This window comes from Amycolatopsis sp., assembly GCF_035546795.1.
Classification (GTDB): Bacteria; Actinomycetota; Actinomycetes; order Mycobacteriales; family Pseudonocardiaceae; genus Amycolatopsis_E.
Genome location: NZ_DASZWC010000005.1, coordinates 1 through 87,605 on the forward strand (window position 1 = coordinate 1; position 87,605 = coordinate 87,605).

Consider the following 87,605-nt stretch of genomic DNA (forward strand, 5'->3'; position numbering starts at 1 on the left):
TTCCTTGCAGCCGACGCGGCCGAGTTCCATCCGGCTGATCTTGGATTCCGAAGCGCGGATCTCCCAGGCGGCCTGTGCCCGGGAAATGCCCGCGACCTCGCGGAAGCGCCGCAACTGCGTCCCCAGGATCATCCGCCGCGCCATCGGACGGTGCGGGCCACCGGGATCGGCGGACATGCTCATTCCTCCTCGGCCACACGTCGGACCGACAAGCATGACCGCGGCAGTGCGCGGTGTTTCCGGTGAACGCGCCGGGGCGCACCGGGCAGCAGCGAGGCGCCCGGCCGCGCGCGGCCGGGCGCCTCATGCCGGGCCCTTTACCGGCCCGGGGTGAGCACGGTGTCGATGACGAAGACGGTGGCGTTCTTGGTCGGGATGTTGCCGCAGAGCACCTTGGCGCCGTTGACCGTCATGGCGTCGCCGGTGCCCTCGATCTTCACCGGGCCACCGTCGGTGTTCAGTGTCTGCACGCTGCCCGCGGCCTGCAGGCCCTTGGCGTCGTAGCGCTGGGGCAGCACGTGGTACTGCAGGATCGGCGCGAGCTGGCCCGGGTTCTGGGCCAGCTCGGTGAACTTCGCGTCGCCGAGCTTGTCGAACGCGGCGTCGGCGGGCGCGAACACGGTGATCGCCTGCTGGCTGTTGAGCGTGTCGACCAGGTTGGTCGCCTTCACCGCCGCGACGAGCTTGGTCAGCAACGGGTTCGTGCTCGCGGCCGAAGCGACGGGCTCGGGGCCCATCGAGTCCAGCGAACCGGGCGAGTTGCCCTGCGGCAGCTGGCTGCACGCGGGGCCGAACACGTCGGCGTTCGTGGTGACCCCGTTGCTCATCGCCGCGCTGGACATCGGCGCGCTCGACGGGGCCAGCGGCGAGGAGCCCGCGGCGTTCGAACTGTCACTGGTGCCGCTGCCGCAGGCCGCCACGGACAGCGCGGCCGCGGCGGACAAAGCAATCCCGGCCAGGCGGACGGTCTTCACAACAATCACTCCACTTCGGATTTACGGTTTCGTTGTTCTCAAAGGGAATTCGCGCTGCCCGTGCCCGCGGATTGGTGTGCGGGCGGACTATTTCGCGGTGAACGTGACGGTGTGCCAGCCGGTCGCGCCGTCGGGCACGGTGCCGGCGCGATCCTGCGTCTGGGTGTATCCACTCCGGTCGGTCGCACGGGCGGAGATCTGGTGCGGGCCGGGCGGCACGTTCAGCTCCGCCCACCACATCCGCCAGGTGTCCAGGCTGACCTGGTGGGACAGGTTCGCGTCCTGCCAGGCGCCGTTGTCCACCCGCACCTCGACCTTGGCGATCCCGGTGTGCTGCGCCCACGCGATCCCCGCCGCCCGCACCGTCCCGGCCGCGACGGTGGCGAAGCCCTTCGGGGTGTCGATCCGGGACTCGGTCTTGATCGGCCCGAGCCGGCCCCAGCCGCGTTTGAGCCAGTAGGCCTGCCGCGCCGCCCAGGTGGTGACCTCCAGATCGGTGACCCACTTCGTGGCCGACACGTAACCGTAAAGACCGGGAATCACCAGGCGGGCTGGAAAACCGTGGTCCAGCGGCAACGGTTCGCCGTTCATGCCCAGTGCGAGCATCGCGCCGCGGCCGCGGTCCAGCGCCGCCGGCACCGGACTGCCCGAGGTCCAACCGTCCACACTGGACGAATAGAGCTGCTCGGCACCGGACCGCACACCGGCTTCTTCGAGCAGGTCGGCGAGATCGACGCCGATGAAGTTCGCCGTCGAGACGTACGGCCCGCCGACCTCATTGGACACACACGTCATCGTGATCGTGCGCTCCACCAAAGGCCGGTTCCGGACGTCGGAGTAGCTGTACCGCTGTTCGTGGTCGACCATGCCGTGGATGCGCAGGCTCCAGTCCTCGGTGCGCACCTGCGGTACCGTCAACGCGGTGTCCACCCGGTAGAACTCCGGGTTGGGCGTGAGGAACGCCGGAGCGCCCAGCTTGGCGAAATCCGCGTCGGCCGGGATGGCGGGCGCCGTCCTGGCGGGCACGAGGCGGCCGACGGCGGCACGTGAAGCCGTGGCGTCGCGCGCGGAGCCGATCAGCCGGCCGCCGACGCCCGCGAGCGCGGAACCGGCGAGCACGCCGAGCCCAGCGACCAAAAAGGACCGTCGTGACTGCGTTTTCGGGATCGTGGCGGCGTGGTGGGCCAGCCGGAACACCAGCACCCCGGTCACCAGGCTGGCCAGCGGCGCGAGCAAGGCGAGCGCGTCGAGATCGGGGCGCTCGTACACCGCGAACAACCCGACGACACCGAAGAACGCGATCACGATCGTGCCCGGCCACGGCGAACGGCGCGAAAGGAGACCGGCCGCGGCGGCGGCGGCCACGAGTGCCAGCGCCATTCCGGAAAGCAGCACGAGTTTGTCGTTCGTGCCGAACGTGCGCACGGCGAAGTCCTTGAGCGGCAACGGAGTCAGGTCGATCGCGCCGTTGCCGACCGCCAGGTACGGCGAGGCGTTGACGCTGATGAACCCCGCGACCAGATGCCCGGCCGCGAGCGCTGCCAGCAACGCGAGTACGCCGCACAACGCCGCGGGAACACGCCTCACGGTTTGGGTCATGCCTGGCATTCGGAGCCGGGGCGCGCAGGTATTGGTGCGGGTTTCAGTGTCCGGACAGCGTGCGGATGGCCAGCCCCGCCGAAGCGCCCATCGCCAGGGTGGCCCCGGCCTGGCCGACGCCGGGACCGCCGCCGGACGACTCGCCCGTCGTCGTCCACACCGTGACGAGCAGCAGCCAGCGCACGATCAGGTACACGAACAGCAGCAGGCCGACGATCGCGCCCAGCACGGTCACGGCGGGGGAGTGGCCGAGCAGCAGCACGTACAGTCCACCCGCCTGTTGCAGGGCGCCGAGCCCGGCCGCGGCGACGGCGGCGGCCCGCAGCCCGGCGGCGAGCGGACGGCGCCGGCGCGGCAGCTTGGCCAGGCACCAGGCGATCACCAGCCAGTTCGTGATCAGGCCGAGCAGCAGCGAACCGGCGACGAGCACGAGATGCGCGCTGAACGTGCCGGACAGGCCGGTGCGGGCGAGCACCCATCCGCCCGCGATGCCGGTCAGCGCGGCGAGCCCGAACGACACGGCCAGCGCCACGCCGATGCCCAGCAACGTCGCCACGTCCGCCGAAACCGTGCGCAGCAAGGGTTTCGGCTCACGTGGTTCGCCGAGCATGGCCGTCACCGCGTCGCGGAGGTTCGAGATCCAGCTCCAGCCGGAGTAGAGCGACACCACCAGCGCGACGACGCCGAGCCTGCCGCGTTCCTCGATCACCGTGCGCAGGATGCCGCCGATCTGGTCGCTCACCAGCGCCGGCAGGGCCTGCGCGAGCAGCCTGTCCAGTTCGGCGAGCAGCAGCCCGTCGCCGGCGAGCACGAACCCGGCGACCGCGACCACGATCATCAGCAGCGGCACCAGGGACAGCAGCGTGAAGAACGTGACCGCCGCCGCGTAGTGGTCGCCGTCGCGCTCCCGGTACCGCGCCAGCGTGACCGCCGCGCGGCCGAACCACGCCCACCGCCCGGCCAGCGCGCCGGCGCGGCGCATCCGCCTCCCCATCATGGACTGTCCAGCCTCAGCGGACCCGGGGCGGACGGCGCCGGCGGCGGTGGCGGGCGCGCAGGGCGGCGAGCACCCAGGGCAGCCCACGACGGCGGGTGACGAAAACGATCGGTGCGTCGGGGCGCTCGCGGGCGGCCTGGAACCGGCGTACGCCCGCGGCGAAAACTTCCGGATCGCCGCCTACGTCGGGATGGTGCGTGCGCACGAAACGGCGGTACGCCGCCTTGTCGCTTTCGAACCGATCCACGAGGCCAGGCTACTTGCCGTTCGTCACGCATCCAATGGCAGCCCGGCGCGGGCGGGGCACGGCTCAGACCTCGCCGGGGTGATCCAGCGCGCGCAGGTCCGGCGGCACCAGCGTGGTGCTCTCCATCAGCTCGCGCACCAGGTTGTGGTTCAGCATGTTGCCCACCGGCTCGCCCACTTCGTCCCTGGTCAGGCCCGTCACACCGTCGTGCGAAAGCCGGGTGCGCACCGCCGCGACCAGATGCTCCACCTTCTTCGGCCCCCAGTTCGCGTCCGGCTGCAGGTCCGCCAGATGATCGGCCGCCTGGCGCCACGACAGCGGCTGCGGGTACGCCTCGTGCAGCAGATACCGCTGGCCGAGCACGATCAGCACGAGCCGCTCGGCCGGCGACAGCTTCCACGTCTTCGGCGGCTGTGTCTCCTCCTCGTGGCGGGACAGTGGCCGAGACCCCTCCGAGCTCGTGACGAACAGCTCCAGCAGATGCTCGCGCCCCTGCGAACCGCCCACGAACAGCGGCGTGTACCCGTCGGCGAGCGGCACCGGCTCGTCGTCGGTGAACAGCAGCCGCGAACCGGGCAGCCGCACCGGAAGCCTGCCGGTGCTGCTGACCCACCAGCGCTGCGCACGCCGCGTCAGCAGGCCGTGGCTGCGGCTCACCCGCCGGTCGTTCTCCCCGACGCACACGTGCACCTCGGGTTTGTTGCGGCCGAACAGGATCATCCGCCCCTCGCGCGGCCCGGCCGTGATACCGCCGCCGATCGCCAGCGCGTGGATCGTGCCGGGCGCCGAATCACCCACGCCGAAGGCGAGGCTGTCGTGCCCGGCGGCCAGCCGCTGCCCGCCCGCCACTCGCAGCGTGTTCCGCATGTCGACCTCCCGAAGACACGGTTCCAGCTCCCAGGCCAGCTTGCCACCGCAGGCCCGGGACCCCTCCCGGGCTGGTCAGGGCAGTTTCGCCACCGCCGGCGCGGTCAGGCTGGTCGCCAGGTCGCACTGCTGTTCGCGTGGCTGCGGCCCGGTGATCACCACCTGCAGCAGCTCCACGACCGCCGAGCCGGTGACCGAGGTGAACTGCCGGTGTTCCACCTCGACCATGCACGTGTCCACGTCGTACTCGTCGGGCTCGACGAACGCGTGGTGCCCGCCGATCATCACCGGCCTGCCGTCTTCGGCGTTCAGCGGCCGGTTCCGGTCGAAGCCGACGATGAGCGTGGACGAACTCGTCGTGCTGTTCCACCGGCACTTCCAGCCGCCGAACCCTTCCTCCGGGTGCAATGCGTCCACACCGGGGAAGGCGTTGAGCGCGTTGGCGTCCAGCAGCGAGCAGGCGTCCACATCGATCAGTGACGTGGCCGCCGCTGGCGTGGTGCGGCGCGGTACCGGGCCGCGGTTCAGCACCGCCAGCGCGCTGCCGGTCGCGGTTTCGGCCATGGCGCACAGATCCGCCTGACCGTCCCCGTTCTGCTGGGTGCTCACCCGCACCAGATCCGTGCCGGGCAGGATCAGGGTGCGGTCGCATTCGTCGCCGTCGGCGGCTTCGCGCAGCACACCGATCCGGCCGGCCGTCTGCACCGGGCCGGCCGGCGCCTGGCCCCGGTCCAGCTGCACTTTCACGTCGACTTCGCTGTCGTCGGCGCCGGCCACGATCACGTCGCAGCGGTCGAAGTTGCCGTAATCCGGGTCCCGGTGCGCGTCGCCGTACTTCGTCAGCGCGGCGGAATCCGTGAGAGCGCAAGGATCCGCGCTCCGCGCGTCGCCGATCAGCGATACCGGTTGCGGAGCTGGTGGCGCGGGCGCGGCGGTTCCGTCGTCACCGCCGGTGGTGAGCCACACCGACGCCGCCGCCACGATCACGATCGCCGCGGCGGCCACCGCGATGAGCCCCTTCCGGCTTTTCCGGCGCGCCGGCGCGGGAGTGCCCGCGATCCGGTGCAGCATCCGCCCGGCGTCCGCCGCCGACGGCCGCCGCGCGGGGGCGACGGCCATCAGCGCGGACAGCGCCGGGGTCAGCTCGTTTTCGGTGGGTTCGGCGATTTCGCCGTCGGCGGCCCGGCGCAACAGCACCAGCGGATTCGCCGCCCTGCCGAACGGCGAGACGCCTTCCACCGCGGCGAACAGCGTCGCGCCGAGGGAGAACACGTCGGAGGCCGGGGTGGGTTCGCCGCCCGAGGCGACCTCCGGCGCGACATAACCCGGCGTGCCCGCGAGCAGCCCGGTGTCGGTGGCCGTCACATCCCCGTGCACCACCCGGGAAATCCCGAAATCGCCCAGTTTCGCCCGGTTGTCCGCGGTGACGAGGACGTTGCTGGGCTTGATGTCGCGGTGCACCACGCCCGCCTCGTGCACGGCCGCGAGCGCGTCGGCCAGCTGCGCGCCGAGATCCGCCGCGCGCCGCGGCTCGACCTTGCCCAGCTCGCCGAGGCCGGGTGCGTCCACGTACTCCATGACCAGCCAGCACTCGCCGTCGTCGACGAGCACGTCGAAGATCGTGACCACGTGCGGATGGTTGATCCTGGCCAGGATCCGCGCCTCGCGGCGCAGCAGCCGGAGCCGCTCCGCGCCGGGGCCGCGGCCGGAGGGCAGCGCGTGCTTGAGCGCCACCACCCGGTCCAGTTCCTGGTCGGTCGCCCGCCAGACGGTGCCGTTGCCGCCGGACCCGATCTCCGCGTCGAGCCGGTACCGGCCCGCCACCCAATGCCCCGCCTGCACGATGCCTCCGCATAGCCGATCCGTGCGCCGCCGGTCAGCCTAGGGCAGGTGCCTCGCGCAGCGTCAGGCTTCCAGTAAACCGAGGTCGGCGAACATGGTGTGACACCAGTCCAGCGCGGTGTCCAGATCGCTCCACTGTGGATCGCCCGGGCGCAGGTAGGGGAAGACGTACGGGTCCGTCACCTCGGGCGGAAGGTCCGTGGGTTCGCAGGTGAACGGCGGGCGGCCGTACTTCGTTTCGCGCAGTGTCAGGGAAAGTTCCTCGTCGCAGGCGTCCCAGACGGAGAACCACAACCGGCGGCACATCGCCGGGTGGGCGACCGCGAAGATCAGCCTGCCCACGTCGAAGGGCTCGCCGGAGGAGATCACCCTGGCCACCGCCGAGTAGCGCCGGTCGAAGTCGGGGCCGGTCATACCCGTGTCCCCGGACCAGATTTCGACGCTGTGCCCGGCATCGATGATCGCGCTGCACAGGGTGGCCAGCGCCAGCCCGCGGTTGCGGATCTCGTCATGCGGCGTCTCGAACGAATAGCCGGCCGGGATCAGGAACGACACCACCCGGCCGCGGGTCGAGGTCCGGCGCGGCACGGCGTCGACCATGCATTCGGGCACCCCCGCGAGATAGGCGCCGACGTCGACCTCGCTGCCCGTGACATCCCAGGTCGGTTCCAAGGTGGTCACCGACCGCAGGCCGGCCCGTTCCCGCAGATCACCGACGCTCACCCGGGCCTCCCGCAGCGCCAGCGGCCAGCCGTCGACGGCGAGGCGCATGGCCTCGTCCCAGGTGGCGCCCGCCCACTCCGCGGACGCGCCCCGGCCGCTGCCGCCGGGCACCGTTTCCGGGCGCTGGGCGGCGCGCAGGAATTCGTGCCACGACATCATCGGGGGCAGCACGTACTCGGTCATGCGCCGATGCCGAGCGCGCTCAGGTGCGTCTCGGACAGACCGCGGATCACCCGCCACCGCAACACCTGATCCGGGGTCGCGCCCGCTTCCAGCAGTTTCGCGCCGTCGATGCTGGAACGGGGCGAGAACATCACCGGCAGGTTCTTCTCCTCGGCCGTCGCGCGCAGCTGCCAGACCTTTTCCAGCAGTTCCTGCGCCTCCTTGCGCCGCGACGGCGCGTGCGCGAGCGCGATGCGTTTCTCCAGCTCGGGGTCGATCGGCACGTCGATGACGATGAACCTGTCGAGGGTGGCCGCGTCCAGTGCCTGGCGCCCGACGAACGTGCGGTCGCCGCCGCTGCCGTAGGTGTTGCCGGTCGCGACCAGCCGGAAGTCGGGATGCGCGTCGACCATGCCGTCGGCGAACGCGCAGGTGCCCAGCGCCAGCGCCTGGTTCAGCTCGGCGAGCAGGCCGGGGTGGCCGTTGTCCAGTTCGTCGAGGAGCATCACGCCACCGTCCTGGAACGCGCGGCGGAACGGGGTGTCGTGGTAGTGGCCGTGCGCGTCGTAGTAGCCGAACACCTTGCTCATCGGGGTGGTCGGGCCGACCGAAAGCGCCTGGAACGGCAGCGCGAGCGCTTCGGCGACCTGCTTGGCCAGCATGGATTTCCCGGTGCCCGCCGGGCCGACGAGCAGTACGTGGCAGCGGGCGTGCAACGCGATCAGCACCTCCGGCAGCACCCGGTGCGAGTCGCCCCGCAGCTCCACCTCGCGCCGGTCCGGCAGCACCACGTTGACCACCGGCGGCGCGAACCCGGCGACGGCTTTTTCCGCTGCGTCACGGGCTTTCTCGAGCACCTCGGGCTCGGCGGCCGCGATCGCGTCGGCCACCGCGCGCTCGGCGACCGAGTACACCTCGGTCGCGCCCGGGAGCTTCGCGGCGTGGCCCGCGACAGCCTCGCTGGCCGATTTGTCGAGCATGGCGCGCGTGCGCTCGTCGATCTCCGTCGTCTGCGCCGCGACCTGCCTGCTCACCGCCGACGCGACCATCTGCCCCGCGATCTTGCGCACGTTGCCGCGGCGCAGCGCCATCCGCGCCGCTTCCTGTGCGATTGTCTCGATCTCTGTCCTCGTGCTCGCCCGCAAGGGTGCCTCCGTCAGACGCGGTTACCTGGTGCGGCGAGTTCTAGCGGTACCGGCCAGGGAGGGGTCCCGGAATGCTCAGCCGTGCGTGGTGAAGACGGCGGAGACCTCCACCGCGGCCCCGGCGGGCAGCGAGGTCACGCCGATCGCGGCCCGCGCCGGGGCGGGACCGCCGAGCGCGGCACGCAGTGTTTCGGTGGCCCCGTCGGCGATCGCGCTGTGTCCCGTGAAGTCCGCGGCCGTTCGCAGGTACACCGTGAGACTTACCGCGCTGTCAAGGGAAAACCCTGCCGCGACGGCGGCTTCGTGGGCCGCGGTGACCGCCCGCGAAGCCGCGAGCCCGGCCAGCTCCCGGGCTCGCGCCGCGCCCACTTCCTCGACGCGGCCAGGGTCGAGCACGCCACCGTGTGCACGCGGGGTCATCCCGGCGGTGAACACGAGCCCGCCCGCTACCCGCGCGGTGGCGTAGTCCCCGGCAGCGACGACCTCACTCACAGCTGTGGCCCGATTTCGCATACCGTGAGGACTTCGTGCCCGGTCGCGGTGAGCAGTACCGTCGCCGACAGGCCGACCCCGGCCACGCCGCCGATGCGCAGGGTGGGCACGACGTGCACGATCATCCCGGTCTCGAACCGCTTCTCCTCGTTCTCCCCGAGCGAGAGCAGGTGTCCCTCGCCCCAGTCCGGCGCGAAGGCGATGCCCACCGAGTACCCGCTGCGTTTGCGATAAGTGTGCGCGAGGCCGGCGTCGGCGATCGCGGCCTTGCACGCGGCGTGCGCGGCGGCGGGTGAACCACCCGGCCGCACCTCGGCCAGCGCGGCGGCACGGGCCTCCGCGCACGCCTGCGCCATCGCCGCCGCGTCACCACGCAGTTCGCCCGTCCACACGGTGTGCATCAAGGGCGCGTTGTAGCGGCCGCGCGTCGCCGACATCTCCAGCAGCACGGCCTCGTCTCGCTGGATGACCCGGTCCGACCAGCTCGCGTGGATCGTGCCGGCACGTGGCCCGGACGCCACGAACGGCTCCATCCCGAAGTACTCCGAACCCGACTCGACAAGCGCGCCGAAGGTCGCCGCCGCCACGGCGCGCTCACTCGCACCAGGGACGGCGGCGCGTGCGGCGGCCGCCATCCCCGCGTTCGTACTCGCCGCCGCCAGCCGGATCCGCTCGACCTCCGCCGGCGACTTGATCAGTCGCGCCGCGGCGAGCGCACCGTCGATATGCGTCGTCTCCGCGCCGGCCTCCGCCAGCAGCGATCGCAGGCGCAGGAACGACTCCGGCGGAAGGAACCACGACTTCGCCTCGATCCCGACCGCCCGCGCGCCCGGTGCCAGCTCCGCCAGCAACGCCACGGTCGCCGCGATCGGGTCCGCACTGTCCGGGAACCCGTTGATGCGCTTGAAATACGTGGTCGCCAGCGCGTTCTCGGTCTCGGTCTGCCGCATCAGCAGCGCGGCTTCGCCGTCGGCGGTGACCACGAGACACTGGTAGGTGTAGTAGCCCGGGGTCGCGTGCCCGGACAGATAGCACACGTTCTCCGGCGTGTGCACCACGACGGCGTCCAGTCCTTCGGCCCGCAACGTCTCGCGCAAGGTGGCGAGGCGCCGGTCGTACTCGGACTCAGGAAATACGGGCGACATGATCGACTCCTGCAGACAGGTCGGTGAGATAGGTCAGGTGTTCGCGGGTGCGGGCGACTTCGGCGGCGGATACCTCCACAATGGACACATCCTCACCGCGGCCCGCGGTGATCAGCCGCTGCCCGGAGGGGCTCCAGGCGCCGCTTTCGCCGAAGTACCGTTCGCCGGCGATTTCGCCGACAGCGTTGACGACGAGGGTGTAGATGGTGTTCTCGAGCGCGCGGGCCGGGTGGTACACGCGGTAACGGTGTTCGGTGGGGCCGGTCGCGAAAGCGGAACAGAACAGCACCGCGTGTGCTCCCGCCCTGGCGTAGGCCCGCGCCGGTTCGGGGAAACCGGCGTCATAACACACGCCCAGCCCCAGCGAAACTCCGGCGACGTCGAGCATGAGCAGGCCGCTGCCCGGTTCGAAGACCTGCTTTTCGGTGCCCCACAAGTGGTTCTTGTCGTACTGGCCGCGTACAGTGCCGTCCGGGCCGAGCACCACCACCGCGTTGCGTGGCTTTCCCTCGGCGGCGACGGACGCACCGAGCAGCACCCAGGTTCCGGTCTCGGCCGCCGCTTCGGCCAGCGGGCCGAGCGCCGCCGGCGTCAGCGACCACGCCGGGTCCGCCGCGATGGCGTCCAGGTCGTATCCGCACGCGAAGAGCTCCGGGAACGCGAGCACGTCAGTGTTGACGTCGCGCACCAGCCCGGCCGCGCGGTTCAGGTTGGCGCGCAGGTCGCCGGGGCGGCCGGCCAGCTGCCCGAGCGCGATCCTCAAGCCGCCGCCCCGATCAGCATCGCCCGGTACAGGCCCACCGACTCCACCAGTTCGTCGAGCACCACGTGCTCGTCGACCGCGTGCATCACCTCCAGCCTGCCGGGGCCGCACACCAGCGCGGGTACCCCGGCCGCCCGGAAATGCGTCATGTCGCAGTTCACCGTCAGCCCGCCGAGCGTGTCGTTCGCCCCGTGCGCGGCCAGCGCGTGGCGGCACGCCACGACGAACGGATGCTCCGCCGGTGTCTCCGACGGGCCGCCCGTACTCGGTGCACAGTCCACAATGGATGCCTTGCCGAGTCCGCTCTCGTTGTATGCGGCGAGGATCTCATCGATGGCGGCGAGCACCGACTCCGCCGGTTCGTCCGGCAGCAGGCGCCGGTCGAGCGTGATGCGGCAGCGTTCCGGCACCGCGTTCGGCGCCTCCCCGCCTTCGATGAGCACCGGTGTGCAGGTGGCCGCGCCGAGCAGCGGATGTACCCGCCCGGCGAGCGCCGCGCTGTAGTCCTCCAGCCGCCTCAGCACGACGGCGGCCGCGTTGACGGCGTTGACCCCGAACTGCGGCGTCGCGGCGTGCGCGGCCACGCCGACGACCTCGATGACCGGCCGGACCGAACCCTTGTGCGCGGTGAGCAGGCGCATCCCGGTCGGCTCGCCGACGATCACCGCGTCGGGCAGCCTGCCCGCCGAGGCGAGCGCGGGCACCAGGCGCCGCGCGCCCATCGAGTCACCCTCTTCCTGTGACACGGCCGAAAACACGATCTCGCCGGAGAACCCGCCGGGATCGCGGGCGAGCCCGGCGGCGGCGCAGGCCATCGCGGCGAGCGGGCCCTTGGCGTCGGCCGAACCCCGGCCGTAGAGCCGTCCGTCGCGAATGGACGGTTCGAACGGCGGGCTGGTCCACCCCGCACCCGCCGGCACGACGTCGAGGTGCGAGTTCAGCATGATCGACGGGCCGTCGCCGAACCGGCGGCGCGCGGTCAGGTTCACCCGTCCCGGCGCGAGTGTTTCGGTCTCGGTCTCGAATCCGGCCGCGGCAAGGTGGTCCGCGAGCAGTGCCGCGGTACTGGCCTCCTCGCCGGTCGGGGTGGTCGAATCGCAGCCGACCATGGCGGTGAGCAGGCCGACGACTTCGGGTTGGGTCATGAATCGATCCTCATCGGGGTGGTGGTGTCCAGTTCGGGGCGAAGGCCGAGGCCGGGCCCGGCCGGCAGCGGCACGGCGCCGTCACGCAGTTCGAGCCCGGGGGTCACGTCGCGTTCGACGTTGGCGCAGCCCCACAGTTCGGCCACCGGCACGCCGAGCCCGGCGGCCAGCTGCGCGGTGGTGACGCAGCCCAGCCTGCCGCAGTCCATCTGGCCGAGGCCGACGTCGAGACCGTGCCGCCGGGCCGTTTCGATCGCGGCCGCGAGCACGTCCACCGTGCCGGCCTTCTCCAGTTTGAGGTGCACGCCGTCGGCGGCGCCCAGTTCGGCCACCGCACGCACGGATTCCGCGTCGCGCACGGATTCGTCGGCCCACACCGGGATCGGGGATCCGGCTCGTACTACCGCCATCGATGCGAGGTCCGTGACGGGCTGCTCGAACCACGCGACGTCCAGGTCCGCGAGCCAGCGTGCCGCGGCGAGTGCCGTCCCGGTGTCCCAGCCGCCGTTGGCGTCCACCGCGAGCACGGCAGACGGCCCGGCGACCTCGCGCACCCGGGTCACCCTGGCGCGGTCCACCGCGGGATCGCCGCCGATCCGGATCTTGATCCGGCCGAACCCGTCCCGGACCGCGGCGTCGGCGAGGTGCGCGGCCTGGGTCTCCGTGCCGAAGGCGATCGCCGCGTGTGTCGGCAGCGAAGACGGCGCCGGACTGTCGGAAAGCGTTGCCCACAAAGGGATTCCCTGCGCACGGGCGGCAGCGTCCCGGCTCGCGATGTCCACCAGCATGGCCGCCGGCGGGCACCTGCGGGCGAGCCGCGCGGTGTCCTGCCAGCCGGGCGTGCGCAGCGCGGCGACGATCGTGTCCGTCGAACAGCCGGTCGCGTAGGCGCCGTTCCCGCGGGTCTCGGCCCAGCCGACGTGCCCGTCCGCCAGCCGGACCCGCAGGAAGACCTCGGTCAGCTCGCCGGTGTCGGTGCCGGCGTGCCGGAGCTTCCGGCGCAGGGGCAGCCCCGTGACCCGGAAGCCGGCTTCGGCGATCTTCACGCCAGCGAACCGATTACGTCGATGATCCGGTCGAGCGCCGCGTCCCAGGCCGCCTCGTCCTGGGCGAAGCAGAGCCGGAGGTGACCCGCGCCGGCACCGCCGAACTGGTAGCCGGGGTTCACCACGACGCCCGCCTTTTCCTTGAGCGCCAAGGCGATCGCCTGGTCGCTCGCGCCGGTAAGCACCTCCGGGAAGACGTAGGCCGTGCCGTAGCTGGCATTGACCCGCAGCACGGAGGAGGCGTTGATCTTCTTGACCGTCACGTCCCGCAGCGCCTGGTACTCCACCAGCCGCCGCTCCAGGAACTCGCCGTCCTCGGCGATCCAGTGCGAGAGCAGGTGCTGCGCGTACGCGGGGGCCCGCAACGCGGTCACCGACTGCACGTCCTCCATCGCGTCCACCAGCGCCTTCGGCCCGGCGGCGACCCCGAGCCGGTAGCCGGAAAGGGATTCCGTCTTCGACGGGCCGAGCAGGGTCACCGTGCGCTCGGCCATCCCGTCCAGCGCCGCGAGGTGGTGGAAGCGCTCGCCTTCGTACACCAGCCGGCAGTACAGCTCGTCGGCGATCACGGTGAAATCGTGCCGCTGGGCCGCGGCGGCGATCGCGGCGATGGTGTCCTCACCGTAGATCGCGCCGGTGGGGTTGTTCGGATGCGAGAACACCATCAGCCGGGGCTTCTCCGCGGCGGCCCGCTCCAGTTCGGCCAGGTCGAGTGCGGGCCGGGCACCGCGGCCGGTTTCGCTTTCGCCGGGCCAGATCATCGGGATCCGCCGGACGCGGGCGCCGAAGTACCGCAGCATCCGTTCGGTGGACAGGTAGTCGGGATCGGGCAGCAGCACCAGATCGCCGGGGGAGAGGATGGCCGCGAGCGCGACGAACAGCGCGCCCTGCGTGCCCGGGGTCAGGATCACGTCGGCCTGCCCGGTCGCGGGCACGCCGAGCACGGTGGACACGTTGTGCGCCACGGCTTCCCGCACCGGACGGTCACCGCGGTACGGGGTGTAGGTCATCCCGGCGCCGGACGCCGCCTCGGTGAACGCGGGCAGGGCCCAGCCGGGCGCCGGGAACCGGTGCGTGTCGGCGTAGGTCGCGTCGAGCAGCGGGCCGCGCCCCGGCGCGTTCTCCAGCTCGCGTTCGGCGTCCCGCAGGGACATGCCGAGCGTGCCGGACAACTCCGGCATGGACAGGCGGGTGATGGCCTCGGGCAGGTGGGGCACGATCGCTTGCTCCTCGTTCCTTCTCGGTGTTTCAAAGGGTTTCGGTCAGGGTGGCCGGCTGGCCGTCCAGGGATCCGATGAGCGGGCCGAGCCCGCCGAGTACATGGGCCTTGGTGCGTGCGGCGGACTCTTCGGCTTCGCCCGCACGCAACGCGGCGAGGATTCCGGCGTGCTCTTGGAGCGACGCGTGCGCGCGGCCGGAATCGGCCAGGTACAACGCGATGTAGCGGTCGCTCTTGGCCCGGAGGTGATCGAGCGCCGCCATCGTCGCCGGCATCCCGGCAAGGCCGTAGATGGTGTCGTGGAACCGGCGGTCCAGCGCGCGCAGCTCGCTCAGGTCGCCGGCCGCCGCGGCGGCGCGCTGCCGGTCGAGCAGATCGGCCAGTAGATCGTCGCAGCCTTCGCGGCGTGCGCCGGGTGCCTGCGCGGCGGCCGCGCCCAACATGCTTTCCAGTGCGGCACGGCCGTTGTAGATGTCGCGGGCGTCGGCCGCGGAAACGTCGGTGACCGTCCACTTCTGGTGCGGCCGGTCCACCACCAGGTTTTCGCTCGCCAGCCGGGACAGCGCGTCGCGCAGCGGCCCGCGGCTGATGCCGAGTTCGGTGGCCAGGCCTTCCTGGCTGAGCTGCTCGCCGGGGGTGAGCTTGCCGGTCAGGATGCGTTCGCGTAGCTGCTGGTATGCCCAGTCCTGTTTGCGCAGGCTCAGCGGGATGACGGGAGGCGTGTTCGGCATCCGGTCACTCTCCCAGTACCTGCGCCAGGAACTGGCGTGTCCGCTCGTGTCGCGGATGGTCGAGCGTCGCCGCGGCCGGACCGTCCTCCACGATCCGGCCCTCGGCCATGAACACCACCCGGTCGGCACTGCGCCGCGCGAAGTCCATCTCGTGCGTGACCACCAGGATCGTCATCCCGTCCTCGGTCAGGTCCCGCATCACGGCCAGTACCTCGCGGGTGAACTCCGGGTCCAGCGCCGAAGTCGGCTCGTCGAAGAGCATCAGCTCCGGCCGCATCGCCAGCGCACGGGCGATCGCCACCCGCTGCTGTTGCCCGCCGGAGAGCTCGAACGGGTAGTGGTCACGATGCTCGGGCAGCCCGACCCGGTCCAGGAGCGCGACGGCTTCGGCGCGCGCCTGCTCCTTCGCGGTGCCACGCGCCCGCACCGGGGCCAGCGCGACGTTCTGCACCGCGGTCAGATGCGGGAACAGGTTGAACTGCTGGAAAACCATGCCGATCCGGCCGCCGAAGGACCGCGGCCTGCCGCCGGCCTCGGACAGCGGCCTGCCCTGGAAACCGATGCTGCCGGTCTGGATCGGTTCGAGACCGGCGAGGCAGCGCAGCATCGTCGACTTGCCGGCGCCGGAGGGGCCCAGCACGGCCACGGTCTGCCCGGCGGGCACCGCGAGGTCCACATCGGACACCACGGGCCTGCCGTGGTAGCTGCGGCCGAGGCCGCGGGCCTCCAGCACGATCGGGGTTTCGGGCGGGGCGAGCTTGAGGTCGTTCATCCGCTGCCTCTCCTCAGGCCGCCGCGGGGGCGGGTCGCTTCGTGCGCCGGGCGGCGGCGCGCCGGGTCACGTCGAACCGGCGTTCGGCCCACCGCAGGACGAGGGTGAACACCGTGGTCAGCACCAGGTAGTGGAGGGCGGCGGCACACAGCGCCGACACGTAGTCGAAGTCGGCCGCCGCCTGCCGCTGCGCGGTGAGCATCAGGTCGCCGACGCTGACCACCGACGCGAGCGCGGAGGTTTTCAGCATGCCGATGAACTGGTTGCCGGTCGGTGGCAGGATCAGTCGCAGCGCCTGGGGCAGCACCACCCAGCGCAGGATCTTCAGCTCCGACAGGCCGAGCATGTGTGCCGCGGTGCGCTGCCCGTTGTCCACGCCGAGCAGCCCGCCGCGCACGATCTCGGCCATGTAGGCGATCTCGTTGAGGGTCAGCGCGATCACCGCACAGGTGAACGGGGTGAAGTTCAAGCCCCACAACGGAAGCACGTTGAACACGAAGATCAGCTGGAGCAGTACCGGGGTGCCGCGGAACAGCCACACGTAGCCGTCCACCAGCCAGCGCACCGGGGCCGGGCCGCTTTTGAGCAGGGCGAGCACTACGCCACCGGCGACGCCCAGCAGCATCGAAAGCACGGTCAGCTCGAAGGTGAGCAGGGTGGCGGAGAGGAAGGAGCTGGAGAAGGTCCGGTCGAGGATGCCCACCGTCAGCCTCCCGTCGGCGCGGTCGAGGACGGCGTGGTCTTGAACAGGCTGGAATCCGCCGGGATCTGGTACTTGGCGAGCAGCTTGTCGTAGTCGCCGGAGCGGACGAACCGGTCGAGCGCGTTCTGGATCGCCGTGGCGGTGCCGGTGTCACCCTTGCGCACGGCGATGCCGATCTTGGTCTCGTTCTTGAAGGTGGCCGCGACGGTGAAGGTGTTCCCGGTCTTGGCGAGCGTGGTCGCCGCCCCCGGGGTGGAGGTGTCGAACGCGTCGGCCCGGCCGGAGCGCACGGCGAGCATGGCGTCCTGGTTGGTGGGCAGGCTCATCACGGTCATCGTCGGCAGGCCCAGCTGCCGCAGCTGGTCGTTGTACTCGTTCATGTAGGTCTCGCCGATCGCACCGCGTGTCACCGCGATCGTCTTGCCTGCGAGATCCTGGGGGATCTGCGCGATGTGCTTCGGGTTGCCGTTCGGCGTCAGGAGCGATTCGCCGATCACCAGGTACGGCACGAAGTCGACCTTGGCGGCCCGGGCGTCGTTGATGTACATGGCGGAGTTGATGATGTCGACGCGTTTACCGGCCAGCGCCGGGATGAGCCCGTCGAAATCCATGTCGGTGGGTTTGGTGCCCAGTCCCATCGAGCCGGCGAGCGCGGTGATCATGTCGATGTCGAAGCCCTCGAGGTCACCGCCCGCCGACTTCGACTCGAACGGCGGGAAGGTCGCCGCGGTGCCGTAGCTGAGGGTGCCGGAGGCGATGAGGTTTTTCGGTGGCGCGACGACAGCGGGTGACGAGGAGGTGGCTCCCGAACTGCCGCAGGCGGACGTCGTGACCGCGAGCAAGGCCGCCGCGGCGACCGCGAAAAAACGCGTCTTACCAGATCCCACACGAGCTCCCTATGCTGTCTTACGAGGTAAATCGAATCTGTAAACAGTTGACAGAAGTCTGCGTTGCGATCGATTCGAGCCCGTTGCCGAGCTGTTAACAGCGGATTGCGGTCGCTCCGATCAGGTGACGATCCGATGACCTGTCACGTTCGGTAACTATCAGGCCGGGGGCTGTTCCGGGTGCAGGGAGCGCCTGATCTCGGCCAGCTTGTCCTTGGCCACTCTCGCCCGCTCCGCCATCTGCTCGTCCAGCGAAGCGGTTTCGGCGGCTTCGGCGGGCAGTTCCCCGGCCCCGGCGGCGGTGGCGATCCGGTTCTCGATGCGGTCGCGCACGTAGTCGAAGCTCGGCACCCCGGCCTCGGTGTACTCCGGCTCTTCGGTCATGGCCTTGCTCCTTCGACGCTGATGCACTCCAGTGTGCCAAAGGCGGGCCTGGCTACAGTTTTACGACGACCTTGGCCCTCGCGTGCTCGGTTTCCAGATAGTGGATGGCTTCCGGGACTTCCTCGAGCGGATAGGTCCGGTCGATCACCGGCACGAGCGCGCCGGATCCGGCCAGCTCGCGCAGCTCGGCCAGGTGCTCGCTGCTGGGCCGCGTGGACAGGATGACGACGCGCTGTTCGACGAACCGGCCGAGCACCTGCGCTTTGAGCATCAGGCCCATCGGCCCGATCACGCTGCCGCCCTTCGACACTCCGCCGCCGGACAGCACCACCGTGCCCGCCGGGGTGAGCGCCCGTCGAAGCGCGGTCAGCGAATGATTGCCGACCAGGTCGAACAGCACGTCGTAACGCTCGGGTTCGCGGGTGAAATCGCGTTCGGTGTAATCGATGACGTGGTCCGCGCCGAGCGAGCGTGTCTGATCCAGGTTGCGGGTGCGGCACACCCCGGTCACCTCGGCGCCGAAGTGCTTGGCCAGCTGCACGGCGAAAGTGCCGACGCCACCGGAAGCCCCGTTGATCAGCACCCGCTGCCCGGGCCGCACTCGTGCCGCGTCCCGCAGACCGGCCAGCGCCGTCGTCCCCGCCAGCGGTATCGCCGCCGCCTGCGCGAAACTCAGGTCCATCGGTTTACGCTCCATCAGCGCCGCCGGCGCGCACACGTATTCGGCGAACGCCCCGTCCGCGCCACCCAGATCCCCGAACACCTCGTCGCCGACACGGAACCTGGTGACCTCCGCGCCGACAGCCACCACCTCGCCCGCGAAATCCCGCCCCCGGATCCTGGCTTTCGGCCCGGTGCGGCCGAAATACGCCGGGCTCAGCAGCCTCGCCACCAACGGGTCGCCGCGCATGATGTGCCAGTCGGCCGCGTTGACCGCCGCCGCGCGCACCGCGACGAGCACCTCGTGCGGGCCTGGTTCCGGCCGTGGCACCTCGGCCGCGTGCAACACTTCGGGCGCGCCATAGGTTTCCTGCACGATCGCCTTCATGCGGATCTCCCCGGTCTCGGCAAAGACGGAACTCGCGACGCGGCGTATCCGATGAGGGTAGTGACTCCGGACCGAACCGGGTATCGGGGAGAAACCCTAGGGGAGAACCAAGATCCGGCAACACAATCGGAACTCACCACGTCGGGAACCGTCACCCGGCATCACAACCGGCGACGACCACCCCGCCCACACCCCGCGCTCTGCGCGCGGCTGTTGCTGTCGCAACGCAACCGTTGCCACGCAAGGAAAACGGCGCAAGTCCAAAGATGAAGAGAACTTTTCGCCGGATGGGCAGGCTCAAGGATGGCCAGGGGAATGCAGTCACGCGCCGGTTTTCGAGGTGGGCGAGTTGGTGTCATCCCCTTGCTCCGCAAGGAAAACTCACCTCTCAGTCAGCGCCGCCGTGAGCTGGTCGTGTGTCTCCTGGTCGAAGGCGACCAAGAAGATCTTCGCCACTTCCGTGGGCGTCTCGCGCAGGGTGCGCACGGCGATGCGGGCCGCCTTGTCGGCGGGGAAGCCGTAGACGCCGGTGGCGATCGCGGGGAAGGCGATGGTCTCCGCGCCGAACTCGTCCGCCGTCTGGATCGCGTTGCGGTAGCACGAGGCCAGCACCTCGGCCTCGCCGTTCCGCCCGCCCTCCCAGACCGGCCCCACGGTGTGGATGATGTGCCGCACCGGCGGATCGAGATCGAACCCCGGCGTGGCGATGGCTTCGCCCGGCGGGCAGGGCGCGAGTGCGGCACCGGCCTTGGCCAGTCTGGGGCCCGCCGCCCGGTGTATCGCGCCGTCCACCCCGCCTCCGCCGAGCAGGGACTCGTTCGCGGCATTGACCAGCGCGTCCACGTCGAGCCGGGTGATGTCACCCAGAATCACCTCGATCGCCACCATGGGGTGAATCCTGCACCAACTGGGCCGCCGGGGCCAGACCGGTCACGACGACTTTGTCGAGTGCGCTGTGCCACGTGACATCTCGCGAAGTGACGCATGTCACTTCGTTGAAGTCAGGCTTTGCGGGCCACAGCCGCGTAGATGAGCGACTGCGCGGGGTCGGCCAGGCTGGTGCGCAGCTCCGGGGCGATCGCCGGATCGGGACGCCAGTCCGGCACCCACGTGATACCCGGCTCGACGAGCTCGAACTCGCCGGCGAACTCGGCGAATTCGGCCTGGCTGCGCCAGATCAGCGGATTCTGCGTGGTCGCGTAGTGCCGGGTGTAGGCGTCGAGGCTGTCCTGCTGGTCCGGCGTGACCTTGTCGAGCGTGCCGTGCGAGAGCACGAGCGCCGAACCGGGCGCGAGCCGCTCGCGGTACTCGGCCAGCGCCGGCTGCGGCCGGTCCGTGTCGGGGATGAAGTGCAGCACCGCGACGGCGAGCAGGGCCGTCGGCCGCGCCGGGTCGAGGATGCCGGTGTCGAGCACCTGCTGCCACAGGTGGTCGGGGTCGCGCAGGTCGGCCTGCACCATCGCGTGCCGGTCCGGGTCGCCGTTCTGTTCCAGCTGCACCCGCCCGTGCGCGATGGCGACCGGCTCGTTGTCCACATATACGACCTTCGACCGGGGGTTGAGCCCGTTCGCGACTTCGTGCACGTTGCCCACTGTCGGGATACCCGAACCGATGTCGACGAACTGCTCGATGCCCTCGGCGAGGCAGTAGTGCACCGCCCGGCGCAGGAAGGCGCGGTTCGCGCGGGCCATGTCGCGGACCCAGGGCAGCAGCTCGATGGCCTTTTCGCCCGCCGCACGGTCGACCGCCCAGTTCGTTTCGCCGCCGAGGAAGAAGTCGTACATCCGGGCGGCGCTGGGCCGCTCCAGGTCGACGTCCCGGGGCGCGCGCAGGGGCGGGATCGGTTCGGTCAACACAACCTCCCACCTGCCGGGAATTCGTGTCAACAATACCGCCGGGCCGGGCCCACCCGCCGCCCGGGCGAGGCCGTCCGCAATGGACGGACGGAAATACCGCGGCGCGCGGATAGGTTTGTGCCACGGTAAGGGTCTTCGAGGAAGGAACTGCCGTATGGGCGAATTCGCCGCGCTGGACAACCCGTCGTGGAGCTCGCTGACCGGCCCGCACGCCGCCTTCGCGCAGCGGCACGGCCAGGTGCTGCGCTATCCGGCGGACGTGAGCCCGTTCCTCGGCCTGCCGCCGGAACCCGGCCCGCAGGCCTGGGCCGACCTCGCCGATCTGGCGGGGCCCGGGGCCGTGGTCACTGTGACGGATCCCGCCGGTGTGCCCGGCGACTGGACCGTGGTCTCGAGGCTCCCCGGTGTCCAGCTGGTAGACGACGGGGTGGCGGGCGCCGAAGACCCGGAAGCCGTGGTGCTGACCGAGTCCGATGTGCCGGACATGCTCGCGCTGGTGGAGCGCACCCGCCCCGGGCCGTTCCTGCCGCGCACCATCGAGATGGGCACCTACCTCGGAATCCGCCGCGAGGGCAGGCTCGTCGCGATGGCGGGCGAGCGGATGCACCCGCCTGGCTGGACGGAGATCAGCGCGGTGTGCACCGCCGCCGAATGCCGCGGCCAGGGCCTGGGCACCCGGCTGGTACTCGCCGTCGTGGCCGGGATACGGGCGCGCGGCGAGCGGCCGTTCCTGCACGCCGCCGCGTCGAACACCGGCGCGATCCGGCTGTACGAATCGCTCGGGTTCCGGCTCCGCGCCCAGCCGGACTTCGTTTCGCTCCGTGCGCCCGCCGTCGAGGTCTCGGCGGTCTAGGCGCGGACGGCGGGCTCAGCCAACGGCGGCAAGGGTGGGGTAGTCGGTGTAGCCGGTCTCGCCGCCGACGTACATCAGGTACCTGTCGCGCACGGCATTGAGCGGGGCGCCGGTGCGCAGCCGTTCCACCAGATCCGGGTTGGCCAGAAAGGGGCGGCCGAACGCGATCAGGTCGGCGCCCGCGGCGAGGAGTTTTCCGGCCGCCTGCTTTCCGCCGTCGGCCGGGAGCGCGTCGCCGTGCAGGAGCGGGTTGGCGATCAGGGGGCCCGTCCAGTCCCGCCGGATCGCGGTGAACACGGGATCGCCCGCTTCGGCGCGCACCACGTGCAGATAGGCCAATCCCTTGCCGGACAACGCTTTCAGGAGTACCGGGTAGAGCTCCGCGGTGTCGCCCTCGTCGATGTCGTTCACACGCCCGCCGGGGTAGATCCGCACCCCGGTCCGCTCCGGGCCGATCGCGGCGGCCACCGCCTCGGTCACTTCGACGGTGAACCGGATCCGGTTCGCGATCGAGCCGCCGTAGGCGTCGGTGCGGCGGTTGGTGTTCCGCGCGAGGAACTGGTGCAGCAGATATCCGTTGGCGGAGTGCACTTCCACGCCGGCGAACCCCGCTTCGACCGCGTTGCGCGCGGCGGCGGCGAAGTCGGCGGTGGTCGCCTGGATCTCCCCGGCCGTCATCTCCTTCGGAGTCACGGCCTGCTGGTGCCCGGAGGGGGTGAAAATGGTGTCCGGTAAGGGAATCGCTGACGGGGCGACCGGCGTCAGCCCACTGTTGTCCGGGTGGCCGACCCGCCCGCCGTGCTGGAGCTGCAGGAACATCCGGCCGCCGGCGGCGTGCACGGCGTCGGTCACCCGGCGCCAGCCCGCGACGTGCGCGTCGTTGTGGATGGCGGTGATGTTGGGGTAGGTCTGGCCGACGGCGTTCGGCGTCGCGGCCTCGGCGATGATCAGGCCCGCCGACGCGCGCTGGGCGTAGTAGGTGGCCATCAACGGCAGCGGCACCCCGTCCCCGGCCGCGCGGTTGCGGGTCATCGGGGCCATCACGAGGCGGTTGGGAAGTTCCAGCTCGCCGAGCCGGGCCGGCTGGAAGAGATCGGTGCTCGTCATGCCGACACGATAAGAGCTAACATCGATGTCAGGTTCAAGTCCGGAAGCGGGGTGGATCGTGCGGATCGGTGAACTGGCCGAGCGGACCGGGGTGAGTGAGCGTTCCCTGCGCTACTACGAGCAGCAGGGCATGCTCGTTGCGCAGCGTACCGAGGGCGGGCAGCGGCGGTATCCGGAAGCCGCGGTGGACCGGGTGATCCGGATCCAGGAGCTGTTCGCGGCCGGGCTCCGTAGCGCCAAGATCGTGCAGTTGCTGCCCTGTATGCGTGACGCGGACGGCGGCCCGGCCGAGATCGCCGACGAGAAGCTGGTGGCCGATCTCACCGCGGAACGCAACCGGATCGACGGGATGGTCGCCGACCTGCTGCGCTCGCGCGAGGTGCTGGACGAGGTGATCAAGGCCGCCGCGGACTGATCGGTCCACTGTGGACAGACGGGCGTCACGATCCGCGCCTGGATCAGGCGATCCCGCCGTTGGCGAACAACACCTGCCCGTTCACCCAGCGGCCCGGACCGGCGAGAAGAGCCACCGTTTCGGCGATGTCCTCGGGCGCGCCGAGGCGTTCGAGCGGGGGCTGGGCGGCGAGGTGGTCGATGACCGCCTGATCCTTGCCGTCCAGGAACAGCGGGGTGGCCGTCGGGCCGGGCGCCACCGTGTTGACCGTGACGTCGCGTCCGCGCATTTCCCGCGCCAGCACCATGGTCATCGCCTCGACCGCGCCCTTGCTCGCGGCGTATCCGGCGTATTCCGGGAAGGCGAGGCGGGTGACCGAGGTGGAGAAGTTCACGATCGCGCCGCCGTCGCGGATCCGGCGGGCGGCCTGCTGCGCCACCACGAACGTGCCGCGGATGTTGACGCGGTGCATCCGGTCGAGATCGTCGAGGGAGAACTCGGCGACCCGGCCCAGCACCATCACGCCCGCGGTGTTGACCACGACGTCGATCCCGCCGAAGGCCACCTCGACCGCTTCGAACGCGCTTGCCATCTCGGCTTCCTCGGCGACGTCGCCGCCGACGGCGATGGCCTGCCCGCCTGCCTTTCCGATGGCGGCGACGGTCTCGTCCGCCCTGCCCTTGTTGCCCGCGTAGTGCACGCCGACAGCCATCCCGTCTGCGGCGAGGCGTTCGGCGACGGCGCGGCCGATCCCGCCCGAACCACCGGTGACCAGTGCGACCCTGTTGTCCGGCATTGTCTCTGCTCCTTCTTGTGGACGCTACGTCCAGATAACCATATTTGTGAACCGCCCGTCCATATGTAAGGCTGCGGGCATGGCGAAACGTGGCCGGGGACGCAGGCCCGCGGCGGAGGTACGGGCGGACATCCTCGCCGCGGCGGGTGCGTTGCTGCTGGAGGAGGGCATGGGCGCGTTCACCATCGAAAGGGTGGCTCTCGAATCGGGCGCCAGCAAGACGACCATCTACAAATGGTGGTCCTCCAAGGGCGCGCTGGCTTTCGACGGTTACTTCCACGCCGTGGAGTCGACGCTGGCCTTCCCCGATACCGGCGACATCGAACGCGATCTGACCACCCAGCTGCGCGCGTTCGCCCGGTTGCTCACCCGGACGCGTGCCGGACGGGTGATCGCGGAGCTGATCGGCCAGGCGCAGACCGACGCCGACCTCTCCGCCGCGTTGCTGGAGAGCTACTCCGGGCCCCGCCGGCGCCTCGCGGTGGAGGCGATGGAACGCGCCGCCGAACGCGGGGAACTGGCCGCGGAAGTGGATTTCGAGGTGGTGGTGGACCAGCTCTGGGGCGCCTGCTACCACCGGCTGCTGCTGCCGAACCTGCCGATCACCGAGAAGTTCGCCAGCGAACTGGCGCGCAACGTGCTGCGCGGTATCCGGGCTCAGCCGCGCAGGTAGCGGTCAACCAGCGTGGTAGGACCACTGCGCTGCAGGTGTGACGACGGGCAGGCCGGCACGGGCTAGGCTCCGGCGGTGTTCGGTGGAGAATCACGCGCGCGGGGACTCTGGCGGGCGCACCCGTTCGTCGCCGATGCTTCGCTGGCGGTGCTGCTGTTCGGCGCCACATGCGTGCTCGGGGTCGTGTACCACCTGGCGGGCGCCCGCCCGTTCGACGCGCCGGCGTTCGTGCTCACCGGGTTGATCAGCCTTCCGCTCGCGTTCCGGCGCACGGTGCCGTTCCTGATGCTGGCCCTCAGTTCGCTCGCCTACTGCGGTTACCTGTTCCTCGGGCACGCGCCCGATCTCGCGTTCTGGTGCCCGGCGCCGGCGCTCTACACCGTGGCCGCGCTCCGGTCCCTGCCGGTGACGCTGACCGGCGCGGTGCTGTGCGCGGCGGTGCTGTTCCAGAGCGGGATGGTTTCCCCGGAGGGCACCCTCGGCATCGCACTGGCGCAGGCCGTCGTGATCCCGGTCGTGGTGCTGATCCTGGGCCGGGTGGCGTGGCGGCTGGACGAACGGAACCGCCAACTGGCCGAAACCACCGAGGAGCTGCGCCGCGAGCAACAGCTCAGCGCCGAGCGCGCGGTCACCGAGGAACGCCTGCACATCGCGCGGGAACTGCACGACGTGGTCGCGCATCACCTGTCGGTGATCTCGATGCAGGCCGGCCTCGCGGGGTTCGTGTTCGATTCGGACCGGGCCACCGCCCGGACGGCGGTGGCCACCATCGGCCACCAGCAGGGAAACACTGGAGGAGCTCCGGCGGCTGCTGAACCTGTTGCGCGACAACGACTCCGTCACCGACGACGAACCGCTGCCCGCGCCCGGGCTCGGCGAGCTGGGGCCGCTGGTCAAACGCGTCCGCTCGATGGGCGTGGACGTGACGATGAAGGTCTCCGGTGACGTGGCGACGCTGCCTTCGGGGCAGCAGCTCGCGGTGTATCGGGTGGTGCAGGAGGCGCTGACCAACGTCTTCAAGCACGCCGGGGCGTGCCGCGCGGAGGTGACAGTGGTCCGGCGCCACGGCGAACTGCGCGTGATGATCGCGAACGACGCGCCCGCCGCTCCACGCGCCGAGGCGGACAAGGGCGGGCACGGGCTCGGCGGGATGCGGGAACGGGCGCGGCTCTACGGTGGGACACTCACCGCGGGCGTCCGGCCCGACGGCGGGTTCACCGTCGAACTGCTGATGCCGGCGCCATGACCGCAGCTGGGGGAACCAGATCAGCCGCTGTTCCGCAGCGGGCTCGTCGCGCTGCTCGACGCCGCCGACGGGCTGACCGTGGTGGGGCAGGCCGCCGACGGGAGCAGGCCGTCGCGCTGGCGGCCGAGACCGGCCCGGACGTGGTCGTGATGGACATCCGGATGCCCGTGGTCAGCGGGATCGCCGCCACCCGGCGGATCCTCGCCGAGGCTGTCGGGCAGCCGCCGCGGATCCTCGTGCTGACCACGTTCGACCTCGACGACTACGTCTACGACGCGCTGCGCGCCGGCGCGTCCGCGTTCCTGCTCAAGGAGTCCGAGCCCGCCCGGCTGCTGGCCGCGATCCACACCGTCGCGGTGGGGGACAAGCTGTTCTCGCCCACCGTCACCCAGCGGCTCATCGAAACCTATCTGCACCACCACGACCGCCCCGGTGCCCCCGCCGGCCTGGACGTGCTGACCAGCCGGGAACGCGAGGTGCTGCGGCTGGTCGGCACCGGCAGCACCAACCTCGAGATCGCGCGGCGGCTGTCCATCAGCGAAGGCACGGTCAAGACTCACCTCAACCGGACCATGGCGAAGCTCGATCTGGCCAGTCGCGCGCAGGCGGTGGTGCTGGCTTACGAGACCGGGCTGGTGAGCCCTTCGCGGCCCCGCTGAGCCGGTTCCGGATCGTCGGGTCCTTCCGCCCCTGCGGGCGCGGGAAACCGGTCGAAATCCTCGGGGGTGAACTGCATGGTGCCCAGCCTGGGAATTCAGGCGGTGGCGGTCGACCGACGTACGGTGGATTTCGCGGTAAACCTGGGCGGTAGCGGCCGGCGGTCCGGTTAGGACAGTGGGCTGATCTCGATCTCCGCCAGGACACCGTAGTGGTCGCTCACCGGCGGATCGGTGAGCACGACCTCGCAGCGGCGGACGCGCGCGGCCACTTCGGGGTGGTTGTGCCGCGAACCGACGAGCACGTAGTCGATCCGCCGGGCGTGCGGCGACTGGCCGATCAGCTCGTCGCTCACCGGCGCGGCGAACGGGTTCGCGCTCGTCCAGGTGTGCCCGGGCCCGCCGTCGCCCGCGACCGCCCACGAGTCGTGGTAGTGCACGCTCGTACCGTCCACCACGGCGCGGCCGGCGAGGTAGCGCATGCTGTCGGAATCCGGTGTGGCGTCGAAATCCCCGGCGATGACGCTCGGCACCCGGCCGCGCAGTTTGGCGTCGAAATCGGCGATCGTGTGCGCCTGCGCGACGCGGGCGGCCTCGGAATCCAGCCGCCACGTGGGTTTCACCGCCACGAACAGCAGATCACCACCGACGGGCAACGGGATCGTGGCCGCGATGGCGCATTCCGCCGAAACGGCTTCGGGTAGCTCGATCGCTTCCACGGCGGACGGTGCCCACCTGGATGCCAGCGCGGTACCCGCGGAACTCGCCGCCTCCGTGGGCGTCAGCAGGTCTGTCTGGTGCACACTGGACAGTCCGGTTTCGGCCAGCACGTCGGACAGCTGAGCGCGGCCGACTTCCTGCAGGGACGCCAGATCCGGGCGCAGCGCGGCTATCGCGCCGGGCAGCAGCTGCTGCCGCCGGAGCGGACCCTCGGTGTTCCACAGGTTGAGGGTGAGCACGCGCAGCGTGAGGCTGGAGGTCACGGCACACAAGGTACCCGCGTTTCAACAGATGAAACATGGCGTGTCGGGAATCGTTACGGAACGGACCCGAGAAGTTCACCGCATGGACTAGTGCGCAAGGGGTTCGGCCGACCTATCGTCATGCGTGAACCTTCGACTGAACTCTGTTGCATCCGGTCCCATGCCGTCAGCGCGAAGGACACCATCATGGACACAACCGAGCCCGCGGCTCATGCGCTCGAAGCCAAAACGATGCGACGGGCGGTCGCCGGCGCGGCCGTCGGCAACACCATCGAATGGTTCGATTACGGCATCTACAGTTATCTCACCACGAGTATCGGGCTGAACTTCTTCCCCGACGCGGACGGCACCGCCCGGCTGCTGCTGGTCTTCGCCGGGATAGCGATTCCCTTTGTGCTACGGCCTTTCGGCGGGCTCGTCCTCGGCCCGCTCGGGGACAAGTACGGCAGGCGCCGGATTCTGGCGTTCACGATCATCATCATGTCCGCCGCGAGCTTCGTCGTCGGCCTGATTCCCAGCTACAGCACCATCGGCATCGCGGCGCCGATTCTCCTGCTGGTGGCCCGCCTCGTGCAGGGCTTCTCCACCGGCGGCGAATACGGGGGCGCGGCCACGTTCATCGCCGAGCACGCGCCGACCAGGCGGCGTGGTTTCTTCGGCGCCTTCCTCGAATTCGGCTCCACCACCGGTGCGATGCTCGGTGCCGCGCTCGCCACTTTGATGCAGGTGACCCTTTCCCCGGCGTCGCTGAACTCGTGGGGCTGGCGCATCCCGTTCCTGATCGCCGGTGTGCTCGGCATCGTCGGGCTGTACCTGCGGAACAGGATCGAGGAGTCGCCCGCGTTCCGCGAGGCCGAGAACCGCGGTGAGACGGCGGCCGCGCCGGTGAAGGAGGTCTTCACCAATGTGTGGCCGCAGGTGCTGAAGCTGATGGGCTTCGCGATCCTGATCAACGTGGCCACCTATACGGTGCTGGCCTACATGCCCACGTACCTGACCCAGGTGCTCAAGATCGGGGATCTGGAGTCACTCGGCATCCTGCTGCTGATCATGTTCTGCATGCTGCTGCTGATCGTGCCGACCGGCGCGCTGTCCGACCGGATCGGCCGTAAACCGCTGTTGTTGTTCTCCACCATCGGTTTCCTCGTGCTGAGCTACCCGTCGATCGCCCTGCTGCAGACCGCGACGGTCGGCGGGATCGTGGCCGGGGTGGCGATCCTGGCGGTGCTGCTGGTGCCGATCCTCGCCACGATCGGCTCGGTGCTGCCCGCGATGTTCCCGACCCGCAACCGTTACGGCGGCTTCGCGATCGGCTATTCGGTGTCCACCGCGGCGTTCGGTGGCACCGCGCCGCTGGTGATCACGGCGCTGATCGACGCCACCGGCAGCAACTCGATCCCGGCGTTCTATCTGATGGGCGCGGCGGTGATCGCGCTGGTGCCGGTGATCCTGATCCCGGAGACCGCGCGGGTGTCGATCAGCCACCCGACGGAGATCCCCGGCACGGACGGCAGGCCGCGCCGCGACGTCCCGCTGACCGAGGAGCCCGCGGTCAGCTGATCGGACCGGTGGTAATCGCCTCCCGGGAAAAGAGCATTTCCCGCCGGTAACTTGAATCCGGTGGATCATTCCGGAAATCGCCCGGTGGCCGGCCGTCCGGGCCGGTCACCGGGCCGTTCCGTGCCGTGTGGTCCTGAGATGGCGGTGCGCGCGGAAACCAGGAGCCGGTTCTACGCCTCGGTGACGGTGTTGTCGGCGGCCAATTTCCTGGTCGTGTTCGACGGGCTCGTCGTGACCGTCGCTTTGCCCCGTATCCAGGCGGAATTCGCCCTCCCCGGTGTGGACGCGCAATGGGCGCTGACGGCGTTCGCGCTCGCGCTGGGCGGAACGCTGGTGGTGGCCGGGCGTTCGGGTGACCGGTTCGGCCGCCGGCGCCTGCTGAGGATCGGTTTGCTCGTGCTGGCCGGGGGATCTCTGCTGTCGGGCTGCGCCCCGGTGTGGCCGGTGTTGCTGGCGGCGCGGGTGGTGCAGGGGGCGGGCGCCGGGCTGGCGGTGCCGAACGCGTTCGCCATCATCAGCGCCACGGCGGCTGCCCCGCTGCGGAACCGCCTGTTCGCCGCGGTCGCGTGCGGGGGCGGGATCGGCGTCGTCGGCGGGGCGCTGGCCGGGGGAGTGATCACGCAGAACCTCGGCTGGCGCTGGGTTTTCCTGCTCCCCATCCCGTTCGCCTTGGCGGTCGTGCTCGTGGCGCCGCAGGTGCTGCCGGACGAACGGGGGTTGCGGCGGGGCCGGATCGACGTGCTGTCCGGGGTGCTGCTGACGGCCGGGATCGCGCTGTCCATCGTGGCCATGACCGAGCTGGGGCACGGGCGGGCAGGCGGGGTCTGGCTGCCGCTGTCGGTGGCGATGGCCGTGCTGGTGGTGTTCGTGGCGCGTGAGCGCCGGGCGGCGGAGCCGTTGCTGGACCGCGCTCTGGTACGGCGCGTTTCGTTACGGGTCGCCATGATCGGCATGCTCGGGCAGGAGTTCGCCTACCAGGGCACGGTTTTCGTCGGGCTGCTGCTGTGCCAGCAGGTGCTCGGTTTCCCGCCGGGGGCGGCCGGGCTGGTGTTCGCGATCGAGGGCGTCGCCGTGTTCGCCGGGTCCCGGTTCGCCCCGGTTCTGTTGCGACGGTGGCCGTGGCCGGGCGTGGTCGCCGGGGCGCAGACCTGTTGCGCTGCCGGGCTTTTCGTGCTGGCGCTGGTGCCGGTCGGCGCGGGTTACGTCTTCGCGTTCCTGCCCGGGGTGGTGCTGGTGGGCGCGGCGAGTGCCGTTTCGTCGGTGTCCTGCAACGCCGCCGCGGGATCGGGTGCCGCCCTGTCCGCCAAGGGCGGGAGTTACGGGTTGTACGAGACGTCCAAGTACCTGTCGGGCACGCTCGCCGTCGCGAGTTTCGCCACGGTGGCAGCGCTCGGTGCGCAGTCCTGGTCCGTCGCGGGCGGGTATCGCCTGGCTTTCGCACTGGCCGCCGTCGTCGCGGGCCTCGCGGGCGTGCGTGCGGGCACCCGGGCACGGAGGTGATGGATGTCGGTGGAGAAGAAGTATCCGAGTTTGTACGATCGGCACAGCGAGCTGTTCCGCCACAACATGGAACTGTTGGGGCAGCAGGACATCGTGATCGCCAGCACCGGCGGAGCCGGGCAGTCCTATCTGGGCAACCTGCTGCAGGAACTCGGGTTGAACCAGGTGGATCCATATACCGAATCCCTGGACCCCCGCGGCCACGCCGTGCCCGTGCATTCGAGCTGGCGTCGCCGTCTCGCCGCCACGCAGCGACGCGACGACGGTGGCCGACCGCGGCGGATGTGGCCGCGTTTCGTCAAGTCGGAGGAGTCCCCTGAAGTCACGTTGCGCCGTCGAGTGCGGGGAATCTGCCTGCTGGTACGAGATCCGCGGGACGCGTTGTACTCGCGCTACCGGTTCCGCCGGGATTTCGCGCAGGACCCGTGGGCGTTGGGCAAGGGTTCCTTCGGTGCCTGGCTGGAAAGCGCTTACCCGGGGGGAGATCTTCCGGTGCGGGAGTGGATCCGGTTCTATCGGGGTTGGCTGGATGCGGGCGCCCGCTACGATCGGGTGCTGGTCGCCAGGTTCGAGGAGCTCAAGACCTCCCCCGGCGCGTTGCGCGCTTTCCTTCGTTTCGCCGGCGTCCAGGTGCCGGAACCGGAACTGCGGCGGGCATGGGAGCGCAGCCGGTTCGAGGTCATGCGCGCACACGAGGATACCGAAAGCGGCGGCCGGGAAGGCGCGCGAATCCTGCGCAGCGGCACGGTCGGGGAGTGGCGGGAGTGGCTCACCCCGAAGCTGTGGAAGTCTTTCTCGGGTGCCGATTTGGCCGCTGTGGCAAGGGAACTGGGTTACCGCATCGATTACGAATAGGCAGGATGGTGGAGCGTTGATTTGTCCTTTGTGGACAGAGCCGCCATCCGCGCCACCGCAGCCGGTTCTGGATCTTCCAGTGGAGCGAGACCCCTGCCTCAGGGTGCGAAACGTACGATGACCGAACTGCCCTTCGGGCTCTGCGTTCCGGGTTGCGGATTCTGCTGGTCGATCCGCAGCCCGGGGCCCGTCGGCGAGGCCGGGTCGACCTCCAGCTTCAGCGAGGTCTTGCCCAGCGCGGCGGCGGCCTCGGTCTCGTTCAGCCCCGCCAGATCCGGCACCGGCTCGACACCGACGGTGGCGCTGAGCAGATCCTGCCTCGCCTGGTCGGAGGATTTCGCCGAGAAGTAGTACGCGATCGCCGAACCGACGCTCGCGGTGAGCCCGCCGATCAGCGCGCTGCGCAGGCTCGGGTCGTTCACCGCGAACGTGAAGGCGGTGAACATGACCAGCCCGAACACGAGACTGATGGCGATCCAGCTGCGTACCACGCTGCCGCTGTCGGCCTGCGAGCCCGTCGCGCGGGCGAGGATCACGATAAGCCCGGCCACGAGCAGCACGACCGCCACGACGAGTACGACCAGCAGGGTCTGGCCCCAGGACAGCGTCATCGCGTCTCCGATCCTCGCGGTCAGCCAGGAACTCGCGTGACACCTGCCCGGCGTTACACCGGGGCCGGCCTTTCCGAAGGAATCGCGCAGGAGCGTTATCTTCGTAACCACAAGGGTCCCCAGACTCCGGAATCGTCGACCAATTGAGGGCGTGTTTCGACCCGATGAGAACCGGCGCGGCGGCCGATCATGCCGGCTGCTTCCACGCGGCGATGTACTACGGCTCCGAAGCGGAGCTGGCGGAGGCGCTCGTCCCCTTCCTGCTGGACGGCGTCGCCACGGGTGAGCCCACCTTGGTCTCGGCGAGGGAGGGTGTCTCGTCCGTGCTGCGGGCCGCGCTGCCGGCGGACTCGGGGGTCGGGTTCCTGCCCGGCGAGGAGTACTACGCGCGCCCCGCGGTCACGATCCGCGCCTACCGCAAGCTTCTCGCGGAGTACGTGGCCGAGGGCTTCGAGCAGGTCAGGGTCGTCGGCGAGGTGCCGGCCGAGGCCGCAACCTGGGATTGGTGGGCCCGCTACGAGGCCGTCATCAACGAGGCCTACGACGAGTTCCCGGTGTGGGGCGTGTGCACATACGACACCCGGAGCACGCCGTCGTGGATCCTCGACGACGTGGCGCGCACGCACCCCCGCTTCGCGGAGCGGGACGGTGCGCACCGTGCGAGCCCGAGCTACGCGCCCGCAGCGCTGTTGGGGGAGCGCCGCGTCCCCGCGGCGGACCCGCTGCAAGCCGGGCCGCCGGTGTTCGAGCTGCGCGACCCCAACGTGGCCTTCGTCCGGCAGGCACTGGCCGCGCACCACGGCGGCGTGCTGTCAGCGGCGGCGTTCGGTGACTTCCAGGTAGCGGTGGACGAGGTGACCACCAACGCGATCGAGCACGGGCTGCCGCCGGTCACGGTGCGGCTGTGGCGCGGCGAAACGCGACTGGTCGTCACCGTGACCGACGGCGGCGCCGGGCCCACCGATCCCGCGGCCGGGCTGCTGCCCGCCGCGAAGGCCCGCTGGGCGGCCTCGGCCTCTGGATGGCCTACCAGCTGTGCGACCACGTCACCTTCGGCCCCGGTGAGGACGGCGGGTGCACCGTCCGGCTCACCGCCGGCCAGTAGGCCGGGCGGGCGGCCGCCGCGATTTCGCTTGTGCGCCAGGCGGTTTCGGAGGGTTACACCGGGTTCAACGTTACGCATCCAGGTAAACGGGACGTGCGTGCCACTCCGGACTCAGCGTGATGATCATCACCCTTGCGGGGGACTTCTGCCCGGGTGGTAGTCCAGTCCGTGGGATCACCCTCCGAATTGGTCACGGGCTTGATCACCGCGGCGCACCGGGCGAAAACGATCCGCCGGGCACCGCCCGGAAAAGCGCGCCATATACACCGTTCCGCACGGCATTCCGCTGACGTGGGACTTCGGCCGTTCCGGGTGCCGGGAAAATATCCCGGCGAATGTTCAAAGCATTCACGAACCGTCCACATTAGTCCGCGCGCCCATCCTTTCCGGTTTTCGCGCGGCGTTCCGCGCCGGTGCGCGCCCAAGGTGGGGCCGCGATTCGGCCCGCCGGGGCGATAGGACATCATGTCGCGGTCGGGCACCGGACCGGGGCGCGCAAACGCCACCGGATCGGCCGCTTGACACAGGTGCTTAAGTACACCGCGGTGGCCGCTGGAAGCGTTTTCCCCGATCACGTGGAGCGTCGTGAAGAAACAAGAGAAGGCTGGCGAAGGCCACCACAAGTCGATCCGGAAACGGCTGACCGGGACGGTGCTGGTCCCCAGTATCACCCTGATCGTGATGTGGGTGGTGCTCTCCGCGTACTTCGTGATCAACGGGGTCTACGTCCGCACGGTGGCCTCCAGCGTGCAGGATGTCTCGATCCCCGCCGTCACCGCGCTCGGTGCCGTGCAACAGGAACGGCAGCTGAGCCTGATCTACCTCGACCGGCCCGGCGTCGGCCTGGGCGACCTGCAGGAGCAGCAGCAGACGATCGACCGCTCGCTGACGAGCCTGCGCGCCGCGATGACTCCGGTCAAGGACATGGTGCCGGACGAGATCGCGCAGCGGATGACCGATCTGGAGTCGAGCCTGGACCAGCTTCCCGTGGTGCGCACGCAGATCGCGCTGCGCACGGTGAGCAAGAGCCAGGTCAACGACTTCTACAACAAGCTCATCGACACCGCGGCCGGACTGTTCGACGCGCAGGCGCGCACGGTGCCGGACGTGACCGCCACCCAGGGCGCGATCGGCGCGACCGAGATCTTCCGCGCCTCGGACTCGATGTCCCGCGCCGCTTCGCTGGCCACCAGCGCCTTCGCCGCCGGCTCCCTGTCGGTGGCCGATCATCTGCAGTTCTCCCAGCTGGTCGGCTCCTACCGCGCCGCGCTGACGAAGCTCGCGCCGTTCATGGTGCCCGAGGTCGGAAAGCGCTATCAGGACCTCACCTCCAGTGACGCCTGGCAACGCCTGTCGGCGGACGAGGACGCGATCATCACGCACGGCCCCGGCACTTTCCGCACCGGCTCCGGCGGGTTCACCGTCACCGAGACCGACTGGCGGTCGCTGACCGACCAGGTCGCCGGCCAGCTCGTCGGGCTGACCGTCGACCAGGCCGACCGGGTGTCCAGCCAGGCGCTCACCGACGGGAACGCGAACCTGCGCAACGCGATTATCGGCAGTGCGGTAGCGCTGCTCGCCGCGGTCGCTTCGATCTACGTCGCCGTCCGCGTCTCGCGCACGCTCGTCGACCGGACCCTGCTGACCCGCCTGGAAAGGCTGCGCAACGACTCGCTCGAACTCGCCCGCACCCGGCTGCCCGGCATCGTCGGCAGGCTCAAGGAGGGCCAGCCGGTCGACGTCAGCGCCGAACTACCGAGACTGGACCACGGCCAGGACGAGATCGGGCAGGTGGCCGAGGCGTTCAACATGGCCCAGCTGACCGCCGTGTCCGCGGCAGCCAGCGAGGCGAAGGCCCGCAGCGGTGTGAACAACGTGTTCCTCGGGATCGCGCACCGAAACCAGGGCCTGGTGCACCGGCAGCTGCAGATCCTGGACCGGATGGAGAGCCAGGAGGAGAACCCGGCGCAGCTCAAGGGACTCTTCCAGCTCGACCACCTCGCCACCCGGGCGCGGCGCACCACCGAGAACCTGATCATCCTCGGTGGCAAGCAGCCGGGCCGCCGCTGGCGCAAACCGGTGTGGCTGATGGACGTGCTGCGCGCCGCGGTGTCGGAGACCGAGCACTTCTCCCGCGTCGAGGTGGAGAACGTGCCGCAGGTCGCGGTCATCGGTTCCGCGGTGGCCGACACCATCCACCTGATCGCCGAGCTGGTCGACAACGCCACCACGTTCTCCCCGCCCGGCTCCCAGGTGCACATGACCAGCACGCTGGTCGCGCGCGGGGTCGTGGTGGACGTGGCCGACCAGGGGCTCGGCATGAAGGACGAGACCCGCGAATGGGCCAACCGGATGATGTCCGAGCCGCCCGAGTTCGACGCGATGGCGCTCAAGGCCGACGCGAGCCTCGGCCTGTTCGTGGTCGCGCGGCTGGCCGCCCGCCTCGGCGTGCGGGTCATGTTCGACTCGTCGCGCTACGGCGGCACCCGCGCCACCATCCTGATCCCGACCGAGCTGGTCTCCACCGACGGCCAGGTCGCCGACAACGCCGACTCCGAGTTCCGCGGGCAGCCGGCTCAGGTCGAGGAACCCGAGCCCGTCGCCGTCGGCGCGGGGCGGCACCGAGAGGTCGAGTCCGCCGGCCGGGTCCCGGTACCGTCCCCGGTCAGGAGGACGACGATGACCAGCGAACCCGAACCGGAGCAGCCCGCGCCGGGACAGCTTCCGCGCCGCGTGCCCGGCCCCGTCACGAGCGCGCAGCCCGAACCGGTGGCCGCGGCCGAACCGAAGCCGAAGCGCGTCGACCGCGCCCCGCTGCCGCAGCGCGAACCACAGCAGAACCTCGTCGATCAGCTCCGGGAGGACCCGGAGGCCGAGCCGGCCGACTACAGCGAGTTCGAGGGCCGGACGCTGAGCACGATCTCCAAGTTCCACAAGGGAACCCAGCGAGGACGGGCGGCCGAAGAGCCGGCAGAGCACCGGGCAACCACTGAGTGAGAGGGAAGTCGGACTCATCGATGAACGAGAACCAAGGTTCCATGGCAGACCTGAACTGGCTGCTCGATGACATGGTCGACCGGGTCGTGGGCGCCCAGCACGCCGTCGTGCTCTCCGCGGACGGGTTGCTGATGGGCAAGTCCGCCGGACTGTCCAAGGACGACTCGGACCAGCTGTCGGCGATCTCCTCCAGCCTGCAGAGCCTCGCGAAGGGGGCGAGCAGGCACTTCGCCCGTGGCCCGGTGCTGCAGACCCTCATCGAGATGGCGGGCGGCTACCTGTTCGTCTCGGCCGCCGGGCAGGGCGCCTGCCTGGCGATCCTGGCCGAGGAGAACGTCGACGTCGAGATGATCGCCTACGAGATGAACCGGCTCGTCAAACGGGTCGGCGACTACATGACCTCGGCTCCGCGCGACACCGCGAGGTTCGCCGCGGAGCGCAATTGATGCCGGACGAGGGCTGGTACGACGAAGCGGCCGGGCCACTGGTCCGGCCCTACGCCATCACCCGCGGCCGGATCCCGGTCGGCGACGCCACGCTCGACGTGGCCACTCAGGTGATGGCGATCGCGCCCGGCCAGGATCCCCTCGGTCTCGCCCCGGAACACCTGACCATTCTCGAACTGTGCCAGCGCCCGCTGTCGGTCGCCGAGATCGCCGCCTACGTCAAGGTTCCCCTTGCCGTGGTGAAGGTTCTCTGTGGTGACCTCATCGAGCGCGGCGACGTGATCGTCCGTTCCCCGCAGCCGGCACAGGCTCCGGATCGCGCATTACTCCAGGCGGTGCTCAATGGTCTCACCAAGCTCTGACGGCTCACCGGGGCCGGTGGTACCCACCCCGGTCAAGATCGTCGTCGCGGGCGGCTTCGGCGCCGGGAAAACCACCATGGTCGCCTCGGTCAGCGAAATCGTCCCGTTGTCCACCGAGGAGGTGATGACGCAGGCCAGCGACGGCATCGACGATCTCACCGGGGTGGAACGCAAGACCACCACCACGGTCGCGCTGGACTTCGGCCGCATCACCATCTCCCCGCACACCGTGCTGTACCTGTTCGGCACCCCGGGCCAGGACCGGTTCTGGTTCATGTGGGACGAGCTCGCCCGTGGCGCCATCGGCACCGTGGTGCTGGTGGACACGCGGCGGCTGGACACCAGCTTCGCGGCGATCGACTTCTTCGAGCGGCGCAAGATCCCGTTCATCGTGGCGGTGAACCGCTTCGACGACGCGGACGAGTACGACGAGGACGAGATCCGGCGGGCGCTGGCGATCGCGCCGGGAGTGCCGGTGATGTTTTTCGACGCGCGCGAACGGGAATCGAGCAAGCTCGCGCTGATCCGGCTGGTCCGCTACGCGATGGACCGGCTGCCGGCGGCCGAGCCCGCATTGCCCTGAACGCGAACGGGGCCACCTCGCACGAGGTGGCCCCCGTTCGGTCAGGCCTTGCGCATCTTCAGGTTGAAGTGCCGCAGGATCGGTGGCGCGTCCACCACGCGGTACTCCGGCACCGACTCGGGGTTCTTCGCGATGGTGCCCAGCACGTCGGCCACGTACTCCAGGTGCGCCTGGGTGTACGTGCGTCGCGGGATCGCCACCCGCACCAGTTCGAACGGCGCCGGGGTGCGCAGGTTGTGCTGCTCGTCGAACTCGCCGAGGTACAGCGAACCCAGCTCCACGCACCGGATCCCGCCCGCGAGGTAGAGCTCACAGGCCAGCGCGTGCCCGGGGAAACCACTCGACGGGATGTGCGGCAGCAGCCGGCCCGCGTTGAGGTAGAGGGCGTGGATGCCGGGCGGCTGCACGATGTCCACCCCGGCTTCGTTGACCAGCCGCGCCAGGTGCGCGGCCTCCGCCGTGCGTGAGCGCAGGTAATGCGGGTTGAGGACCTCCTCCAGGCCCTGCGCGACCCGCTCCAGATCGTGCGCGGCGAGCCCGCCGTAGGTGCGGAACCCTTCGGTGGCGATGAGATTGACCTCGCAGCGCTGGGCCACTTCGGCGTCGGAGATGCCGATCATCGCGCCCATCGGGGAGATCGCGTCCTTCTTCAGGCTGGCGACGCAGCCGTCGGCGAGCGCGAACGCCTCCTGTGCCACGGCCCTCGGCGTGTGCCCGGCGTACTCGGCTTCCCGCTGGGTGACCAGCCAGGCGTTCTCCGCGAACCGGGCGGCGTCGAGGAAGAAGGGCACCTGAAAGCGCTTGCACAGCTCACGCACGGCCTTCAGGTTCGCCATCGACACCGGCTGCCCGCCCCCACCGTTGTTGGTGATGGTGATGAGCACCTGGCCGACGCGCTCCCCGTCCGGTCCGGCCAGGATCTCCTCCAGCCTGGCGAGATCGATGTTGCCCTTGAACGGATCGAGGCTGTCCAGGTCGGCCGCCTCGGGGCAGGGCAGGTCCAGCGCCTGCGCGCCGAGCAGCTCGACATTCGCGCGGGTGGTGTCGAAATGCGTGTTGGACAAGGAGATCCGGCCCGGCGCCAGCACCGCGGAGAACAGGATCCGTTCCGCCGCGCGGCCCTGGTGCACGGGGAAGATGTGCGGGAACCCGGTCAGCTCGTCCAGGGCGTGCCGGAAGCGGTAGTAGGAGTCGGAACCGGCGTAGGAGCGGTCGGCGGCCGCGGCCGCCGCCTCCTGGGCCGCCGACACCGCCCCGGTGCCGGAGTCGGTGAGCAGGTCGATGGTGACCATGCCGGCCGGCACGTCGAACATGTTGTACCCGGCCCGGGAAAGCGCTTCCTCCCGCTCGGGCCTGGTGGTGATGGGGATCTCCTTGACGACCTGAACCCGGTACGGTGGAAACGATTTCATGCTGCCCCTCTCGGCTTCTGGGTCTCTGTGCTGCCCGCCACCGCGGCGCCCCGCGGCCTGGTGACTCCGTAGGCCTCCGAAGAAAGATAGACCGTCGTGCCGGTGCCGAATCCGCCGAGCCGCAGCGAGACGTGCGCGATCAGGCCCACGCCCTCGTGTAGTGGCCGGGAGGAAACCGCCCGCAGCGCTTTGTCCAGTTCGGGTTGCTCGAATTCGCTCTGTGCAAGGAAATCCAGTACCCGCGCGCGGGCGGCTTCGTCGTCCGGCACGTAGTCGCGGATCGGCAGGTACAGGCTGTAGTTGCCGGGCACCGCGGAGGTGGCCTCGACGAACGAGTAGCTGGAGATCAGCGGGCGGCCGGTGAACGGGCCCTCCATCCCGCCCAGCAGGTGGCAGAAACGCCTGACCTGCAAGGAATCGACATCCGCGACCGCGGCGGCGGCGTGCTCGACGTCGGCCGGTCTCGCCGAGTCGTGCGAGACGTACAGCTTGACCCTCGAAAGAGGACTGTCGTCGAGATCGAGCGCGAAGAAGGAAAAGCGATCCCGCTCGCCCCGCCGCAGCGCGTACTCGCTGATACTCTCGTAGGCGTCGGCCAAACCCAGTCGTGCCAAGCCTTTCCGCACCAGGTCACGGTCCCGGCCGGGGCCGCGGACGGCGGGGTTGAGGTACACCTTGAGTTTCGGCGCCGCGTCCGGCCGCAGGATCAGTGAGTACCACAGCGAGAACAGGCCGACAGGGTCCGCGGGCAGGAAGAGGTCGGCCACGGCCTCCAGCCGGTCCAGCGGGGAGCCCAGACTCCGCGCGAGGTTCCGGAAGACCCCGAGACCGGCCTGCGCGTTCGCGGCGAGGCCGGGGTTCTCCGCGCAGGTCTCGCCGAGGATCCGGACCGCCTGCCCGCCCGCGGCGTCGAAGGCGAGCGAGAACTCCAGCGGAGTGCCGTCGTCGGCGACGTCGGACAGGTATCTCGGCGTGTCGGACAACCGTTGCGTGGCAGCGGATCCGAGCAGCTGCGCGAGCAGATCGTCCGACGCGTCGCGCGGGGGAGCGAATCCTGCGACGCCGCAGAGATCTCTCAGCTGTTTTCGGGCATGGTCATACAGGGTCACGTCGGCGACGTTCACTCTGGCTCCGGCGGTCCTGCGAACAACCGGGTTCGCACTGGGAAGAGAACTGTTGGCAGACCGTCAGACAACGTAACCCGGCCGAACGGGTCAAGCTATCCGCTGACTGAGTGATCAGGTATAACAGCGCTCCGTGACCGCCCCGACTTTGGGTTGCGCCACAACGCTTTGTGGCACATCCGAACGCGGTATGCCGCCACCGTGAAAGACCTGGGAAAACGCTTTCCCGAATGGATCTTCGCGCGGTCGATCACAAAATCCTTGTGGCGCGGCGATTCCGCTGCTATGTCCGGTCAACCCCGGACAGGGCGGCGAGTGCGCCCAGTAATGCCCGGTGGCATATGTCACGTACGTCGTCGCGGCTGATCGCGTCGTTTTCCAGCCAGCTCAAGCACATTTCGCGGACGAAGACAAGCCAGGACCGCATCGTGGCCGAGCCCGTTTCGCGCCGCCCGCCGCTCAGGCCGGAGGCGTCGAGCAGGTCCGCGCGCAGGGTCGTGAGTTCGTCGTTGATGATCGCCTGGATCACCGGGTCGCCGGCGAGCGTGCGGTTCGCGGCGAGCACGGTCAGCCGGTTCGCCGCGAAGTAGTCGAGATGGGCGTCGAGCCCGGTGCGCACCAGCTCGTCGAGCGAGCGCGCCGGCGTGGCCTCGGTCTGCGCGACGAGCCGCTCCGCCGCGCGCTGGTAGATCGCGGCGAAAAGATCGCGCTTGGCGGGGAAGTAGCGGTAGACGAGCGCGCGCGAGACCCCGGCCCGTTCGGCGATCTCCTCCATCAGGACAGCGTCGTAGGGCTTGGCCGCGAAGAACTCCGCTCCGATGTCGAGCAGTTCGTCGCGCCGTTCCTCGGGCTTCAGGCGTCGCCTCGTCACCGGAGGATCCTAGTTGACGTCTGTCTGGCAGGGCGCTTACTCTACAGGTGTCTACTAAGGGGGTGGGGTGTGCCGGACCGGGTCGCCGTGACCGAAGAGCTGCGTGCCGCCTGCACGCTGCCGCGGCTGGACTGGGGATCCGCTTTCACGGCACCGATTTCCGTGCCGCGCCCGCCACAGGAGTGGGCGCGGGCCGTGTTCGAGGGCGCTCCGGCCGCGCTCCGGCGAATTCTGCCGTTGGCGTGGCGCTTCGGGCTGGGTGTCCATCTTGGACCGTTCCCGGCAGCGGATTACGTGCTGGGCAACGAGATCGTCCGGGCGAAGAAGAACTCGGTCACACTGGAAATGCGTTCGCGGTTCCTGATCGCGCAGAATGTGGCGCTGGCGGACGATTTTTCGCTGCGGTGGGCGACCTTCGTGTACTTCCGCGGCCGCGCCGGCCGCCTGGTGTGGGCGGCGGCGGCGCCGGTGCATCAGCGGACGCTGCCGTTCCTGCTCCGGCACGCGGTGAGTTGACCTGTTCGGCGTATTGCCATGACGGGGGCCGCCGAATCAGTCTTGTCCATGTTTCGGCGTGTGACCGACGCCGCGGTGCAGCTCGCTGTCGAGCGGGCCATGGCGGGTCTCGGAATCCTCGATCCAGTCCGGGAAATGGTGGCCGGGGAGCCCCTTGCCACACTGTGCGATATCCGCACCTGGGCCCGGCTGGCGGCGGCGACGGCACAGTGGTGCGTGGGCTGGGGCGCCGCCCGGTTCTTCCCGCGGTCCCGGATCCTTTCCCCGGGAAGCACGTTCGGAAACACGATGCGGTTCACCGGCGCGGCCTGGTATCTGGGGTTCCGCGCGCTGGACGGCAGCCGCCACTGGGCGGACTTTTCGCGCGAGCGCACAGTTTCCGAGCTCAAATCGGAAATCGTCCAGCGGCTCGCGCCGCGCGGGGAGCCCTTGGTCATCCCGGTCTTCCGCGAGCTCGACGCTAACGCGCCGGTGCCGGTCGATTTCACCGGCGAAGTGCTCCGCCGGAGCAAGGTGTTCCCGGTTCCGCCGCGCGAGGACCGGGCCGGACGCTAGCGCACCTGGCCGACGGCCGACCAGTAGAACGGCCGCACTTCTTCCTTCTCCAGGTCCGGGAACACCGCCTCGACCTCGTCCGGGCGCCAGTCGGTGAGGTGCACGATGCCCGGCTCGACCAGGTCCATCCCGTCGAACCACGACGCGAACTCGGCGCGCGGCCGGAGCCAGGCCGGGTTCTGCGTCTTGCGGTAGGACTCGGCCAGTGCGCTGATCTGCGCCGCGCCGTCCTCCGGGGCGTCGTCGGTGGTGATGTGGCTGATCGCCAGCCAGCTGCCCGGTGCCATCCGCTGGCGGTACCGGTTCAGCACCCCGGGCACGTCGTCCCCGCCGCCGACGAAGTTCAGCACCGACACCAGCAGTACGCACACCGGCTTGCTGAGATCCACCAGGCGCTGCACGGTGGCGTCGTTGAAGACCGCTTCGGGGTCGCGCAGGTCGGCCCGGACGGCGCCGGCCCACTCGCTCTCGTCCTGCAGGATGACTTCGGAGTGCGCGACGGCGACGTGCTCGTAGTCGACGTAGACCACGCGCGGGTCGCTGTCCTCGGGCGCGTGCTCGGCGACGATCTCGTGCACGTTGCCGACGGTCGGGACGCCGGAACCGAGGTCGAGGAACTGGGTGATGCCTGCCGCCAGCGCGGCGCGCACGACGCGGCCCAGCCACTGCCGGTTGGACATCGCCAGCGTCTTGATCAGCGGGAACTGTTCATCGGCCTGTTTGCCGAAATGCCTGTCCACGGCGTAGTTGTTGGTGCCGCCGAGGTACCAGTCGTAGATCCGGGCCGAGCTGGGCTTGGTGAGGTCCACGTCCCGGGGTGCCTTCGGCGCTTGCTCGCCCTGCACGCTCACGATTTCGCTCCCTGTGCGGTGAAGATTTCCCTGCCGGGAGCATAGCGCTGCCCCCGACTGGATCGATCACTGGCGCCGCACAAGATCAACTCGCGGATGCTCACGGACCGTCAGCTCATGGCTCGCGCTCGGTAGTAATGGCCTTTCGTGGCCTTGGCCGCGACTTGTCCATTGTGGACTCCTTCGCGGGGGTGAGATGAACCGGGGCGGAGGAGTTCGTGAAGAGTTGGCCGTTTTCGCACCGGCGCGGGTGCGCCGGTGGCAGGCTCTGGGGTCATGCGCCGAGCCAGAACTGCCGCCGTGGTCCTGTCCGCGATGCTGGTGGCGGGGGTGTTCGCGCCCGGGGTGGCCGACGCCGACACCGCCTTCGCCGCCGCGGTCTTCCGGGCCACGCACAACAGCTATTCCGGGAACGTGGACGGGGCGAAGGGGTCGATCACCTACCAGCTCGACCACGGCGTCCGCTTCGTCGAGTTCGACATCCACGACAACGACTACGGCAGCACCGGTGACTACGCCGTCGGCCACAGCGCGCCGGGTGACCTGGTCGATCACGCGGGCAACCCGTCGTCGAACGCGCTGCGGGCCTGGCTCACCACCGTCGACACCTGGTCCGACGCGCATCCCTCGGCCGCGCCCATCGTGGTCATGCTCGACCTCAAGGACGACCTGACGGACAACCCGTCCTACGCCGCGGGCAACCTCGCCGCGCTCAACCAGGAGCTGACCGGCGTCTTCGGGGCGAATCTGGTGCAGGCCAAGGACTATCCCACGGCGTTGCCGTCCGTCGGCACGCTGCGCGGCAAGGTGCTGACGCTGCTCTCCGGCGACGGGACCACCCGCGCCGCCTACAAGCGTGACGTCGGTTACCACCCCGCGGTCGCGGTGAACAGCCACGGCCAGGTCGTGGAGGTGCACGACAACGGCAGCGGCACGCTCTGGTACTGGACCGGGACGCTCGGTGCGGACGGCCGGATCAGCTGGCGGCGGCACGGCCGGTACGACAACGGGCAGACACCCGCGGTGGCGCTCGACGACAACGGGCAGCTCGTCGAGGTGCACCAGTCCCAGAGCGCGACCACGCTGTGGTACCGCGTCGGTCAGCTGGGCGCGGACGGCGAGATCACGTGGTCGGCGAGCAAGCAATACGACAACGGGGTGCAGCCGAGCGTCGCCTTCACCGGTGCCGGCACGCTGCGCGAGGTGCACCGGAGCCAGAGCGGCAGCCAGAACTGGCAGTGGCAGGGCACGCTCAACGGGGCCACGGTGACCTGGACCGGCAACGCTAAGACCTCCGACAGTCAGTACGACAGGACGACCTCGCGCGGGGTCAAGGTCTCGACCGGCGCGGACGGCGCCACCCCGGCACAGACCCTGCGTTACGCCACCGCGCAGGTCTCCGGCGGCGACATCCGTTACCCGCAGACGGCTTTCGACGAATACCAGAGCGGGGACAGCGCGGAACTGCAGCAGGGCGCCTTGTTCTACGCCGCCCCGGCGACGAACAGCTCGTTCATCGCCTCGGCCCGTTCGGCCGGGCACATCGTCCGCGGCTGGGACTTCGACGACGCGAGCCTGGCGACGGACCCGCTGGCGAACTACCCGGCGACCAACCATCCCTACGACGACTGGTACGAGAACCTCGTCGAGGCCAACGGCGTGGTGCAGTAGCGCTCAGCCGAAGGCGCTGAAGGGCTTTCGGGGCTGGCGCAACGCTTCGGCGACGCGGTCGACGAGTACGAAGGCGGGCTCCCGGGTGCCCGGCATCTCGCGGGTCGGGGGCAGCACCTGCTCGCCGATCATCAACGGCTGGGACGCCTGCAGCAGCGGCTTCTCCTCCGGCAGCAGCACCAGGATCACGGCGGCGCCGTCGGCGAGGCGCAACAGCGTCGTGTCGGCCACCTTCGGCGGCGCGGTGGTGAACCGGGCGCCGGTGCCGACGTAGATGCCGCGCAGCTGCGGGTCGCGGGACTGCCAGCGCTCGTCGGAATTGGCGATCAGCCGGGGATCGCCGGACGCCTGCAACTCCTCGACGGCCGCCTCGGCGACCTGGTCCAGCGGTGCCGTGCCGTCCACCGGCTCGATCACCTCGTACATCGAGAAACCCGGGCCGGGCAGCAGGAACAGGTGCACCAGGGTGAACTGCTGCTCCGGCAGCCGCCGGGCCAGGATGAGCTGGCGCACCACCAGTCCCCGCAGCCGGGCGGCCTGCTCCCCGTCCATCGTGGACAGCGTTTCGGCCAGTGAGATCATGCCCCGCTCACAGTTCGGCGGACCGGCCATGCCCGCCATGGCCGTGAGTCCGAAAAGGACACTAGACGAGAAAGCGGAACGCCGGGTCGTCGGGCGAGAGCTTCTGCGCGGTGATCGGCGAGGCCGCCAGCCGCTCCAGCAGTGGCGCCAGGTCCTCTGGGGCACCCAGTTCGAGGCCGACCAGCGCCGGGCCGATCTCGCGGTTGGTCCGCTTCACGTACTCGAACAGGGTGATGTCGTCGTCCGGGCCGAGCACGTCGTTGAGGAACCGCCGCAGCGCGCCGGGCTCCTGCGGGAACTCCACCAGGAAGTAGTGCTTGACCCCGCGCGAGACCAGCGCCCGCTCCATGACCTCGGCGTACCGGCTCACGTCGTGGTTGCCGCCGGACACCACGGCCACCACCGTCTCGCCCGGGTTCACCAGGCCACCGGCCCGCAGTGCGGCCGGGGCGAGCGCGCCGGCCGGTTCGGCGATCACCCCGTCGATGTCGAACAGGTCGAGCATCTCCTCGCACAGCACGCCCGCGTCGACCGTCCGCAGGTCCACCTGCGCCCCGGCGAGCACGTCGTAGGTGTGCGCGCCGACCTTGCGCACGGCGGCGCCGTCGACGAACCCGTCCAGCTCGGCCAGCTCCACCGGCTCGCCCGCGGCCAGCGCGGCCGCCATGCTCGCCGCGCCGCTCGGCTCGACGCCGATCACCCTGGTCGTGGGGTGGTGCTTGGCCAGCCAGGCGGTGATCCCGGCGATCAGGCCGCCACCGCCGACCGGCACCACCAGCACGTCCGGCGCATGGCCCAGCTGCTCCACGATCTCGCGGGCGACGGTGCCCTGGCCCGCGATGACGTCGGGGTGGTCGAACGCGGGCACCATCAGTGCGCCGGTGCGGGCGGCCTCCTCACGCGCGGCGGCGGAGGCGACGTCGTAGGTGTCCCCGCCGACGATGGTCTGCACCCGGTCGCCGCCGAGCAGCGCGATGCGGTCCCGCTTCTGCCGGGGAGTGGTGCGCGGCAGGAAGATCTTGGCGTGCAGGTCCAGGGCCCGGCAGGCGAAGGCGACACCCTGGGCGTGGTTGCCTGCGCTGGCGCAGACGACGTCCCGCTGCTCGCCTTCGAGCTGGGCGAGCAGGTTGTAGGCCCCGCGCAGCTTGTACGAGCGCACGACCTGCAGATCTTCGCGTTTGAGCCAGACCTGGGCGCCGGTCCGGGCGGAGACCCGTTCGTGCCGCTGTAAGGGCGTTCTGGCCACCACGTCGCGCAACCGCTCGTACGCCGCGTCGACCGCGGCGGCCTCCACACCCATTTCCGCTCCTCAGTCCGCGTCAGTGACCTCCGTTCAGCCTAGTGTGCGCCGTCTTCCGGCCACGTCCGGTGCGCGCCGAAAAGCGTTCGACGCAGGTCAGCGGCCCGGGCGAGGATGGGCCGATGGGGACGTTCCTGGAGACCGGCAGGCTCACGCTGCGTCGTTTCACCGTCGAAGACACGGACAATCTGATCGAACTGGACAGTGATCCGGAGGTGATGCGTTTCCTCTCCGGCGGGGTGCCGACCCCGCCCGAACAGGTCCGGGACGAGATCCTGCCGCGGCTGCTCGGCTACTACGAGACCTTCGAGGGCTTCGGCTGCTGGGCGGTGCAGGAAAAGGGGAGTGGCGAGTTCCTGGGCTGGTACAGCCTCCGCCCGGATCCGCAGTCGGAAGGCGTTGAGCTCGGCTACCGGCTGCGCCGTTCCGCCTGGGGGCGTGGATATGCCACCGAAGCAGGAAAAGCATTGCTGCACAAGGGATTCACCGAGCTCGGCGTCGAGCGGGTGTGGGCGCAGACGATGACCGTCAACGTCCGATCACGCCGGGTGATGGAAAAGCTCGGCCTGCGTTACGTGCGCACGTTCTGGCCGGACCTGGAGCCGATCCCCGGCTCCGAGGAGGGCGACGTCGAGTACGCGGTGACGAAGGCGTCCATTGTGGACTAGCCGGTCAGCTTGCCGTGCCGGATCTGCCCGTCGGCCACGGTGTAGGAACCGGTGTAGTAGTGCGCGGTCCCGTCCGTTTCCCATGCCGTCAGCGACACGTACACCGTCTGCCCGCTGACCGAGGTGACCGTCAGGTCGTCGCTCACGGTGTTGGCGAACCCGGCCACGAAATCGGAGTAGGAATGGCCGAGGTTCTGGCCGCCGAGCGCCCACGCCGTGGCGAAATCCCGGTTGTTGATGGCGATGTAGAAGTTTTCCACCACCGAAGCGGGATCGGCGGCCACCGCCGTCGTCGTGGTGGCCGGCGGTGCCGTGGTGGTCGTGGTCGGGGGTGCGGTCGTGGTGGTGGGCTGGGTGGGCCTGGCACTCGGGCGTGCGGCGGGCGCGGCGACCGGAGTGGAGGGATGCACGACCGCGATCGGCTGGATCGCCAGGAACGCGGACGCGCCGGCGATCAGCACGACCGCGATGGCGGTGAAGAGGGCACGGAGCATGATGGCTGGCCGATCGTCCGGAGGTGAACACCGGGGAAGTCGGCCGCCACCGCGCCGCTGTTACGCGGCCGGCGGGCGCTGGGTGAGCACGAGCGGGCCGTCGTCGGTGATCGCGACCGTGTGCTCGGAGTGGGCGGTGCGCGAGCCGTCGGCCGAGCGGATGGTCCAGCCGTCGGGGTCGAAGACGATCTGGCCGGTGGTGCGGGCGAACCACGGTTCGAGCGCCAGGGTCATCCCCGCGCGCAGTTTGAGGCCGCGGCCGGCACGGCCCTTGTTGGAGACGTGCGGATCCTCGTGCATCGTGCGGCCGAGCCCGTGGCCGCCGAACTCCGTGTTGATGGGGTAGCCGTAGCCGGTGGCGACGGTCTCGATCGCCGCCGAAATATCGCCCAGCCGGTTGCCCGGCGTCGCCGCCTCGATCCCGGCGGTGAGCGCTTCCTCGGTCGCGCGGACGAGCCGCAGGTCGTCGTCGGCCGGGGTGCCCACGATGACCGTGCGGGCGGCGTCGGCGACCCAGCCGTCGATCCCGACCGCGAGATCCATGCTGAGGATGTCCCCGTCGCGCAGCGTGTAGTCGTGGGGCAGTCCGTGGAGTACCGCGTCGTTGACCGACAGGCAGACGACGTTGCGGAACGGGCCGTTGCCGAAGGAGGGGGCGTAATCCCAGTAGCAGGACTGTGCCCCGCGTTCCCGGATGCGGCCGCGGACGTGGTGCTCCAGGTCCAGGAGATTGACGCCCACGTCGGCGAGTTCGCACAGCTCGGCCAGGGTCCGGGCGACGAACCGCCCGGTGGTGTGCATCCGGTCGATTTCGGCGGGTGTCTTCAGTTCGATCATGGAAACCTTCACGTCGGCGGCGGTATTTTAATACCACTGTAGCGGTCGCCCATTTCGGTTGCTCGCCCGCGTGGGGGACGCCGTGCGGTTGTCCTCGCCTTCCCGTCGAGCCTAGGCTGGGCGACCGGCGTCCCGCTTCGGGACTTTCGGCCCTGTAAAGCCGTGATTTCGGTGTGCACACTGGGTTTTCCGGCAGGAAGTGGGTGGAACGGCATGCCCGCCGCGACGGTCGAGCAGTTGCAGCAGTCCGTTGTGGACGAGCGGCTGAGACAGCTCGAACGGCGGCTGGCCACCGAACAGGACCCGGTGCCGGCGAGTGTGGTGCACGCCTGCGTGGAGCAGGCGCGGTCACGGTTCGCCGGTGCGCGGGTACGTGCCTTCGTCCCGATCCTGGTGGAGCGGGTGGTCCGGGCGGAATTGGAGAGCTGCCCGGGGGCCATGTCGCTGACGGAATGGGCCCGCTGCACGGCGAAACGCCTGCTGGCACGGTCACTTCCGCGGCGATGGGCCCATTCGCAGGGGGTTGCGGGCCGGGCCGCGGCGATCGGGTGGGCGCTGCCCGAGGGGGAGCGGGAAGTGCTTGTCGCCGCGGCCTGGCTGCACGACATCGGGTATGCGGAAAGCCTGGTGCGGACCGGGATGCACCAGATCGACGGAGCGCGGTTCCTGCTGCGGCAACGGGTTCCGGAGCGGATCTGCGCGCTCGTCGCCCATCACGCCGGTGCGGCGGCGGTCGCGGAGTTGACCGGCCTGTCGGCGCAGCTCGCCGAGTTCCGGGACGAACGCGGGCGGGTGCGCGACGCGTTGTGGTACTGCGACATGACCACCGGGCCGACGGGCAGGCCGGTGTCGTTCGAGGGCCGGATGGCCGAGATCAGATCGCGGCGCGGCCCGGCCGACCCGGTGGTGCGGGCGCTGGAGATCAACGGGGCCGAACGAGCCGCGGCCGTGCGGCGTACCGAAGACCTGCTCGCGGGGCTCGTGCCCGCTTCCTAGTTGCTGATCCGATCGAAGGCAGGCAGGCGCGGTCGGCGGCGGGTCTGGTCGGGGGCCTGTTGTCGTGGTGGCTGCCGCGGGGTTGGTAACGAACGGTTCGGTTACTTGAGCAGCGCCGCCACCAGATCGCGCACCCAGTCGGGCTCGACCCCGCCGTCGGTGAAGATCGCGCGGTAGTACAGCGGGCCGAGTAGTGCGTCCGCCGCGCGGCCGAGTTCCGGGGCGGAGCCGCCGCGGGACTTCTCCCGCTCCAGCATCGCGGCCAGCTGCGCGTGGCGGTCGGCGGTGCAGGCGCAGCCGCCGTCCGGGCCGGAGCCGATCGCGGCGCGCATCACGGCGAGGGAGTCCGGGTCGGCGAGGTCGGTGGCCACGTCTTTCGTCCAGCGCTCCAGGTCCTCGCGCAGCGAGCCGGTGTCGGGCACGACGATGTCCCCGCTGAACCGGCTGGTCGCCACGTCGTTGAGCAGTTCCGCGACCGAGCCCCAGCGCCGGTAGAGCGTCGTGGGATGGACTCCCGCGCGGTTGGCGACGGCCGGCAGCGTCAGTGCTTCGGCGGACTCTTCGGCCAGCAGTTCCTTCACCGCGAGATGGACGTTCGCGCGGACCCGGGCGGAGCGGCCGCCGGGCCTGGTCTGGGTGGTGCTCGAGGACATAAGCTGATTATCGCACTGATCGATGCGTTTGCGCTATGCTCGCGCTAACGCACCGATCACTGCTTTAGAGGAGTTGTGTTGTCCGAGTCCTCCCTTCTGGCGTCTCCGGTCGCCGCGCGCCGGCCTTCCCGTGGGGTGACCTTCGCGGCCGTGGCGGCGATCGCGGTGCTCTTCCCGGCCGCGTCCAGTGCCCCGTCCCCGCTCTACGTCGTCTACCAGCAGCAATGGCATTTCTCGGCCGTCACGCTCACCGCCGTTTTCGCGGTGTACGTGCTCGGGCTGATCGCTTCACTGATCGTGCTGGGCGCCTTGTCCGACTACGTCGGCAGGCGGCCCGTGCTCGCCGCCGCGATCGCGCTGGAAGCCTTGTCGCTGGTGCTGTTCGTGACCGCGGGCAACGTCCCGATGCTGTACCTCGCGCGGCTGCTGCAGGGCATCGCGACCGGCGCCGCGTTGACGACACTCGGCGCCACGCTGGTCGATCTCAATCCGCCACACGCACCTGGCCGCGCCGGGCTGATCAACGGGATCGCCCCGACGAGCGGCCTGGCCCTGGGCGCGCTCGGCTGCGGCGCGCTGGTGCAGTACGCGCCCGCGCCGACGCATCTGGTGTGGCTGTTGCTGCTCGCCGGAATGGTGCTCGCCGGCGTGGTCGTGGCGATGATGCCGGAGACCTCGGCGCGGCGTTCCGGTGGCCTGGCGTCGCTTTCGCCCCGGCTCGGCGTGCCCGAGCGGTTGCGCAAGGATTTCTACGCGCTGGTCCCGATCGTGCTGGCGAGCTGGGCCCTGGGTGGTCTGTACCTCTCGCTCGGGCCGTCGGTCGCGGCCGGGATCTTCGGGCTGAGCAACCATTTGGTCGGCGGGCTCGTCGTGACCCTGTTGTGCGGCACGGGCGCGCTGACGTCGTTCTTCCTGCGGGAGCGGTCGATGGAGGTGGTGCTGCGCGCGGGTGCGGTGCTGCTGGCCGTGGGAACCGCCGTGACGCTGGCCGGGATTCTCACCGGCGCGATGGTGCCGGGTCTCGTCGGCACCGTGCTGGCCGGCGTCGGCTTCGGCGCCTCGGCGCTGGCCACTTTCGGCACTCTGGCAAGGATTTCCGGGCCGTCCGAGCGGGGCGAGCTGTTCGCTGTTGCTTACACCGTGGCGTACCTGGCGTTCAGCGTCCCGGCCGTGATCGCCGGGTTCGCCGTCAACTCGGTGGGGCTGCGCAGCACCGCGATCGTCTACAGCGCGGCGGTGATCGTCCTCGGCCTGGCGGCGCTCGGCGCGCAGCAACTCCGTTCGCGGCAAGCGTGAGCCGGCCGGCAGGCGGCTCCCTCAGCCTGTGCACGAGGGAGCCGCCGCGCCACGGCGGTCCGGTTCACCAGCGAACGGGCTAACCGGATTGGGCCGTTCGAGGGGTCAATGTCGTTACCGTCCGGTGATAATTTCTGCGATCGTGCCCATCAGGAAAATCGTCATCGCACTCGGCCTGCTCGGGGGTGTGCTGCTGGCCGGCGGCGGCGTCGTGATGTGGCGCGTCCTGCCCGTCTCCGACGACACTTCGATGAAAATCGTCGTGCCCGACACCCACTACACCCCGCTCGCCGCCCCGCCGCCCGCGAGCACCACCACCACGATCCCGCCGCCGACCACCACGACGACCTCGCCGCCCGCGCCGTCGGCGAAGTCCGGCACCAAACCCCGCCCCGCCTCGGCCTCCACGACGAAACGGGCGGCCGACTCCTCGATCGCGGGCCAGCTGCTCGCGCTGGTCAACGAGCAGCGCGCGACGGCGGGCTGCCATGCACTGAGCCTCGACGGCCGCCTCGACGCCGCCGCCCAGGGCCACAGCGACGACATGTCCGCGCGGAACTACTTCTCGCACGACACGCCCAGCGGCGTCGGCTTCGCGCAGCGTATCGAGGCGGCCGGATATCCCAGCCCCGCCGCGGAAAACATCGCGAAAGGCTCGACGACCGTCGCGCAGACCATGGACCTGTGGATGAACTCCGACGGCCACCGCCGGAACATCCTCAACTGCTCCTACACGAAGCTCGGCGTCGGCCTGGCCCGCGCCGGCTGGTACTGGACCCAGGACTTCGGCTTCTGACGCGCCTAGCTGCTGTGGTGCTTCAGCAGCCGCGCCAGCAGTCCGGTGAGCTGCTCGCGTTCCTCCGGGTTCAGCGGTGCGAGCAGCTCCTCCTGGACCCCTTCGACGGTGCGGTCCAGCCGTTTGAGCTTGCGGCGACCGGCGGGCGTGATCGTGACGACGTTGCGCCGCCGGTCCGCCGGGTCCGGGTCGCGGCGCACCAGATCCTGTTCGGCCAGTTCGTTGAGCGCGGCCACGACGTCGCTGAAGTGGATCCCGCTGCGCCGCCCGAGGTCGGCCTGGCTCGCCGGGCCGAACTCCTCCAGCGTGGCGAGCAGCCGGTAGTGGTAGCCGCGCATGCCCACCTGGGCGAAGCCTTCCGAGACGAGCCGGTGCGCGTGGCTCGCGGACTGGGTGAGCAGCCAGCTGGGCAGGCCGCTCAGCCGCGACGGGATCTCCATGAGCAGCAAGGTTAGCCGCTATCGTTAGTCAGCCCAACGTTGACGCGCCCGAGGACTCACCGGGCTTGCCGAGGCTGACGGAGAAGCACTCGTGCCATTCGGTCCAGATCGTGCGGTAGGAGTCCACGGTGAGGCCGGTCAGGTAGCTGTCGGTGCCGCCGGTGAACTTCTCGCGCGCCCGGGCCAGCCGGGGCGCGTAGAGGGCGAAATGCTTCGCGATGGGCACGATCTCCTCGAGGACGGCCCGCGCCCCGTCGTCGATCGAGGCCAGGCGCGGCGCGAACTCGGCCGCGCCGGTCTTGATCGCGTCCCTGGTCCGCCAGTCCGCGCAGAGTTCTTCGAACTCGCCGTCGAGCACGAGGAACGCCTCGAAGGCCTTCGTCAGCTGTGGTTGCGAGCCTTCGGAAAGCGTTTTCATCCGGTCCTCGGCCGTGCGCCTGCCCGCCCGGGTGGTGGTCCAGCCCTGCCGGGCGTCCCCGGTGTCGCGTACCGAACCCTGTTCGGCCAGTTTCGCCAGCCCGGCGCGGATTTCCGCCTCGTCCGCGCCCAGCGCTTCGGCCAGCTGCGGCGGGGCCGCCTGTGCCCTGATGCGCAGGATCTGGAGGATTCCCTCACCGTTCTCCGCTGACATCTTCGCCGCTCCTCCTCGGTCTGCCGGTGAAACCACGCAGGGCGAAGAAGATATCGGCCGCGCGGCCGGCGTGGCCACGCGGGTCGAAGATCACCTAGCATCGTTGGGTTCCCCAGCGTCCGTCCCGCGGCGCCGGTGAAGCGCTTTCAGTCTTCTGGCTCTTGACATCGAAGACCCGTTTCGGACTGTGCACTGTGACTGTCCATTCGAGACTGTTCGCCGGGATTCCCGCACACGGACGGCGTTTGCGTTGCTAAGCTGGCGAGGTCGAGCGCTGGGGGAGGTGGCAGGCCTTGACCGAGCCGCGGCGGCGCGGCAGGCCACCGGTCTCCGGTGGCCCGAGTACGCGCGAGGTCATCCTGCAGGCAGCGCGGCACGTGTTCAGCGAGCAGGGCTACGAGGGCACCACCGTCAAGGCGATCGCCGAGCGCGCGGGGCTCACCAGGCCCGCCGTCAACCACTACTTCCGCACCAAGGAAGCGCTCTACCGCGCGCTGTTCACGTCCACCAGGCAGACGGTCGTGGCGGCGGGCGCGGACACCGCACAGGCCAGGGAAACCCTGTCCGGGCAGCTCGCCGCGTTCCTGCGATCGGCCTCGCAGGTCGATTCGCGGGACCGCTCCTATGCCCGGTTCATGGCCGCGTCGCTGCTCGACGCGTTCCGCCATCCCGAACTGGGCGACAGCGCCCACGGGCAGCTCGCCGACGTGCGGGAGTTCGTCGGCGGCGCGGTGCGGATGGCGGTGGAGCCCGGGGAGATCCGTGCGGACACCGACGTTCCGGCGGTCACCGAGATGCTCGTCGCGGTGCTGTGGGGGATGGGGCTGTACGCGGGTTTCGTCGGGACGCACGATCAGCTGGAGTCGGTCGTCGCGCAGTTCTGCCGGTTGCTGGAAGGAACGTTGTGGTAGCGGGGCCATTTCCGGTGCCCGGAATACCCGCCGCGGAAATGGTGGAATCAGCTCGCCGGAAATTGACGGCCACGCAAATTCCGGCGGGCCGGGGAGGAATTCCCGTTCGCTATGCTGCCCCGGTGTCCGGGTCCGGGCGGAGCGCTCTTTCCGGGAGGCGGTCGTAATGGCGAGGCCCAGAATCCCGCTGATCTCCCGCGACCGGGCGCTGGCCGTCGCGCTGGAGATCATCGACGAGCGGGGCCTGGAAGGGCTGAGCATCCGCAGGCTCGCCGACGCGCTGGGGGTCAACGGCGCTTCGCTCTACCACCATTTTCGCGACAAGGACGAGATCGTCGCCGGAGCGGCCGAGCTCGCGCTCGCGGAGCTGCGCCTGCCGGCCGAGCAGGGCGGCGGCTGGCGGGCCTGGCTGCCCGAAAGTATCCGGCGGCTGCGCCGGGCGATGCTCGCCCACCCCGCGCTGGTCCCGGTGATCGTGCGCCACCGCTCGCTCGGGATGGGCGCGCGCGTGCTGGACATCTGGGCCACCCGGCTGATGGACGAGGGCGTGCCGAGCGCCGCGGTGATGCCGTTGCTCGACGCGCTGGAGCTGTCCGCGATCGGCAGCGCCCTGCACGAGACCCAGGGCGCGGCCATGCCGGTCGACGGCTTTCCCGCGCTGGCCAGGGTGACGGCCGAGCGCGGGCTGTCCTCGGCGGAGATCTTCGACCTGGTCATCGCCGGCATCCTGGACGCGGTCGAGGTCGCGGTGAAGCAGCGCCAGGCTCGCTGGTTTCCGGACAATCCCCGCAAACACACCGCGGCCGGGAGTTAGTTCCGCTGGAAAACGGCGGTCCACGCTGCGAGCATGGACCGCATGCAGAGATCGCCAAGACGGCCTGGTACGGGCACGCGCATTCGAAATGCCGTCGAATGAGTACCGAAGATCAGGCGCGGAAACTCGACGAGAGCGATCCCGGGCACCGGTCGTTGTTCCACATCCCGCCCGCCGAAGGCGGGGAATACCCGGAATCGGCGTACTTCGCGGGGAATTCGCTCGGACTGCAACCACGCGCGGTGCGCGCGGAGCTTGTCGCGGAGCTGGACGACTGGGCCCGGCTCGGGGTCGAGGGCCATCTGGCCGCGAACCGGCCCTGGCTGCCTTATCACGCGCAGCTGACCGGCCCGGCCGCGCGGCTCGTCGGGGCGCTGCCGTCGGAGACCGTCGTGATGAACTCGCTGACGGTCAACCTGCACCTGCTCATGGTTTCCTTCTACCGGCCGGCCGGTGACCGCACGCGCATCCTGATCGAGGATTCCGCGTTCCCCTCCGACAGCTACGCGGTGCGGAGCCAGGCGCGTTACCACGGGCTCGAACCGGACACCACAGTCGTCCGGCTGGACACCGGCGAGATCCTGGACTTCCTGGCCACGCAAGGGGAAACGGTCGCACTGGTGCTGCTGGGCGGGGTCAACTACCTCACCGGCGAGCTGCTGGACATCCCGGCGATCACCGCGGCCGGGCACGCGGCCGGCGCGGTGGTGGGCTGGGATCTCGCGCACGCTGCCGGCAATGTGCCGTTGCGGCTGCACGACTGGGGTCCGGATTTCGCGGCCTGGTGTTCCTACAAGTACCTCAACGCGGGCCCGGGTGCCCTCGCCGGTGCGTTCGTGCACCAACGGCATCACGGCAACAAGGAGCTCCCGCGTTTCGAAGGCTGGTGGAGCACCGAGGAAGCCACCCGGTTCGAGATGGCCCCTTCGTCCCGCCCACCGTCCACAGTGGAGGCTTGGCAGGTCTCGAACCCGCCCGTGCTGGCGATGAGCCCGGTCCGCACGTCACTGGAGATCTTCGACCAGATCGGGATTCCGGCGCTGCGCGAACGAAGCCTGCGGCTCACCGGCTACCTCGAAGAACTCCTCGACGAGATCCTGCCCGGCCGCCCGATCACCGTGCTCACCCCACGCGAGCCCGCCCGGCGCGGCTGCCAGCTCTCGCTTCGCGTGCCGGACGCCGAAGATCTTTCCCGTCGCCTGCGCGTGGAATCCGGCGTGGTCACCGACGCCCGGAAACCCGACGTTGTCCGGATAGCCCCGGTGCCGCTGTACTCCAGCTATCACGACTGCTGGCGCGCGGTGCGGGCGCTCGCCGCGCTGATCCCGGAGGAAGCATGATCGCGATCGTCGGCGGTGGCCTGGCCGGCTGCCTGCTCGCCTGTTACCTGGCCCGGCGCGGCGAGGACGTCGTGCTTTACGAACGGCGCGCCGACCCGCGGGCCGCGGGTGCCGAACGCGGCCGGTCGATCAACCTCGCGCTGTCCGAGCGCGGTCTCGACGCGCTGCGCCGCGTGAGCCTGGACAACCAGGTGCTGGCCGGTGCGCTGCCGATGCGTGGCCGGATGGTGCATCCGGTCGACGGGGAGCCGGGGCTGCAGCCTTACAGCGCCGACGGCGAGCGCGCGATCAACTCGATCAGCCGGGCGGCGCTGAACAATGTGCTGCTCGACGCGGCGGACAAAACCGTGCGGATCGAGTTCGGCCACCGGCTGAGCAGGCTCGAACCGGGCAGCGGGCAGATGTGGTTCGACACTCCCGGCGGCGAGGTCCGCGCCGTCGCGGACGTCGTACTGGGCGCGGACGGGGCGGGTTCGGCCGTGCGCGGGCAGTTGCTGCGGGCCGGGGCGACCACGGAAAGCCTGGATTTCCTGGACTACGGCTACAAGGAGCTGACGATTCCGGCGCGCGCGGGCGAGTTCGCGCTCGATCCCGGGGCGCTGCACATCTGGCCGCGCGGCCGGTCGATGATGATCGCCCTGCCGAACCCCGACCGCTCGTTCACCGCCACCCTGTTCTGGCCGAACAGCGGTACCGCCAGCTTCGCCTCGTTGAGCAGCCCGGCCGCGGTCGAGAGGTACTTCGCCGAGCACTATCCGGACGTCGTGCCGCTGATCCCGGGCCTCGTCGAGGACTACCAGCTCAACCCGGTCGGCCTGCTGGGCACGGTCCGCTGCACCTCGTGGCATTCCGGCCGGGCCGGGCTGATCGGCGACGCGGCGCACGCCATCGTGCCGTTCTACGGCCAGGGCGCCAACTGCGCGTTCGAGGACGTCGTGGTGCTCGACCGGTGCCTGAGCGAGACCGGCGGTGACTGGACTCGCGCGCTGCCGTTGTTCGAACAGAGCCGCCGGGCTGACACCGAGGCGATCGCGCGGATGGCGCTGGCGAACTTCATCGAGATGCGGGACAAGGTGGCGTCGCCGGTTTTCCGCCTGGGACAACGGATCGAGCACACCCTCGAACGGCTGCTGCCGGGCCGGTACGTGTCGCGCTACGAGCTGGTGTCGTTCTCCACGGTGCCGTACGCACAGGTGCGGCGCCGGGTGCGCGGGCAGCACGCCCTGCTCTTCTCGGCCGGTGCCGCGGCCGTGTCCGGGGCAGCGGGCGCGGCGGTGAAACTGATGCGCCGATGAACCCGGACGAAGAGCTCCGCCACGGAGTTCCGGTACACCGTCGGGAAAACGGGTCGCCGGTGCGCCTGCCCTCTGGTTAGGTCTCGGGGGTGAGTACGCCGATACGCGAGGAACTGCGGAACGCCCTCAAAGCCGCGCTCAAGAACAGGGAGCGCGCCGCCATCGGTGCGCTGCGGTCCGCGCTGGCGGCGATCGACAACGCCGAGGCGGTACCGGCCGGCCAGCGGGTGGACACCACCATCGGGAACGAGCACGTCGCGGGCGCGGCCCTCGGGGTCGGTGCCGCGGATGCCGCGCGCCGCAACCTTACCGAGGCCGAGGTGCGCTCGATCGTCACGAACGAGGCCGGCGAACGCACGGACGCCGCGGCGGAGTACGAGCGCCTCGGACGTGGTGAGCGAGCCGAGCAGCTCCGCGCGGAGGCCGCGGTATTGCAGCGTTTTCTGGCGCCCCCGCTCAGCCCCGCTTGACCGTCTCGATTCCCGGGGAAGCGGTGCGGCTCGGGCCTAGTCGTGCGCTTCCCAGAGCGCGAGCGTGGCGTGCACCGGGTCCTCGATCACGGTCACCGAGCCCTGGGGCAGGTCGACGCGTTCGCGTGTCACGGTGGCGCCGAGTCCGACCGCCTTGGCCACGGCGGCATCCAGATCCGCGACCGGTGCATACGGAATCCACTGCGGCTGCCGGGCGTCGTCCTCGGCGAGCTGGGTCAGCGCGCCCCACGGGCCGGTCTCTCCGGTGAACATCGGCACCGGCAGATCGGCCACCTGCCAGCCGAAAAGCTCCGTGTAGAACCGGCGCGACGCGCCGACGTCGGTGGTGCGCACGTCCATGAACACGAACGGGGAACTCATCATGGCCTCCTGGGTCAGGACAACTGTCCTGAACTTAGGACACGCGTCCTAATCTTGGCAAGCCCGGGTCCGCGGCGCCGGCGTGCGCGGCGTCGGGGGCATGAGGTTTTGCGTGACCAGCGGTCGGCCCGCGCCGCCGACGGATGCGGATTACGCTGCGCGGATGAGCCTCAGTATTCGCAACCAGCTCGCCGGCACGGTCCTCGCGGTGGTCTCCGGCGAGGCGATGGCGACGGTCAGATCGCGGCTGTCCGGCGGGCAGCTGATCACCGCCGCGATCACCCGCGAGGCCGTGGACGAGCTCGGCCTCGCCGAAGGCACGGCGGTCCGGATCCTGATCAAATCCACCGAGGTGTCGCTGGCCACCGGGCCGGTGCGCGGAATCAGCATCCGCAACCAGTTGCCGGGGCAGGTCTCCGCGATCTCCGCGGGCGGCGCGATGGCCACCGTCAAGGTCGCCGTCGAAGGCGGGGAGCTGACCGCCGCGATCACCCGTGAGGCGGTCGAGGAACTGGGCCTCGCCGCAGGGGTCCCGGTGGCCGCCCTCGTCAAGTCGACCGAGGTCTCGCTCGCCACCGGCTGATCACGCGAGAACAGTTGGTGAATTTCGTTCTGGCGCAAGGAATCCTGGGATCGGCTGTCGTGCGCCCTGGTCGCAGTGGTATCTATGAGCGCATGAGCGACCAGCCCACCGGCAACACCCTTGCCGTGATCAGGGCGGCCCTGCCCGCGCTGCTGCCCAGCGAGCAACGGGTGGCCGAGGTGGTGCTCGCCAGGCCCACCGAGGTCATCGACTGGTCGGTGGCCGACCTCGCGGCGGCGGCGAACACGTCCTCGGCGACGGCGGTGCGGGCCTGTCAGCACCTGGGGTTCCGCGGTTTCCAGCAGCTGCGCCTGCTGCTCGCGCGCGACGTGGGCACCGGGGCGGAACCGGTGCGTGCGGAGTTCGGGCCGGAGGACTCGCCGGAGGCGATCGCCGCGGCGGTGTTCGCCACGGTCAGCACCATGGTCGCGGAGGGGATGGGCGCGATCGAGCCCGCCGCGCTGCGCGAGGCGGCCGACGTCCTGACCGACGCGCGCCGGATCCTGTTCGTCGCCAACGGGGCCTCGGGTTTCGTCGCACAGGCCGCCGCGCTGCGGTTCGTCACCGCCGGGTTTCTCGCCGAAGCCCCGCAGGAGGCGATCAGCCAGCAGATCATCGGCCGCCTGCTCGCGCCGGAGGACGTCTGCGTCGCGATCAGTTCCAGTGGCTCCAACGAACTGACGCTCCGCGTCGCCGAGGCGGCGGGCAAGGCGCGCGCCACGGTAGTCGGGATCACGTCGTTCGCCCGCTCGCCACTCGCCGCGGTGGCTGACATCACGCTCGTCACCGGCACGCTTCCCTTGCAGGGCAACGATGTCATGGCCGGTCCGGTCGCGCAGCTGGCGCTGCTGGTATCCCTGCAGCTGACCGCCGGTTTCCGTCGGCCGGACGTGTCCGCGGAGGTGCTGGACGAGGTGTGGAACGTGATCACCCCGGACACGCGGCGTAACTGAGGTTCACGCCCGACCCCTGATTTCTGTTGTGAGCGTCGGAAAACGCTCGACCGCCGGTCACCTTCCGTTCATGTCCTTCGCCAACACTCGCTGTGTAAGCGCGTACCAGAGATAAAGGAATCTCTGTAACGCGGATTCACGGGAGGATGTCGTGGGACGGATACACCTCGAAGAGCTCACCCGCCGGTTCGGCGGCGTGACCGCGGTCGACCGGGTGGACCTGGAGATCGCGGACGGCGACTTCCTCGCACTGCTGGGCCCCAGCGGCTGCGGGAAGACCACCCTGCTGCGGATGATCGCCGGCCTGCTGCCACCCAGCGCCGGCCGCGTCCTGGTGGACGGCGACGACGTGACGCACCTGCCGCCCAAAAGCCGCGACCTGGCGATGGTCTTCCAGAGCTACGCCCTGTACCCGCATCTGAGCGTGGCCGGCAACATCGGCTTCCCGCTGCGCGTGCGGCGCCGGCCGAAGGCGGAGATCAGGGACCGGGTGTCCGAAGTAGCCGCTCAGCTGGACCTGTCCGCGCTGCTTCGCCGCCGCCCCAAGGAACTTTCCGGCGGACAGCGGCAGCGGGTGGCGCTCGGCCGTGCACTGGTGCGCGAGCCGAAGGCGTTCCTGATGGACGAGCCACTGTCCAATCTGGACGCCAAACTGCGCACCGCGACCCGCACCGAGCTGGCCGCGCTGCACCGCAGGCTCGGTTCGACGTTCGTCTATGTCACGCACGACCAGGTCGAGGCGATGACCATGGCGACGCGGATCGCGCTGCTCGACGGCGGGAAGCTGCAACAGGTCGGCACCCCGGCCGAGGTCTACGACGAGCCCGCGTCGGTGTTCGTCGCCGGATTCCTCGGCGCGCCACCGATGAACCTGCTGCCCGCCCGCGTCCGCACCGTCGACGGCCGCGTGCGGGTACAGGCCGAGCATCTCGACGTTCCACTGTGGACCGGAGAGACGCCGGAACAGGAGGTGGTGCTGGGCATCCGGCCCGAGCACCTGTCCTTCGCCCCGCTCACCGAGGAACCCGGCAAACGGCCACTCCTGCGCGGAACCGTTACCGCGCTGGAAAACCTGGGCAGCGAAGAAGTCGCGATCTGCGAACTGGGCGCTTCCACCGTCGCGGTACGCGGACCGCGCCCGCTAGGCGTGATCGCCGGCGAGACCGTCGCGCTCGCCGCCGACGCCGCGTACGTCCACCTGTTCGACGCGCCGACCGGACGCCGGCTCGTCTGGCGGCCCGAACCCGCACTGGCCGCTGTCTGAAACCCCAAGGAGAACCATGAGATCCCTACGCCGTTACGGCGCGGGCGTGCTGCTCGCCGCGGTGGCAGTGCTGGCCACCGCGTGCGGCGGGCTGGGCGCCACCGCCACCAGTTCCGGCTCCGCCTCGCTGATTCCCGAACTCGACCCGAACCAGCGGGTCGACATCACCTTCGAGAGCTACAACCTGGCGACCGCCGGGACGTGGACGAACACGATCAACGACCTGCTCACGAAGTTCCATCAGCTGCACCCGAACATCACCGTGCACGGCCAGCCGCCCCAGGGCGCCGGTGCCGCGAGCGCGAACACGATCTCCAGCGTGCAGAGCCAGCTGATGGTCGGCAAGGCGCCCGACGTGGCGCAGCTGACCTTCGGCGACCTCGACTACGCGGTCAACAAGCTCAAGCCCGCGGCGCTGGAAGACCTCGTCGGCACCGACGCCGTGCAGGCCGCTTTCGGCGGCACGCATCCGATCGCCGAGCGCGCCCGCACCCTGGCCACGATGAACGGCAAGACCTACGGGATGCCGTACGTGTTCTCCACCCCGGTGCTGTTCTACAACGCGGACCTGTTCCGCAAGGCCGGTCTCGACCCGGACAAGCCGCCGGCGACCTGGGCCGAAGTGCAGCAGGACGCGCTGGCGATCAAGAACGCCACCGGCGCGGACGGCGCCTACATCGACTGCCTCACCAAGGCCGCGACCGACTGGTGCCTGCAGGCTCTCGTCCGCTCCGACGGCGGCCGCGTCATCTCCGCGGACCGTAAGACCCTCACCTTCGCCGATCAGGGTGCCGTCGACGCCGTCACGATGGCCCAGCAGATGGTGCGCACCGGCGCCACCCCGGACCTCGCCCAGTCCCAGTCCTCCGACGCGATGGGCCGCGGCGGGCTCGGCATGATCCTGGAAACCAGTGCCCTGCAAGGAACCTTCCAGCAGCAGGCGGCCGGCAAGTGGGAACTGCGCTCGGCGCCGATGCCCTCCTACGGCGACAAGGCCGCCGTGCCGACCAACTCCGGTTCGGCCCTGTTCATCTTCTCCGGCGACCCGGCGAAGCAGCGCGCCGCGTGGGAACTGATCAAGTTCATGACCAGCGACGAGGCCTACACCGCGATCTCGTCCAAGATCGGTTACCTGCCGCTGCGTACCGGCCTGGTCGACGACCCGAACGGCCTCAAGGACTGGGCCGCCAGGAACCCGCTGCTCAAGCCGAATCTCGACCAGCTGAACCGCCTGGAGCCGTGGACCTCGTTCCCCGGCGACAACTACGTGCAGATCCGGGACCTGATGATGCAGGCCGTGGAAAACGTGGTGTACCGCGGCGCGGACGCCAGGACCACGCTGACCGAGGCCCAGACCCGGGCACAGGAACTGATGCCGAAATGACCACTGTGGACAGTGCGATCCCCGGGCGTCACCTCCCGCTGACCGGTACGCACAACGTCCGTGACGTCGGCGGGTACCCCACCCGCGACGGCGGCACCCTCCGCTGGCACACCCTGCTCCGCGCCGACGGACTGTCCCGGTTGGACGAAGCGGGCATCGCCCGGCTTACCGGCCTGCGTACCGTGATCGACCTGCGCGAGCAGGACGAACGCGAGCAGGCGCCCGAACCGTTCACCGGGGACCGGCCCGTCCTGCGCTGGTGCCCGGTGTTCGACGGCAGGCTGCCCGCGCAGCCGGGGCTGGAGCTGGCCCGGATCTACGAGCGCATGGTCGACGAATGCGGCGCGCGGCTCACCGCCGCGGTCCGGGCGCTGGCCGAGCCGGAAGCGCTGCCCGCGCTCGTGCACTGCACGGCGGGCAAGGACCGCACCGGGGTCGTGATCGCGCTGGCGCTTTCGGTGGCCGGGGTCGCCCACGACGTCATCGCGGCCGACTACGCGCTCACCTCGGTCCACCTCGGCGAGGCATTCCTGGCCGACGTGCGGGCCAGGCACGCCGGAATGGGCCTGCCGCAAGGCTATGAAGAACTCGCCGTCGCCTGCCCGCCGGAGCTGATTCTGTCCACTTTGGACCGCATCACCGCGGCACACGGCAGCGTGGAGAACTTCCTGCTGGCCCATGGCGCGACCCGTGAAGAGCTGACCGCGCTGCGCACAGCGCTGGTCGAAAACCGTTGAGGGAAAGGAAAAACATCATGACCGTCCCCACCCATACCATCGTGCAGATCAGTGACACCCACATCGTCGAGGAGGGCAAGCTGCTGCACGACAAGGTGGACACCACCGCGAACCTGCTCGCCTCGTTCGGCGCGGTCGAGGAACTCGGCACCGCGAAGGCCGTCGTGCTCACCGGGGACCTCGCCGATACCGCCGACGCGGCCGCGTACCAGCGCCTGCGCGGGCATGTCGACGAGTTCACCGAGCGTACCGGCCTGCCCGTGCTGTACATGATGGGCAACCACGACGAGCGCGCCGCGTTCCGTGCGGGCCTGCTGGACGCCGAGGGCACCGAGCCCTACGACTACAGCCGGACGATCGACGGGCTGCGGGTGATCGTCATGGACAGCACCGTTCCCGGCCACCACCACGGCGAGTTTTCCGGCGAGCAGCTGGCGTGGCTCAAGAACGAGCTGGCCACCCCGGCGCCCGCCGGCACCGTGTTCGCGCTGCACCACCCGCCGATGCCTTCGCCGCTGCCGATCATGGAGGACCTCGGGTTCCGCGAGCCGGAGAAGCTCGCCGAGGTGCTGCGCGGCACCGACGTGAAGATCGTCGTCAGCGGGCACGCCCACCACGCCGCGGCCGGGGTGCTCGCCGGGATCCCGGTGTGGATCAGCGGCGCGAACGCCTACACCCAGGACGTGCTGGCCGGCCCGGACCGTATCCGCGGCATCGTCGGTGCCGCCTGCACCCGGATCGACGTGTACCCCGAAACCGCCACCGCGACGTCGGTGCCGGTCGGCGTGAGCGACACCGTTTACGAGGGTTCGATCAGCGACATGATGGCCATGGCGGCCGAGTACTCGCACTGACCGCCGTGCTCGTTCCCGTCACCGCCCCCGCTCCGGCCGGCGTCCCCGAGAGCCGGGCTGCCCGGCTCTCGGTGACGCGCCGCCTGCGTGGCCGGCTCGTCCCGCTGCTGTACCTGGCGCCCGCACTGGTCTTCCTCTACCTGTGGACCTACCGGCCGCTGGTGCGGACCGTCCAGCTTTCCTTCTACAACTGGAACCTGCTGCCCACGTCCCCGATGACCTCCGCCGGGCTGAGCAACTACGCCAGGGTGCTGTCCCTGCCCGAACTCGGCCAGGCCGGCTGGAACACGGTGGTCTACATCCTCGCGCTGCTGCCGTTCACCGTGGTGGTGCCGACGGCCGTGGCGCTGCTGGCCCGCCGGGTGCGCGGCCGCGCGAAAACCGTTTACCAGGCGCTGATCTTCCTGCCGACGCTGGTCACCCCGATCGCGAGCGCCGCGGTGTGGCGGTGGCTGTTCGACCCGCGGAGCGGCCCGGTGAACCGGGTGATCCGCGCGCTGGGCGGCGAGCCGGTGAACTTCCTGCGCGAGCCACACGCGGCGATCATCGCGATCATCGTGGTGTCCGGGTGGAGCCTGCTCGGGTTCGCCACGCTGGTGATTTCGGCCGGGCTGACCGGGATCAGCGCCGACTATCCGGCCGCCGCCTCGCTCGATGGCGCCTCCCGCTGGCAGACCACCCGGTGGATCACGCTGCCGCTGCTTTCCCCGACCGTGCTGTTCCTGGTGCTGATGACCACCCTGCTGTCGGTGCAGATCACGTTCCCGCTGATCGACATCCTCACCCAGGGCGGCCCGGACGGCGCCACCACGAACGTCTACTACCTGTTGTGGGAGTACGGGTTCCGCAATTTCGACGCCGGTTTCGCCGGAGCCGCGGGCACCGTGTTCTTCGTCTGCTTCGGGCTGCTGGCGGTGCTTTTCGTGTGGCTGTCCGACAAGCTGAGCTTCTACGACAACTGAGGAATTCCGATGCCCCTCGCCGTTCTCGACCCGCCCGTGGTGGCCGGGCCGCAGGTCATCGAGACCGTGGCCGGCGACCAGCCGGTCGGGGAGACCACCCGCGGCCGGTCGCTGGCCGGGCACCTGCTGCTGGTCGTGCTGTCGCTGTTCGCGGTCTTCCCGATCTACTGGATGTACGCGACTTCGGTGCGCCGCCCGCAGGACGTGCTCGACACCAGCCCGCTGCCGTGGCCGCTTTCCCCGTTGAGCTACGACTACGTGTGGCACATCATCCCGATCGGGAAGATGCTGCTCAACACGTTCCTGGTGGCCGCGTCCAGCAGTGTGCTGCAGCTGCTCGTGGCGCTGCTGGCCGCCTACGCCTTCGTCGCGTGGACCTTCCCCGGGCGGAACCTGGTGTACCTGCTGTTCGTGGGTGCGTGGCTGGTGCCCTTCCAGGTCACCATGATCCCGAACTACGTGTACCTGTCCCAGCTCGGCCTGCTCAACGCGCTGGCCGGGGTGGTGGTGCCGACGGTGTGCTCCACGATGGCGATCATGTTGCTGCGCCAGCATCTCCAGGCGTTCCCGAAGGAGCTGCTCGACGCCGCGCGGATGGACGGGCGCTCGTCGTGGCTGACCTTGTGGACGGTCGTGGTGCCCAATCTGCGGCCCGCGCTGGCGTCGCTGACGATCATGCTGTTCATCTCGGCGTGGAACGACTACTTCTGGCCCGCGCTGGTGCTGCAGCGCACGGATTCGGTGCTGCAGATCGGAATTCGCGGGTTCCTCTCCGCGGAGGGGGACAACTGGGGCGCGGTGATGGCCGCGTCCGGGATCGCCTGCCTGCCGATCTTCGCGTTGTATCTGATCTTGCAGCGGCAGGTGATGGACGCGTTCGTGCGTTCCGGGCTGCGCTGAGCCTCAGCCGCCGCAGTAGCCCACGGTGGACGGCGGCTGGTAGTCCGAGAACTGCCAGCCGCCCTCGACCTGTTTCGCGGTCAGGGCACCGATGCCGCAGTCGGTCATGGTGACCAGGTTCTGTTTTCCGGTGTCCTTGGTGTGCGGGGTCTGGTGCGGCGTGGTCACCTCGGCGCCGGCTTTGCTCACCGCGCCGGGACAGTCCGCCGATTCCCACGCCTGCGCGAAGGTGTGCGCTCCCTCGCTCGTGAACAGCCCGCATACCGCCGTCGAGTCGAGCTTGGCCAGCGCGCTCACGTAGGCGCTCCAGAGCGCGTCCGGGTCGGCTTTCGGGGTGCCCGATTGCTGGGCCGAACCGCCGCAGGCCGCGAGAAGCAGCGCGAGGGCCGCGACCGCGGCGATCTTCTTCACCTGCTGCACCGTAGCGAACTTGATCTCCGCGGGCGACCCCTTTCGAGTGGGCTCGAAACCTCGCCGGTTGACATGCAAGCATTTACTTGCCTATCGTGGCGTCACGATGGACAAGGTCTTCAAGGCACTCGCCGGCCAGACCCGGCGCTACCTGCTCGACCGGCTGCACGAGCAGAACGGGCAGACGCTGGGGGAGCTGTGTGAGCGTCTCGACATGACGCGCCAGGCCGCGACCCAGCACCTGGCGGTGCTCGAGGCGGCGAACCTGGTCAGCACGGTGCGGCGGGGACGCGAAAAGCTGCACTACCTCAATCCCGTGCCGCTGCACGAGATCTCCGAACGCTGGATCGGGAAATTCGAGCGCCCGCGGCTCACCACGCTGAGCGCGGTCAAGAGAAAGGCGGAGGACGCGATGTCCGACAGGCCCGGTTTCGTCTATGTCACTTACATCGAGAGCACACCGGAAAAGGTGTGGGAGGCGCTCACCGACGCCGACCTCACGGCCCGATATTGGGGCCACAGCAACGTTTCCGACTGGCAGGCCGGGTCCAGCTGGGAGCATCGCAGGCTCGACGGGTCCGGTATCGCCGACGTGACCGGCACGGTCGTGGAAGCCACGCCACCGAAGCGCCTCGTCACCACGTGGGACGCGCCGGATCCCGCGGACGGCCCGTCGCAGGTCACGTTCGAGATCGAGCGGCACGACGGGATCGTCAAGCTCACCGTCACGCACGTCGACCTGCCGAGCCAGGCCGATTTCGAAGCGGTGTCCGGTGGCTGGCCCGCGGTGCTGTCGAACCTGAAGTCCCTGCTCGAAACCGGCAGCACGCTGTCGCGCGCGCCGTGGACGGTGGGCTGAGTCGGCCATTCGTGTTCGCCCGGCCGGCCGATGTCCCGCCGCGTCGCACGGCTCTACCGTGGTGGGTCCGGCTAAACCGGGGAGGGCACATGGCCAAATCGGTCGAGGAGATCCTGGACGGCATCGACCTCTATGCCGAGGACCAGCGCGAGCACCTGCTGGACGCGGCCGCGGCGGCGCGCACCCGGTGTCCGATTCCGCACAGTGCGGCCGATGGCGGGTACCACGTGCTCACCCGGTACGAGGACGTCCGGGCGGTCTGCGCGGACGCGGAGACGTTCAGCTCCGCGCAACCGAGCCTGCGCGGGGTGCCGGTGCGGGTCATCCCGATCGACACCGATCCGCCGGAACACCGCGAGTACCGCAAGATCCTCAACCCGTTCTTCACCCGCGCGTATCTCCTGCGGTACGAGGAACAATTGCGGGAGATCGCGCACACGGCTGTCGCCGGATTCCTCGACAAGGGTGAGTTCGAGGTGGTGGGCGATTTCGCGGTGCCGTTCAGCGCCGGTTCCCTGGCGAAGATCGTGTTCGCCACCGACGACACCGATCTCGTGGACAGAGGAGTGGCCGCGGCGAAACAGGCCGCGGTCGCGAGCACGCCGGAGGCGTTCCAGACCCTGGCCGGTCTCGCCGTCGAGGCGCTCGCGCAGGCCGCGCCGGACGACGGCGTGCTCGGCGCCCTTGTCACCGCACGCATCGACGGCCGCGAGCTGACGATGGAGGAACGCCTCGGCATCGTCACCACGCTGTTCCTCGGTGGTCTGGACACCACGCGCGGAGTGCTCACCAACATCGCCTATCACCTCGCGACCCGGCCCGACGTCGAACCGATCCTCCGGCGGCCGGACTGGTGGCGGCGCGAGCTGGACGAGTTCCTGCGCCTGGAAACCACGGTGGCGTTCATGGCCCGCACGGCCACCCGGGACACCGAACTCGGTGGCACAGCGGTGAAAACGGGCGACCGGCTGGCCGTGTTCTTCGCGGCGGCCGACCGCGATCCGGCCCGGTTCGACCGGCCCGACGAGCTGATCTTCGACCGTGAGCCCAACCCGCACCTGGCCTTCGGGCTGGGCATCCACCGTTGCCTCGGACTGCATTTCGCCCGGCTGCAACTGGCGATCGCGTTCGAGGAACTCCTGGCGCGGGCGACGGATTTCCGGCTCAAGCCGGGCGCGGAGATCCCGCGGCAGGTGGGCCTCAGCCTGAACTCACCATACCGCCTGGAGCTGACTTTCCGGCGTCGCTGAGAATCCGGTCTCCGGGGAAGGGCCGGCTCTGCCACACTGGAACGATGAGTGAAGGCGGCGACCCGGTCTGCTGGCTGAACCGGGTGTGCCCCGAGTGCGGGCGGTTCCGGGAGGACGAGGACGCCACGCATTGCCCGGGTTGCGGGATTCCGGTCGCGGAGCCGGAGTCACGACAGGGCGCGTTCGGCGAGCGATAAGGCGCCAGGTGGCGGGGAAAGCCCGCCGGATGGCGCTGTCGGCGCGGGCGTGGCCGCAGAGAATGGACGGAACCGGCCACACCGCGGTGGCCCGGAACTTGAAGGAGAGCCGATGACCGGCACTGTTCCCGCCAACGAGCGAAGCCGTGAGGTTGGCCCGCCGCCGCCGTTCGATCCGGAGCTGGCCGCCGCGCTCGCGGTGATCCTCCAGCGCATCCCGGCCACTTTCACCCCCGACCTGATCCAGGTCCTCCGCGAAGGTATGGCCGAACAGCGCGTCGACGACGACGAGTTCCGCCTCGGCGGCCGCTACGAGGTCACCGAACGCCTGGTCCCTGGCCCGGCCGGCGCCCCGGACGTGCCGCTGCTGATCTGCCTGCCCACCGGCACCCAGGCCCCGGCCGGTGTCCTCTACGCGGCGCACGGTGGCGGCATGATCATCGGGGATCACCGTGGCCCCGAGGCGCTGGAGACGCTCGGCTGGGCGGCCGAACTCGGGCTAGCCATGGTCTCCGTCGACTACCGGCTGGCGCCGGAAAACCCTTATCCCGCACCGGTCGAGGACTGCTATGCCGGTCTCGAGTGGACAGTCGGGCACACGGCCGAGCTGAACATCGACCCGGCGAAGGTGGTCATCTCGGGTGCCAGCGCGGGCGGGGGACTGGCCGCCGCCACCGCCCTGCTCGCCCGCGACCGAGGTGGGCCGGCGTTGCTCGGCCAGATGCTGTTGTGCCCCATGCTCGACGATCGCAACGACACCGCGTCCGCGCACCAGATGACGGGCCTGGGCATCTGGGACCGCAACTCCAACGAACTGGGCTGGACGGCGCTGCTCGGCGACCGCCGCGGCGGGCCCGGCGTGCCGAGCTACGCCGCCCCGGCCCGCGCCACCGACCTTTCCGGGCTGCCGCCCGCGTTCATCGACGTCGGCTCGGCGGAGACGTTCCGTGACGAAGCCGTCGAGTACGCCTCCCGGATCTGGCGCGCGGGCGGCCAGGCGGAACTGCACGTGTGGCCCGGCGGATTCCACGGGTTCGACGGCCTCGCCGCGCAGGCGACCCTGTCGCAGGCGGCGAAAGCCCAGCGTGTGCCCTGGTTGCGGCGGTTGCTGGACCGTTGAGGGCACGCTGGGTGCATGAGGGATTTGTTGGGCAAGCCGGCCGCGCCCGATCCGGGTGCGGGCGCGGCGGTCGAGGTGATCGCCTGCTTCGATCAGCTGGTCACGTCGCGCGCGGGGCTCGAGGCCATCGTGTGCGGCGCCGCGGTGCTGGCCGGCTGCCCGGCCGGGCTGGCCGACGACCTGCGCCGGATCCGGACGCGGGTCGAACCGGACGGCTGGGTGCGCGGCTCCGGTGACTCCGGCCGCGGCTGGCCGAGCGTCCGCCCGGGCAGTTCGGCGCGATTGTGGCTGGAACTCGGCGCTCCGGCGAACGCGGTCGAGGCGATGATCCTCGAACGTGCGTGTGCCGCGGCGCGAGGCGTGCGCGAACGGACCACAGGCCGGGGTCCGGCCGCGGTCGTCTTCGACGCGTCGGCGACCGAGTCCGCGCGGCTGCGGGCGGCCCGGCAGCTCGGTCTCGGCGAACACGACCGACTGCGGGCTTCGCCTGCGGCGGCGGGATCGCCCGCGTGGCAAGGGATTCCGCACCGGAACCGGACGTCGGCCCCGGTCCCGAACCGGTCTCGGACGTCCGTGTGGTCGAGCGCGCGGCGCGGGCCGCGCCGTGGGTGCTCGCCACGTTGGTCACGGTCGTTTCGGCCACCAGCTTGTGGGCTGTGGCGGCCACTCTCGTCGTGCACCACTCGACCCCGCAGGACCGGCTCGCCCACCTCGAAGGGCTGCCCGGCCGGCCGGTCCGCGAACCGAACGGGCGGCTACGGCTGCACCTGGCGCTGGCGTTGTGGCGCCTGCACCGGCATCCCGACCGTGCCGATCGTTACCCACCCGACTACAGCCACGGCGGAAATGGGTTTCTCCGAGCAAATCCGCTGCGGTTGGTGTCCGCCTGCTTCCGGTCGGATCCCTAACGCCGCCCCGCGCGGATGAGGTACGTGCGGCTGGCCCATTCCGGGCCCGCCATGGCGAGGTCGTCGGTCGCCAGCAGCTCCGCGCCGATGTGCTCGAACACCGACCGCATCAGGGGAGCGGGCACCGGGTGCATCTCGATGCCCTCGTTCCGCTCCGCCTCGCCGGCGACGGAAACCGGTTCGGCGGAGGTGAACACCAGCTGCCCCGGGCTGCCTTCGCCGACGGTCACGGCGATCCGCGCGGTCGGGCTGCCGTGCTCGGACCACCAGGCCACGAACTCCTCGACCAGGTCCAGTTCCAGCTCGTACCGGCCGGGCTCGGCGGGGGCGCGCACGATCAGCTCCAGTTCCAGCGACTCACCGGGCGCGACCGTGCGTGGCAGCTCGGTGCGGCCGTCGTCCCGCGCCACCATTTCGCCGTCACGGAGCCAGTGGTTGGCAAACTTGATGTCGTGATCCAGGGTCCATACGCTGGGCCCGCGATTGGCCACCAGCGCGCGCACGGTGCCGATCTCGTTGGGCGGTAAGAAGTCCGGGCCTTCCAGCACGGTGATCTCGGCGCGGCAGGTCTCGACCACCAGCGGCTGCGCGCTGCGGGGTGCGCGCGGGGCCTGCATGACCAGCAGCCCGCCCGGGCGCACCACGCGGTTGAGCTCCAGCATCGTCGACAGCTGCACGGCGGGTGGCATGTGCTGCACCACGAGCAGGCTCACCGCGGAGTCGAAACTGCCGTCCTCGAAGGGAAGCAGGCGCCCGTCGTAGTGCTCGTAGGTGACCCGCTCGCCGAAAGCGTTGAGCTCGCGCGCCCTGTCCACCATCGACGACGCGATGTCCACGCCCGTCACGTGCGGCGCGTGCCCGGCCAGCGCCTGCGACAGCCGCCCGACCCCGCAGCCGAAATCGAGCACCCGTTCGCCGAGGGTGAGTCCGTGCCGAACCAGCAAACCCATGACGTACGAGACGTGTTCGTGCCCGGTGGCCATGAACTCGTCGAGGTCTCAGCCGTCGCCCTTGCGCCCGGGATCGGAAAGCACCGCCCACAACGGGTCTTCAGTGCCGAGTTTTTCCCAGACCGCCTGCAGTTCGCTCACTCGCACGCGGCACATTGTGCCCGCTGTCCGGATTGGTGTCTCAGGCCCCCAGCCGCGCCGTCAGTTCGGTGAGCGCGGGGCCGAGCGTGCGGGCTACTCGTACTGCGGCATAACGATCTCCGCGTGTGGGGCCCTGGTTGACGATCAGTACCGGTTTCCCCGTTTCCGCCGCGCGGCGGACGAAACGCAGGCCGGACATGACTGTGAGCGAAGAACCGAGAACCAGCAGCGCGGCGGCTTCGTCGATCAGCCCGTAGCACCGCTGTACCCGTTCCGGCGGCACGTTTTCCCCGAAGAACACGACATCGGGCTTCAGCACGCCCCCGGCGCAGGCCGCGCATGACACGAGCCGGAAGGCGGCCGCCGCCTCGGCGGAGATCTCCGCGTCACCGTCGGGGTTGATGCGCGTGGCGGCGGCCTCGAACGCCGGGTTCGCCGCGCGCAGGCGGGCGTCCAGCTCGTCGCGCGCGCTCGTGCGACGGCAGCCGAGGCAGATCACCCTGTCCAGGCTGCCGTGCAGTTCGACGACCTCCGGGGTGCCCGCCGCCTGGTGCAGCCCGTCGACGTTCTGCGTGATGACGCCGGACACGAACCCGGCGGCGCGCAGCCGTGAGACCGCGTGGTGCCCGTCGTTCGGCGCCGCGCGGGCGATCGTGCGCCAGCCGAGGTGGCTGCGCGCCCAGTACCGGCGGCGGCCTTCGACACTGTCCACGAATGCCTGGTACGTCATGGGGGTGTGCTTGCGCAGGCTGCCGCTCGCACCGCGATAGTCCGGGATGCCCGACTCGGTGGACAGGCCCGCGCCGCTGAGCACCACGACTTCCCCGTCGGCCACCACGCCGGCCACCTCGTCCAGGCTTTCGGTGGTGGGCCACACCTCGCCGGTGGGAGTCCAGGTCAGGGTCGGGCGAGTCCGCACCCCTCCAGCCTACCGGCGGTTTAGAGTTCGCTCATGAACGTGCTGGGCGTGTGCCTGCTGGTCTGGGCCGGGATCTGCCTGGTCACCTGGCTGCTGTCGGTGATCACCCGTGAGTACTCCTGGGTGGACCGGATCTGGTCGATCATTCCGCTCGTTTACCTGGGCATCTTCGCCGGGCACGCGGGCTTCGCCGACACCAGGCTGAACGTCATGTTCGCGCTCGGCGTGCTGTGGGGCCTGCGGCTGACGTTCAACTTCGCCCGCAAGGGCGGCTATGCCCGTGGCGGCGAGGACTACCGCTGGGCCGTGCTGCGCGGGCGGATGGCGCCCTGGCAGTACCAGCTGTTCAACTTCTTCTTCATTTCCTTGTACCAGAACGTGATCCTGCTGCTGATCACGCTGCCCGCCTACACCGCGCTGACCCACCCCTCGGCCTTCGGCGCCTGGGATGTGGTGGCCACGGTGGTGTTCCTGGCCTTCCTGGTCGGCGAAACGGTCGCCGATCAGCAGCAGTGGGACTTCCACCGGTGGAAGCACGCCGAAACCGCCGCCGGGCGCGAGCCGGAGCGGCGGTTCCTGCGCACCGGGCTGTTCCGCTATTCGCGGCACCCGAACTTTTTCTTCGAGCAGGCGCAGTGGTGGGTGATCTTCTTCTTCGGCGTGATCGCCGCAGGTTCACTGTGGCAGTGGACCGTGCTCGGCGCGTTCCTGCTCACGCTGCTGTTCGTCGGGTCGACCAAGTTCACGGAGAGCATCAGCCGCGGCCGGTACCCGGAGTACGCCGACTACCAGCGCCGGACCTCCGCGGTCGTGCCCTGGTTCCCGGCCCGCTCGTGACGCGTCAGCGGGTGAGCACCACTTTCAGTGCTTCGTGCGCGCCGGCGTTGGCGAACACGTCGTAGGCCTCGTCGATCCGCCCGAGGCCGAAGGTGTGCGTGCCCATCTTCTCGGCCGGGATCCGGCCACTGGCCACCATTTTCAGCAGGGTCGGGATGGAAACCGTGTCCACAAGCCCCATCGTGATGCGCACGTTGTGGATCCACAGGTCCTGCACCGGAAGTTCCACCGGCACCCCGTGCACGCCGATGTTCGCGATCGCCCCGCCGGGGCGCACCAGCGCGGCGGCGGTCAGCAGGGTTTCCGGGAAGCCGACGGCCTCGATCGCGACGTCCACGCCGAGCCCGTCGGTCATCGCGCGGACCTCGTCGACGGCACCAGGACCCGCCTCCACCGCGTCGGTGGCGCCGAACTCCAGTGCCTTGGTGAGCCGGAACTTGTTGGTGTCCAAGGCGATCACCCGCGACGCGCCCCACAGGCCGGTGGTCAGGATCGCCGCCAGCCCAACCGCGCCCGCGCCCACCACGGCCACCACGTCACCGGGCCGCACCTGACCCGCCAGCACCCCGACCTCGTAACCGGTCGGCAGCGAGTCCGCCAGGAAGATCGCCTGCTCGTCGCTGACCTCGTCCGGCACCGCGTACAGCGACGAGTCGGCGTAGGGCACCCGCACGTACTCCGCCTGCGTGCCGTCGATGAGGTGGCCGAAGATCCAGCCGATCCCGCCGACGGTCTGGCAGTGCGAAGGCATCCCGCGCCGGCAGTACGCGCAGCGGCCACAGCGGGTGATGGCCGGCACCAGCACCCGGTCGCCGGTGCGGAACCCGGTGACGGCGCTTCCCGTCTCGGTCACCGTGCCGACGGCCTCGTGGCCGAGCACGCGCCCGTCGGTCACCGCGGGCACGTCCCCGTGCAGGATGTGCAGGTCGGTGCCGCAGATGGTGGTGGTGTCGACCCGGACGACGACGTCGCCCGGCTCACGCACCGTGGCATCGGGGACGTCTTCCCAGGACTTGCGGCCAGGACCGTGGTACACCAGCGCTTTCATGGCAGCCTCCTGCGCGCGTGCCTCCGGCCGGAGGCACTCTCGTCCGACACTAGGCCGCGCGAGCCGGTTCTCCGGTCGCAGTTTGAGACACTGGTTAGTCCTTTGTGGACGCTCAGCGGGCGGTGAGCCGGGTGAGCGCGGTCCGGGCGGGGCGGGGCAGCGCGGGGCTTTCCAGGGCGGCGAGCGCCTCCCGCCTGCGTGCCTCGACGAGATCGCCGATCGCCAGGTCGGCGCCGGTGTCCTGGACGATCGCGCGCAGCCGCTCCGCCCCTTCGCGGTCCAGGTGCGGGTCACCGTAGCCGGCGGCGATCGCCTCACGCTGCCGTCTACCGGCCCGCCGCCACGTCAGCGCCATGAGCACGGTCCGCCTGCCTTCACGGAGCGCGGCGAGCGAGTCGCCGAACACGCCGAGCATCTCGTCCTCCAGCTGGAACGCTTCGCCGAGCGGACGGCCGTAGGCGCCGCACGCCCGCAGTACGTCCGGCGGTGCCGCCGCGGCCAGCGCACCGATCTGCAGTGGGCGCTCGACGGTGAACCCGGCGGTCTTGTGCCGCAGCGCGCGCCAGCTGCGGTCGAGTACGTCGTCGGTCCACCCGCCTGCCAGGTCGAGGTACTGGCCGACGAGCACTTCGGTGCGCATCGCGTGCAGCACGGGCTCGGCGCGGCGGATCGAGTCCTGGTCCGTGCCCGACGCGTAGAGCAGCTCGTCCGCCCACGTCAGGCACAGGTCGCCGAGCAGGATGGCCGCGTTGACGCCGAACCGGCCTGCCTCGCCCTCGTCCTGCCCGTGGTAGCTGCCGCGCAGCACCCGGTGCACCGTCGGCCTGCCGCGGCGCAGCGCCGACCCGTCGAGGACGTCGTCGTGGATCAGCGCGAACGTGTGGAACAGCTCCAGCGCCGCGCCCAGCCTGGCGACCGGCCCGCCCGCCGGGTCGCCGTCACCGGCCAGCCACCCGCAGTAACAGAACAGGGGCCGCGATCGCCCGCCGCCACCGAGGAACTCGCGCACCACGTCCACCAGCGGCGGCAGACAGGGATCGAGGGGATGGCGGGCCTGGCCTTCCAGGAACTCTTCGAGTGTCTCCCCGACGGCTCGCGTGATCCGGTCGAAGTCCATCTCCGCGGTCACCGTGCTGAGCCGAGCCGACATAGGTCCTCCTCCGGGCTACTGACCAGGTAGCACGAGGCGGGGCAAGGGAAACCACTCGTCCGGGTCAGCGGCCGTAACTGTGCGCACAAGCCCGGACCGGCTGTTCGCCGAGCGCCGGCCCGCCCGGCGAACAGACCGCGGCTCAGCTCAGGCCGGTGGCCGCCACGATCGACGGCGTGGCGCCCCAATCGAGCCCGTTGGTCGTGGCTGTCGGCGCGGCGCCCCACTCGCTGGACTTCGGGGTGGCGCCGGGGCAGCCCGCCACGGCGACCGCACCACACATCAGCAACGCGGCGGCCAGGCCACCGATCCTTTTCGTGAACATGACTCTCCTTCCAGCCGGTGCTCCGGACAGCACGGACGCTAGGACCGGCCGCCTACGTTTCCGTTACCGGCGCGGAGCTCCTGGCCTGTGCCCATGTTGCCCGCCGAGCTGAGCCGGGACGACGTGGTGTGCCCGTCGCTGGGCTTCGGCGCCCGGGTGCCCGCCGGGTTCGGCGCCACCGCCCCGGAGTACCGCGACTGGCTGGTCCGCGAGCTGGAAACCCTTGGCGAACCGGTGCACCTCGTCGGGCACGGCTGAGGCGGCGGGCACGTGCTCTCGGTCGCGATGACCCGGCCGGACCTGCTGCTGAGCTGGGCCTCCGACGTGCTCGGCCTGTTCGACCGCGGTCACTGATTCGACCGGAAGCAGGCGGATACGCATCCGCGGCCGATCTGCTTGGAGAGACCTGTTTCCGCCGTGGCTGTAGTCGGATCGGTAACCAACGCCCAGCACGTGTGGCACGACCTCACGCGGATCTGGCGGACGCCGGGCAAGGGCGAGGAGCTGGCCGCGGCGACGATGGAAGCCCCGCTGGCCGAACGCGCCGGGCGGATGGCCGGGCTCGGTATGCCGCCCGCGGTGGCCGAGGCCGTGGCAGTCGGGCAGAACGCCGGGATGGGCGCTGCGTGCTCGCGCTGTACCGGTCCGCGGAGGAGGAGTTCCTGGCCGCACAGAGCGAAAAACTGCCCGTGGCCGTGGCGCGCCCCGGGCTGAGCCTGCTCGCCACCGAAGACGCCGGCACCGGCGACCACCGCCGTCGCGCGGCTGGGCCGGTGCCCGTACCGAGGTGCTGGACGGGCTCGGGCACTGGTGGACGCTGGGAGCACCCGGCGCGCGGATTCCTGGCCGAAGTCTCATAGCGGATCGGGCTTCGGCGCGGGTGTGAGCCTGTGCACTGTGGACGTCTCACAATGTGACGGCGGTCTTTTTGGATTGCCCTTGACGCGGGTTAACGTGCGTCCGTGTCCAAGACGTCAGCCACGCTGCCTGCCGCCGATCTCGCCAGGACGGTGGTGTTCGCCGCGTTCATCGCGGTGCTCGGCCTGTTCCCCGGTGTCTACGTCGGCGGCTCCGGCGTGCCGATCATCGTGCAGAACATCGGGCCGCTGCTCGCCGGCAGCATCCTCGGTGCCCGCCGCGGCACCGCGTCGGTCGTCCTGCTGCTGGCGCTGACCGCGATCGGGCTGCCGCTGCTGTCCGGCGGGCGCGGCGGGATCGGCCCGTTCATCGGGCCCAGCGGCGGTTTCCTGCTCGGCTGGATCCTCTCCGCGCTGGTCGCCGGGCTCATCGTGCGCAGGCTGCGCACGCCGAACCTCGGGTGGCTGCTGCTGGCCAACCTCGCCGGGCTGGTCGCCGACTACGTGATCGGCATCCCGTTCCTCGGCATCTACACCGGGCATATGGGCACGGCGTTCGTGCAGTCGATGGTGTTCGTGCCGGGCGACCTGGCGAAGGTGGTCATCGCCGCGCTCGTGGCGTCGGTCGTGCACCGCGCGCTGCCGGGGCGGCTGGCCGGTTCGGAGGCGCGAAGCGAGTGACCCTGGCGACACCGCCGATCGTCGGCGGAGGCAGGATTCCGGCGGATCTGCTGGCCTGTGCGCACGGCGCGGCCCGGCACCTGGCGAGCCTCGGCGTCGGTCCCGGGGCGCGGGTAGCCGTCGACACGCACGACGTGCTCCCGTGGTTCCTCGGCGCGGATCTGCTCGGCGCGGCGACCCTGGTCGTCGAACCGGCATGGGCCCCACGTGAGCGCGAAGCGGTGCTGGCCGATGCGGCGCCGGACGTCGTGGTCACCGGCGCTGCTCCGTCCACAACGGACGGTGTGGAGCCCGCGGAGAGCCGCTGCTTCTACCTGCCGACCACGTCCGGCAGCAGCGGGCGGCCGAAGGTGCTGTTCCGCACCAGGTCGTCCTGGCTGCGCAGTTTCGAGGCGCTGGGCCGGTTCGGGCCGGGCGAGGTGCTGATCCCCGGGCCGCTGTCGTCGTCGCTGTTCCTGTTCGGCGCGCTTCATGCGTTGTGGACGGACAACTCGGTGCGGCTGCTGCCGAAGTGGGAGCCGTTCGCGGCGGCGGAGGCGAGCCGGACGGCGACCGCGGTGCATCTGGTGCCGAGCATGCTTTCCGCGTTACTGGCGGTGCTGGAACGACGGCCGGGCAGCGCGCTGCGGACGGTGGTCTGCGGCGGCGCGCAGGTCGACGACGCGTTGCGTGCGCGGTTCGCCAGGGTGCTGCCGGAGGCCGGACTGGTCGAGTACTACGGCTCGGCCGAGCACTCCCTGATCGCGATCCGCCGGGGCGGCGACGGGCTGCGGCCGGTCGCGGACGTGGCGGTCCGGGAGGGCGTGCTGTGGGTGCGCTCGCCGATGGTCTTCAGCGGTTACCTTCGCGACGGCGTGGCGCATCCCGTCGGCGCCGAATGGTCCACAGTGGACGATCTCGCCGAGCTTTCCGACGGCGTACTGACGGTGTTCGGCCGGGCGGGCGCCGTGGTGTCCAGCGGCGGCAAGCTTGTGGCGGCCGAGGAGGTGGAAGCGGTCTTGCGCGGCGCGCGGGGGGTGGCCGACGTGCTGGTGACCGGGACGCCGCATCCCGCGCTCGGTGAAGTCGTGACTGCCGTCGTCGAGCCCGGCGCGGGCGGCGTGGAGCTGGCGGCATTGCGGGCGCAGGCGAGGTCCGGGCTGGAGCCCGGCAAGCGGCCGCGGCGCTGGTATGTCGCGAAAGCCTTGCCCCGCACCGCTTCCGGCAAGCCCGCGCGCGCCGTGGTGGCCGGGCAGCTGGCCGATGGGACGCTGGAGCGGCTGACGTGACCGGCGATCGCACCCCTGTGGTCGTCGCGGCGCGGCGCACGCCGATCGGCACCGCGCGCGGCGCGCTCCGGAATCTCACGGTCGACGAGCTGGCGGCACCCGTGCTGCGAGCGGTGCTCGACGATGCCGGACTGGACACAGTGGACGATGTCGTGCTCGGCAATGTGTTCGGCCCTGGCGGGAATCCCGCGCGCGTCGCCGCGTTGCGGGCCGGGCTCGGTGACCCGGTGCCCGGGCTGACCCTCGACCGTCAGTGCGCCAGCGGGCTCGCGGCGATCACCCAGGCCGCCACGATGATCCGCGCGGGCGAGGCCGGCGCAGTGCTCGCCGGCGGGGTGGAAAGTGCTTCCACGGCCCCGTTGCGCGCCTGGCGGGACGACCCAGCGCAGCATTACAGCCGGGCACCGTTCGCGCCCGCCGGGATCGGCGACCCCGACATGGGCGTCGCGGCGGACCTTGTCGCCGCCGAAGCGGGTATCTCCCGCACGCGACAGGACGAGTTCGCCGTGCGCAGCCACAACCGTGCGGTGGCCGCGCAAGAGGCGGGCCGGTTCGACGCGGAAATCGTTGCGGTGGGCGGGATCCAGCGGGACGAGCGGCCCCGCGCCGGGTTCACCGTCGAACGGCTGGCGCGCTTCCGGCCCGCCTTCACCCCCGATGGCACGGCGACGGCGGCCAACTCGTGCGGGGTCAACGACGGAGCCGCGGCCGTGCTCGTGGTCAGCGAGGCCATCCGGCGCCGTCTCGCCTTGCCGGGACTGCGGCTGGCCGCGTCGGCCACTTCCGCTGTGGACCCGAACCGGCTCGGCCTCGGTGCCGTCCCGGCGATGAAGACCGTCCTGGCCGGGACGCCGGATGTGGTGGAGTTCAACGAGGCATTCGCGGGGCAGGCGCTCGCGTGCCTGGACGCGGCTGGGCTCGACGAGCTGACGGTCAGCCCGGACGGCGGGGCGATCGCGCTCGGGCACCCGTGGGGTGCGTCGGGCGCGATACTGGTGGTGCGGCTGTTCAGCAGGCTGGTACGCCAGGGGGCGGGCCGCACCGGGCTGGCCGCGCTCTCCGCGGGTGGCGGGGTCGGCGTGGCGACGTGGTGGGAGGCGGTTTCGTGATCGAGTTCGAGTCGGTGGGGCACAGCTACGGCACCAGGACCGTACTGTCCGATGTGGACTTGAGTATCGCGGAGAAGCGGGTGGCCTTCGTCGGCGCGAACGGTTCCGGTAAGTCCACGCTGGCACGCATGATCAACGGGCTCGTCCAGCCGTCGAGCGGCCGGGTGCTGGTGGACGGGCTCGATCCGGCCAGGGACGGGCGCGCGGTGCGGCGCAAGGTGGGCTTCGTGTTCACCAACCCGGACAGTCAGATCGTCATGCCGACCGCGGGGGAGGACGTCGCCTTTTCGCTGCGCCGCAGCGGTCTGTCCAAAGCGGACCGCGAGCGCCGGGCCGCCGAAGTGCTCGCCGAACACGGTCTGGCCGGGTACGCCGAGCATCCCGCGCACCAGCTTTCCGGCGGGCAGAAACAACTTCTGGCGCTCTGCGCGATGCTCGTGCTGGAGCCCGACGTACTGGTCTGCGACGAGCCGACCACGCTGCTGGACCTGCGCAACAAGCGCCGGTTCACCGAGCTGCTCACCACGCTGCCGCAGCAGGTCGTGCTGGTGACCCACGACCTGGACCTGCTCGGCGAGTTCGAGCGCGTGGTGGTCGTCGACCAGGGGCGGGTGGCCGCGGACGACGAGCCCGGCCCGGCGCTGCGCCACTACCGGAAGCTCGCGGAATGAACCCCGTCGTCGGCTACGAGCCGGGCACCGGCCCGCTGCATCGCGCCCCGGCCGGGGCGAAGTTGCTCGCGTTGTTCGCCTTCGCGGTGGTTGTCGTCCTGCTCGGTTCTCCGCTGTGGCTCGGCGCGCTCTGCGTACTGGTCGCGCTCGGCTACGTCGTCGCGCGCATTCCGGCGCGGCGGAGCCTGCGGCAGCTGCGGGCGGTCGTCGTGCTGGTCGTGGTCGTGTTCGCCGTGCAATGGTGGCTGCTGGACCTGACCACGGCCGGGGTGGTGAGCGTGCGTATCGCCGCCGCGCTCGGGGCGGCGAACCTGTTCACCTGCACCACCCGCATCGAGGACCTGGTGTCCACTGTGGAGCGTGCCGCTGGCCCGCTACGGCGTTTCGGCGCTCGCCCGGAACGGATCGGGCTGCTGGCCGGGCTGACGTTGCAGGCTGTCGCGGCGTTGAGCGGGATCGCGGGCGAGGTGCGCGAAGCGGCGAGGGCGCGCGGCGCGGAACGTTCACCGACGGCCTTCGTCGTGCCGTTCCTGGTCCGCACCCTGCGCCACGCCGACGAACTCGGCGAAGCCCTGGCCGCTCGCGGCGAAGGCGATTAATCCCCGTTCCTGCGGAATCGCGCGACGAGCGCCGGCACCAGCAGGAGCAGCAGCATGTAGTACCCGGCGTGCGGCACCAGCGCGGCCACCACGAACGCGATCGCCAGCACCAGGGTGTTCCCCGCGGTGCTGAACAACGGTTTCTTCGCCAGTTCCGCGTCGTCGTCGCGGAGGTCGCGGTCCCACCGGATCACGAACACCATCGCCAGCTGGAAAATCGACGCGGCCAGGATCGTGCCGATGTAGAGCGCCGAGGTGAAGCGGTCGTTTCCGTACAATCCCGTTATTTCGGTCGGGAACGGGATCAGCACGATCACCAGCAACCAGCCGAAGTTGAGCGTCATCAGCCGCTGGCTGTATGCCTTGACCTCTTCGAACACGTGGTGGTGCACCACCCACAGCCGCGAGATCACCGCGAAGCTGAGCAGGAAACTGTAGATCTTCCACTTGTTCTCGGTGATCAGCTCGGTCGGTGAGAGGTGTTGCGCGACCGCTTCGGGCACCGCGTCCGCCAGTGGCAGGACCAGCAGCGTGATGGCGATCGCGACCACCGCGTCGGTGAAGAAGACGAGCCGTTCGGGGGACCGTTTCTGGGGCACGCGCGGATCCTAGCGGGACGCCCGGAGCGGGATCGGTAGAATGGCCGGGACGGCGGTGGGGCTCGCCGTTCCCGAGGGTGGGAGAACCGCGGCTGCCGCCGCCAACAGTCCCTACTCGAGTCCGTCGCGAGTAGGAGATTGCGTTGCCCGAAAAAACCGAGGTGGCCGAACCGGTCGCCCTTCGTGTCCGCCACCAGGCGTGGTGGCGGACCCACGGACCGGTGCTCGCCGTGATCTCCCTCGGCGGCGGCATCGGCGCGCTGGCGCGTTACGGGCTCGTCCAGTTGCTGCCCACCCGCCCGGGGCAACTGCCCTGGGGCACGTTCGTGGTCAACGTGTCGGGCTGCTTCCTGATCGGCGTGCTGATGGTGCTGATCACCGAGGTGTGGACGGCGCACCGGCTGGTCCGGCCGTTCCTCGGCGTCGGGATTCTCGGCGGCTACACCACGTTTTCCACCTATGCCAACGAAATCCGCGCGCTGCTGCAGCCCGGCACGGTGTTGATCGCCGTGGCGTACTTGCTGATGAGCCTGGCCGGGGCGATGCTGGCCGTGGTGTGCGGCGCGTGGCTGACCCGCGTCCTGGCCGAGCGGGAAGGTAGGGCCTGAAATGCCTGTCGCCACGCGGTTGTCGGTGTTCGTCGGCGAGGACGACACCTGGCACCACAAGCCGTTGCACCACGAGATCGTCAGGCGCGCCAGGGATGCCGGCCTGGCCGGCGCCACGGTGCTGCGCGGGTGCGAGGGCTACGGATCGAGCTCGCTCATCCACACCACCCGCATCCTCAGCCTCGCCGAGGACCTGCCGGTCGTCGTGATCATCGTGGACGGCGCCGAACGCATCCGCGAGTTCCTGCCCCGGCTCGCCGATCTGGCCGGTGACCGGCTGGTGACGCTGGAAGAGGTCGAAGTGGTGCGGTTCCAGGAGGAATCGCGGTGACCGTGCTCCTGGTGTTCGCCGGTGCGCTGGTGGGCGCGCCGTTGCGGTACCTGACCGACCGCGCGGTGCAGGCCCGCCACGACAGTCCGTTCCCGTGGGGCACGTTCGCGGTGAACCTCGTCGGCAGTCTGGTGCTCGGCGGGCTGGCCGGTGCGGGCACGGCGCTGCCCGCCACGCTGCTCGCCCTGCTGGGCACGGGTTTCTGCGGAGCGCTGACCACGTACAGCACGTTCAGCTTCGAGACCCTGCGGCTGGTGGAACAGCGCGCGTACTTCTACGCCATGCTCAACGTGACGGTCACCGTCGTCGCCGGGCTCGGTGCCGCGTTGCTCGGCTACGCCGTGATCAACGCGTCGCTGGCCTGACGAACGTGCGCCGGTAGGCGTTCGGGCTCACCCCGGTGATCCGCTTGAACCGCTCACGAAAAGCCGTGGGGGAGCCGAAGCCGACCAGGCCCGCGATGCGCTCGACGGATTCGGTGGTGGTTTCCAGCAGATGCTGCGCCTGCCGGATCCGGGTGCGGTGCAGCCACTGCAACGGCGTGCTGCCCAGCTGCTCGCGGAAGCGGCGCAGCAGGGTGCGGGTGCTCATCCCGCTGTGCCGGGCGATGTCGGCCAGGGTCAGGTCGCGTCCGGTGTTCGCCTGCAACCAGTCCAGCAGCGGTTCCAAAGTGGACCCCTGCGGAGCCGGCGGCAGTTCGTGCGGGATGAACTGCGCCTGCCCGCCCTCCCGTTCCAGTGGCACCACCGAGAACCGGGCGGCGGTGGCGGCGGCTTCGGAGCCAAGGTCGCGCCGGATCATGTGCAGGCACAGGTCCAGCCCCGCGGCGGCGCCCGCCGAGGTGAGGATCTGGCCGTTGTCGACGTAGAGCACGTCCGGGTCCACCGAGATCGCCGGGTACATCCGGGCCAGCCCGTCGGCTGCGCACCAGTGCGTCGTGGCGCGCAACCCGTCGAGCAGGCCCGCCGCGGCGAGGATGAAGGTGCCCGAGCAGATCGACGCTATCCGCGCCCCGCGGGCCGCCGCGCCGCGAAGGGCGTCGAGCACGACAGGGGAGACGGGCTTGGCGGCGTCCGCCGTGCCGGGCACGATCACCGTGTCGGCGTCTTCGAGCGCGTCCAGGCCCCACGGCGCCGAGATCGTGAACAGGCCCGCGTCCACCTGCGGTTCGGCCGCGCACACTCGGACCTGGTAGCCCGGCGTGCGGCCGAACACCTCCAGCGGGGTGCCCAGGTCGAAGGGGACCACCTGGTCGAGCGCGAGAACGGCCACGGTGTGCATGGGCTCAAGCTACCCCGGCCCCGGCGGTACTGGCGAGATCCTGTCGGACCCCGTCGTCAATGCCACTGTCGGGTGCGAATCGGCGCCGGATAGGTTCGGTGTCGTGACGAAGCTTTTTCTCACCCTGCATGTCCTCGCCGCGATCCTCGCCATCGGGCCGGTCGCGGTGGCCGCCAGCCGGTTCCCCGCCGTGGTGCGCGGCAGTACACCCCAGGAGGCCGTCTCGCTGCACCGGCTGTGCCGGGTCTACGCCGTGGTGGGCATCGCGGTGCCGTTCTTCGGCTTCGCGACCGCGGGGCTCATGAAGGTGATGGGCGATCCGTGGGTGATCGTTTCGATCGTGCTGACGGCCGTCGCGGCCGGGGTGCTGGCGCTGCTGATCCTGCCGCGCCAGCAGGCGGCACTCGACGCCGCGCTCCAGCCCGCCGGCGAAGGCGGTACGCAGACCATCACCGTGACGGCGAAACAGCTGGCCATGTACACGGGTGTGTTCAACCTGCTGTGGGCCGCCGTCACGGTGCTGATGATCATCCGCCCCGGCTCGACCACCGGGGCCTGAGCGCTACCCGAGCCCCTCGGGGCGCTGCCACTGCTCGCCGAGCACGTGCTGGCCGAGGAACGCGAAAACGGTGGCGTACCAGAGCTTCGCGTGGTTCGGCGTGAGCACCCAGTGGTTCTCGTCCGGGAAGTAGAGGAACTTGTGCGGGCTCGACCCGTCCTCGCTCTTCGCGCGGGATTTCAGATCCCACCACAGCCGCAGCGCCTCGCCGACCGGCACCCGGTAGTCCTTGTCGCCGTGGATGACCAGCATCGGGGTCGAGATGTCGTCGGCGAAGCGGTGCGGTGAGTTCGCCTCCGCCATCTCCGGGGTCAGCTCCCGGTCCCAGTAGCTCGACATGTCGGTGGTGGCGCCGAACTGGTCCAGCGCCCACAGCGAGGCGTGGGTGACGATCGCCGAGAACCGGTTGGTGTGCCCGGCGACCCAGTTCGCCATGTACCCGCCGAACGAACCGCCCATCGCCGCGGTGCGGGTGGCGTCCACGTCCGGCCGCTGCTCGGCCGCGTCGGTGATCGTCATCAGGTCGGTGAACGGCGCGGCGCCCCAGGCACCCCAGCCGCGCCGGATGAACTCGATCCCGTACCCGGTGGACAGCGCCGGATCCGGCAGCAGCACCGCGTACCCCCGAGCGACGGCCAGCCACGGGTTCCACCGCCACTGCCAGGCGTTCCACGAGCCGAGCGGGCCGCCGTGGATCCACAGCAGCAGTGGTGCCGGGCTGTCCGCGGAAGCGTTGTGCGGCAAGGCGATCCACGCGCGCAACGGGCTGCCGTCCGCCGCCGTGGCGGTGACTTCGTCGAGCTTGCCCGGCAGCTCCGGCGGCTCGAACCCGCGCAGGAACTCGGTGCCCGAACCGTCCAGCGCGACGCGCACCGGCCGGGGCGGGCTGTCCACGGCGGACCGCAGCGCGTACACCCAGCGGCCGTCCGGCGAGACCACGGGCTCGGTGAACGCGCCCGTCTCCGTGAGCCTGGCGGGCTCGCCGGTGGCCACGTCGATCCGCCACAGCGGGCTGTGCCCGAGGTCGTCCGCTTCGATCACCAGCGCGGTGCCGTCCGGGGTCCACCGGGGCGCGCCCGGCCAGCGGTCCCACGCCCTGGTCAGCACCCGGACCTCGCCGCCGGCCGCCGGTGCGAGACCGAGCCAGACGTTGCCCGGGTCCTGCGGGGTGGAACGCCGGTGGATCCGGAACGCCACCTGGGCGCCGTCGGGGGAGAAGCGCGGCGCGTCGTACTCGTGCCCGGGGTCGTCGGCCAGCGTGCGCCGCTCGCCGGTGGCCACGTCCAGCAGCACGATGGTCTGGCGCTGGGAGCCACCCGCTTCGGGGACCGTCCAGGACGCGGCGACCGTGCTGCCGTCCGGGCTGATGTCCCAGCCCGCTTCGTCGGACAGCGCGCTGCCGACGTTGCCCGTCAGGTCGCGCCAGGCGTCCTCGCCGCCGGCGAACAGGCGGGTGCGGTCCGGGCCGAGGTCGTGATCCCAGAAACGGATCGGGTACTCCTCGTGCAGGATCGCCGAGACGGCGCCCTCTTTGCGCGCTTTACGCAGCTCCGCGTCGTGCTCGGGGCTGGTGGCCGAGGGCATCAGCCCCGAGCCGAGCACGATCGTGCCCGCCTCCGCGGCCACCACCGGCTGCCGGACCCCACCCGGCAGCGCCGTGATCACCCGCGCGTCCCCGCCACCGGCCGGCTGCAGCCACAGCGCAGCCGTGGCCTCCTCGGTGTCCGCGGGATCGGGCCGCTTCGAGACGAACAGCAGGTCGCCCTGCGGGGTGAAGGCGGGGCTGGATTCTCCTTCTTCGCTGCGGGTGAGCCGCCGCGCCGGGCGCTCACCGGCCGGGTCGACCTCCCACAGCGACCCGGTGAACCGGGTCTTCTTGCCTTCGGGCCGGGACACGCCGACGACGAGCCGGCTGCCGTCCGGGGACAGTGCCAGACCGGCCGCTCGTGGCAGGCTCACATAGTCGTCTAGCTCGGAAAACTTGGTCACCCGATCTTCATACCACCGTCACCGGGCCTGGTGGGCGCGATTGCCGAAAAGTCCATTGTGGACTCAGCGCTCGCCGGGGATGATCACCCAGAGCAGCAGGTAGAGCAGGAACTGCGGCCCGGGCAGCAGGCAGGAGAGTACGAACACCAGGCGCACCGTGTTCGGCCGCCAGCCGTACCGGTCGGCCAGCCCTCCGCAGACCCCGGCGATCCACCGGTCGGAGCGGGACCTCGTCAGCGTTTTCGTCGTCATGGGTCCAGCCTGGCGTCCCCGGCGCCGCCCCGCATCGGGAACGACCCGGAGTCCGACCCCGAGATTCCCCCGGCAGGATCTCGCGCAGGCTGCCCGCACACCTGCCGCCCGGCGACGTGCGGCGAGCACCCCACACGCCACCGTCGCCCCGATCCCCGGCCGCACTTGCGCTCGCAGGGCCGCGAACATTCCAGGATCGGGGTGGGGGTGGGATGCCTTGGCGCGGCCACGCGCGTCCGTTGCTGTTGCGGCGCAAGGGAAAAGACCAAAAGACTGCCCTCGCCGGGCGGGCAATACCGCTAACTTAGGCGGCTGGGGTGAGGACTCGTATTTGTGGTGGATGGCTGTATGTGGTGGTGTGGTCGTCGGGTTTTTTGGTTCTGTAGTGGCGGTATTTGCTGCGTTTGACGGTGCGGGGGTTGCTGCGTTGTCGCCGGCGGGGTGGGTAGAGACGTTCGAGCATTTCCGTGAAGGTTTCAAGGAGTGCGGTGCGGCGGTGTTGAGGGGGAAAAATCCGCCTGGTTGGTGACCTGGCGGCGGATGATACGTAATGAGCGGGTGAAGGAAAGTTGGTCGGGGTCGATGTCGGCGTGGTCGGCGGCCCGGGTCATGAGATGCCGGATGCTGTAGTGGGTGAGGAGAAGGGCCCAGATTTCCTGGCGGACCATGTC

99 protein-coding genes and 2 pseudogenes are annotated in these 87,605 nt (G+C 70.3%); 51 read left to right on the forward strand and 50 right to left on the reverse strand.

Annotated features, from left to right (window positions below; translation table 11 throughout):
• The 23 genes from VHD82_RS06425 to VHD82_RS06535 all read right to left on the reverse strand — a co-directional run.
• On the reverse strand, window positions 1-183 hold a 183-nt coding region (locus tag VHD82_RS06425; RefSeq protein ID WP_325698018.1), incomplete at its 3' end, for a helix-turn-helix transcriptional regulator.
• Between the two features lie 134 nt (window positions 184-317).
• Window positions 318-974, reverse strand: coding sequence for a fasciclin domain-containing protein (locus VHD82_RS06430; protein ID WP_325698020.1), 657 nt, complete (start codon window positions 972-974; stop codon window positions 318-320).
• A gap of 87 nt (window positions 975-1,061) precedes the next feature.
• Complete coding sequence (locus VHD82_RS06435; protein WP_325698022.1) at window positions 1,062-2,573, reverse strand: molybdopterin-dependent oxidoreductase; 1,512 nt, start codon at window positions 2,571-2,573, stop codon at window positions 1,062-1,064.
• Between the two features lie 43 nt (window positions 2,574-2,616).
• Entirely contained in the window at window positions 2,617-3,555 is a 939-nt protein-coding gene (locus tag VHD82_RS06440; RefSeq protein ID WP_325698024.1) for a YihY/virulence factor BrkB family protein, read from the reverse strand.
• A gap of 28 nt (window positions 3,556-3,583) precedes the next feature.
• Entirely contained in the window at window positions 3,584-3,817 is a 234-nt protein-coding gene (locus VHD82_RS06445; protein ID WP_325698026.1) for a hypothetical protein, read from the reverse strand.
• A 63-nt stretch (window positions 3,818-3,880) separates the two neighbouring features.
• Entirely contained in the window at window positions 3,881-4,684 is an 804-nt protein-coding gene (locus tag VHD82_RS06450; protein WP_325698028.1) for an FHA domain-containing protein, read from the reverse strand.
• A gap of 75 nt (window positions 4,685-4,759) precedes the next feature.
• Window positions 4,760-6,526 carry a serine/threonine-protein kinase gene (locus VHD82_RS06455; RefSeq protein ID WP_325698030.1) on the reverse strand — a complete coding sequence of 589 codons (1,767 nt, stop codon included), beginning with the start codon at window positions 6,524-6,526 and terminating at the stop codon, window positions 4,760-4,762.
• Between the two features lie 63 nt (window positions 6,527-6,589).
• Window positions 6,590-7,432 (reverse strand): DUF7192 family protein, encoded by an 843-nt coding sequence (locus tag VHD82_RS06460; protein WP_325698032.1) that lies wholly within the window; start codon window positions 7,430-7,432, stop codon window positions 6,590-6,592.
• Complete coding sequence (locus VHD82_RS06465) at window positions 7,429-8,556, reverse strand: AAA family ATPase (RefSeq protein WP_325698034.1); 1,128 nt, start codon at window positions 8,554-8,556, stop codon at window positions 7,429-7,431. The genes VHD82_RS06460 and VHD82_RS06465 overlap by 4 nt, the downstream gene beginning before the upstream one ends.
• Before the next feature lie 75 nt (window positions 8,557-8,631).
• Entirely contained in the window at window positions 8,632-9,048 is a 417-nt protein-coding gene (locus VHD82_RS06470; RefSeq protein ID WP_325698036.1) for a RidA family protein, read from the reverse strand.
• Window positions 9,045-10,193, reverse strand: a complete 1,149-nt coding sequence (locus VHD82_RS06475) for a Xaa-Pro peptidase family protein (RefSeq protein ID WP_325698038.1) — start codon at window positions 10,191-10,193, stop codon at window positions 9,045-9,047. The genes VHD82_RS06470 and VHD82_RS06475 overlap by 4 nt, the downstream gene beginning before the upstream one ends.
• Window positions 10,174-10,956 carry a carbon-nitrogen hydrolase family protein gene (locus tag VHD82_RS06480; RefSeq protein ID WP_325698040.1) on the reverse strand — a complete coding sequence of 261 codons (783 nt, stop codon included), beginning with the start codon at window positions 10,954-10,956 and terminating at the stop codon, window positions 10,174-10,176. The genes VHD82_RS06475 and VHD82_RS06480 overlap by 20 nt, the downstream gene beginning before the upstream one ends.
• Window positions 10,953-12,101 carry an ArgE/DapE family deacylase gene (locus VHD82_RS06485; protein ID WP_325698042.1) on the reverse strand — a complete coding sequence of 383 codons (1,149 nt, stop codon included), beginning with the start codon at window positions 12,099-12,101 and terminating at the stop codon, window positions 10,953-10,955. The genes VHD82_RS06480 and VHD82_RS06485 overlap by 4 nt, the downstream gene beginning before the upstream one ends.
• Window positions 12,098-13,147, reverse strand: a complete 1,050-nt coding sequence (locus VHD82_RS06490) for a mandelate racemase/muconate lactonizing enzyme family protein (RefSeq protein WP_325698044.1) — start codon at window positions 13,145-13,147, stop codon at window positions 12,098-12,100. The genes VHD82_RS06485 and VHD82_RS06490 overlap by 4 nt, the downstream gene beginning before the upstream one ends.
• Window positions 13,144-14,364 (reverse strand): pyridoxal phosphate-dependent aminotransferase, encoded by a 1,221-nt coding sequence (locus VHD82_RS06495; RefSeq protein WP_325698046.1) that lies wholly within the window; start codon window positions 14,362-14,364, stop codon window positions 13,144-13,146. The genes VHD82_RS06490 and VHD82_RS06495 overlap by 4 nt, the downstream gene beginning before the upstream one ends.
• Window positions 14,365-14,395: 31 nt before the next feature.
• On the reverse strand, window positions 14,396-15,097 hold the full coding sequence (locus VHD82_RS06500) for a GntR family transcriptional regulator (RefSeq protein ID WP_325698048.1): 702 nt from the start codon (window positions 15,095-15,097) through the stop codon (window positions 14,396-14,398).
• A gap of 4 nt (window positions 15,098-15,101) precedes the next feature.
• On the reverse strand, window positions 15,102-15,830 hold the full coding sequence (locus tag VHD82_RS06505) for an amino acid ABC transporter ATP-binding protein (protein ID WP_414637466.1): 729 nt from the start codon (window positions 15,828-15,830) through the stop codon (window positions 15,102-15,104).
• A 52-nt stretch (window positions 15,831-15,882) separates the two neighbouring features.
• Window positions 15,883-16,572 (reverse strand): amino acid ABC transporter permease, encoded by a 690-nt coding sequence (locus tag VHD82_RS06510; RefSeq protein WP_325698052.1) that lies wholly within the window; start codon window positions 16,570-16,572, stop codon window positions 15,883-15,885.
• 2 nt (window positions 16,573-16,574) lie between these two features.
• Window positions 16,575-17,459: an ABC transporter substrate-binding protein gene (locus VHD82_RS06515; protein ID WP_325698054.1), complete on the reverse strand. Its 885-nt coding sequence runs from the start codon at window positions 17,457-17,459 to the stop codon at window positions 16,575-16,577.
• A gap of 159 nt (window positions 17,460-17,618) precedes the next feature.
• Window positions 17,619-17,843: a hypothetical protein gene (locus VHD82_RS06520; RefSeq protein WP_325698056.1), complete on the reverse strand. Its 225-nt coding sequence runs from the start codon at window positions 17,841-17,843 to the stop codon at window positions 17,619-17,621.
• A gap of 52 nt (window positions 17,844-17,895) precedes the next feature.
• A complete protein-coding gene (locus VHD82_RS06525) occupies window positions 17,896-18,891 on the reverse strand; it encodes an NAD(P)-dependent alcohol dehydrogenase (protein WP_325698058.1) in 996 nt (331 codons plus the stop codon).
• A 381-nt stretch (window positions 18,892-19,272) separates the two neighbouring features.
• Window positions 19,273-19,779: an O-acetyl-ADP-ribose deacetylase gene (locus tag VHD82_RS06530; RefSeq protein ID WP_325698060.1), complete on the reverse strand. Its 507-nt coding sequence runs from the start codon at window positions 19,777-19,779 to the stop codon at window positions 19,273-19,275.
• Between the two features lie 113 nt (window positions 19,780-19,892).
• On the reverse strand, window positions 19,893-20,744 hold the full coding sequence (locus tag VHD82_RS06535) for an SAM-dependent methyltransferase (RefSeq protein WP_325698062.1): 852 nt from the start codon (window positions 20,742-20,744) through the stop codon (window positions 19,893-19,895).
• A gap of 157 nt (window positions 20,745-20,901) precedes the next feature.
• Between VHD82_RS06535 and VHD82_RS06540 the strand changes: the two genes are divergently transcribed.
• Window positions 20,902-21,600, forward strand: a complete 699-nt coding sequence (locus VHD82_RS06540) for a GNAT family N-acetyltransferase (RefSeq protein ID WP_325698064.1) — start codon at window positions 20,902-20,904, stop codon at window positions 21,598-21,600.
• Between the two features lie 15 nt (window positions 21,601-21,615).
• Here VHD82_RS06540 and VHD82_RS06545 read toward each other — a convergent pair whose 3' ends face one another.
• Window positions 21,616-22,707, reverse strand: coding sequence for an alkene reductase (locus VHD82_RS06545; protein WP_325698066.1), 1,092 nt, complete (start codon window positions 22,705-22,707; stop codon window positions 21,616-21,618).
• A 25-nt stretch (window positions 22,708-22,732) separates the two neighbouring features.
• Here VHD82_RS06545 and VHD82_RS06550 point away from each other — a divergent pair, with 25 nt between their 5' ends.
• Window positions 22,733-23,122 (forward strand): MerR family transcriptional regulator, encoded by a 390-nt coding sequence (locus VHD82_RS06550; RefSeq protein WP_325698068.1) that lies wholly within the window; start codon window positions 22,733-22,735, stop codon window positions 23,120-23,122.
• 43 nt (window positions 23,123-23,165) lie between these two features.
• On the opposite strand, the gene VHD82_RS06555 is transcribed toward VHD82_RS06550, so the two are convergent.
• Window positions 23,166-23,897, reverse strand: a complete 732-nt coding sequence (locus tag VHD82_RS06555) for an SDR family oxidoreductase (protein ID WP_325698070.1) — start codon at window positions 23,895-23,897, stop codon at window positions 23,166-23,168.
• A 79-nt stretch (window positions 23,898-23,976) separates the two neighbouring features.
• Here VHD82_RS06555 and VHD82_RS06560 point away from each other — a divergent pair, with 79 nt between their 5' ends.
• The 4 genes and pseudogenes from VHD82_RS06560 (at window position 23,977) to VHD82_RS06575 (ending at window position 26,475) form a co-directional block, all read left to right on the forward strand.
• Complete coding sequence (locus VHD82_RS06560) at window positions 23,977-24,570, forward strand: TetR-like C-terminal domain-containing protein (RefSeq protein WP_325698072.1); 594 nt, start codon at window positions 23,977-23,979, stop codon at window positions 24,568-24,570.
• Window positions 24,571-24,645: 75 nt separating this feature from the next.
• Entirely contained in the window at window positions 24,646-25,515 is an 870-nt protein-coding gene (locus VHD82_RS06565) for a sensor histidine kinase (RefSeq protein ID WP_325698074.1), read from the forward strand.
• Window positions 25,487-25,816, forward strand: coding sequence for a sensor histidine kinase (locus VHD82_RS06570; protein WP_325698076.1), 330 nt, complete (start codon window positions 25,487-25,489; stop codon window positions 25,814-25,816). The genes VHD82_RS06565 and VHD82_RS06570 overlap by 29 nt, the downstream gene beginning before the upstream one ends.
• A gap of 6 nt (window positions 25,817-25,822) precedes the next feature.
• Window positions 25,823-26,475, forward strand: a pseudogene (locus tag VHD82_RS06575) (response regulator).
• A gap of 167 nt (window positions 26,476-26,642) precedes the next feature.
• Here VHD82_RS06575 and VHD82_RS06580 read toward each other — a convergent pair.
• The gene (locus VHD82_RS06580) at window positions 26,643-27,455 is read right to left on the reverse strand and encodes an endonuclease/exonuclease/phosphatase family protein (protein ID WP_325698078.1); all 813 of its coding nucleotides are present in this window, start codon (window positions 27,453-27,455) and stop codon (window positions 26,643-26,645) included.
• A gap of 186 nt (window positions 27,456-27,641) precedes the next feature.
• Between VHD82_RS06580 and VHD82_RS06585 the strand changes: the two genes are divergently transcribed.
• The 3 genes from VHD82_RS06585 to VHD82_RS06595 all read left to right on the forward strand — a co-directional run bounded on the left by VHD82_RS06585 (window position 27,642) and on the right by VHD82_RS06595 (window position 31,370).
• On the forward strand, window positions 27,642-29,015 hold the full coding sequence (locus VHD82_RS06585) for an MFS transporter (RefSeq protein WP_325698080.1): 1,374 nt from the start codon (window positions 27,642-27,644) through the stop codon (window positions 29,013-29,015).
• Between the two features lie 138 nt (window positions 29,016-29,153).
• Window positions 29,154-30,515 carry an MFS transporter gene (locus VHD82_RS06590; protein WP_325698082.1) on the forward strand — a complete coding sequence of 454 codons (1,362 nt, stop codon included), beginning with the start codon at window positions 29,154-29,156 and terminating at the stop codon, window positions 30,513-30,515.
• A gap of 30 nt (window positions 30,516-30,545) precedes the next feature.
• The gene (locus VHD82_RS06595; protein WP_325698084.1) at window positions 30,546-31,370 is read left to right on the forward strand and encodes a sulfotransferase domain-containing protein; all 825 of its coding nucleotides are present in this window, start codon (window positions 30,546-30,548) and stop codon (window positions 31,368-31,370) included.
• 98 nt (window positions 31,371-31,468) lie between these two features.
• Here VHD82_RS06595 and VHD82_RS06600 read toward each other — a convergent pair whose 3' ends face one another.
• Window positions 31,469-31,981 (reverse strand): PASTA domain-containing protein, encoded by a 513-nt coding sequence (locus tag VHD82_RS06600; RefSeq protein ID WP_325698086.1) that lies wholly within the window; start codon window positions 31,979-31,981, stop codon window positions 31,469-31,471.
• Window positions 31,982-32,145: 164 nt separating this feature from the next.
• Between VHD82_RS06600 and VHD82_RS06605 the strand changes: the two genes are divergently transcribed.
• From VHD82_RS06605 to VHD82_RS06625, 5 genes are all read left to right on the forward strand, one after another.
• Window positions 32,146-33,246, forward strand: a complete 1,101-nt coding sequence (locus VHD82_RS06605) for a sensor histidine kinase (RefSeq protein WP_325698088.1) — start codon at window positions 32,146-32,148, stop codon at window positions 33,244-33,246.
• A gap of 425 nt (window positions 33,247-33,671) precedes the next feature.
• Window positions 33,672-36,083, forward strand: coding sequence for a nitrate- and nitrite sensing domain-containing protein (locus VHD82_RS06610; RefSeq protein WP_325698090.1), 2,412 nt, complete (start codon window positions 33,672-33,674; stop codon window positions 36,081-36,083).
• 20 nt (window positions 36,084-36,103) lie between these two features.
• On the forward strand, window positions 36,104-36,529 hold the full coding sequence (locus VHD82_RS06615; protein ID WP_325698092.1) for a roadblock/LC7 domain-containing protein: 426 nt from the start codon (window positions 36,104-36,106) through the stop codon (window positions 36,527-36,529).
• On the forward strand, window positions 36,529-36,891 hold the full coding sequence (locus tag VHD82_RS06620) for a DUF742 domain-containing protein (protein ID WP_325698094.1): 363 nt from the start codon (window positions 36,529-36,531) through the stop codon (window positions 36,889-36,891). The genes VHD82_RS06615 and VHD82_RS06620 overlap by 1 nt, the downstream gene beginning before the upstream one ends.
• On the forward strand, window positions 36,872-37,474 hold the full coding sequence (locus tag VHD82_RS06625) for a GTP-binding protein (RefSeq protein ID WP_325698096.1): 603 nt from the start codon (window positions 36,872-36,874) through the stop codon (window positions 37,472-37,474). The genes VHD82_RS06620 and VHD82_RS06625 overlap by 20 nt, the downstream gene beginning before the upstream one ends.
• A 41-nt stretch (window positions 37,475-37,515) precedes the next feature.
• On the opposite strand, the gene VHD82_RS06630 is transcribed toward VHD82_RS06625, so the two are convergent.
• The 3 genes from VHD82_RS06630 to VHD82_RS06640 all read right to left on the reverse strand — a co-directional run bounded on the left by VHD82_RS06630 (window position 37,516) and on the right by VHD82_RS06640 (window position 40,881).
• Window positions 37,516-38,886 carry a tryptophanase gene (locus tag VHD82_RS06630; RefSeq protein ID WP_325698098.1) on the reverse strand — a complete coding sequence of 457 codons (1,371 nt, stop codon included), beginning with the start codon at window positions 38,884-38,886 and terminating at the stop codon, window positions 37,516-37,518.
• Complete coding sequence (locus VHD82_RS06635; RefSeq protein WP_325698100.1) at window positions 38,883-40,010, reverse strand: tryptophan dimethylallyltransferase family protein; 1,128 nt, start codon at window positions 40,008-40,010, stop codon at window positions 38,883-38,885. Before VHD82_RS06635 ends, VHD82_RS06630 begins: the two co-directional genes overlap by 4 nt.
• A 283-nt stretch (window positions 40,011-40,293) precedes the next feature.
• Window positions 40,294-40,881, reverse strand: a complete 588-nt coding sequence (locus VHD82_RS06640; RefSeq protein WP_325698102.1) for a helix-turn-helix domain-containing protein — start codon at window positions 40,879-40,881, stop codon at window positions 40,294-40,296.
• Window positions 40,882-40,950: 69 nt separating this feature from the next.
• Between VHD82_RS06640 and VHD82_RS06645 the strand changes: the two genes are divergently transcribed.
• The gene (locus VHD82_RS06645; protein ID WP_325698104.1) at window positions 40,951-41,397 is read left to right on the forward strand and encodes a hypothetical protein; all 447 of its coding nucleotides are present in this window, start codon (window positions 40,951-40,953) and stop codon (window positions 41,395-41,397) included.
• Window positions 41,398-41,457: 60 nt separating this feature from the next.
• Complete coding sequence (locus VHD82_RS06650; protein ID WP_325698106.1) at window positions 41,458-41,952, forward strand: hypothetical protein; 495 nt, start codon at window positions 41,458-41,460, stop codon at window positions 41,950-41,952.
• Here the strand turns inward: VHD82_RS06650 and VHD82_RS06655 are convergent.
• Window positions 41,949-42,803 carry an SAM-dependent methyltransferase gene (locus VHD82_RS06655; RefSeq protein WP_325698108.1) on the reverse strand — a complete coding sequence of 285 codons (855 nt, stop codon included), beginning with the start codon at window positions 42,801-42,803 and terminating at the stop codon, window positions 41,949-41,951. The two genes, VHD82_RS06650 and VHD82_RS06655, sit on opposite strands and share 4 nt — an antisense overlap.
• 276 nt (window positions 42,804-43,079) lie before the next feature.
• On the opposite strand from VHD82_RS06655, the gene VHD82_RS06660 reads away from it, so the two are divergent.
• Window positions 43,080-44,474, forward strand: coding sequence for a hypothetical protein (locus VHD82_RS06660; RefSeq protein ID WP_325698110.1), 1,395 nt, complete (start codon window positions 43,080-43,082; stop codon window positions 44,472-44,474).
• 3 nt (window positions 44,475-44,477) lie between these two features.
• On the opposite strand, the gene VHD82_RS06665 is transcribed toward VHD82_RS06660, so the two are convergent.
• The gene (locus VHD82_RS06665; RefSeq protein WP_325698112.1) at window positions 44,478-45,056 is read right to left on the reverse strand and encodes a hypothetical protein; all 579 of its coding nucleotides are present in this window, start codon (window positions 45,054-45,056) and stop codon (window positions 44,478-44,480) included.
• A 61-nt stretch (window positions 45,057-45,117) separates the two neighbouring features.
• Window positions 45,118-46,356 carry a threonine ammonia-lyase IlvA gene (ilvA, locus tag VHD82_RS06670; protein ID WP_325698114.1) on the reverse strand — a complete coding sequence of 413 codons (1,239 nt, stop codon included), beginning with the start codon at window positions 46,354-46,356 and terminating at the stop codon, window positions 45,118-45,120.
• Between the two features lie 122 nt (window positions 46,357-46,478).
• Here ilvA and VHD82_RS06675 point away from each other — a divergent pair, with 122 nt between their 5' ends.
• On the forward strand, window positions 46,479-47,024 hold the full coding sequence (locus VHD82_RS06675) for a GNAT family N-acetyltransferase (protein WP_325698116.1): 546 nt from the start codon (window positions 46,479-46,481) through the stop codon (window positions 47,022-47,024).
• Here the strand turns inward: VHD82_RS06675 and VHD82_RS06680 are convergent.
• Window positions 47,021-47,518 (reverse strand): hypothetical protein, encoded by a 498-nt coding sequence (locus VHD82_RS06680; protein WP_325698118.1) that lies wholly within the window; start codon window positions 47,516-47,518, stop codon window positions 47,021-47,023. The two genes, VHD82_RS06675 and VHD82_RS06680, sit on opposite strands and share 4 nt — an antisense overlap.
• A 60-nt stretch (window positions 47,519-47,578) precedes the next feature.
• On the reverse strand, window positions 47,579-48,355 hold the full coding sequence (gene map, locus VHD82_RS06685; RefSeq protein ID WP_325698120.1) for a type I methionyl aminopeptidase: 777 nt from the start codon (window positions 48,353-48,355) through the stop codon (window positions 47,579-47,581).
• A gap of 213 nt (window positions 48,356-48,568) precedes the next feature.
• Here map and VHD82_RS06690 point away from each other — a divergent pair, with 213 nt between their 5' ends.
• The gene (locus tag VHD82_RS06690; RefSeq protein ID WP_325698122.1) at window positions 48,569-49,351 is read left to right on the forward strand and encodes an HD domain-containing protein; all 783 of its coding nucleotides are present in this window, start codon (window positions 48,569-48,571) and stop codon (window positions 49,349-49,351) included.
• A gap of 101 nt (window positions 49,352-49,452) precedes the next feature.
• On the opposite strand, the gene VHD82_RS06695 is transcribed toward VHD82_RS06690, so the two are convergent.
• Window positions 49,453-50,004 (reverse strand): TetR/AcrR family transcriptional regulator, encoded by a 552-nt coding sequence (locus VHD82_RS06695; protein WP_325698123.1) that lies wholly within the window; start codon window positions 50,002-50,004, stop codon window positions 49,453-49,455.
• Between the two features lie 78 nt (window positions 50,005-50,082).
• On the opposite strand from VHD82_RS06695, the gene VHD82_RS06700 reads away from it, so the two are divergent.
• Together VHD82_RS06700 and VHD82_RS06705 are read left to right on the forward strand one after the other, a co-directional pair.
• A complete protein-coding gene (locus VHD82_RS06700; protein WP_325698125.1) occupies window positions 50,083-51,300 on the forward strand; it encodes an MFS transporter in 1,218 nt (405 codons plus the stop codon).
• Window positions 51,301-51,442: 142 nt separating this feature from the next.
• Window positions 51,443-52,096, forward strand: coding sequence for a CAP domain-containing protein (locus VHD82_RS06705; protein WP_325698127.1), 654 nt, complete (start codon window positions 51,443-51,445; stop codon window positions 52,094-52,096).
• A 5-nt stretch (window positions 52,097-52,101) separates the two neighbouring features.
• On the opposite strand, the gene VHD82_RS06710 is transcribed toward VHD82_RS06705, so the two are convergent.
• A complete protein-coding gene (locus VHD82_RS06710; protein ID WP_325698129.1) occupies window positions 52,102-52,536 on the reverse strand; it encodes a MarR family winged helix-turn-helix transcriptional regulator in 435 nt (144 codons plus the stop codon).
• A gap of 28 nt (window positions 52,537-52,564) precedes the next feature.
• Window positions 52,565-53,167: a hypothetical protein gene (locus tag VHD82_RS06715; RefSeq protein ID WP_325698131.1), complete on the reverse strand. Its 603-nt coding sequence runs from the start codon at window positions 53,165-53,167 to the stop codon at window positions 52,565-52,567.
• 293 nt (window positions 53,168-53,460) lie between these two features.
• On the opposite strand from VHD82_RS06715, the gene VHD82_RS06720 reads away from it, so the two are divergent.
• The 5 genes from VHD82_RS06720 (at window position 53,461) to VHD82_RS06740 (ending at window position 57,997) form a co-directional block, all read left to right on the forward strand.
• Window positions 53,461-54,078: a TetR/AcrR family transcriptional regulator gene (locus VHD82_RS06720; RefSeq protein WP_325698133.1), complete on the forward strand. Its 618-nt coding sequence runs from the start codon at window positions 53,461-53,463 to the stop codon at window positions 54,076-54,078.
• A gap of 166 nt (window positions 54,079-54,244) precedes the next feature.
• Complete coding sequence (locus VHD82_RS06725) at window positions 54,245-54,892, forward strand: helix-turn-helix domain-containing protein (RefSeq protein WP_325698135.1); 648 nt, start codon at window positions 54,245-54,247, stop codon at window positions 54,890-54,892.
• A 98-nt stretch (window positions 54,893-54,990) separates the two neighbouring features.
• Complete coding sequence (gene kynU / locus VHD82_RS06730) at window positions 54,991-56,232, forward strand: kynureninase (RefSeq protein ID WP_325698136.1); 1,242 nt, start codon at window positions 54,991-54,993, stop codon at window positions 56,230-56,232.
• Complete coding sequence (locus VHD82_RS06735) at window positions 56,229-57,527, forward strand: NAD(P)/FAD-dependent oxidoreductase (protein ID WP_325698138.1); 1,299 nt, start codon at window positions 56,229-56,231, stop codon at window positions 57,525-57,527. Before kynU ends, VHD82_RS06735 begins: the two co-directional genes overlap by 4 nt.
• Window positions 57,528-57,616: 89 nt before the next feature.
• Entirely contained in the window at window positions 57,617-57,997 is a 381-nt protein-coding gene (locus tag VHD82_RS06740) for a GatB/YqeY domain-containing protein (RefSeq protein WP_325698140.1), read from the forward strand.
• A gap of 36 nt (window positions 57,998-58,033) precedes the next feature.
• Here the strand turns inward: VHD82_RS06740 and VHD82_RS06745 are convergent, their stop codons facing one another.
• Window positions 58,034-58,378, reverse strand: a complete 345-nt coding sequence (locus VHD82_RS06745; protein WP_325698142.1) for a VOC family protein — start codon at window positions 58,376-58,378, stop codon at window positions 58,034-58,036.
• 163 nt (window positions 58,379-58,541) lie between these two features.
• Between VHD82_RS06745 and VHD82_RS06750 the strand changes: the two genes are divergently transcribed.
• The 8 genes from VHD82_RS06750 to VHD82_RS06785 all read left to right on the forward strand — a co-directional run bounded on the left by VHD82_RS06750 (window position 58,542) and on the right by VHD82_RS06785 (window position 66,015).
• Window positions 58,542-58,961 carry a TOBE domain-containing protein gene (locus VHD82_RS06750; protein WP_325698144.1) on the forward strand — a complete coding sequence of 140 codons (420 nt, stop codon included), beginning with the start codon at window positions 58,542-58,544 and terminating at the stop codon, window positions 58,959-58,961.
• Between the two features lie 92 nt (window positions 58,962-59,053).
• Window positions 59,054-59,914 carry a MurR/RpiR family transcriptional regulator gene (locus VHD82_RS06755; RefSeq protein ID WP_325698146.1) on the forward strand — a complete coding sequence of 287 codons (861 nt, stop codon included), beginning with the start codon at window positions 59,054-59,056 and terminating at the stop codon, window positions 59,912-59,914.
• 151 nt (window positions 59,915-60,065) lie between these two features.
• Window positions 60,066-61,178: an ABC transporter ATP-binding protein gene (locus VHD82_RS06760; protein WP_325698148.1), complete on the forward strand. Its 1,113-nt coding sequence runs from the start codon at window positions 60,066-60,068 to the stop codon at window positions 61,176-61,178.
• A 16-nt stretch (window positions 61,179-61,194) separates the two neighbouring features.
• The gene (locus tag VHD82_RS06765; RefSeq protein WP_325698150.1) at window positions 61,195-62,562 is read left to right on the forward strand and encodes an ABC transporter substrate-binding protein; all 1,368 of its coding nucleotides are present in this window, start codon (window positions 61,195-61,197) and stop codon (window positions 62,560-62,562) included.
• The gene (locus VHD82_RS06770; protein WP_325698152.1) at window positions 62,559-63,299 is read left to right on the forward strand and encodes a tyrosine-protein phosphatase; all 741 of its coding nucleotides are present in this window, start codon (window positions 62,559-62,561) and stop codon (window positions 63,297-63,299) included. The genes VHD82_RS06765 and VHD82_RS06770 overlap by 4 nt, the downstream gene beginning before the upstream one ends.
• A 17-nt stretch (window positions 63,300-63,316) precedes the next feature.
• A complete protein-coding gene (locus tag VHD82_RS06775) occupies window positions 63,317-64,153 on the forward strand; it encodes a metallophosphoesterase (protein ID WP_325698154.1) in 837 nt (278 codons plus the stop codon).
• A gap of 5 nt (window positions 64,154-64,158) precedes the next feature.
• On the forward strand, window positions 64,159-65,115 hold the full coding sequence (locus tag VHD82_RS06780) for a sugar ABC transporter permease (RefSeq protein ID WP_325698156.1): 957 nt from the start codon (window positions 64,159-64,161) through the stop codon (window positions 65,113-65,115).
• A gap of 9 nt (window positions 65,116-65,124) precedes the next feature.
• A complete protein-coding gene (locus VHD82_RS06785) occupies window positions 65,125-66,015 on the forward strand; it encodes a carbohydrate ABC transporter permease (protein WP_325698158.1) in 891 nt (296 codons plus the stop codon).
• A 3-nt stretch (window positions 66,016-66,018) separates the two neighbouring features.
• Here the strand turns inward: VHD82_RS06785 and VHD82_RS06790 are convergent, their stop codons facing one another.
• Window positions 66,019-66,426, reverse strand: a complete 408-nt coding sequence (locus VHD82_RS06790) for a hypothetical protein (protein ID WP_325698160.1) — start codon at window positions 66,424-66,426, stop codon at window positions 66,019-66,021.
• A gap of 106 nt (window positions 66,427-66,532) precedes the next feature.
• Between VHD82_RS06790 and VHD82_RS06795 the strand changes: the two genes are divergently transcribed.
• From VHD82_RS06795 to VHD82_RS06815, 5 genes are all read left to right on the forward strand, one after another.
• Window positions 66,533-67,285 (forward strand): metalloregulator ArsR/SmtB family transcription factor, encoded by a 753-nt coding sequence (locus VHD82_RS06795; RefSeq protein ID WP_325698162.1) that lies wholly within the window; start codon window positions 66,533-66,535, stop codon window positions 67,283-67,285.
• 89 nt (window positions 67,286-67,374) lie between these two features.
• Window positions 67,375-68,535, forward strand: coding sequence for a cytochrome P450 (locus VHD82_RS06800; RefSeq protein ID WP_325698164.1), 1,161 nt, complete (start codon window positions 67,375-67,377; stop codon window positions 68,533-68,535).
• A 44-nt stretch (window positions 68,536-68,579) separates the two neighbouring features.
• Window positions 68,580-68,732, forward strand: a complete 153-nt coding sequence (locus VHD82_RS06805) for a hypothetical protein (protein WP_325698166.1) — start codon at window positions 68,580-68,582, stop codon at window positions 68,730-68,732.
• Window positions 68,733-68,844: 112 nt separating this feature from the next.
• Window positions 68,845-69,852: an alpha/beta hydrolase gene (locus VHD82_RS06810; protein ID WP_325698168.1), complete on the forward strand. Its 1,008-nt coding sequence runs from the start codon at window positions 68,845-68,847 to the stop codon at window positions 69,850-69,852.
• Window positions 69,853-70,361: 509 nt separating this feature from the next.
• Window positions 70,362-70,760, forward strand: coding sequence for a helix-turn-helix domain-containing protein (locus tag VHD82_RS06815; RefSeq protein ID WP_325698170.1), 399 nt, complete (start codon window positions 70,362-70,364; stop codon window positions 70,758-70,760).
• Here the strand turns inward: VHD82_RS06815 and VHD82_RS06820 are convergent.
• Together VHD82_RS06820 and VHD82_RS06825 are read right to left on the reverse strand one after the other, a co-directional pair.
• Window positions 70,757-71,743, reverse strand: a complete 987-nt coding sequence (locus VHD82_RS06820) for a class I SAM-dependent methyltransferase (RefSeq protein WP_325698172.1) — start codon at window positions 71,741-71,743, stop codon at window positions 70,757-70,759. The two genes, VHD82_RS06815 and VHD82_RS06820, sit on opposite strands and share 4 nt — an antisense overlap.
• A gap of 148 nt (window positions 71,744-71,891) precedes the next feature.
• Window positions 71,892-72,770, reverse strand: coding sequence for an NAD-dependent protein deacetylase (locus VHD82_RS06825; protein WP_325698174.1), 879 nt, complete (start codon window positions 72,768-72,770; stop codon window positions 71,892-71,894).
• 33 nt (window positions 72,771-72,803) lie between these two features.
• On the opposite strand from VHD82_RS06825, the gene VHD82_RS06830 reads away from it, so the two are divergent.
• A complete protein-coding gene (locus VHD82_RS06830) occupies window positions 72,804-73,607 on the forward strand; it encodes a DUF1295 domain-containing protein (RefSeq protein ID WP_325698176.1) in 804 nt (267 codons plus the stop codon).
• Window positions 73,608-73,611: 4 nt separating this feature from the next.
• Here VHD82_RS06830 and VHD82_RS06835 read toward each other — a convergent pair whose 3' ends face one another.
• The 3 genes from VHD82_RS06835 to VHD82_RS06845 form a co-directional block, all read right to left on the reverse strand.
• A complete protein-coding gene (locus tag VHD82_RS06835) occupies window positions 73,612-74,655 on the reverse strand; it encodes an alcohol dehydrogenase catalytic domain-containing protein (protein WP_325698178.1) in 1,044 nt (347 codons plus the stop codon).
• Window positions 74,656-74,767: 112 nt separating this feature from the next.
• Window positions 74,768-75,805: a polyprenyl synthetase family protein gene (locus VHD82_RS06840; protein ID WP_325698180.1), complete on the reverse strand. Its 1,038-nt coding sequence runs from the start codon at window positions 75,803-75,805 to the stop codon at window positions 74,768-74,770.
• 142 nt (window positions 75,806-75,947) lie between these two features.
• On the reverse strand, window positions 75,948-76,130 hold the full coding sequence (locus VHD82_RS06845; protein ID WP_325698181.1) for a hypothetical protein: 183 nt from the start codon (window positions 76,128-76,130) through the stop codon (window positions 75,948-75,950).
• A gap of 87 nt (window positions 76,131-76,217) precedes the next feature.
• Here VHD82_RS06845 and VHD82_RS06850 point away from each other — a divergent pair, with 87 nt between their 5' ends.
• The 7 genes from VHD82_RS06850 to VHD82_RS06880 all read left to right on the forward strand — a co-directional run bounded on the left by VHD82_RS06850 (window position 76,218) and on the right by VHD82_RS06880 (window position 81,315).
• Window positions 76,218-76,388 carry a hypothetical protein gene (locus tag VHD82_RS06850; RefSeq protein ID WP_414637464.1) on the forward strand — a complete coding sequence of 57 codons (171 nt, stop codon included), beginning with the start codon at window positions 76,218-76,220 and terminating at the stop codon, window positions 76,386-76,388.
• Window positions 76,389-76,547: 159 nt separating this feature from the next.
• A complete protein-coding gene (locus tag VHD82_RS06855; RefSeq protein WP_325698183.1) occupies window positions 76,548-76,844 on the forward strand; it encodes a hypothetical protein in 297 nt (98 codons plus the stop codon).
• A 248-nt stretch (window positions 76,845-77,092) separates the two neighbouring features.
• Entirely contained in the window at window positions 77,093-77,668 is a 576-nt protein-coding gene (locus VHD82_RS06860) for a biotin transporter BioY (RefSeq protein WP_325698185.1), read from the forward strand.
• Window positions 77,665-78,936 (forward strand): class I adenylate-forming enzyme family protein, encoded by a 1,272-nt coding sequence (locus VHD82_RS06865; RefSeq protein ID WP_325698187.1) that lies wholly within the window; start codon window positions 77,665-77,667, stop codon window positions 78,934-78,936. The genes VHD82_RS06860 and VHD82_RS06865 overlap by 4 nt, the downstream gene beginning before the upstream one ends.
• The gene (locus tag VHD82_RS06870; RefSeq protein ID WP_325698189.1) at window positions 78,933-80,045 is read left to right on the forward strand and encodes a thiolase family protein; all 1,113 of its coding nucleotides are present in this window, start codon (window positions 78,933-78,935) and stop codon (window positions 80,043-80,045) included. Before VHD82_RS06865 ends, VHD82_RS06870 begins: the two co-directional genes overlap by 4 nt.
• Window positions 80,042-80,716 carry an ABC transporter ATP-binding protein gene (locus tag VHD82_RS06875; protein ID WP_325698191.1) on the forward strand — a complete coding sequence of 225 codons (675 nt, stop codon included), beginning with the start codon at window positions 80,042-80,044 and terminating at the stop codon, window positions 80,714-80,716. Before VHD82_RS06870 ends, VHD82_RS06875 begins: the two co-directional genes overlap by 4 nt.
• The gene (locus VHD82_RS06880; RefSeq protein ID WP_325698193.1) at window positions 80,713-81,315 is read left to right on the forward strand and encodes an energy-coupling factor transporter transmembrane component T; all 603 of its coding nucleotides are present in this window, start codon (window positions 80,713-80,715) and stop codon (window positions 81,313-81,315) included. Before VHD82_RS06875 ends, VHD82_RS06880 begins: the two co-directional genes overlap by 4 nt.
• Here the strand turns inward: VHD82_RS06880 and VHD82_RS06885 are convergent.
• Window positions 81,312-81,914 carry a TMEM175 family protein gene (locus VHD82_RS06885; protein ID WP_325698195.1) on the reverse strand — a complete coding sequence of 201 codons (603 nt, stop codon included), beginning with the start codon at window positions 81,912-81,914 and terminating at the stop codon, window positions 81,312-81,314. The genes VHD82_RS06880 and VHD82_RS06885 overlap by 4 nt on opposite strands.
• Before the next feature lie 143 nt (window positions 81,915-82,057).
• On the opposite strand from VHD82_RS06885, the gene crcB (VHD82_RS06890) reads away from it, so the two are divergent.
• From crcB (VHD82_RS06890) to crcB (VHD82_RS06900), 3 genes are read left to right on the forward strand one after another with little or no spacing between them, the layout of a single operon-like run.
• A complete protein-coding gene (gene crcB, locus VHD82_RS06890; RefSeq protein WP_325698197.1) occupies window positions 82,058-82,522 on the forward strand; it encodes a fluoride efflux transporter CrcB in 465 nt (154 codons plus the stop codon).
• A gap of 1 nt (window position 82,523) precedes the next feature.
• The gene (locus VHD82_RS06895; protein WP_325698199.1) at window positions 82,524-82,853 is read left to right on the forward strand and encodes a DUF190 domain-containing protein; all 330 of its coding nucleotides are present in this window, start codon (window positions 82,524-82,526) and stop codon (window positions 82,851-82,853) included.
• Entirely contained in the window at window positions 82,850-83,218 is a 369-nt protein-coding gene (gene crcB, locus VHD82_RS06900) for a fluoride efflux transporter CrcB (RefSeq protein ID WP_325698201.1), read from the forward strand. Before VHD82_RS06895 ends, crcB (VHD82_RS06900) begins: the two co-directional genes overlap by 4 nt.
• Here the strand turns inward: crcB (VHD82_RS06900) and VHD82_RS06905 are convergent.
• Window positions 83,199-84,134: a GlxA family transcriptional regulator gene (locus tag VHD82_RS06905; protein WP_325698203.1), complete on the reverse strand. Its 936-nt coding sequence runs from the start codon at window positions 84,132-84,134 to the stop codon at window positions 83,199-83,201. The two genes, crcB (VHD82_RS06900) and VHD82_RS06905, sit on opposite strands and share 20 nt — an antisense overlap.
• Before the next feature lie 103 nt (window positions 84,135-84,237).
• Here VHD82_RS06905 and VHD82_RS06910 point away from each other — a divergent pair, with 103 nt between their 5' ends.
• Window positions 84,238-84,693, forward strand: coding sequence for a hypothetical protein (locus VHD82_RS06910; protein WP_325698205.1), 456 nt, complete (start codon window positions 84,238-84,240; stop codon window positions 84,691-84,693).
• Window positions 84,694-84,696: 3 nt separating this feature from the next.
• Here VHD82_RS06910 and VHD82_RS06915 read toward each other — a convergent pair whose 3' ends face one another.
• From VHD82_RS06915 to VHD82_RS06925, 3 genes and pseudogenes are all read right to left on the reverse strand, one after another.
• On the reverse strand, window positions 84,697-86,682 hold the full coding sequence (locus tag VHD82_RS06915) for a S9 family peptidase (protein ID WP_325698207.1): 1,986 nt from the start codon (window positions 86,680-86,682) through the stop codon (window positions 84,697-84,699).
• 63 nt (window positions 86,683-86,745) lie between these two features.
• Window positions 86,746-86,934, reverse strand: a complete 189-nt coding sequence (locus tag VHD82_RS06920; protein ID WP_325698209.1) for a PspC domain-containing protein — start codon at window positions 86,932-86,934, stop codon at window positions 86,746-86,748.
• 476 nt (window positions 86,935-87,410) lie between these two features.
• Window positions 87,411-87,605, reverse strand: a pseudogene (locus VHD82_RS06925) (IS4 family transposase); the annotation flags it as partial.

Coding starts and splice junctions, on each gene's coding strand:
- VHD82_RS06785 (WP_325698158.1), top strand. CDS start 65,125: ATGCCCCTCGCCGTTCTCGACCCGCCCGTGGTGGCCGGGCCGCAGGTC.
- VHD82_RS06560 (WP_325698072.1), top strand. CDS start 23,977: ATGGCGAAACGTGGCCGGGGACGCAGGCCCGCGGCGGAGGTACGGGCG.
- VHD82_RS06545 (WP_325698066.1), bottom strand. CDS start 22,707: ATGACGAGCACCGATCTCTTCCAGCCGGCCCGGCTCGGCGAGCTGGAA.
- VHD82_RS06485 (WP_325698042.1), bottom strand. CDS start 12,101: ATGACCCAACCCGAAGTCGTCGGCCTGCTCACCGCCATGGTCGGCTGC.
- VHD82_RS06630 (WP_325698098.1), bottom strand. CDS start 38,886: ATGAAATCGTTTCCACCGTACCGGGTTCAGGTCGTCAAGGAGATCCCC.
- VHD82_RS06695 (WP_325698123.1), bottom strand. CDS start 50,004: ATGTCCTCGAGCACCACCCAGACCAGGCCCGGCGGCCGCTCCGCCCGG.
- VHD82_RS06600 (WP_325698086.1), bottom strand. CDS start 31,981: ATGACGCTGTCCTGGGGCCAGACCCTGCTGGTCGTACTCGTCGTGGCG.
- VHD82_RS06625 (WP_325698096.1), top strand. CDS start 36,872: ATGGTCTCACCAAGCTCTGACGGCTCACCGGGGCCGGTGGTACCCACC.
- VHD82_RS06675 (WP_325698116.1), top strand. CDS start 46,479: ATGGGGACGTTCCTGGAGACCGGCAGGCTCACGCTGCGTCGTTTCACC.
- VHD82_RS06615 (WP_325698092.1), top strand. CDS start 36,104: ATGAACGAGAACCAAGGTTCCATGGCAGACCTGAACTGGCTGCTCGAT.
- VHD82_RS06550 (WP_325698068.1), top strand. CDS start 22,733: ATGTCAGGTTCAAGTCCGGAAGCGGGGTGGATCGTGCGGATCGGTGAA.
- VHD82_RS06840 (WP_325698180.1), bottom strand. CDS start 75,805: ATGTCGGCTCGGCTCAGCACGGTGACCGCGGAGATGGACTTCGACCGG.
- VHD82_RS06690 (WP_325698122.1), top strand. CDS start 48,569: ATGCCCGCCGCGACGGTCGAGCAGTTGCAGCAGTCCGTTGTGGACGAG.
- VHD82_RS06540 (WP_325698064.1), top strand. CDS start 20,902: ATGGGCGAATTCGCCGCGCTGGACAACCCGTCGTGGAGCTCGCTGACC.
- VHD82_RS06735 (WP_325698138.1), top strand. CDS start 56,229: ATGATCGCGATCGTCGGCGGTGGCCTGGCCGGCTGCCTGCTCGCCTGT.
- VHD82_RS06475 (WP_325698038.1), bottom strand. CDS start 10,193: ATGTCGCCCGTATTTCCTGAGTCCGAGTACGACCGGCGCCTCGCCACC.
- VHD82_RS06765 (WP_325698150.1), top strand. CDS start 61,195: ATGAGATCCCTACGCCGTTACGGCGCGGGCGTGCTGCTCGCCGCGGTG.
- VHD82_RS06665 (WP_325698112.1), bottom strand. CDS start 45,056: ATGATCTCACTGGCCGAAACGCTGTCCACGATGGACGGGGAGCAGGCC.
- VHD82_RS06905 (WP_325698203.1), bottom strand. CDS start 84,134: ATGCACACCGTGGCCGTTCTCGCGCTCGACCAGGTGGTCCCCTTCGAC.
- VHD82_RS06715 (WP_325698131.1), bottom strand. CDS start 53,167: ATGTCAGCGGAGAACGGTGAGGGAATCCTCCAGATCCTGCGCATCAGG.
- VHD82_RS06450 (WP_325698028.1), bottom strand. CDS start 4,684: ATGCGGAACACGCTGCGAGTGGCGGGCGGGCAGCGGCTGGCCGCCGGG.
- VHD82_RS06775 (WP_325698154.1), top strand. CDS start 63,317: ATGACCGTCCCCACCCATACCATCGTGCAGATCAGTGACACCCACATC.
- VHD82_RS06800 (WP_325698164.1), top strand. CDS start 67,375: ATGGCCAAATCGGTCGAGGAGATCCTGGACGGCATCGACCTCTATGCC.
- VHD82_RS06590 (WP_325698082.1), top strand. CDS start 29,154: ATGGCGGTGCGCGCGGAAACCAGGAGCCGGTTCTACGCCTCGGTGACG.
- VHD82_RS06435 (WP_325698022.1), bottom strand. CDS start 2,573: ATGACCCAAACCGTGAGGCGTGTTCCCGCGGCGTTGTGCGGCGTACTC.
- VHD82_RS06755 (WP_325698146.1), top strand. CDS start 59,054: ATGAGCGACCAGCCCACCGGCAACACCCTTGCCGTGATCAGGGCGGCC.
- VHD82_RS06920 (WP_325698209.1), bottom strand. CDS start 86,934: ATGACGACGAAAACGCTGACGAGGTCCCGCTCCGACCGGTGGATCGCC.
- VHD82_RS06750 (WP_325698144.1), top strand. CDS start 58,542: ATGAGCCTCAGTATTCGCAACCAGCTCGCCGGCACGGTCCTCGCGGTG.
- VHD82_RS06710 (WP_325698129.1), bottom strand. CDS start 52,536: ATGGAGATCCCGTCGCGGCTGAGCGGCCTGCCCAGCTGGCTGCTCACC.
- VHD82_RS06810 (WP_325698168.1), top strand. CDS start 68,845: ATGACCGGCACTGTTCCCGCCAACGAGCGAAGCCGTGAGGTTGGCCCG.
- VHD82_RS06660 (WP_325698110.1), top strand. CDS start 43,080: ATGCGCCGAGCCAGAACTGCCGCCGTGGTCCTGTCCGCGATGCTGGTG.
- VHD82_RS06585 (WP_325698080.1), top strand. CDS start 27,642: ATGGACACAACCGAGCCCGCGGCTCATGCGCTCGAAGCCAAAACGATG.
- VHD82_RS06805 (WP_325698166.1), top strand. CDS start 68,580: ATGAGTGAAGGCGGCGACCCGGTCTGCTGGCTGAACCGGGTGTGCCCC.
- VHD82_RS06555 (WP_325698070.1), bottom strand. CDS start 23,897: ATGCCGGACAACAGGGTCGCACTGGTCACCGGTGGTTCGGGCGGGATC.
- VHD82_RS06770 (WP_325698152.1), top strand. CDS start 62,559: ATGACCACTGTGGACAGTGCGATCCCCGGGCGTCACCTCCCGCTGACC.
- VHD82_RS06530 (WP_325698060.1), bottom strand. CDS start 19,779: ATGGTGGCGATCGAGGTGATTCTGGGTGACATCACCCGGCTCGACGTG.
- VHD82_RS06500 (WP_325698048.1), bottom strand. CDS start 15,097: ATGCCGAACACGCCTCCCGTCATCCCGCTGAGCCTGCGCAAACAGGAC.
- kynU (WP_325698136.1), top strand. CDS start 54,991: ATGAGTACCGAAGATCAGGCGCGGAAACTCGACGAGAGCGATCCCGGG.
- VHD82_RS06830 (WP_325698176.1), top strand. CDS start 72,804: ATGAACGTGCTGGGCGTGTGCCTGCTGGTCTGGGCCGGGATCTGCCTG.
- VHD82_RS06525 (WP_325698058.1), bottom strand. CDS start 18,891: ATGAAGGCGATCGTGCAGGAAACCTATGGCGCGCCCGAAGTGTTGCAC.
- VHD82_RS06520 (WP_325698056.1), bottom strand. CDS start 17,843: ATGACCGAAGAGCCGGAGTACACCGAGGCCGGGGTGCCGAGCTTCGAC.
- ilvA (WP_325698114.1), bottom strand. CDS start 46,356: ATGGGTGTGGAGGCCGCCGCGGTCGACGCGGCGTACGAGCGGTTGCGC.
- VHD82_RS06795 (WP_325698162.1), top strand. CDS start 66,533: ATGGACAAGGTCTTCAAGGCACTCGCCGGCCAGACCCGGCGCTACCTG.
- VHD82_RS06835 (WP_325698178.1), bottom strand. CDS start 74,655: ATGAAAGCGCTGGTGTACCACGGTCCTGGCCGCAAGTCCTGGGAAGAC.
- VHD82_RS06620 (WP_325698094.1), top strand. CDS start 36,529: ATGCCGGACGAGGGCTGGTACGACGAAGCGGCCGGGCCACTGGTCCGG.
- VHD82_RS06880 (WP_325698193.1), top strand. CDS start 80,713: ATGAACCCCGTCGTCGGCTACGAGCCGGGCACCGGCCCGCTGCATCGC.
- VHD82_RS06460 (WP_325698032.1), bottom strand. CDS start 7,432: ATGACCGAGTACGTGCTGCCCCCGATGATGTCGTGGCACGAATTCCTG.
- VHD82_RS06895 (WP_325698199.1), top strand. CDS start 82,524: ATGCCTGTCGCCACGCGGTTGTCGGTGTTCGTCGGCGAGGACGACACC.
- VHD82_RS06725 (WP_325698135.1), top strand. CDS start 54,245: ATGGCGAGGCCCAGAATCCCGCTGATCTCCCGCGACCGGGCGCTGGCC.
- VHD82_RS06845 (WP_325698181.1), bottom strand. CDS start 76,130: ATGTTCACGAAAAGGATCGGTGGCCTGGCCGCCGCGTTGCTGATGTGT.
- VHD82_RS06745 (WP_325698142.1), bottom strand. CDS start 58,378: ATGAGTTCCCCGTTCGTGTTCATGGACGTGCGCACCACCGACGTCGGC.
- VHD82_RS06440 (WP_325698024.1), bottom strand. CDS start 3,555: ATGCGCCGCGCCGGCGCGCTGGCCGGGCGGTGGGCGTGGTTCGGCCGC.
- VHD82_RS06605 (WP_325698088.1), top strand. CDS start 32,146: ATGAGAACCGGCGCGGCGGCCGATCATGCCGGCTGCTTCCACGCGGCG.
- map (WP_325698120.1), bottom strand. CDS start 48,355: ATGATCGAACTGAAGACACCCGCCGAAATCGACCGGATGCACACCACC.
- VHD82_RS06680 (WP_325698118.1), bottom strand. CDS start 47,518: ATGCTCCGTGCCCTCTTCACCGCCATCGCGGTCGTGCTGATCGCCGGC.
- VHD82_RS06820 (WP_325698172.1), bottom strand. CDS start 71,743: ATGGCCACCGGGCACGAACACGTCTCGTACGTCATGGGTTTGCTGGTT.